We start from the raw sequence: 115,343 nt of genomic DNA on the forward strand, positions 1-115,343 counted from the left end.
GATGAGGAGGAAGATGCTCCGCCACCACAGCCGTTCAGCATCCCCGCCAACACAATCAATGCTGCATAACGAAACAATTTTGATCTAAAAAGCATATCAACCTCCTGTAGTTAGATTCAGATATATGTATGGTCTCATAATATTACTCTAAAAATTTTGATAAAATATAACTTACTCTCATCATAAGTCAATCTATTCCTGACGATAAATATTTTCATCTCACCCCGACTGGAACAGTGCGATACCTCATCCATGCGTCCCTGAGGCGTTCCAGATGCAGCCTGATGTAGCCGGCGTTCAGCCGGTCGCGATTGTAGTATGAACTAGACAATGCCGGTGTCGGCTGGGGATTTATCGCAAGCGCCTGTGTGAGGACATCATTGGTTTTCTGTTCGCCGATTGCCAATGTTGTCTCCTGGGCATACGACCATTCATTGTTGCCGCGCACCTGGATCGGCCCTACCTTCAGGTCCTTTCTCGGCGTCAGAGGAAAAGCGAACTGGATACCGGCCGCCTGCCAATGTTTGCCTTCGGCGGTTGTTGAGTTCTTATAATAGGCAGATACGGCAGTATCGGCGAAAAAACGCTTCAATTCTAGGCTGAATCCGCGGTCCTGCCCCCAGAACCTCCCTCCGACTGCCTCCAGCGACAGATCCAGGGGGGCATAGAGATAGCGGTACGAGCCCAGATACACATCCATTGTGCGACGGGTATCCGGATCGCGGGCCCAGGCCTGTACACCCCTCAGGCGATGTGCGCCTTCAACCGAACTCCAGGTAAGTTCGTTCAACGTCCCGTAGATATTATGGAGTACCAGACCGGCGCCAAGATTGGCCATGAGGCCCGGAGCAAGATTGACTCCCTGGAAGAGCATGGCCCGGTCCATGCGGGCATCAGTTCTGCGGTCACGAAAAAAATTTCCATCATCAAAATTCGCGCTCCAGATCAGGGGGATGTCCCAGCGCGCCTGGAACACGGCACCTTTCCAAAGGTTGGACAGGATTTCCGGCCTGAACGACAGCACGTAGTCAAACACCCCCAATTCGGTACCGACGAACGTCTGCAACCCCGGAGCCAGGATCAGTGATGTATTGGGAAACTGAAAGCCGCTCTCTTGGGGATAATAATAGGTATCCTCAACAATGCCCGTGTCATAGCTGAATGCGATGGAGTCCTTCAGTTTCCGGGAATTTTGCAGCGGCTGTTTCATGAATTCACGCACATCCGCCAGAGGGGCCGAGACAACAGCCACCCGGATGCCTTTGCGAACGATGACAATACGAAGTGCCTCGAACTGCTCTATGGCCTCCTCCGAGATGATACCTGCCACCACTCCCAGAGCATCCAGTTCATTGTGGTTATAGACAGTGTTTTCATATTCAACAACCAGTTCCCGGCTTATGCGCTGCCCCACACGGACGTTGACAAAACCGGCTGCAACAAGGCGCTTCTGCAGCAGGCCAAGATTTGCAGATCTATCAGGAGTGACGGCATTCGTTGAATCAGCAGAGGAAGGTTTGTCAAACAACGGGGAGGGAAGCGAAATAGCGGTAACCGGTGGAGTCGAGGCTGCACGAGAAGATGCGGGCGAAGGATCTGTTTGAGCAGGGAGTACAGCGGGGTCCTCTTGAAGCGAGCCCCGAGGCGCTTCAATCCTGGTATCCGGCAGGATTCCGGACCTTTTTCGAAAATCCAGCGGAAATGTAACGCCCATAGCAATATCGATATTTCCCGGATTATGATTAAGTGCGGATTTAAACGTGGCGGCCAATTGGACGGGTGTTTTCCAGATCTCCGGCGTCACCAGGCGGATACCGGCGTTCGTGTCTCGGGTGTCATGCTCACCCAGCAGTGTCACCCAGTCATGAACCTGGAACTCGACACCGCCAAAGCCCCCCTTCATCCGCTCGGAACTGAATCCGTAGCCGGCTGAAAACCTGAATCGCCAGAGGTCCTCGGAGATGACCACATAACGGGACTGCAGCAGATTGGCGCCACCCCCGACATCCTGGATGCCGGCCGCGATGACTGGCCAGTAGGCATGTCCCCTGGTCAGGGGCGCCGATGTCACCTTGAACGATGCCGACAGGTCCCGCATCCTGCCAGGCGCCTCAGTCAAGCGACCGCCCAGCTCGAAAAAACTGAACAGGCCGAGTGACATGAGGTAGTTTTCCTGACGGTTCTGTTGGTCGTTACGCCACATGTACTCGCGCTGATCAGTGATCATCAGGTGAATACTGCCTTCACTGTTGACATGAGCACTGGGCGTATTGAGGATGCCGGTATACCCCTGTAACGAAAGCATCGGCTCTTTGGCCGGTTCGCCGGCACTGCTTGCAACGGAGTAGAGCACAACCAGTACCACCAGCGACATACCGGAAAACAGCCTCATGAGCACCTCAAGCCAGTTAGTTGATCAGCAGCAACAGAAAACTACGGGAGGTATACCACATTGTGCACTGCATGTAATGAATAAAAATTCATTCAACGTGCACACAGTGAAGCTAATCCGTTCTACGCCCCGACCAGCTGCGATTTGGTAAAGATCGTTCTCAACCAGTAGCCTTCGGCTTCGATATTTTCACGGCCACCCTCTTCACGGTCCACCAGGGTGACGATACCGAGCACCTTGAGTCCTTCTTCTTCGGCTCGACGGACCGCCTTCATGGAAGAGCCGCCGGTGGTGACCACATCCTCGACAATAACCACCCGGGTTCCCGGCGGCAGGTTCTTGCGGCCTTCCAGCCACTGGCCGGTGCCGTGTCCTTTGGGCTCCTTGCGGATGATAAAGGCATGCAGGTTCTGACCGGCCAGGTGGGCGGCGATCGAGGTAGCGGTAGCGATGGGATCGGCTCCCAGGGTAATTCCGCCGACCGCCTCTACCCCTTCCACATCCTTGATGGCCTCATAAAACAGTTTACCGGTCAGAAAGCCGCCGACCGCATGCAGGGTGGTCTGTTTACCGTCGAAGTAGAAATCGCTTTCTCGGCCCGATGCCAGCTTCACCAGTCGTTTTTCGTAGGACAACTCCAGAATGATCTTCTTTAACTGTTCGCGGTCACTCATCTGCTCTGCTCCTCCTCAAAAAGTCCCATCTGCGGCAATTCCGCAGGTTTGGGGAATGCAACCGGGTAATCTCCGGCAAAACAGGCTTTACAGAAATTCGTATTATTGAGCCCGACCGATTTCAGCAGGCCGGCCTCAGACATGTACCCCAATGAATCAGCGGTGATATAGCGGCAGATCTCATCGATGGTGTGAGACGACGAGATCAGCTCCTTGCGGTTGGGGGTGTCGATGCCGTAATAGCAGGGATAGCTGGTAGGGGGGGACGAGATGCGCATATGCACCTCTTTGGCACCGGCATCCCGCACCATCTTGACGATTTTCCGGGAGGTGGTGCCGCGCACGATGGAATCGTCGATAACCACCACGCGCTTGCCCTTGAGAAGCTCCCGCACGGGATTGAGCTTGATCTTGACGCCGAAGTGACGGATTGACTGGGCCGGCTCGATAAAGGTACGGCCAACGTAGTGATTGCGGATCAGCCCCATCTCGAATGGTATGCCCGATTCCTCGGCATACCCCATGGCGGCCGGCACCCCGGAATCGGGCACCGCAATAACGACATCTGCGTCCACCTGGTATTCCCGTGCCAGCTGACGCCCCATCTCTTTGCGGGTCAGGTACACATTTTTGCCGAAAATGGTGGAATCCGGTCGGGCAAAGTAGACAAATTCAAAGATACAGGGGGTCGGAACAACCTTTTTAAAGGGAAACAGCGACTCGATGCCCCCGTCAGTATTGCAGACAATCATTTCACCCGGCTCGATTTCGCGGATGAACTCGGCCTCAATCAGGTCCAGTGCGCAGCTCTCCGAGGCAACCACCCAACCCGAACCCAGTTTCCCCAGGCAGAGCGGTCGAAAACCGTTCGGGTCGCGCACGGCGATCATGCGACTCTCCGTCAGAAACAGGAGACAATAAGCGCCCTTGATCCGGCTCAATGCCTCCACGATGCGATCAACCAGTGAGTTGGTACGGGCCACCGCCAGCAGATGGATGATGATCTCCGTATCCATGGTGGTCTGAAAGATGGATCCGTAGGCTTCCAGCTCGGCCTTGAGCAGCTGGGCATTGACCAGGTTGCCGTTATGGCAGACGGCGATGGAACCGCGGGAGTAATCCACCATGATCGGCTGCACGTTCTTTTCCACCGAAGCCCCGGCTGTAGAATAGCGCACGTGGCCGATGGCGGACCGGCCGGGCAGTTTTTTGAAGACATCCTGATTGCTGAACACGTCGGCCACCAGGCCCATCCGTTTGTGGGCATGCAGGGTCGACCCGTCGGATGAGACAATTCCGCAGCTTTCCTGTCCACGATGCTGCAGGGCATACAAACCGAGATAGGTCAGGTTGGACGCCTCGGGATGATTATAGACACCAAAAACGCCGCATTCTTCTTGGGGACGAGACAGATTCATTGGATAAAACTCCTTGGGCAAGAAAACATCACGTTACACCAGATTCTTTCGCACATACTCGGCCGCATTTTTATACAGTATCAGGCCATCACCCTCTTCCGGCAGCTGTTCGCGCGTCCAGCGGGGATGCTGGGTATAATGGACATAGGCCTCGGGATGCGGCATCAGCCCCATCAATCGCCCGCTAACATCGCAAATGCCTGCAATGGCGTTCTGCGAACCGTTGGGGTTGGCGGGGAATTCCATGGTTGGAGCGGCATAGTCCGGAGCAGAATATTTGAACACCGCCAGGTGCTCACTCTCGATTCGCTCCAAGGTTGCATCCGAGTCGCACAGGAATTTGCCCTCGCCGTGACGCATCGGCAGGTAAATGCCCTTTTCAATGCCCTTGGTAAAGACGCTGGGCGAGGCCGGATCTACCTTCAGGTAGGTCCAGCGGTCCTGAAAGCGTCCGCAGTCGTTGTGGGTCAGGGTAACGGACTGTGCCAGGTAATGGCCGTCAAAGCCGGGCAGCATGCCCATCTTGACCATCAACTGGAAGCCGTTGCATACCCCCAGGATCAGCTTGCCGTCCGTGATGAAGCGGCTGAACTGCTCCACCAGCTTCTCACCACTGCCGGCCACGGTGGCGTGTTTCAGCCGGTTGGCCTGGGCCTTGGCGCTCCCCAGATCATCCCCGTCCAGAAAACCGCCGGTCAGGTTGAGGAAGTGGAAGTCATCCAAACGGATCTCGCCGGAGAGAATCTCTGCAATGTGGGCGATGACCGCCTCGTCGAAGCCCCCCAGACGGCAGGCATGGGCCGCCTCCATCTCGCAGTTGGTGCCGTTGCCGGTGATGACGATTGAACGTGTTTTTTTCATATATGCAGCTTCTCCTTGAGAACCGGATTAGTAGTGTAACCAATTGCCGCGGGTCTGTCCTTTAGAATATTTTCAGCATTGACGCCCTCTGCCCCTCGCCCCTCGAACCAGCCGCAGATCGGTATAACTGATGGATTCCGGCAGCCCCTCTTTCAGCAGCGTCAGGCTGACAGCGCCCAAAGTTTCCAGCCGGGCATCGATCAACGGCAGTTTATCCGCATCAACGAACCGGCGCAGATCGATATCCTGCCCGGCAGCCAGCAGCTCTTCCAGGTGGGAAACAATTGTCAGATCCTTCAGACCGCGCTGGGAAGCGATCTCCGGCAACGACAGTCCCTGCCGGTACAGGGCCAACGTATCGCGCTGGGTATCGCTCAGTTCCAGACGGAGACCGGCACAGTCAGCCCCGGGTGACGTCTGGCGGAGATATTCACCAATTGCGGCCAGGAATTGCCCACCATACTTGCGCAGTTTGTGTTCACCAACACCGGTAATCGCCAGCAGTTCACGTTCATCGCGGGGCCTGCTCTTGGCCATCTCCACCAGCGTGGCATCGGAGAAGACCACAAAGGGTGGAACTCCCGCACTATCAGCGATATGCTTGCGCACGGAGCGCAATTCTTCAAACAGGGCGCGATGGGCACCCTCACCGGCCCCGCTCTTGCGCCGCGACTTTTCTTCCACCTTGGCCACATCACGCGGCAGACCGAGAACAACCTGGGTCTCACCCTTGAGCACCGGACGGGCTGCCGGGGAGAGTCCCAGGGCGCCGAAGCGGGTAAAGTCCTGCACCAGATACCCCAAATGGATCAGCTGGCGGAAAATATTATCCCACTCCACAGAGGAAAGATCCGCGCCGATGCCATAGGTGGACAGTTCGTTGTGGCGCAGATCCAGGATGCGCTGTCCCTTGGCACCACGCAGCACATCGATGACATGCCGGGCGCCAAAACGCTCGCCGACCCGGTAAACACAGGAAAGCGCCTTTTTAGCCAGTTCCGAGGCATCGAAACGTTGGGGAGGATCTGTGCAGATATCGCAGTTGTCGCAATCATAATCGCGCTGATCACCGAAATAGGCCAGCAGTGCCCGGCGGCGGCAGGTCAGTGCCTCGGCATAGGCGACCATGGCGTTCAGTTTCTGCAGTTCGATCCGCACCCGTTCAGGATTGTCGCTGTTCTCGATCAGTGCGCGGGCGGTCATGACATCGCCCATGCCGAACAGCATCAGCGCCTCGGATGGCAAACCGTCCCGCCCTGCCCGGCCGGTTTCCTGATAGTAGCTTTCCACGCTCTTGGGCATGTCATAATGCACGACAAAACGCACATTGGGCTTGTCGATCCCCATGCCAAAGGCCACGGTCGCCACCACGATGCGCAAGTCATCGCGCCGGAAGGCATCCTGCACCCGGCGTCGCTCCTCGTCCGGCAGGCCGGCATGATAGGCGGCAGCGGTGAACCCGGCAGCATTGAGTCGTTCAGCCACCTGTTCGACCCGTTTGCGGCTGAGGGCATAGACGATGCCGGCCTCAGCCCGCCGGCCGCTCAGGAACGAGCCCAGCTGGGCAAACGGTTTGTTCTTGGGCATGACCGTATAGGTGATGTTGGGGCGATCAAATCCGGCGACGTACACCGTCGCGCCCTCGATCCCCAGCTGGCGGATGATGTCCTTGCGGGTCTCCGGGTCAGCCGTGGCGGTCATGGCTACAATCGGCACGGCCGGGAACAACCCTCGCAGCCTGCCGATCTGGACGTAATCGGGGCGGAAATCATGTCCCCACTGGGAGATACAGTGGGCCTCGTCAATGGCAAACAGCGCCAGCGACAATGTGGACAACCGTTCCAGAAACTCCGGCTGCATCAACCGTTCGGGCGCCACATACAGCAGGTCCAACTCACCGTTATCCATCTGCCGCGAAACGCGCCGGGCTTCATCCGAGGTCAGGGATGAATTGAAGCAGGCCGCCCGCACCCCATTGGCCAGCAGGGCATCGACTTGATCCTTCATCAGCGAGATCAGCGGCGAAACGACAATCGCCAGACCCGGGCGATGCAGGGCCGGAATCTGGTAACAGAGCGACTTGCCGCCGCCGGTCGGCATGACCAGAAAGACATCCTCACCGGCTACAACCTGATCAATGACCTCCTGCTGCGGCGAGCGGAATTCGTGAAAGCCGAAAACGGTCCTGAGGGTATGCTGGATGGTGGCGGTCACAGTTGTTTGGCTACAGTTCCCGCAACGTGCACTGCCAGGCTTCTTTGAGTTCAACCAATCCATCCTTGACCACAGCAGCACCGGAGAGTCCGATAATAGTCAGTGTCGGATCTTCCACTACCTCTCCGATCGAGGCAAAGCAGTTGCCGCTCATGATCGCCTCGAACTCGGCACGCTTTTCAGGATGGACCGTAACCAGATGACGGGAGGCCGATTCGGAGAACAGCAGTGTCAGGTCGTTCCGGCCGCCCTGATCACCCTTCCAGAGCACGCGGGCAAGGTCGAGGGTCATGCCGAAACCGCCGGCAAAGGCCGACTCCGCCGCTGCTACGGCCAGGCCGCCGTCGGACAGGTCGTGGCAGGATGCGACTGTTCCGGCCATAACCGCACGGTGGTAGGCCTGGTAGCGACTATAGGCCTTGGTCGTATCCACCTGCGGCACGTTGTTGCCGATGGAACCGCGCAGGGCAAGGTATTCGGAGCCGCCCAGTTCATCGGCGGTCTTGCCCAGCAGGTAGACGATGTCGCCGGGACGCTTGACATCCATTGTGACGGCCTTGCGGGCATCCTCCATCTTGCCGATAACGGAAAACAGCAGGGTCGGCGGGATGGAGATTTTGGTGGTACCGTCATAGAAGTCGTTCTTCATGGAATCCTTGCCGGAAATCAGCGGCAGGTTGTAGACCATGCAGACATCGTACAGCGCCTGGTTGGAGCGCACCAACTGGGCCATCTTGTAGGCGCCGTCGGGGGTCTTCTCCGACTGGACCGGGTCGCACCAGCAGAAGTTGTCCAGTCCGGCCACCAGTTCCAGTGAACCACCCACGGCCACGTAGTTGCGCAGAGCTTCGTCGACGGCGTTGGCGGTCATATGGTAGGTATCGATATCCGAGTAGCGCGGGCAGATGCCGTGGGCCGTTACCACCCCTTCGAAGGATTCCAGGATCGGCCGCACCACGGCTGCATCCGAGGGACCGTCATTGGCCACACCGCTGAAGGGCTTGACCACCGAGCCCCCCTGCACTTCATGGTCGTAACGCCGCACCACCGACTCCTTGGAGCAGATATTCAGGGCGGACAGCAGCTGTTTCAGGTCATCCGTGTAGTTTTCTTTTTGCTCAAGGGTCGGTTCCTCATTCTGCGGAGGGTTCCACTTGGCCGGCAGCTGCATGGGGGGCAGCCCCTCATGCATGAATTCCATCGGCAGCCAGGCCACGGTCCGGTCACCGTAGAGCATGTGAAAGACACCGTTATCGGTGAATTCACCCAGCACCGTAGCCTCCACGCCGAAGCGCACGGCCATGGCCAGAAAGGCATCGATCTGCTCCGGCGGCACGGCCAGGGACATGCGTTCCTGGGCCTCTGAAATCAGGATCTCCCACGGGTTGAGGCCGGGGTATTTGAGCGGCGCCAGGGCCAGGTCCATGCGGCAGCCGCCGCACTCGCCGGCCATTTCGCCGATGGAGGAGGAGAGACCGCCGGCGCCGTTGTCAGTGATGAAGCGATACAGACCCTTGTCGCGAGCACGGATCAGGAAGTCGAACATGCGCTTCTGGGTGATCGGGTCGCCGATCTGAACGGCCGTCACCGGTGAATTCTCGTTGAGTTCCTCGGAGGAGAAGGTGGCGCCGTGGATGCCGTCCTTGCCGATGCGGCCGCCGGTCATGACGATCAGGTCGCCAGGCTTGATGTACTTGTCATGCCCCGGCTGGCCGTTGACGACCGCCGGCATCAGCCCGGCCGTGCCGCAGAAAACCAGCGGCTTGCCGGCAAAACGTTCGTCAAAGACCAGCGAGCCGTTGACCGTCGGGATGCCGCTCTTGTTGCCACCATGCTCGACACCTTCGACCACGCCTTCGTAGATGCGGCGCGGGTGCAGGAGACGCGATGGCAGGGGCTTGGCATAGAACGGATCGGCAAAACAGAACACATCCGTATTGAAGATCAGCTTGGAGCCCTGGCCGGTACCGAACGGATCGCGGTTGACCCCCACAATGCCGGTCAGCGCCCCGCCGTAAGGATCCAGGGCGGAAGGGGAGTTGTGGGTCTCGACCTTGAAGACCAGCGAGTGGCTGTCGTTGAATTTGATGACCCCGGCGTTGTCCTTAAAGACCGACAGGCAGAAGTCCTTGGCACCCAGCTTCTTCCGCACATCCTTGGTGGTGCGCTGGATGAAGGATTTGAACAGGGACTTGATCTCCTGTTTGTTGCCGTTCTCATCCTCGTACTGCACCGTGCCGGCAAAGATCTTGTGCTTGCAGTGTTCAGACCAGGTCTGGGCCAGACACTCCAGCTCAACATCGGTCGGACGGGCACCCAGACCATGCTTCTGACGCTCGGCCAGAACCTTCGCATCACGGTAGTGGGCCTGGATAATCTGCATTTCGTCCAGCGTCAGGGCCAGGACGCCATCCTTGCTGATGCGCATCAACTCCTGGTCGGAAACCTCCAGATCGATCTCCCGCACCTCGGCCTTGGTCGTACCGCTCACCTTGGGTGCCGTTGCCGGGAAACCGCGCTTGGCAACGAACTCCGGGGCCGGCAGGATCGCATAGCGCTGAATCAGGGTATTGCAGAGCAGACCGGTCGCGATTTTTTCCACATCTGCGAGCGAGAGCGCCCCCTTCAGCAGGTACTGCACAGCGTAATAGACACCTTCGCCATCGCCAAAGGAACGACCGGTCAGATAGGCCACCGCTTCACGGGCCGTACGCCCGACATTGTCGGTGACGCCGGGCCGAAAGCCGACCTCCACGGCAAAATCAAAGCCGGCAGCCAGGGGCAGATCGATGCTCCAGGACTGGATGACCGGGTCGCTGAAGGGGCCGCTGGCGGCCTGCTCCAGCTCGCCCTGCGACAGGGCTGCGTCAACGGTATACACGTCGACCGTACGGACCTCATCGACCGGCAGGTGCAGAAAATGTTCGATCTCTCGTTTGATCCGCTCGCCGCGGGCATCACGGACGCCGTCTTTCAGGGCAATCTCTATTCTGTTGGGCATATCACTCAGGTCCTTTATCCATAATCACCGTCCGGATGGGGAACGGTATCTCGATGCCGCTTTCATTGAAGCGGCGCAGTATGTTGGTATTGATCTTGTCGGTTACAACAAACAGCTGGCTGTACTCCTCAACCCAGAAAAACAGACTCATACTGAGGGCAGAATCTCCGAACGAGGCAAAATAGGCCTCCGGTGCCGGATCGCGCAGAACGGCTTCACAATCCAGGGCGGTCGCCACCAGCAGTGCCTTGACCCGCTCCACATCGCTGCCATAGGCCACGCCGATGTTGATGCGCCCCTTGGCGCGGGCATCGGGAAAGGCCTGGTTGATCAGCATGGTGTTGCACAGATCAGAGTTGGGGATAATCAGCAGCTGGTTGTCCAGGGTCTTGATCTTGGTGCTGCGCAGGCCGATGTCGGCCACATCCCCGATCTGTCCCCCCGCCAGCTGGATACGGTCACCGATCCGGAAGGGCTGATCAAGCATCAGGGTGAATCCGGAGATCATATGGGCCAGGGTGTCCTTGGCCGCCAGGCCGATGGCCAGTGAGCCAATCCCCAGGGCGGTGACTACCGATAAGATATCATAATTGAAATGCTTGAGGATGATGATCAGGGCCGTGCCCATCAGGAACAACATGGCCAGTTTTTCCACAAACGGGATCATGTTCCGCGAAATCAGATCCTTGCTGCCTTGCTGGCGGCCGTTCAGGTACCACTGCAGCAATTCGTCCAGGGCGTGAAAGAGCAGATTAAAGAAGATGACCACCAGGGCAACAAACAGGGCGCCGGAGAGTACCAGCACAAGTTTTTCATGCAGCGGCAGCGAGCGGATCGCCAGATAGAGCCCCAGCATGATCAGCAAACGGGAAACGTGCGGTATGATCCTCTGCAGGATACGGTCGTCCAGGTCGGTCGTGGTTGCACGTGCCAACCGCTTGCCCCACTTGTTGAGGATGGCGCTGACCAGTTGAGCCAGCATCCAGAACAGCGACAGGATCAGCAGCGCGGCCAGGATTTCCTTGGCCCAGAACAGCAGGATGCCATCGGTTTCCACTGGTCGAAAAAGGCCTTGCAGGACAGACAAGAGCTTAAGCACGGAACACCCGCTTGAAGATCGTATCCACATGTTTCAGATGGTAATTCAGGTCAAAGGCCTCGCGGATTCTGGCTTCGCCCAGCGCCCCGATCACCTCCTGGTCGGCCAGCAGTTCCGTCTGGAAGTCCGCCCCCTGCTCCCAGACCTTCATGGCGTTGCGCTGCACCAGTCGGTAGGAATCCTCGCGTGACACCCCGGCCTGGGTCAGATCGAGCAGGATCTTCTGGGAGAAGACCAGTCCCTTCATCTGGTTGAGGTTTCTGGTCATATTCTCCGGATAGACCACCAGGTTCTTGATCAGGCCGTTGAGCCGGCGCAGGGAGAAGTCAAGCGCCACCGTGGCATCCGGGGCGATGTAGCGTTCGACCGAGGAGTGGGAAATGTCGCGTTCATGCCACAGTGCCACGTTTTCCAGGGCCGGGATACAGAGTGAGCGGATGTAGCGGGCCTGACCGGTCAGGTTTTCGGACAGGATCGGGTTGCGCTTGTGGGGCATGGCCGACGACCCCTTCTGTCCCTTGCTGAAGAATTCCTCCGCCTCCAGCACCTCGGTGCGCTGCATGTGGCGCACCTCGATGGCGATGCGCTCCATGGACGAGGCGATGATCGCCAGGACACAGAAGTACTCGGCGTGGCGGTCGCGGGGGATGACCTGGGTCGAGACCGGCTCGGGCTTGAGACCCATTTTCGCGCAGACATACTCTTCGACGTAGGGATCAATGTTGGCAAAGGTGCCGACTGCGCCGGAGATGGCGCCGGTGGCGATATTCTCCCGGGCGGCCGCCAGGCGGGTCCGGTTGCGCTGCATCTCGGCATAGAAGGAGGCCAGCTTGAGGCCGAAGGTAACCGGCTCGGCATGGATACCGTGGGAACGGCCGATGCAGACCGTATCCTTATGTTCATAGGCACGTGTTTTGAGCGACTCCAGCACCATGTCCAGATCAGCCAGCAGCTCATCGGCCGCCTGGGTCAACTGTACCGAAAGGCAGGTATCCAGCACGTCGGAGGAGGTCATGCCCTGGTGGATAAAGCGCGCCTCGGGGCCGACGTATTCGGCTACGGAGGTCAGAAAGGCGATCACGTCGTGCTTGACCTCGGCCTCGATGGCATCGATGCGGGCGATATCGAATGCGCCCTTGGCGCGGATGACCGGCACGACCTCTTTGGGGATCACACCCAGCTCGGCCTGGGCCTCGCAGGCCAGGGTCTCGATCTCCAGCCAGATTTGAAAGCGGTTCTTGGCAGCCCATATCTGGGCCATTTCAGGGCGGGAATAGCGTTCGATCATGCAAAAACTCCTTGGTGTAGTATCAGGTTCAAATGAATATCTAGATGGTTATCACACAACTGGCCTTGAACTGGTCACCGATAACGATCGATGGCGCACAAACGTTCTGGTCCCGCAGAAAAGACTCGGTCGTGCGCAGCACATGGTCGGGGTGGTTGTTGACCTCGGACAGGTGGGCCATGACCAGCGCTTCCAAACCGTCATGGGCCAGTTCATGCAGCAGTTCCAGCGATTCCTCGTTGGAGAGATGGCCATGTCGTGACTTGATGCGCTGCTTCAGCTCCCAGGGATAGGGGCCGTTCATCAGCATATCCAGGTCGTGATTCGATTCCAGATTCAGGAAACGGCAGCCGCGCAGCTTTTCCGTGACCAGGCGGGTGACAATCCCCAGATCAGTAGCCGATCCGCAGCGCCCCTCGTGCGTTTCGATCACAAAGCCGACCGGGTCGCAGGCATCGTGGGTAATCGGAAACGGGTCTATCCGGGTACCTCTGAACGCAAAGGCACACCCGGATTCGAACTCGATCACCTGCGTCTTTGACAGGTATTTGTCCGCCTTGCGGCGGACCAGATGACTGACCAGCACGGGAACCTTGAATTTGCGTGAAAAGGAGCCGGCACTGCGGATATGATCGATGTGTTCATGGCTGACCAGGACGGCGTGAACACCGGCCGGATCAACACCAAGGCCCTCCATGCGCAGCAGGGTCTCGCGCAGCGACATGCCCACATCGATCAGGACACGGGTGTCTCCGGTCTCCAGATAAAGGCAATTACCCTTGCTGCCGCTGGCCAGCGAACAGATTTTCACTCGGACTCCAGTATTCTCAGGTTGAAAAGCTTATGCCCCGAAAGGCTTGGAAAAACGCAGGATTGCAGATGATTATGTTTACGCGCTCTGGCGTCAGTGCGGCAAAATCGGAAGCTTTCTTTATACAAGAATAGCGGCAGAGTTTCAAGGCGAAAGAACTGTGAGCGGCTGAAGGTATCTGTAAACAGGAGGTGAGCTTCGGATGGGCGGCTCTTGCACAAGCGGCATCTATTGTGTGCCAGATTTATTTTGTTTCTGCCACAATTTCATCAGACCGAACAGCAGAAGCAGCACGAGGATCGGTACAAAAAAGGCAACCAACGCGATTGCGGAAAATTCACTGATGAAACGGGCCGCCGGATCTCCGGGAATATTGGTTCCCGGCTCTGCTGCGAGAAAATAAATCATGGCAGAGTCACCCGGTTTCAATGAGGTGCAGGGCTGATTTCCGTACCCGTCCCCCCCGCTCCCGCTGTAGTTTTTCCCCTCAACAGCGAAGCTATACGAAAAGGTCATGCTGTTTGCGCAGGCAGTTGTCGTGACGATCGCATTGGCTGCTGTGCCGCCGGTCATCAACCGCACGTACGTCAGCCATTTCACGCTCCCGAAGAGCGTAAAAACCAGCAGCACCGAGATGACATAATAGGAAACGAAATAAACCCGCCGCGATATTGCAGTAATCATGGCTACCTTCCTTTGTATAAATACTATCTATATGCCTATCCACTGGAGCTGGAAAACTAATTATTCCGACAAACGACCCCGGTTAGCAAGGTCCCTCGAGTTCATCCCCGCGGATGGATCTGCTGATGCAGACGTTTCAGCCGTTCACGGGTGACATGGGTGTAAATCTGGGTGGTGGAGAGGTCGGCATGGCCGAGCATGACCTGTACACTACGCAGATCAGCACCGTTTTCCAACAAATGAGTGGCAAAGGAGTGCCGCAGGGTATGGGGCGAAATATTCTTGCTGATGCCGGCCTGATACGCCCGTTTTTTAATGATGTTCCAGAAGGCCTGCCGGCTCATGGCATCACCCAGCCGGGAAAGAAACAGGAACCGGTTCTGCCGGCCGGGATCGAGCCGGTAGCGCACCCCCTCCAGGTAGGCGCTGACTCGCTGGCAGGCCGATTCTCCGATCGGCACCAGCCGTTCCTTGCTGCCCTTGCCCAGAGTCATCAGGTAGCCCGCATCCAGGTTTACCTCGCGCAGCTTGAGCCCGACCAGTTCCGAAACGCGCAGACCGGTGGCATAGAGCAGCTCCAGCATGGCCAGATCACGGATATTTTCTCCGGACGACCCCGCACAGGCGGCCAGCAGGGCATCCACATCCTGCGAGGAAAGAAAATCGGGAAGCTTGTGCAGGGTGCGGGGCGCCTCGATGATCGAGGCGGGATTGACCTCGGCATAGTTCTCGATCATCAGAAACTTGTGGAACATGCGGATGGCGGAGAGGCCGCGCGCCCGACTGCGGGGACCGATCCCCTGATCCTTGAGCCGCCCGAGGAACGCGGCGATATCAGCGGATGTCACACTGGCGGGCGCACTCCGCCCCTGTTGTTCCAGGTAATCGAGATAGCGCGCCAGGTCGCGGCTGTAGGCCTCCCGGGTGTTAGCGGAAAGCCCTTTTTCCACGGCCAGGTAGCTGATGAAGAGGTCAAGGTAGTCGTTCATGGCAGCACATAGATACGTTCTGTCATAGCCTGTCCCGCAGATACAATGCCTCAACCTTATCCCTGGCCCAGGGGGTTCGCCTCAGAAACTTCAGGCTGGACGTGATGCTCGGGTCATGGGTAAAGCATCTGATGTCAATGCATCTCCCCAACTCCTCCCAACCGTAGCGTTCCACCAGATCGGTCACAATCATCTTCAAGGTGACGCCGTGCAGCGGGTCAATAACAGAATTATGAATTATGGATGTTGAATTATGAGTTTTATTCATCCTTCATCCTTGCCTCTTTCACACCCACTCGTCTATGGCCGTTTTCAGCTGTGTGGTTATCTCCGCCAGTTTGTCGTCAGCAACGATTTTATGTCCGAAGATATCCCGCACATAAAACACGTCCGCGACCTGGTCGACCTTGGTGGATATCTTTGAAACGCCGATATAGAGCCCCAGTCGGGTCAGGGTGCTGGTGATCAGATACAGCAGGCCAACCTTGTCGTGGGTGTAGATATCGATTACGGTATAGTCCTCGGAAACCTCGTTGTCGATCTCGACCCGCGTTGCAAAGCGTGGCGCCGGACGGGAAGTCAGCAGGGTCGGGCGCTGACGGCGCGCCACCAGGTCGGTGACCTTGACCTCGCCATGGATGGCCTGGCGCATCTCTGTTTCCACCTTCTGCCAGCGCTGCTCATCCACAATCAACATCCCTTGCGGCGAATTCACCTGCAATACATCCAGCACCTTGCCGTTGCGGCTGGTATTGATCTGGGCCCCCAGAATATTGACGCCGTTGGCCGCCATGACGCCGGTAATCCGGGAGAACAGCCCCGGCATATCCAGGGCACAGATGGTAAACTCGGAATAGCCGCTGGCCGGTTCATGGGTGAGCTGCATCAGGACATCCGTCTCATCCATGCCGATCAGCAGGCGGACATGATCCGCGATGGCCGGCAGGTTGTTGGAGAGCAGCAGGCGGACCGGCATGGCCTTGAGTTCTTCGCGCACACGTGCGGCACTGTATTCGTCCTCAAGCATGGCAGTGACCTTTTTGATGACCGCCTTGACCCGTTCACTGCTGGCCTCCAGATGAAATTCTCCCCGTTCCAGAACATTGAAGGCCTTTTCGTACAGCTCCTGAAACAGGAGCGCCTTCCAGGAGGTCCAGACCTCGGACCCCACTGCCCTGACATCGGAAATCGTCAGGAGCAGCAGCATCTTCAGGTTTTCACTGGTCTCCATCTGGCGGGCAAACTGGACAATCATATGTTCATCATGCAGGTCGCGGCGCTGGGAGATATGTGCAAAAATCAGATGCTGGCGCACCAGAAACTCAAGCCGCTCGCTGTCCTCCCGGGAAAGCCCCATACGCCGGGCAATGGTCGGGATCATGGCAGCCCCCTTCTCGGCGTGACCACCCCCTTCGCCTTTGCCGATGTCATGGAACAGCACCGCCAGAATCAGCAGTTCCGGCTTGCCGACCTGGGCTGCAACCTCGCACGGAAACGGCAGCAGCTCCCTGGATGTGCCGTTGAGCATCTTTTCGGCCTCTTCCACAGCGAAGAGGGTGTGGATGTCAACGGTATAGATGTGGTAGAGATCGTGCTGCACCTTGCAGTAGATATGCTCCAGCTCGGGGATGTAGCAGTTGAGAAATTCCAGGTGGTGCATCAGGCGCAGGGTCTCGGTAACATCCTTTTTAGCCCGCAGGATGTTCATGAACGACTGGTTCACTTCCTTGTTGCGCCGGAATTTGTCGTTCACGAGATGCAGGTTCTTTCTGATCACCCCTTTGACGCGCACATTCAATTGCACGCCATGCTTCTGGGCCAGCTCGAAGATTCTCATCAGTACAGGAGGATTGGATTCCACGACAGATTCATCGGGTATAATCAGCTCACCCTTGAGCACGAAGCAGCCATCGCCGACCGGCCGGCGCACGAAATAGCCGAGGATTCTCAACGCACCTTCATCCCGCCAGATACAGCGCGACATCAGGCTGGAGGCAAAGTGCTCCACCCGGTTGGCATGGCGGTAATAATCCCGCATGAAGTCCTCAACCGCCAGGATCCGCCCCCGATCCTTGTACCCGAAAAAACCGGCCAGATGGACCTGGGCATCAAAGGTAAGCTGGTCGTTCTTGCGGCCGTTGAAATAATGCAGTTCATTGCGGATACGCCACAGGTAATCGAGGGCTGAATTGTAGCTCTCCAGTTCTTCTTCGCTGAGGATGCCCTTGATGATCAGTTCCTTGGCGTCGCTGAACTTGAACTTGACCCGCGCCACCCACATGGCGGTCTGCAGGTCGCGCAGTCCCCCCTCCCCTTCCTTCAGGTTGGGCTCCAGCAGATACACGGTCGAGCCGTACTTCTCCCGACGCGTCTTCATGTCCGACATCTTTTCCTTGATGAACTTGTCGCTGGACTTTGGCAGGATCTGGGTAAAGATGGTCTTGTGCAGGGTGTTGTAGAGTGACCTGCTGCCGCTCAGATAGCGGGCGTCCATCAGGGCGGTCTTGACCGTCCCGTCGGCAGCCGCCATCTCGACACAGTCGGCAATAACCCGCACCGAATAACCGACGTCCAGGCGCATATCCCACAGGAAATAGAGCAGCTTCTGGGCGATGTCCTCAACCCGGGCGGCAGACAAAGTGCCGTCATGCAGGAACATGATATCGATATCGGAATAGGGATTGAGTTCGCCGCGACCATAGCCCCCCACCGCCACCAGGGCGATATGTTCCATCAATGCCCCGCTGCCGTCCAGATCGTAGATAATACAGTGGAGCAGCTTGTTGTTGAGTTCATCGATCATGTCGCAGAGCAGGTGGGTAATTTCGGTCCCCGAGGCCCCACTTGCATGCAGTTTCCTGATCTCATCCCGGTACAGGGCCAGAAAATTCTTGCAGCCCGAGAAATAGAGCGGCCGCTTTTCTTCAAAACCGGCCATGCCCGAATCGCCAATCGCGTTTATGTCATCAGGGAAATAGGGATCGATAAAGAATTGCATGAAGCCTCCGCAGCATATATCCACTCGTCTGTTTGTCGAACAATCTTTATGCTACGAATAAAGGATGCAAGGCAACCGATTTTTTGTGGAAGTCAACGGGGGAATTGGCCGTGGCATGGTACAAACATGTGACCGAAACGTCACACACAACTCTCCCCGCGGGGCGGATGCCCGTTTGAGATGCCGGCAGTCAAGAGAATCAGGATCAGGTTCCGCTGCCAGCCACTCTCAGCAGACACTCAACGCCGCCGGCAATCTCCTCTCCTGCAGCAAGGGTTTCGCGCCAGCCTCCAGGTAATGCCTGAATCCCTAACGAAGCCCCCAGCCAGGCGCCGATCATGGCACCCCGCGCCGCGTTGTCACCGCCGGCCGCTGCCGTGGCGCGCAACGCTGCTCCGAAATCGCCCGCATGGTGCAGGGCGCATTGCAGGGCCGCGGGAAAGCTGCTCATCAGCGGACAGGACTGGCCGAATTTCAGGGTGACTTCCCGCACCGCCAGATCACGACCGGCAACCGCATCAGCGATCTTCCCGGCCAGCACAACCCCTTCGGGTCCCAGCTGCAGGGCGAATTTTGCGGCGCGACTGACGGCATCGTTCAGCGAAGTGCCGTTGAAGAGTTCCCGCAGGATCATGGCGTGCGTCAGGTTATAGGCCACCGCCCGAGGATTGTTCTGGCACACCCGCGTGGCCCGCTCCACAATGCCCGCCAGGTCCGAATCCCGGAAATAGCGGGCCACCAGGGGGGCCAGCCGGGTGATGCTGGCCGGTTGGTCGTCATCGGCACCATCCTGATAGCTGTAGGCCTCATCCGGGTGTGCTGCACAATAGGCTCGGTAATTTGCCACCGTGTCCTTGGCGGCGTGATCGCGATAGCCCGTATATTCGGGCGACTCGATCAACGACACAAAGCGCGAGCCGAAGTCGGTGTCATCAAAACGGTTGCACTCCTGCAGGGAGCGTAGCAGCAGCAGGGCCCCGTCACCGTAGTGGGTCAGCTCTCCCGGCCTTTTGCCGGCATGGTAATGTCCGACGGCCGGCTCCTCGAATCCCCGGGGACCACCGGGAAAGCGCAGTTCCAGTTCCTCAAGGTCATAGATCCAATGGCTGCCTAGACAGAAGGCATCCCCTATGAATTGTCCCCACACGGCACCCTTGATACGGTCTGCTACCGTGGGTTGCAAGATAGTAGAATTGTTTCGATCATTCATGGTACACCTCGTTTCAATTGCGATGGTTTTCAGCATGGTCCATTTGTTATATTGTAATCTCATACGGCAGTAATCACCATCCCCTGTACAATCACGCAGGGGACACTGCACCACACGGAAGCGAACCATGATTTCAGCAGTTGCAGGAACATTTCACTCCGCTGCACTGTCTCATATATGACGACGGCACAGCACGCAGATACTGTCGATGACGCCGCCCTGGCCCAGGCCTGCCGCAATGGTGACCTGGCGGCCTTTGAATGCCTGGTGGAGCGTCACCAGCGGATGATGATCAACGTGGCCTTCCGCATGACCGGCGTCTATGAGGATGCCTGCGATATTGTCCAGGACTCGTTTATTGCCGCTTGGCGCAAGATCGGCGACTACCGCGGCGAAGCAAAATTTTCCACATGGTTGACAGCGATCGTCATCAACCTGTCACGCAATCGCTTGCAGCAGATGCAGCAACGGGAACGGCGCGAGGCCTATTCCCTGAATGCGCCGCTTCCGGGGGGCACTGGTGATAACGTGCCTGACCCGCCGTCCGGGGCGCGATCGGTTCTGGAACAACTTGAAGAGGCAGAGCTGCGACGTTCCCTGCAGCACTGCATTGATGCACTCACCCCCGAATTCCGCGAGGTGCTGGTGTTGCGGGATATGCAGGAGATGTCCTATGAAGAGGTAGGTGGGGCCTTGAAGCTGCGCGAGGGGACCGTGAAATCCCGACTGTTCCGTGCCCGCGATGCAGTAAAAGAGTGCCTGAAGAAAGCGGTGGGGGTCATATGAACAGCCACTCAGAGATACAGAGACGCCTGGCTGCGTACAGTAGCGGGGATTTAGATGCCGGTGAACAGGCTGAAATCGAGGCTCATCTTGCTTCCTGCCTACGCTGCCGGGCCGATCTGGCCGACCTGAAGACCACGCTGAATCTGATCAGAAGCGTCCCCGACGTAGAGGCGCCCAGCTGGATGAAATCGCGCATCATGGCCCATCTGCGGGAAGAACAGACCGCAAAGCGCAGCTGGCTGCAGCGCTTCCGGTTTCCGCTGAACACCGGTTTCCCCGTAAAAGCATTGGCCCTGCTGGTCGTTTGCGTCAGCGGCTATTACCTGTCACGCAGCGTTGATACGGAACTACAGCTGGCCAAACAGCAGCAGCTGCAGGAAATCCCTGTACAGCAGGCGCCTCCAGCTCCAGCACCAGCTCCAGCACCAGCTCCAGCACCAGCTCCAGCACCAGCTCCCACCCAAACGCAGACCGGAAGTAAAAATACGGAGCACCTCGCCCCGCAACAATCGCAAAAGACAACCGCCCCTGCCTCTGCTCCGCAGCCGGCCCCAGGGCCGGAAGTCTCTCCTGCTCCACTGGCGCCTCAAATCCGGTCCGCACCGGCTCCAAAAGGCTATGCCCCGTCACCGCCGGCCCTGAAAGATCAGTATGGCGGCAAGGCCGAGTCGCTGAAGACGGCCCCGGCGGCGGAATCCTCAAACCGTGCCCAGGAGGCGGCACCGGAGATCAAGCTGATGAAAAAGAGCCGCAGCCTGGAGCGCAGCAGTGATGTTGCAGCACCAGCAGCTATGGATCGCGCGTCCGGCGCCCCGGCCGGGCTGGCGCTGACTCCGGTCGTGGTTCGCCTGCAGGTGAACGACCCGGCGACCGCAGCGGCCTTGATCCGAAAAGCCGTGGCCCGCTCAGCAGGGAGTATCACGGAGGAACCGGCACCTGCCGGTCATCACCTCACAATCCGCATTCCTGCTAACCGGCAGGCGGAGCTGCTGGAGCGTCTGCTGGAATTGGGCAGGATCATGGAACGCCCCGCACAGCCACCCGCAGGGACGCAGTTGCTGGAGCTGACGATCCAATGGTAATGGCCCCGGCCGGCAATCCACTAAGGCTGGGCATCGTTGTGATCGGATTCCTGATCCGCAATAAAAGTATTTGTGTACATCTTTGGGGATTGCCGCAAACAGATTAGTGTACTATTATGAGAACCCGTTCTGGATCAATTTTGACCGATCGCAAAGGGATCTGATGCAAAAGCTTGTATTTTCGAACCTGCCGATTCGAGTTCAACTGATTGCACTTGCCATCCTGCTGACGCTGCCGGCCCTGGGAATAATAATCTATTCGGGCATCAAAACGCGTGGTGATGACTACCACAAGGCGGTGGTCGAATCCCAGAGACTGGCCGACAATCTGGCCGAGGAGCAGGAAAACCTTGTTCATGATGCCCAGCAATTGGGTAGCCTACTGGCCGAGTTACCGGATGTGGCCAATCGCAACACGGACAGGGTCCAGTCGATCATCAGCAGCATCCTCAAAAAAAATCCCCATTATAAAAACATACTGATTACTGACGCCGACGGTGCGGTCTGGGCCTCGGGCATGCCTTACACGAAGCCGCAGTCAATGGCTGAGCGGCGCTATTTCAAGAATGCCCGGGCAACCAGGCGCTTTTCGTCGGGCGAGTTCATCGTCGGTTCCATCACGCAACAACCGATCTTCTCCTTGGGATATCCACTTGAGGATCACGGCGTCTTCCGGGGAGTTGTATCAATCAGCCTGGATCTGAATGTGTTGAAATCCATCCTGATGCGCTCCCAGCTGCCAAACGGCTCAAACTACATTCTGGTCGATCACAACGGGATCATTCTCTGCCGCGGCAGTGAGACCGGCCGGAATGTAGGCGAGTCGATACAGCCCGCGGAGCTGACAAAGATGAAAACAGGGCCGGAACGGGCCACCGTTGAATTCGTGCGCTACGACGGCGACCGGCGCGTTACTACCTACCGCAAACTGCACCTGCCGGACGAGCAGTCGCCCTACCTGTACGTACGGGCAGGCATTTCGATCAAGGAAGCCGTTGCCAGGGCAAATCGACGACTCCTGTACAATATCGGCATCATGGTGCCGTTTGTCGTCTCTGCGCTGATCCTCGCCGTCTTCATCGGCAAACGTTCAATCGTGGATCGCGTCACATTGCTGCGGACGGCTTCGCAGCGCATTGCCGGAGGCGACTTGAAGATACGAATCGGCAATCAGGTTGCGGGGGGTGAGTTGGGAGAACTGGGACATGCCTTTGATGAGATGACACGCACCCTGGAAGAAAAGATCGCTGAACTGAACCGCTCGCAACAGCTGGAGCATGAAAAGGCGCTATTGCTGGAAGAAGAGATCTGTGAGCGGCAGGTTGTGCAGGAGGATCTGGCTGAAAAACAACATGCACTCGAATCCCTGAACCGGACCCTTGAAGAGCGTATCGAAGCGGCGGTGGACGATCTGCGGCAGAAGGAACAGACCTTGATCCAGCAGAACCGGATGGCGGCCATGGGTGAAATGATCAACAACATCGCCCACCAGTGGCGCCAGCCGCTTAATCTGCTCAGCCTGATCGTACAGGGGTTGCCTGAGCACAAGGATCTGTCGCAAGCAGAACTGGACCACGAGGTCGAGCGCATCATGGGCATCATCATGCACATGTCCCAGACCATCGACGATTTCCGCTACTTTTTCTGCCAGAACAAAGAAAAGTCCTGTTTTACCGCCAATCAGGCGGTGGCAAAGGCGGTGGAATTCATCAATCCCAGCCTGATCGAAAAGGGCATCAGCATATCGATCATTGAGCAGCCTGACGTTCATATTGTCGGATACAGCAACGAGTACGCACAGGTACTGCTCAACATACTCAGCAATGCCAAGGATGTGCTGACGGAGAGAGCCGTAGCAGAACCATTCATCGAAATCAGCATCTTCAGAGACACCACCTGTTCCGTAGTTACAATCACGGATAATGGCGGCGGAATCAGCCAGGACAACATGCCAAGGATTTTCGATCCATATTTTACGACCAAGGAAACAGTGCAGGGAACCGGTATCGGTTTGCACATGTCAAAAATCATCATCGAGCAGAATATGGGTGGAAGCCTGACCGCCCGGAATGTAGATGACGGCGCCGAGTTCCGCATACAGGTATAAATCTGAGGAAACACGCATTCAACACCCTGCACAACAGAAAATATCAAGATACACCCGCTTTTTTTCAAAACGTAAAGATTCTTTACACTCACTCTAATGTACTGATTTTTAAAATTTATTTAATCTTTTGCTGTCGAGTGGTAAATTTCTTTACATATTCGTTAACATGCTAGTATTACAATTCAATTCAGACTATTTCAATACAGTGTAAAGGATCTTTACACTATTTTTCTTCTCCTCCCCGACGTTTTTCCACCTCCGCCTCTCTTCGACACACCATAACAACCTTGATTATCACATGTTTTTAATGGTGGCACGACTATTGATATAGTCCTCGCTGCGGTATTGCACCGTATATTTTTTATGTAAGGAGGAAAGTATGAAACTGAAGTTGATTATTTTGTTTGCCTGTTTAGCAGCAATGATGTCGGCGACCGCAGCACTGGGGGCCACTTATTTTGTGCGCACCGACGGCCTGGACAGCAACAACGGTCTGGGCAACAACTCCACCGGCGCATTCCGCAGCATCCAGCATGCCGCTGATGTGGCCATTGCCGGTGACGTTGTGGAAATCCAGGAAGGGACTTACTACGAAGCGGTCCAGGTCAACAGCCCGGCCACACCAGCAGCTCGCATCAGCTTTAAAGGGGTTGGCAAGGTAACCCTCGATGGACAGAATGCACTCAACGTCGCCATTTTTACCAACTACACCGCCGGCAATGTTGACTTCAGCAACCTGGAAATCAAAAATTACACCGGTTTTGCCTTCTACTTTTACTCCTACGACAATCACATCGACAATTGTGACATCCACGACAACGAGCAGGCTATAGAAGGATATGGCGCCGGCCTTAACTTCGGCGGCCAGATCTTCACCAACAGCAAGTTCTACAACCACCGCGCCACCAACAGCGGCTATGTGATCAGACCTTACGCAGCAGCAAAGGGACTCACCTTTGACAACTGCGACTTCTTCAACAACAACGGCATCGTGCTCTGGTGGGCCCATACAGAAGGGATCAGCGCCGTCATCCATAGCCGCTTCTACAACAATCCCGGCACGGCCATCGGCGACGGTGACCTGGGTGGCACGGTACGCGTCTACAACTCGGTATTTTACAACAATGGCGCTGCACTCACGACCTGGGATGACCGCTACGGTTCCGTCAAGGACTGGAAAAACAACATTGTTGTCAACAACGGCGTCGGCATTGCAAAAAGCTATGCTGACGGCGGAGTTGTTCTCAACGACTACAACCTGGTATGGAACAACACCATCAACTACGACAACGTCTATGCCTTCCCCGGCGCCCATGATGTAAATGCTGATCCGCAGTTCATCAGCGCAGCTGCCTATGACTTCCACCTGCAGAGCAGTTCCCCGGCTATCGACAGCGGATTGAATCTGGGCGGAGAATTCTACGGGGCGGCGACCGACATAGGCGCCTATGAAGTACGCACCGCCAGCACCCTCTATGTCCGGACCGATGGATCCGACAGCAGCAACGGCCTCAGCAATTCCAGCGCCGGCGCTTTCCGCAGCATCCAGCACGCCGTGGACGTTGCCCTCCCGGGAGATGTAATCTCCATCCAGGGAGGCGTATACAATGAGGCGATAACAGTGCTGAACGGCGGCACCGCCGAGCAGCACATTACCGTCAAGGGAGCCGGCCAGGTGATCCTCGATGGACAGCAGCAGCTCGGCAGCGCCATCGTCACCGGCGACAATGGCCGCTACGTGGATTTCGAGAACCTGGAAATCCGCAATTACATCAGTGTGGCCACCTATTTCCATTCCTACGACAACCGCTTCACCAACTGCGACTTCAACAACAACGTTGCCATCTATGAAGGCTGGGCCGAATATGCCTACCCCTATACCGGCTACGGCCGACAGAGTTTCGTCAACTGCAGATTCCACGACAACAAGGGCCCCGACCACCTGATCCGGGCCTACTTTGCCCGCGGCGTCACCTTTGACGGCTGCGACTTCTACAACAACCAGAATTCCATCGTCATCTGGTGGGCACACAGCCAGGAGATCAACACCATCATCCGCAGCCGCTTCTACAACAACAGCGGTGCTGCCACCGGCACCGGCGACCTGATCGGCACGGTCAACGTCTTTAACTCCGTATTTTACAACAACGGCTCGGCTCTTACCACCTGGGATGACCGACCCGGCTCAATCAAAAACTGGAAAAACAACATCCTCATCAACAACGGCACCGCTATCGCCAAGAGCTCCGCCGACGGCGGCACCGTTATCAACGATTACAATCTGGTCTGGAACAACAGCATCAACTACGACAACGTCTACACCTTCCCGGGTGCCCATGACGTGGCAGTTGACCCGCAGTTCGTCAACGCCACAGCCAATGACTTCACACTCATGCCATTCTCGCCGACGATCGACAAAGGGATCTCGCTCGGCTCGGCTTTCTATGGCGCCGCTCCAGACCTGGGCGCCTTTGAAAAGATGCTCCCTTCCACCAGAAGCGTCCTCAGCGGTACACTGGGCAGCAATGGCTGGTTCACTTCCGATGTGACCGCCACCATCAGCTCCGATATCCCGGCAGCGACAGCACAGATCAAATCCAGCCTGAATGCAGCCCCTGAAAGCACGATTCCCGGCAATTCGGCAACAATCACCGCTTCCCAGGAAGGTTCCAATTCCCTGTCCTTTTACGCCGTTGACACCACCGGCAAGCTGGAAGCTGCCAACACCATCAGCATCAACATCGACAAGAGTGCTCCGGTAACCGTTGCAACCGCCAGCGGCACCATGGGTGATAATGGCAGGTACCGCTCCAATGTAGTGGCAACACTTACGGCAAGCGACAGTACCTCCGGGATCAGCAAAACTGAATACAGCTATAACGGGACGGCCTGGAGCACGTACTCAGCACCGATCACTGTCAGTACGGAAGGCACCACGACTCTCTATTTCCGTTCCACCGACAAGGCCGGCATTACCGAGGCCACCAGGAACCTGACCGTGAGCATTGACAAAACAGCGCCAACGGTCTCCAGCAGCGTACCGGCCAACAACGCCTCTGACGTGTCGACTTCTGCCAGCATCGTCATTACCTTCAGTGAGAACATTGTGGCAGGGAGTGCCTACAGCAGCATCAGCCTGAAAAAGGGGTCCACTTCCGTACCCATGACCAAGAGCATTGCAGGCAACAAGCTGACCATCAGACCGTCAAGTTCGCTGAGCGATGATACCCTTTACACCGTCACCCTTCCGGGGAGCAGCGTAAAGGATACAGCCGGCAACACCAGCGCAGCCTTCACACTCAGATTCACAACCGAAGATTAGGAATACAGCTGACGAACTTCCGGGCGGTGCCGACCGGCACCGCCCTTCCTTCATCCCACCACGTCCCCCCCAATCACAAAAAACGCACCCATCAAAGATTTCCGGGAACTTTTCCCTTGCTGCTCCTGTCAAAGGGTACAACAACACATTCCTCCCCGATAAACGGGATAAGTGCGTTAACGAAATATTTTTTGCAAAAGCAGAAATTATTTCTAACTTACTAAGGAGGTAAAACGTCATGAAAACCATCGCAGCAATCATTGTGGCAGTCGTTTTGAGTGCGGCATCGGTATGGGCAGGGAGCGTCGGGGACGCCGTGGAGGTGCGCATTGTGACCGATGACGGCCGGACCCTGCCGACCTACCCGGTCAAACTGCGCAGCGGCATCAAGAAGGTGTATGCCGAGGCGGTCAAGGGAGACCACTACCGCATCGAGGTGCGCAACAAGCTCAACCGCCGGGTGGGTGTGGTCATCGCCGTAGATGGACGCAACATTGTCAGCGGCAGTAAGTCCTGGCTGAAGAACAATGAACGGATGTACATCCTTGATCCCTACGGATCGGGCGAGTTTTCCGGCTGGCGCTCCTCGAACGACCGCATCAACCGCTTCTACTTCACCGATGTTCCCGACTCCTACGCCGCCGCCTTCGGTGACGAAAGTGCCATGGGGGTAATCTCCGTGGCAGCCTATCCGGAAGTACGCCGCTATGAACCGCCCCCCCGGATACAGTCGCAGTCGCCACCTGCCGGACGCAGGTTTGGCGGAAAAGAGTCCGGCCTCGCCGACCGTTCCGAATCAGTGGCTGGCGCCGCAGCCCCCTCTGCACCGGCACCGGCAGCTGAAATGTCAAAAAATCGTGCAGCCAAAGCGGAAAAAAAGGCTCTGGAAAGCGCCGGCACCGGCTATGGGCAGGAGGAGTATTCACCGGTACAGATCGTGGCCTTTGAACCGGAGGGCCGGGCTGTCGAAACCATCCACTTCAAATATGAATGGCGCAAGACCCTCTGCAAACTGGGGGTGGTACAGTGCGACCAGCCGCCCCGTCATAACCCCAACCGGCTGTGGGATAACGGCGGATATGCCCCGCCACCTCCGGGAAGATCATAGGATTTCAAGCACCCTCGAAACACGACGCCCCGCCTCGGAAATCCGAAGCGGGGCGTCGTGTTTATCTTAGTTAAATGATTGATTCACACTTCGTGATCAAAAATGCTCAGATGCCAGGCGCACCGCAGGACTGGGCGTGAGGCGTAGCAGCGCTACGTTGAACGTCCAGGCCGAAGAGCAACGCCGCAGATGGGCGTTTTTCATCGCGAATATTAAGCGATGACGATGACCAGATCTTCTTTTTCTACTTTCTCACCCTCTTTGAACTTCACATCCACGACCTTGCCATCTGCCTTGGCCTTGATGTTTGTCTCCATCTTCATGGCCTCGGTCACCATCAGTACATCACCAGCCTTGAATTCATCGCCGGCCTTGACATTGACCTTGAGCACCTTGCCCGGCATAGGGGCGCCGATATGGCTGGCGTTGCCTTTGTCGGCCTTGTCGCGCGCCTTTTCGTCGGTCGCTGCAGACTGGTCACGGATCACCACCGAGCGGTTGTTGCCGTTCAACTCGAAATATACGGCCCGTGTGCCGTCGTTCTGGACACGTCCGATGGCATTGAGTTTGATGATCAGGGTCTTGCCCGGCTCGATATCCAGCGAGGTTTCCTGACCCGGCTCCAGGCCGTAGAAAAAGATCGGCGTGGGAATGACCGAGATATCCGAGTACTCCTGGCGATGCTTGTCAAACTCGGGATACACATTGGGATACAGGATGGCCGAAATCAGCGCCTTGTCATCGATCCGGTGACCCAGCTTTTCCTCCAGCTTGAGCTTCTCTTCTTCAAAGTCCACCGGCTCCAGCAACTCTCCCGGGCGGCAGGTAATCGGTTGTTCACCCTTGAGGATGATTCGCTGCAGCTCCTCGGGCCACCCTTGGTAGGGCTGACCGAGCATGCCCTTGAACATGCCGACGACCGATTCCGGGAAGGCCAGATCTTCCTTGCTGGTAAAGACATCCTCCGGTTCCAGGTTGTTTTTGACCAGGAACATGGCCATGTCGCCGACGACCTTGGATGACGGCGTGACCTTGACGATGTCGCCAAACAGCATGTTGACCTTGTGGTACATCTCCTTGCACTCGTCCCAGCGCTCGATCAGGCCCAGTCCGGCTACCTGCGGCTTGTAATTGGAATACTGGCCGCCGGGGATCTCGTGGTGGTAGACCTCGGCCGTGCCGGACTTGAGACCGGATTCAAAGGGGGCGTAGTAATCGCGCACGGTTTCCCAGTAATTGGCCAGTTTCTGCAGGCCGGGGGCATTGAGCAGCGGATCGCGCTCGCTGCCTTCCAGAGAGGCGACTAGGGCGTTCAGGTTGGGCTGGGCGGTCAGGCCTGACAGGGATGAAAGGGCGGCATCGACGATATCCACCCCGGCCTCGGAGGCCTTGAGCAGCATGGCAGAGCCGTTGCTGGAGGTGTCGTGGGAGTGCAGATGCACCGGGATGCCGATATTCTCCTTGAGCGCCTTGACCAGCTTGTAGGCCGCCAGCGGCTTGAGCAGGCCGGCCATATCCTTGATGGCCAGGATGTGGGCACCCATCCGTTCCAGCTCTTTGGCCATATTGATGTAGTATTCCAGCGGGTACTTGTCCCGTTTGGGATCGGTGATGTCACCGGTATAGCAGATGGCCGCTTCGCAGATCTTGCCCGACTTGCGCACCGCTTCCATGGCCACCTTCATGCCGGTAGTCCAGTTGAGCGAGTCGAAGACGCGGAAGATATCGACGCCCGAATTGGCCGCCTCCTCTACAAACATCTCCACCACGTTGTCCGGGTAGTTGGTGTAGCCGACGGCATTGGAACCGCGCAAAAGCATCTGGAACAGGATGTTGGGCACGGCCTCGGACAGTTTGTGCAGGCGTTGCCAGGGATCTTCCCGCAGGAAACGCATGGAGACATCGAAGGTCGCTCCGCCCCAGCATTCCAGGGAGAAGAGATCAGCCCCCAGGTAGGAGGTCGGCTCGGCAATCTTGAGGATATCGTGACTGCGGACGCGGGTGGCCAGGTTGGACTGGTGGGCGTCGCGCATGGTGGTATCGGTGATCAGCAGTTTTTTCTGTTCCAGGATCCACTTGGAGAGCCCTTCGGCCCCCAGCTGCATGAACAGGTCCTTGCTGCCGGCAGGACGCGGCCTGGTGGTATCCACTTCCGGCACGCGGGCCTCGATCAGCTCGGCAGATTTGAGCGGTTTTACAATGCCGGGTGAACCGTTGACAATCACCTCGCCCAGGAAGGAGAGCACCTTGCTGGCGCGGTCCTTCTTTTCCCGGAAGGAGAGCAGTTCCTGATGTTTGTCGATAAAGGATGTATCACACTGCCCTTTGAGAAAGACCGGGTGGGTGACGACGTTTTCCAGAAAACCGATGTTGGTCTTGACACCACGTACACGAAACTCCTGCAGAGCACGGTGCATGATGTTGGATGCATCTGAAAAGTTAAGCCCCCAGGAACTGACCTTGACCAGCAGCGAGTCGTAGTGCGGGGTGATCTTGGCACCGGTGAAGGCGTTGCCGGCATCCAGACGGATGCCGCAACCGGCAGCCGAGCGGTAAGTGGTCAGGGTGCCGAAGTCGGGAGCGAAGTTGTTGGCCGGATCCTCGGTAGTGATGCGGCACTGGATGGCATAGCCGCGCATGTCGATGGCCGATTGGCTGGGGATGTTGATCTCCGGGTCGGACAGCTTGTGGCCGCAGGCAACCAGGATCTGGTTCTGGACCAGGTTGCGGCCGGTGATCATCTCGGTGACGGTGTGCTCCACCTGGATGCGCGGGTTCATTTCGATGAAATAGTGTTTGCCTTCCTGATCCACCAGGAACTCCACCGTGCCGGCGTTGCGGTACTTGACCTGACCGGCGATCTTGAGAGCCGCTGTACACAGCTCCTCACGCTGGGTCTGGGTAAGGGAGAGCGACGGGGCGAACTCGACCACCTTCTGGTGGCGGCGCTGCACGGAACAGTCCCGGTCGAAGAAATGCACCAGGTTGCCGTGGTTGTCGCCCAGCACCTGAACCTCGATATGCTTGGGGTTGGCCAGATAGCGCTCCAGAAAGACCTCGGCGTTGCCGAAGGAGGCCTTGGCCTCGCTGGCTGCAGCCACCAGACCTTCCAGCAGCTCCTTTTTGTTGTTGGCCACCCGCATGCCTCGTCCACCGCCGCCGGCCGAAGCCTTGATGATGATCGGATAGCCATGCTCCTTGGCAAAGATGAGGGCATCCTCTTCCTTCTCGATCGGATCCTCGGTACCGGGCACTACGGTGACGCCGGCGGCGATGGCAGCCTTGCGGCCGGCCACCTTGTCGCCCAGGGCCCGCATCATATCGGCTGACGGCCCTATAAAGGTGATACCGTTAACCCGGCACTCCTCGGCAAATTCCGCGTTCTCGGCCAGAAAACCGTAGCCGGGATGGATGGCATCCACATCCGCTTTCAGAGCCAGGGCAATGATTTCATCGATACCCAGATAGGCATCAATCGGGGCCTTGCCCTTGCCGATATGATAGGCCTCGTCCGCCTTGTAGCGGTGCAGGGAGAGCTTGTCCTCCTCCGAGTAGATTGCAACCGTACCGATACCCAGTTCGGTACAGGCCCGGAAGATGCGGATGGCGATTTCACCGCGATTGGCGGCCATAACCTTACGGAATCTGTGTTTCTGCATTAATAATCCTCCATATGTATATTGAGCGTGACTGTTAGCGTAACCGGCAGTGAAACTTATTTAGCAATACTAAAATAATTCAGCTATTTTAAATAGTTAGATACTCCAAGGAAGCGGCAATAAAACAGATTGATTCGGTTTTGTCAACAATGTTTTTCGTCTTGCCGTAACTGGGCAGTATATGGTAATAATTTGTGATGAATGCGACACTGACTGGAGGGTTGTTTCCCATGGATATCAAGGTAATTCCACTGCCGGTGGAAAAAATGAAGGCCAAGATCAAGGACGAATCGCAGCTCGGTTTCGGCAAGCTGTTCACCGACCGCATGCTGGTTGTCGAGTGGAAAGCCGGTCAGGGATGGTGTGACGCCCGGATCGAGCCATACGGCCCTTTCATGCTTGACCCGTCCTGCACGGTCTTCCATTATGCCCAGGAGATTTTCGAAGGGCTCAAGGCCTATAAATGGGCTGACGGCCGCGTCGCCCTGTTCCGACCAGAGATGAACGCGCTCCGCTTCAACCAGTCAGGCGACCGCATCTGCATGCCGGCAATACCCGAAGAACTGTTTCTCGACGGCATCAACAAACTGGTTGCGCTGGAGCAGGACTGGATTCCGACCGCCGACGGCACATCGCTCTATATCCGTCCGGCCATGATTGCCGTGGAGCCGGTTCTGGGGGTCCATCCCTCGAATCACTATTATTTCTTCGTCATTCTCTCTCCGGTCGGTGCCTATTATGCAGCCGGATTCAATCCCATCAACATCATGGTGGAAGATCATTACGTCCGAGCAGTGCCGGGGGGAACGGGCGAAGCCAAGACCGGCGGCAACTATGCCAGCTCGCTCAAGGCCGGACTTGAAGCCAAGCAAAAGGGATATGACCAGGTGCTCTGGCTGGACGGCCGCGAACGGCGCTATATCGAGGAAGTCGGAGCCATGAACATGTTCTTCGCCTATGGCAAGCACATCGTCACCGCGCCCCTGAGCGGATCGATCCTGTCGGGCGTTACCCGCGACTCGGTATTGAAGCTGGCCCCGACGCTAGGACTTACGGTCGAGGAGCGGCCGATCGACGTAAACGACCTGATGGCGGATATCCGCGCCGGCAAGGTTACCGAGGCATTTGGCAGCGGCACCGCAGCCGTCATCACACCGGTCGGCAAACTCTGTTACAAGGATGATGTACAGCAACTGACCGGCGGCAAGGTGGGTGAGATCACCCAGAAACTGTTCGACACACTGACCGGCATCCAGACCGGAAAGCTGGACGACCGCTTTGGCTGGGTCAAATTTATTGACTAACAAGCACAAGGGCCACCGGGGGGCACACCCCCGGTGGCTTATCCAGTATGGATGCCATGAAAACAACGAAAAAACAGACCTCCAACCAATCAGCACCCAACAAGCTCTGCACTTCATGTCGCCGAACGTGCAAACAGGCGTCCAATGCCGTCGTGGCCAAGTGCCCCCGCTATTATCCCTTCAATCGTACCATGAGCAAGCAACAGGCAGAGTTCACCTGGAAACAGCTGGAACTAATCCTCTGAAAGAGATTCTTAGCGACCTCCCCGCGGTCGATTCGGGACGCTGTACCGGCTGCGGTCGCTGCGTAGCCGCCTGCCCCCAGCGGCTGTTTACGCTCGACCAGACCGGCTTTCGCAAAACCGGCCGGCTTCGTTTCAGTGTACGCTGTACCCGCTGCGGCCTGTGCCTGGAAAACTGTCCGGTCGCCGCCATAACTGAACAGTCTGCCAAGGTCAGTCCCCCATGAATAACTCTCTCAAAAACAGACTGTCCTCACAAAGCGGCGCACCCCGCTGGCTGGTCCGCTTGATGCCGATCATCGACTGGCTGCCGGCATATCAATTCCCTTGGCTCTGGTCCGACCTGGTCGCCGGCCTGACACTGGCTGCCTATGCCGTACCGGTCGCCATGGCATATTCTTCCCTGGCCGGACTGACACCGCAGGCAGGACTGTATTGCTATATATTCAGCGGTATTGCCTATGCGCTGTTTGCGACCTCCCGCCATCTGGCCGTAGGCCCAACCGCCGCCATATCAGTCATGGTGGCCAGTGTCGTGGGCGGGATGGCCGGCGGAGACCTGGCAAACTATGCCGCCATGGCTGCAATAACCGCCGGACTGGTCGCAGCAATCTGTTTGCTGGCCTGGATCATGCGGCTCAGTACGTTCGTCAACTTCATTTCCGAAACCATCCTGCTCGGGTTCAAGGCCGGTGCGGCCCTGAGCATCGCCTCCATGCAGCTTCCCAAACTCTTCGGTGTGACCGGTGGAGGTGATACGTTCTTTGAACATATTATCGCCGTCGTCCAGCATCTGGGAGATGCAAACCCGGTGGTTGTCGCCCTCGGCATCGGATCACTCGTACTTCTTCTCGCTGGTGAGCGCCTCTTCCCGGGACGCCCGGTATCATTGTCCGTCGTTGTCATTTCGATTATTGCCGTATCCGTGTTCGACCTGGGTGGACAGGGTGTCAGAGTCGTTGGCCTGATCCCGGCAGGTCTGCCGTCATTCGGATTACCGACTATTGGCATGCAGCAGATGGAGGGGTTGCTGGAACTGGCTTTTGCCTGTTTTCTGCTCTCCTATGTGGAGAGTATCGCCGCGGCACGGACGTTTGCAGTGAAATACCGTTACAACATCGACCCACATCAGGAACTATTGGGATTGGGTGCTGCGAACATGATGTCAGCGCTTGGCCACGGTTACCCGGTAGGTGGCGGATTATCCCAATCTGCTGTCAATGAAAAGGCCGGCGCGCGTACACCGCTGTCCCTGGTTTTCGCATCAATGGCCCTTGTTCTGGTGCTGTTTTTCCTGACCGGCTTGCTGCGCAACCTGCCGGAAACCGTGCTGGCCGCCATTGTTCTGGTTGCTGTGGCAGGTTTTGTCAAATTTGAGGATTTCAGACAGTTGTGGCACGTCAGCAGACTTGAATTCAATGTTGCTCTGGTAGCATTTGTCGGGGTGCTGCTGCTCGGCATTCTTAAAGGGGTGGCGATTTCGGCCATCGCATCGATCCTCTTTCTGCTGCGCATGATGGCAAAGCCGCACGTAGCTGTGCTGGGGCGGATTCCCGCTTCCATACGATTCAGTGACGCGGACCGCCACACCAGCAATGAACGTTTCCCCGGTCTTTTCCTGTTCCGCGTCGAGGCCCCCCTGCTCTATTTCAATGTAGACAACATCATCACTGCCGTAATGGACGGCATTCTCCGGGAGACCACTCCCGTCAGACTCGCGGTCTGTGATCTTTCAACTTCACCCTATATCGATGCAGCCGGCGCCCGGATGCTGGCCCAGTTGGAGGAGCAACTGGAGCAGGCAGGCATCCAGCTCAGGGTGGCGGAGGCGCATGCTGAAGCCCGGGAGATTCTGCGTGCCACCGGTATAAGCGAGCGTCTGGGTGGTGTCAGCCGCTATACAGCACTTGCTGATATTGTTGAAGATTTCGAACGCGACACCAAACGGGCGGCAACGTTTTCATAGACACGAAGATTCACGACCTTTCAATCGCACACCCCGCCTCACGCCCATTTTTACCCTTGCCTTAACCCAGGCCTCTGTGCTATAAGATAACGCTTTTCATTTCACACGCCCCGATTTTAACCAGCGGTGTCCCACAAGGATTGCAGGGATTTACGGGGCGGAGGACAAACCAAAGGAGAAACACGCATGTCAAGTATCAGCATGAAGGAACTGCTGGAAGCCGGAGTTCATTTCGGTCACCAGACCAAACGTTGGAACCCCAAGATGAAACCCTACATTTTCGGGGCACGTAACGGCATCTACATCATCGACCTGCAGAAAACCGTCCGTTACTTCAAATCCGCCTACAGCTTTGTCAAAGAGACGGCACAGTCCGGCAACACCGTACTGTTCGTCGGCACCAAGAAGCAGGCTCAGGATTCGGTGGCCGAAGAAGCCGTACGCTGCGGCATGCACTACGTCAACCAGCGCTGGCTGGGCGGCATGCTGACCAACTTCGCCACTGTCAAGCAGAGCATCGACCGCCTCAAGCGCCTGGATGCCATGTTCGAAGACGGCACGGTCGACGCCTACACCAAAAAAGAATCCCTCCAGTTCGACAAGGAACGCGCCAAACTGCAGAAAATCCTGGGCGGCATCAAGGCCATGCACAAACTTCCCGGCCTGATGTTCGTCATCGACCCTAAAAACGAAGAGATCGCCGTACAGGAAGCCAACAAACTGGGTATCCCGGTTGTAGCGATCGTCGACACCAACTGCGATCCCGATCCGATCGATCACGTCATCCCCGGCAACGATGATGCCATCAGGGCCATCCGTCTGCTCACCTCGAAAATGGCAGATGCCGTTATCGAAGGTAATCAGGCTCGCAACGCTGTTCAGCAGAAAGAATCCGACCTTGCTGAAGAGTATGCCGGCGAAGCCGCAGAAGAAGTAGCAGCGTAACGTATAAAAGAGCCACAGCGAACATAATTCCAAATTTCAAGAATTCCCGCACTCGGGAACGGAGGATAGAATGGCCGTAACAGCCGCACAGATAAATGAATTGAGAAAATCCACCGGCGCCGGCATGCTCGACTGCAAGAAAGCACTTGAAGAAACCGGTGGCGAATTCGAGAAAGCCGTTGACTTTCTCCGCACCAAGGGACTGGCTGCAGCTGCAAAGAAGGCCGGCCGCGCAGCTACTGAAGGCATGGTTGCCGCATTTGTTTCTGAAGATCTCAAACGTGGCGTACTGCTTGAAATCAACAGCGAAACCGACTTCGTGGCCAAGAATGACACGTTCCAGGCCTTTGTCGCCAACATCGGTCAGCACATCCTGGCTGCTTCGCCGGCAGATGTTGCCGCCCTGCTTGAGCAGCCGTTTACCGGTGATGCATCCAAAACCGTACTGGCCTATCTGAACGCATCGATTTCCATCATCGGCGAGAACATCCAGATTCGCCGTTTCGCAACCTTTACTGTTGATGGCGACGGCTGCATCGGTTCCTATATCCATGCCGGCGGCAAAATCGGCGTACTGGTTCAGGTTGCAAGCCCGGCAGTTTCCGCTGCCAACAAGGAGCAGCTGCAAGGCTTCCTGAAAGACATCGCCATGCATTCAGCCGCCGCAGCCCCGGCTTTTGTCAGCCGAGACCAGGTTCCGACCGACGTGCTTGATCGCGAGAAAGAGGTCTACCGCACCAAGGCAAAGGAATCAGGCAAACCGGATGCCATCATCGAAAAAATCATCGATGGCCAGATCAACAAGTACTATGCCGACATCTGCCTGATCGAACAGGCCTTTGTCAAGGATACTGACAAAACTATCCAGCAGGTTGTCAAGGAATGCGGAAACGCCGTTGGCGGCGCTGTCAGCATAACCCGCTTCGAACGCTTCGTCCTCGGCGAGGGGCTGCAGAAGAAGGAATCGGACTTTGCCGCCGAGGTGGCGGCAGCGGCCGGCCTGTAAAATCGGTAAAGCCGGCCAACATGGCCGGCTTTTTTTTTAGTGCGTTAGAAATCATTTCTGAGGTTTTTCAGAAATGATTTCGTGAACGCACTTATCCTGCGAAGCAGGGTTGGTGATAGACATTATTTCCGTAGTTATATTGCAGAAATAATTTCGAGATCATACTTATCCTGCGCAGCAGGCTTAGTACGTTAGACGAGACGGGAGACACGCAATGAGCAGGCCATCATTCACCAGAGTACTGCTGAAACTGTCCGGCGAATCATTGGCAGGGGATCAGGGCTACGGCATCGACCCACAGACCATTAATGCCATCGCCAAAGAAATCCGCGAGGTCGTAGACAGCGGCGTTCAACTGGCACTGGTCATCGGCGGGGGCAATATCTTCCGCGGCCTGGCCGCCTCATCCAAGGGCATGGACCGGGCCAGCGCCGACTACATGGGCATGCTGGCCACCATGATCAACTCTCTGGCCATGCAGGACGCCCTCGAAAAGGCCGGTGTTGCCACACGCGTACAATCAGCCATTGCCATGGCAGAGGTCGCCGAACCCTATATCCGCCGGCGTGCCATGCGGCACCTGGAAAAAGGGCGGGTAGTCATCTTCGGCGCCGGCACCGGCAATCCTTATTTTACAACGGATACCGCCGCTAGCCTGCGCGCCATGGAGATCAACGCTCAAGTGATCCTCAAAGGGACCAAGGTGGATGGCGTATATTCCGCCGATCCCAAAAAAGATCCGGATGCGGTCAAACTCCCCATGCTCACCTATATTGATGTACTCAAGAAAGGGCTGCAGGTCATGGATGCAACCGCCATCTCGCTCTGCATGGACAATAAACTGCCCATTATAGTGTTTGACCTGACGACTGAAGGAAACATCAAAAAGGTTATCGGTGGTGAAGAAATCGGAACTATCGTACAAGGAGAATAACCATGCCAAAGACTGTACTCGATGACATGAAGACAAATATGGAAAAGACCCTGGGCGTCCTCAAGACGGAATTCCAGAAAATCAGAACCGGGCGCGCATCGACCTCGATCCTGGACAGCATCAAGGTCGATTACTACGGCAACGCCTCCGCAATCAGCCAGGTTGCAACTCTGGCGGTGCCCGAACCACGCACCATTACCATTTCGCCCTGGGAACCCAAAATTATCCCGGCCATTGAAAAGGCCATTCTCAATTCAAATATAGGTCTTACGCCTTCCAACGACGGCCGTATAATCCGCCTGAACCTGCCTCCGCTGACCGAGGAACGCCGCAAGGAGATCGTCAAGGATCTGAAGCGCAAGGCGGAAGACGACAAGGTTGCGTTGCGCAATATCCGCCGTGACGCTATCGACAAACTCAAGAAAATGGAGAAGGACAAATCCATCACCGAGGATGAATTGAAGAAATTTGAAAAAGATGTCCAGGATACGACCAAAAGCTTTGAGCTGAAGGTTGATGAGGCCGTGAGCCACAAGGAAAAAGAGGTTATGGAAGTCTGATGGAGCCGCTTGACCCAGCCAAAATACCGGTCCATCTGGCCATCATCATGGACGGCAACGGACGATGGGCACAGCAGCGCATGCTTAAGAGAATCGTTGGTCACCAGCGTGGCGCCGAGACCGTCAAGATGGTCGTTGAGCAGGCATCACTGATCGGGATCAAGTACCTGACCCTGTTCGCCTTCTCGTCGGAGAACTGGTTGCGGCCTGCCATCGAGGTGCGGGCGCTGATGATGCTGCTCAAGAAATACATCCGCCAGGAGACTGCCCGGATGATGCGCAAGAATATCCGCTACAACGTCATCGGCAACCGCAGTGAACTCCCCGATGACGTCAACCAGACCCTGGAGGAGGCCATCCGGGAAACTGCGGGCAACACCGGCATGACCCTGACCCTGGCCCTTTCCTATGGCGGTCGTCAGGAGTTGAGCCTGGCAGCAGCCCGTTTGACCCGTGATGTGTTGGCCGGCAAGCTTTCGGCAGACGACATTACGATGGATGTCTTCGGTACGTATCTGGATACAGGCGGCCTGCCTGATCCCGACTTCCTGATCCGGACCAGCGGCGAGATGCGCATCAGCAATTTCCTGCTCTGGCAGCTCGCCTATACTGAACTGTATTTCACCGAAACCAACTGGCCTGACTTTACCATCAACGAGTTCAGCAAGGCTCTGGCAGACTTCCAGTCCCGTGAGCGCCGCTTCGGCAAGACCAGCGACCAGCTCAACAGAGGGAATTAACCATTACACGATTGATTACCGCCCTCATCCTCCTGCCGGTCGTCATCCTGTCCATCCTCAAGGGTGGTCCGTTTGTTTTTGCCTGCCTGTTGTCCGTTTTTACCTTTCTCGGAATGCACGAGTTTTATCGTATGGCCCTGCCGGGACGTACCCTTGAGGCGTGGCTGGCAGCAGCCTGCGCCGCTGTCGTGATTTTTGTCCCTTTTCTTGGTGGAGATCGGTTGGCGCTGGCCGGTATCACCGGTCTGTTTCTATCCTTTGCGCTATTGTTCCTCTTCCGCATCCGCGATATTTCCGACGCCGCCCGGGACGTGGCCTATGCCTCTCTGGGTTTTCTGTATATCCCGCTGTTGCTGATGCACCTGGTCATGCTGCATCGAACCACCTACGGCTGGCAATGGCTGCTGGTGATCATGCTGATCGTTATGACCAATGACTCCGCCGCCTACTACACCGGCAGCGCCTTCGGAAAACACAAACTCTACCCCCAGGTCAGCCCCAAAAAGAGCGTTGAAGGGGCCTTGGGAGGCGTTTTGGGAAGTATCGGCGGCACCCTGCTGGCCAAGTTCACATTCTTCCCGCAATTATCGCTGACCGATGCACTGCTGACGGCAATTTTCATCGGCATCCTCGGCCAGACCGGCGACCTGTTCGAATCCCTGCTCAAGCGCAGTTTCGGCGTCAAGGATTCTGGCAACAGCATTCCCGGCCATGGTGGCGTCCTGGACCGACTTGACAGCATCATCTTTGCAGCTCCAGCCATGTACTATTACGTAATCTACGTTTTTTAGTACGATAGAAATTATTTCAGTGTTTTGTAGAAATAATATCGTTAACGTACGTATCCTGTATATAAAGGGTAGAGGGATAGCATTATGAAACGTCTTTCCATTCTCGGATCCACCGGCTCCATTGGTGTCAGCACCCTGGAGATAGTCGCGGCCTACCCCGATCGTTTTTGTGTCACTGCCATGACAGCCGGGAAAAATCTGGAATTGTTCGCACGCCAGATCTGCCAGTTCTCACCCCGCATTGCAGCTGTTGCCTCAGTGGAAGATGTCCCCAGGCTCAAGGAGATGTGCAGCGGCCTGAATGTCGAGATCTATGGTGGCGTGGATGGCCTGATTGCTGCCGCCACTGCCGAAGAAACCGAAATGGTTGTTGCGGCCATCGTTGGCGCTGCCGGTCTGGTTCCGACAGCCGCGGCCATTCGGGCTGGCAAGGACATTGCCCTGGCCAACAAAGAGACCCTGGTCACCGCCGGCCACCTTTTCATGGAGATGGTCGCTCACTACGGTGTCAAACTCTATCCGGTTGACAGCGAACACAGTGCCGTATTCCAGTCCATAGAGGGGCACCGCAGCGAGGACATCAGCAAGATCATCCTGACCGCTTCAGGAGGGCCGTTCCTGAACACCCCGGCCGAACAACTGGTGAATGTCACGGTCCGCGATGCTTTGAACCACCCCAACTGGAGCATGGGCAGAAAAATCACCATCGACTCAGCCACCATGATGAACAAGGGGCTGGAGGTGATCGAGGCGCGCTGGCTATTTGATGCAGCGGTGGAAAAGATCGATGTCAACATCCACCCCCAGAGCATCATCCACTCCATGGTTGAGTACGTTGACGGCTGCGTCATCGCCCAACTGGGTACCCCGGACATGAAGGCCCCCATCGCCTACGCCCTCTCCTACCCGGAACGGGTCGCCACCGGTATCAAGCCGCTGGATCTGACGACTTTTTCAGGTTTGACATTCCATAAGCCGGATCTGGTTAAATTCCGCTGCCTGAGCCTGGCATACCAGGCCATCAATGCCGGTGAAAGTATGCCGGCTGTTATGAACGCCGCCAACGAGATCGCTGTTGAAACCTTTCTGACCGGCGGCATCGGCTTCCTGCAGATCGCCGAAGTTATTGAACGTACCATGGCTGCCCACCAGGCCGGTGATTTGAAGTCCATTGAAGAAGTACTGCTGGCTGACAGCTGGGGCCGGCAGAAAGCACGTGAAATCTGCGGAGGTTTACACAACTGATATGATGGTCATCTATGCAATATTCGTCCTGGGAATCCTGATCTTTGTCCATGAATTCGGGCATTTTATTGTTGCCAAGCTGTTCAATGTCAAAGTGGAGAAGTTCTCCCTCGGTTTCGGCCCCAAGCTTTTCGGAAAACAGATCGGAGAAACGGAATACCTCCTTTCGGCATTTCCGTTGGGCGGCTACGTCAAGATGTTCGGCGAAGGCGGAGTCATCGAAGGCGCGGCGCCGCAGACATCGGATGATACCGAGAAGGCCTATGATCAGGAATCCGGAGAACCTCTTGATGACGTACGGGAGCTGACCGAAGAGGAAAAAGCCCGTTCCTTTGCCCATAAACCGCCCCTGGCCCGCATCGCCATCGTCATGGCCGGCCCGGTTTTCAATCTGGTCTTTGCCTGGTTGATCTTTATCGTCATCTGCATGATCGGCGTGCCAACGGTTACTGCCAGGATCGGAGAGGCGCTCAAAGACAAACCGGCAGCAAAGGCCGGTATCCTCAAGGGCGATCTGGTCACAGCCATCAACGACATAAAGGTTTCTCAGTGGGATGATATCGCCGGGATGATCGGTGCCAGCAAGGGCCAACCGATAAACCTCATGGTGAAACGTGACTCACAGAATCTAAAATTCACCATAACCCCGGAACCGCGAGTCTCGAAAAACCTTTTCGGTGAGAGCATCAATGGATATGCCATAGGTATTGCTGCTGCCGGAGAGGTCGTGACCGAATATTCCAACCCGTTTCAGGCCGTTGTCAAAGGAACGGCTCAGACCTGGAAGGTTATTGACCTGACGATCATGTCACTGGTCAAGATGGTCCAGCGCGTTGTACCGATGGACAGCGTCGGCGGACCGATCATGATCGCCAAGATGGCGGGTGAAACAGCCCAGATGGGTGGTGCAAGCTTTCTGGCATTCATGGCGCTGCTGTCAATCAACCTGGGCGTTCTCAACCTGCTGCCGGTACCGGTGCTGGATGGCGGGCACCTCTTCTTCTTCTTCTGCGAACTGATCTTCCGCCGCCCGGTCAACCAGAAGGTCAGGGAATATGCCCAGCAGATTGGCCTGTTCCTGCTGTTGAGCCTGATGGTGCTGGCGTTCTACAACGATATCGTCAGGTATTTTGTGGGTAAGGTTTAGCTGAAATCACATAGTACCACAACCACGGTTCTTCCCTGAATATGGAAAGGGCGGCTATCATGCCGCCCTTTTATCGTTTCAGTTTGTCTGACAGAGTTATGACGGGAACCTGCGGGCCAGATCGTTGTCGATCACGTAGACACAAACCTCCTTGGCGCTCTGCTTGGTGTAGTGATACTTGGCAGCGCAAAGATTGTTGATCAGAAACGATACATCATCACGGATGCGCTTGTCGTACGTCTTGAAGGCCTCGGTATCGTAATCCTTGATTGCGCGACGGAAGTTGGCGTTATCAAGAAACGGTTCCAGCACCTTGCCCTTCAGATTGTGGACATAGCGTTCATGGAGCGATTGGTAGAGACCCGTTTCAGCGGGGTCTTTCCCTTCCGCCAGGATCTCCTGGGTCAATGTCCGGGAGGCATACTCCTTCTGGGTTTCCCGGCGGAAGTTGTCGCGTTCGCCCGTAGCTATTGACGTTCCGAGCAGCCTCCCCTCAATGGCATACAGGAAATCCTCGCTGATCTCGAGCTTCTCATTGGTAAAGCGACAGACAACTACCGATCCCTTCTCAAAATTGACCGCAAACATGTAGTTGAGCAGGTCCCGGGCAATCTGCTCCTCGTTGTAGTTGTACAAGGACTCCTTAACCTCCTGCAGTACGGAATAGTTGTAGTTTCTCAGCAACGAATCCAGAAATCCTTCCGGCAACATCTCCTTGAGATCCGTTCGCCACTTGTTGAAGTAAGTGTTCAGGCTGGACATGGAGATCAGTTTGTCCTTGCGGGCATAGGCCGCGTAGAACTCGCTGAAAATCCTGATGGAATCACGGCCGGAAAAGCCGGTATCCCCTTCCTTCTCCGATTCATCGATGATCTGTCGCCGCCGTTTGGCGGTCAGACGCTTGCGATCCTCGTCCGTGAGCCAGGCCGGAATATAACCGGTATAAAGCTCCATCTTGAGAAGCTGCAGGTTTTCATCGCAATACTGTCCGTATTTTTCCGGTTCTCCGATCCAGTCCAGCAGCGCATCCGACCTGATTTTCATCCGGGTGGAGATGATCGTTCGGGCAAAATTGTGCAGCACACGGGGGATAAAGCTCTCGTCAATATGCTTGCCGAAGATGTTGCGGTAGATTTCCACCTCGGTGTTCAGGTCCATGACATAGGGGATATTGATGAACTCGATCCGGTCGGTAAAGGACTGAAAACCCTCGATAGTTTTCTCATCCTCCGGGTTCATCAGGGCGAAGAAGAGCGACCTGACGTTTTCCTCCAGATCCTCCACCTTGTGGATCCCCTCGCTGATGATATTGTGCAGTTCCAGCAACCGCCCGGCGTTGTGGGATTTTACGTCCATCAGGGCGTAGATGCCGTTGTTGGTCTTGGCAAAGCTTGAATACAGGTATTTTACCGCATTGCTGTCACCCAGCAGGATATCGATTTTGCGCTGCAACTGTTCGTTGGTCATGATGTTCTGTTTCATCGGCTTATCGCCCGGATTGAAGACGGTGATGCCTTCTCCCAATCGCCGGTTGAAACGGTAGGGGCGGGCATGGATCATGCGATAGATATCCAGGGAGGTGGGAAGCCGATGAATCAGGGCATCGAAAATGGAGCTGCAGACCGTGCAAGGGGACTCGCGGAAGACCCATTCATACTCCTTGTCGGTAAAAAGCTTCCACTTGAACTCGTCATTCTTGAAGAGGACGTCGAAAAAAGTGCGCCGGTCACGCTTGGGGATCAAGAGGAGCGGGTTGTCATGGGATGGACAGGTTATCTCCACGAAATCACCGCTTCGGTTCAGGCTGTTTTTCATCTCGGACAGTTCGGCCTGTCCCAGTTCATATTCATCAAGCAGGTTCGTGAGACGGTCGACAAATGACGACAGCTGGGATTCGTTGATCTGCGCCAAAATCCGGCGATCGAGCCTCCAGACCACCTCGTAGCGGGTGCCCGCATCGCTGTTGGCATACTCCTCGAACTTGAGCAGCAGGTTGTTGAGAAAGGTGCTCTTGCCCGAACCGGGGGGGCCCTCAAAGATATAGATCTTGTTCTGCCGGGCGCTCCCCTTCATGGCGTCCACATGGTTGATAAGACGATTGGCAAAGAGTCGATCGGCAAAAAATGGGCGGTCCGTATCATTGACAAAGAGATTGCGGGTATCGTAATTGACATAATTTATCGATTCCGGGTCATCGGGGTACTCTTCGACCCCCTCTCCCACGTAGCTGCGGATCATATCGTGAAAGGTCTGAAATACATTGCGCACAACCGACGCCGGACGCAGTGCCAGGACATTCAGGAAATCTTCAAACGAGATGATCTGGCTATGCTCCCGTTCGCTGATTTTGCGGTTGAGATGGTATATGGCACTATCGACATTCGACATATGTCACCTTACCCTGATGATCAGGATAGTTTATTGGCCAGATCTATATTCTGTCAGGACCCCGCAGAACCTAACCTGTAACTGACTACAGCGTCTTTTTGGAAAGCACCTTCTCGTTCATTGAATACAACACCCGCTTCCAGGTGATTTCCTCGTCGCCGGGCTCTTCCTGCCGCGCAGGTGCTGACGCGGCGGACACCACCTGTGCCTCGCTCGTTTCCAGATGTACCGGACCACCCCACAGGTACTCGATGCCCATCAGCGTATTGGCAACGTATTCCAGTACCAGCTGCTTCTCCTCGAACTTGTGCATCAGGTAAAGCGAGCCTTCAACCCCCCTGGTCTCATCAACGGTGATAACGGGTGGATGGTAGAGGGAATTCAGCATCATCTGCTGATAATCCGAGACCTTGCGGCTCTTGACATAGTACTGCCAGACCATGCGTTGCCGGTCAAGCCGTTTACCGGCGACAAAAAGCTTGTGCCGGTCAAGGAAATCCTGATCCAGATGGTTTTTCAGGAACAGGTAATCACTCATATTTTCCCGGACCTGGAAGATGAAGTCACGGCCCGTTGCAGCACCGGTATCGAACTGTTTGCGCCTGTCGGTATCCAGCAGCCGCTGGAACGCGAAGGAGTGCCGACCTTTGTCGGCCTGTTCCTCAATATGGCTGAAAAGCCGCATCCCCAGAGCATACGGGTTCATACCGACCCGTGGCATGGAGGTGACACCGGCGTGGACCCGGGCAAAATCCACCTCATGTCCCTTGATGCGGTCATCCTGCAAAAACAGGCGCTCGTGCCAGTAGCTGGCCCACCCCTCGTTCATGATTTTAGTCCGGATCTGCGGCTGAAAGAACAGGGAGGTCTCGCGGACGATCTCCAGGATAGAACGCATCCACACATTCTCATCCCTGGCCAGGAATTCGGAATTATCCAGGATATAGCGGAGCAGATCGCGCTTTTGGGTCGGGTGCGTCTCTCCCGAGCGGGCGAAATGCGCTTCCAGTTCCGGATAGCGCCGCTCAGCCTCATTGAAAAAGGACTTCTCACCCTGTTCACCAAACGCTTTCAAACAATCGTTGTAGCGCCCCACCTCCTTGATGTATTCGCTGACCGAAATCTTTTTCTCCGACTGCAGAAACGTATCGAAATAGTAATCGAGCCGGGAGGAGCACTCAGCTTCAGGGGGGGTGAAGAGATCCGCCAGATCACCATGGAAGTCGACCAGGTTATCGATACCCCGGGCAAATTCAATCACGTAATCCACCCAGCGTCCCTTCTCGGCGCGTAATTTTGCGATTACCCGCTTATCAGAAAGGGCCTGTCCGGTGAAATCATAGTCCCAGGTACGGCGGAAATAGAGGTTGTTCTGGAAAAAATCGATGTGGGCCAGGACGTGATAAAAAATCATCACATTCAGCCAATCCGGATTGTTATCGTTGTAAAAAGAGATCGGCGGCCGCGTGTTGATGACCGTTTCGTAGGGGTTGTGCGGATAGAGTTCGTACTTGCCTTTTTCCCGCAGCACCTCCACATCATGGACCCAGTAGTCATAGAGAGTCGGGATCATTACCTTGGGGGACAGTTCCAGCAGATCACGGTTGGTGACGACGTACTCCAGGCTCTCGTCGGTAAAGGAAAGTCCGGCTGCCCGGGCCCGCTCCTTGCAGCCTTCCATGATGCCTTTTGTATGTTGATTGATCAATTCCATCTGTTGCCTCTTCCCTCCCCTTGAAGGGGGTGGGACCCTGGTGTCACGAGATCAGTTTCTTGATCCCCTCGATCAGCCGCGCTTCATCCGCATCCTCTGCCATAATGTCCATCCTGATCAGATCCGCTTTATCCTTCAATAAACCGGATCCCCTCAGGTAGCGGGCGACCTCGGTCCCGCCGGACTCACCCTGTCCGTGTTCGGCAATCGTAACCCCTACCCGGCTGGCGTATTTCAGAATCTTTTCCAGCTCCGGTATGGATTTCTCGCCACCGGTATCCCAGTCATCGCCGTCGGTGCCGTGAAACACATAGATGCTGTAGTCCCGTGCCAGGTTTTCCTTCTCAACGATCTCGTTGACGAGACGATAGGCACTGGAAACCTGCGTCCCTCCCGCAACCCGTGAGTTGTAGTAGGTGTAGAAATCCGGCACCTCCTTGGCTTCAGTGTCATGCAGGATGAAGCGGGTCTCTGCCTGACCGCCATACTGGTAGAGCAGCCAGCTGTAGATGAGCACATGCTGGGAAACGATCAGGTCGGTAACCTTGCCGGCCATGGAACCGGAATAGTCTCGCAGGAAAAAAAGCATGGCCTGCGGCTCATAATCCTTTTCCCGTGAGAGCACACGGTAAACCTTGTCACGCGGAGCTATCAGGAAGCGGGACGGATCTATATCCGCCACATCGGGAAGGTTCCCCAGGGCGATGTTCGTTTCCACGATCTTGCGCAGGGTCGCCTTTTTGTCCAGCACCTGGCCGAAACCACGGTTCTTGTCGGTCAGATCGTAGGTGTAGCGGGTGAATGAGCGCTTCTTGCCCTTGTCTTTCAGGTTCGGCAGCTGAAATTTTTCTGCCAGGGTCTTGCCCAGGTCATAGGCAGAGGATTCCAGTTCATGATTCTCCCCGCCTCCTTCGCCCGGTCCGCTGCCCGGCTCGCCGCCCTCTTCACGGACCGGCTGTTCACCGATGACCTCTCCCTCTTCCTCATCACCCGTACCACCCGAGGTGCCGCCTTCACCCGGCGGGCGTACCGTCGGATCGTGAAACAGCTTTTCCTCCACCGTGGTCGGCACAACTACAACCTTACCCGCACGACCGCGCCCCGGCTTCACCAGTTTACCCACCTGGATCTTGCGCGGAAAGCCGTCCTCTTCCCGCCGCCGGTCGCGCTCCAGCAGCTCGTCCAGGGATTTTGCCAGACCGGCGGAGTTGAACTGCGGCATAACCGCCTGCCTGAGCACGAGCAGATCACCACCCGCATAGATGCTGCGGCCAAAACGGGCCAGCTCTCCTTTCAGCGGCAGATCATCCGGCGGCAACGCGTGATCATCCGACGCGGTTGCCAGTTCGGCCCGCAAGCGGGCCTCCCGCTCGGGGGGCAGGCCGCGCGCCGTCAGTTCTTCCAGGTATGTCAGCAGGTCGTTTCGCATAAAACCCTTAAAGGCTTTTGCCACAGAGGACACAGAGAAAAATCTATAACCATTATAAAAACCGTTTCTTGGGATACCTCTGTGTACTCTGTGGCTAACAGATTTTAATTTTCATCTTCCTGCGTGCAGAAATACTCAATCGTCTTCTGCGCACAGGTCCGGCAGTAGCCCAGCTTGTTCAGCATAGTCGTGATCATCCGGTCGTACAATTTCTGGTTTTCCTCGTTGGTGCGGTTGGCCAGGGCGCCGATCAGGCTGCCGGCACCGGCAATATCCGACTTGAGGCGCACATCGGTGATCGCCTTGACCAGCTCCAGATTGTCCATGAAGTCATAGTTGGGGTCCATGGAGATCTTCTGGCCGTAAATCTTGCGAATGGAGGTGCGGAACGAATCCCGCTGTTCCTCTGTTTTCAGACCGATCCGCTCCTCCACGCTCTTGACATAGCGCTCGTCAATCTTCAGTGCGCGCAGTTCCCCGTTCTGGGGATCCTTGTATTTCCACATCCGGTCCGGCCCCAGGTTTTCAGCATCGATGCCGATGATCATGTTGACGTAGTTCATCACATCCTTGCGGATGGCATAAGGTTCATCCATATAGGCATTGAACATCTCGGTCATGATCCGCTCGCGGTAGAGCCCCTTGGCGATCTTAAGATCCTCCAGGTACTTGGCCCGGTCATTAGTGTCAACCACGTAGTCGAGCACAACGCGCTCCAAGGTCTTGAAGACATCGAAGGCGAACATGCAGCGCCCTTCATTGGTCTCGGAATTCTCCACCTGCAGCTGGATGGAGCGACCGAGACTGCGATGGCCCAAGCCCTTCTGTCCGAAGCGTTTGGTAATATCCGGATCCTGTCCCAAGGTGTCGATCACCTCGGCCAGCGCCTTGATGCTCTTTTCGCCCGCAACCTCGCCGGCGGCCAGTTTCATGGTCTCGATGGAGGTAAGTTTCTCAGAACGGGGTAGCCTGGTCAGGACAACCCCCACGGATGCCGCATAGTTCAGGTTGGGGTCCTGATGCAGCGCTTCGTTGGTCAGGGTGGTTTTGGATTCACTGCCGATGGCATAGGCGGTAAGCCCCTCCTGGAGCCGGTAATTGGTGTTGTGGGAGACATAGCAGATCCGGCAGCGGTCAACAATCGGCGCCTCCTCCTTTTCGGACAGAAAGCGGTTGAATTCGGAGTTGTTGCTGGTGGCGATGATCAGGGAGTCGATCGGCCATTTGTAGCCGTCGATCTCGATGGCCCGGTTCTGAATAACACCCAGATAGACCTGCACCAGATCCTTCTTGTTCTTGAAGATCTCGTCGGAGAAATGTATACCCCCGCCGGCGACCCGGGCCAGGGCGCCGCGGCGCAGATCGAAACGGTAGGGGTTGTTGGTATCGGAGATATGCAGCAGGCGCTGGATTGATTCCTCGCCCAGCAGGTCGACCGAAGACGAGGTGATCTTGTCCTTGGCCGGATATTTGCCGGTCACGGTGCCCAGGCTTTCACTCATTGGTACCGGAACAACCTCAATGAAGTCGAGCATCCGCTCCAGATCCCCGTCACAGAACTCGCGAATATCGTTCCAGATATAGCCGCTGCAGGCACCCAGGGGACGGTAGTTCTCGTAGAGTTCAGCTATGGCGGCGTCCGCCAGCCCCCCCTGTTCCGCCAGGAAACGGCGGTTTTCCTCTGGGGTGTCGTTCAGGTTCATGGCCAGGATCAGCGGGTCTTCATAGGTTTGGGAATCAATGATATTGATCTTGCCGTAGTGTCCCAGTTGGGCGAGACCGTTAAAGCGGAAGGTATAGCGGCGGTTTTTGGGTTCCGTCAGAAAGGCCCGGTACTGGGTACAGAGTAACTCGACAAAAAAGGTCTTGCCGTTACCCGGCTCACCGACCAGTACAAAGGCCATCTCCTTGCTGGAGCCACCTTCGGCGGCATCCTTTACATAGGAGACGAAGCTGTTGATCTCGTCGTACATGCCGATGGCATGCTTCCGGCTACTGCGGAACACATTGAAATCATAGGTAGTACGCCCATTCACGACAACTTTTTCAAAACCCGATCCGAGAATCATCCTGGCTACAGACTGAAAGGCATTCTCGAAGACCCTTTCACCTTCTTTTACCGCAACAAGATGCTGAACCAACTTCTCATGGGCAGCCATAGCACTCCTCCGTCCGGACATGAATAAACATACTGTATACTTACTTATAATTATTACCTATCAACGGATTTTAGCAAGCCAGATCACGAATAAAAGGAAAATAATACCGGTAATAAGGGCTGTTTTACCTGTGGATGGTGTAAAAAAACCGTGAATGCCTACCAGTGGCATTTTCATGCTGTTGACGCACCGGCATTTTGATGTATAGTGCCTTCCCATGAACATCCTTGTCTTGGACACATCCACCTCGCTGGCCAGCGTGGCCATCACTTCAACAGAGACTGTCATTGCCGAATCGACCTTTACCTGCAACCGGTCTCTATCAGCCCGTCTGGTTCCTGAGATCGAACACCTGCTCGTGTTGGCCGGCCTTGCCATCAGCGATATCGATCTGTTTGCCGCCTCCACCGGTCCCGGGTCCTTTACCGGAGTGCGCTGCGGTGTCGCCACGCTCCAGGGCCTGGCCCTGGCGACAGGCAGACCCTGTGCCGGGTTTTCCTCCCTGGCCATGCTGGCCATGAATTGCGCCCTGGCGACCCACCCGGTCTGCGCCCTGCTGGACGCCCGCAAGAACGAGGTCTACGCGGGACTTTACGATTGTTCCCGTCCCACCCCCTCCTGTCTGATTCCGGACTGCGTTATGCCGATGGAGCAGTTCCTCAATCTGATGTCTGAAACCACCGACAGTCCGGTCATTTTCGCCGGCGAAGGGGCACAGCGCTACCACGAGACCATTCTGGCCCACAGGGGAGTACTGGCCCTGATGGCACCGTTCTCCCACCATACGGGACGTGCCGCACATGGCGCCATGCTGGCTCTGGAAACCTTTCGCAGCGGTAACACGACCGATCCCGCCCACCTTCTTCCAGACTATATCCGTGCATCCGAAGCCGAAATTGCACGCCTCGCCAGAACGGATTCAGTCAAACACAATCAATAATTTCCAAAAAACAGTTGTCCACGAAACACACTAAAAACACGAACTAAAATAGCCCACTAACTCAATTTAATTGCAGTTGTTATTGGTGAATCACTGCTTTTACGGTATTGCAGTAATTTCCGCGATGTTTCGTGTCGTTCGTGGACTCAAATGTTGTTGTTTAGTTAATTATTACTACATCGCCTTGTATCCCCGCCTTTATTTGCTATAATTTCCAAAATCGTGCCCTGCTACGCAGGATAAGTGCGTTAACGAAATTATTTCTGCAAGATGCCGCAGAAACAATTTCTAACTTACTAAACGGAGCGTACCATGAACATTCATGAGTATCAGGCCAAGGAGATTCTCAGCAGTTACGGTATCCCGATCCCCCGCGGACGTGTGGCGCTGACCTCTGACCAAGTCGAGCGCGCTGCCAAGATGATGGGAGGGCGCTGCGTGGTTAAAGCCCAGATCTATGCCGGGGGACGCGGCAAGGCGGGGGGCGTCAAGCTGGTGCATTACCCGGAACAGGCCCAGGAGTACGGCAAGGAGCTCTTCGGCCGTACCCTGGTCACCAACCAGACCGGCCCTGAAGGGCTGAGAGTCCGCCGCATCCTGGTGGAAGAGGCGGTCGAGATCTCCCGCGAGTTCTATCTGTCCATTACCCTGGACCGTGAAAGCTCCCGCTATATCCTGATCGCCTCGGCGGAAGGGGGTATGGATATCGAGGAGGTCGCGCAAAAGAGTCCCGAAAAGATCCACACCCTGCTCATCGACCCTTTGGGCGGCCTTCGCCCCTATCAGGCCCGCAAGATCGCTCTGGAACTCGGCCTTACCGGTACGGTCTGCGAGGACTGCGTCGAACTGATCATGAACCTGTACCGTGTCTGTCAGGAGAAGGACTGCGCCCTGGTGGAGATCAACCCGCTGGTGGTGACCAAGGCCGGATGGTTGATGGCCATGGACGCCAAGATCACCTTTGACGACAACGCGGTCTACCGCCACCGTGAATACCCTGACATGATGGACTATTCCCAGCTCGATCCGCTGGAGATAAACGCCGGTAAATATGATCTGGCTTACATCAAGCTGACCGGCTCCATCGGCTGCCTGGTCAATGGTGCCGGCCTGGCCATGGCCACCCTGGATGTGCTCAAGGAGTGCGGCGGCGAGCCGGCCAACTTCCTGGACGTGGGAGGAGGGGCCACCCGTGAGAAGGTGGCCGAGGCCTTCAGGATCATCCTGCAGGACCATGACGTCAAAGGGATCTTTGTCAACATCTTCGGCGGCATCATGCGCTGCGATGTGATTGCCCTCGGCATTATCGAGGCGGCCAGCGAGGTCCACTGCACCCTGCCGATTGTCGTCCGGATGGACGGAAGCAAGGTAGAAGAGGGTAAAAAGCTCCTGCGAGAATCGCGGCTCAATGTCCAGGTCGGCGACAACCTGGGTGATGCGGCGGCACGGATTGTAAAAATGCTGGGCTAGTCCCCGACAGATCAACCAACGGAGAGAACTCATGTCCATATTACTCAATAAAGATTCGAGGATTCTTGTTCAGGGCATCACCGGCCGCAGCGGCCTTTTTCATACCCAGCAGTGCCGCGAGTACGGCGCCAACATCGTAGCCGGCGTTACTCCGGGCAAGGGGGGCATTCATATCGAAGGCATCCCGGTCTTCAACACGGTCGCAGAGGCGGTCAAATACACCAATGCCAATGTCTCCATGATCTTTGTCCCCCCCCCTTATGCTGCAGACGCAATCCTGGAGGCCGCCGACGCCGGCATTGCGCTGGCGGTCTGCATCACCGAAGGGATCCCGGTCCGCGACATGGTACCGGTCAAGGCGATCCTGAAGAATAGCAAGACGAGGCTTGTCGGACCCAACTGCCCGGGTGTCATTACCCCTGGCGAATGCAAGGTCGGCATCATGCCGGGGCATATCCACAAAAAAGGGAGGATCGGTGTCGTCTCCCGCTCCGGCACCCTGACCTACGAAGCGGTCAAGCAGTTGACCGACATGGGGCTGGGGCAGTCCACCTGTGTCGGCATCGGTGGCGACCCGATCATCGGGATGAACTTCATTGACGTCCTGAATCTTTTCAACCAGGATCCGGACACCGAAGGTGTCTTCATGATCGGCGAGATCGGTGGCGGTGCCGAAGAAGCCGCAGCAGAGTGGATCAAGAAGAACATGCGTAAACCGGTTGCGGCCTTTATCGCCGGTGTCACCGCCCCTCCCGGCAAACGCATGGGACATGCCGGCGCCATCATCACCGGCGGCAAGGGCAAAGCCGAGGACAAGATCCGCACCCTGCAGGAATGCGGCGTGGTTGTCTCCACCAGCCCTACAAGAATGGGTGAAGCCATGCTGGAGGCCTTGAAGGCGGCCGGGAAAGCTGTTCCAAAGGGTGCGGTTAAACCAGCAGCCAAAAAGACCAGTAAATAGTTTCGCCACCAACATCCGGCACAAAGCCTCATCTCCTTCTGTGGGGAGACGGGGCTTTGTTGCCTCTGGCACTCATTTTTGTACTGATTTCAGTCAAATACAAAACTGTTTGATTATGTTTTGTATACAGTTTATTGCTGATAGATACAGAGTTCTGCGCAACGAATTTACCAGGGGTATCCATGTCGGGAAAACACCTCCACATCCGTTGGAACATCATCTTTACTGCGCTGTGCCTGGGATTGGTATTCTGTCTTGCAGATGCATACCTTGATGGTGTGATTTACGCCGAACGGGGATTTTTTCCGCAACTCCTTGATCCTGAGCAGCAGGAACTGGTCTACAGGATCCAAACGTTCCTGTTTATCTGCCTCTTTGCCGGCTATGCCTGGCACCAGACCAACATCCAGGAACGTCTCAAGGTCTCACTGGAAGAGGCCATGGCCGGTTTCAAGGCCGAACGGGCACGTGCCGAAGCGATTCTTGCTGCCATGGGGGATGCGGTCAGCGTTCTGGACACGGATCTGAAGGTCCTCTATCAGAACCAGGCGCACAAGGAACTGATCGGTGATCACGTCGGAGAGTACTGCTACGCGACCTACCATCAGCGTGATACGGCCTGCCCGGATTGTGATCTCACAAAAACGTTTGCCGACGGACTTGTCCGCCATCGCGAAAAAAGTTTCGTAACCGATCACGGGATCTCCTACCGTGAAATATACTCTGCCCCTCTCCGGGACGCCAACGGCACGATCATAGCCGGAATTGAATCCGTGCGGGACATGACCGAACGAAAAGAAGCCGAGCTCCATCTCCACCGACTGCTGGCCGCCGTCGAGACCTCCTTGGACGGCATCGCCATCCTGAACGCAAATGAGGAATACATCTATCTCAATGAGGCCCACGCCGCAGTCTACGGTTACGGGTCACCTGACGAGCTCATCGGGAAGAGCTGGCATGTGCTGTATGATGAACAGGAGCGCACGCGTCTCGAACCCCTCATCCACGAAGGATTTGCCGCGAAAGGCGGATGGCGCGGCGAGGCGACCGGACTGAAAAAGGATGGAAGCGTGTTCCCCCAGGAGATTTCCCTCAGCCTTAACGAAGATGGCGGTCTGATCTGCGTGGTTCGTGACATCTCGAAACGTAAAATGCGCGAAGATGCGATCCGTATCCTCAATGACAATCTCCAACAGCAGACCCTCGACCTCCAGGCCACCAACCGGGAATTGTCGGCCTTCAGCTACTCCCTGTCCCATGATCTCCGCTCTCCGCTGACCCGCATCTACATGGCGGCGCAGACCATTGACGAGATGTATGCGGACGGTTTCGACGATACCGGGAAGAGGCTTATGCATATCATCTGCGCGGGTTGCGAGAGCATGGAAGAGTTCATCAAGGCCATGCTGGTCCTCTTTGGGGTGACACAGAGAGAGATCAGCTGCAGCGACGTTGATCTCTCCGCACTGGCCGATGACATCCTGACCGAGTTTTGTCTACGTCAGTCTGAACGGCAGGTTGAATGCGTGGTCACCCCCGGCCTGGTCGCCTGGTGTGACCCGCACCTGATGCAGATACTCCTGGAGAATCTCCTCGGCAATGCATGGAAATTCACCTCCCGTACAGGGCGCGCCCGCATCGAGTTCGGTGTTGATGAATCCATTGGGGAGCCGGCCTTTTACGTCCGCGACAATGGGGCCGGTTTCAGTATGACGGAGGCGGAGCGTCTGTTCAAACCGTTCCAGCGACTGCATTGCACAAGTGAAATCCCCGGCACCGGCATCGGCCTCGCCACGGTACAACGGATCATCGAACGTCACGGCGGGCGGGTCTGGGGTGAAGGGGTTGTCGATGGAGGTGCCGCGTTCTACTTCACCCTCGGTCGTTCAGAACACTCCGCGCCGAATCAGGCGTAGATTCGAGCGGACTGCACAGCTGATCAAAGAGGCAATCTGGTCAGGCAAGGACCGTTCACCCGCCAACTTCCCGCCATTACACACAAAATATTGCGACCAATTCCGCCCCTTGACACCATATCTTGAGATAAGGCATACTTCTCACCTCACAGTCTCACAGGGAGAAATGCTATCATGGAACCTGCCGTAATCACTGAAGTCCCCCCTTCTGCCCCCTTTGTCCACCTGCATCTCCATACCCAATACTCCCTGCTGGATGGCGCCATCCGCTTCGACGACCTGATCGCCAAGGCCAGGGATCTGAATATGCCGGCAATTGCCATGACCGACCATGGCAATATGTTCGGAGCAGCCGAATTCTATCTCAAGTGCAAAAAGGCCGGCGTCAAGCCGATCATCGGCTGCGAACTGTATCTGGCGCCCGATTCCCGCTTTTCCAAGGACGCCAAGGGCATCTCCGATGCCGCCTATCACCTGATCCTGCTCTGTGAGAACCTGCAGGGGTACAAAAACCTTTCATACCTGACCTCGGCCGGCTACAAGGAGGGCTTCTACTACCGCCCCCGCATCGACCGCGAGCTGCTCTCCGGCCGTTCCGAGGGGCTGATCGCCATGTCGGCCTGCCTCAAGGGGGAGGTGGCCATGCAGTGCGGCCGGGGCCGAATGGAGGATGCTGTTGCCACCGCCCGCTGGTACAGCGAGCTGTTTCCCGGTCGCTACTACATCGAACTGCAGGAAAACACCATCCCGGAGCAGGACATCGTCAACACACGCCTGCAGGAGGTAGCCGCCGAACTGGACCTGCCCCTGGTGGCCACCAACGACTGCCACTACCTGAATCGGGAGGATGCCCGCGCCCACGAGGTGCTGCTCTGCATCCAGACCGGCAAAACCATGAGCGACCCGACCCATATGAGATTCTCGGTCGATGAGTTCTACGTCAAGTCGCCGGAGGAGATGGCAGCCGCTTTCTCCTACGCCCCCGAAGCCATCAGCAATACCCTGGAGATTGCCGAACGCTGCAATCTGGAGCTGGCGGTGGATGGCAAGACCTATTATTTCCCCCACTTCGATCCGCCCGCGGGAAAGAACCACGACGACATGCTGCGTGACCTGGCGACCGAAGGGCTGAAAGAGCGGATGATCACGATCCTGGCCAAGTACCCCGACATGACTCTGGAACAGCAGCAGGGGTACTTTGACCGTCTGGCCATCGAGTTGGACTGCATCCGCGACATGAAATTCCCGGCCTATTTCCTGATCGTGTCGGACTTTATCCGCTGGGCCAAGGACAAGGGTATCCCGGTCGGTCCGGGCAGGGGCTCGGCGGCCGGTTCTCTGGTGGCCTACGCCACCAAGATCACCGATCTGGATCCCCTGCCCTACAACCTGCTGTTCGAGCGTTTCCTCAATCCGGAACGTATCTCCATGCCTGATATTGACGTGGACTTCTGCCAGGACCGCCGTTCCGAAGTGATCCAGTACATGATCGACAAGTACGGCCGCGACCGGGTCTGCCAGATCATAACCTTTGGAACCATGGGCGCCAAGGCGGCCATCCGCGATGTGGGGCGCGCTCTGAACATGGGTTATGGCGATGTGGACCGGATCGCCAAACTGATCCCGGATGACCTCAAGATGACCCTCAACAAGGCCCTGCAGCAGGAACCGCAGCTGAAGGAGTTGTGCAACAGCGACCCGCAGGTCAAGGACCTGCTGGATACCGCCCTCTGTCTGGAGGGATTGACCCGCCACGCCTCGACCCACGCCGCCGCAGTTGTGGTAGCCCCGGATCAGCTGGAGGAGTTTCTGCCGCTCTACAAGGACCAGAAAACCGGTTCGATCAATACCCAGTATTCCATGAAATATGTGGAACTGGTCGGCCTGGTCAAGTTCGACTTCCTGGGGCTCAAGAACCTGACCGTGATCGAGAACGCCGTCCGCCTGGTGCGAGTGGGCAAAGATCCGCTCTTCGACATCACCACCCTGCGTGACGATGACCAGGCCAGCTACGACCTGATCACCGCCGGCAACACGACCGGGGTCTTCCAGCTGGAATCCAGCGGCATGAAGGAGATGCTGGTCAAGCTCAAACCGTCCTGCTTCGAAGACGTGATCGCGGCCTGCGCCCTGTACCGCCCCGGCCCGCTGGGCTGCGGCATGGTGGATGACTTCATCGAGCGCAAGCACGGCCGCCAGAAGGTGGTCTATGACCTGCCACAGCTGGAGGTGATCCTGAAGGACACTTACGGGGTCATCGTCTACCAGGAGCAGGTCATGCAGATCTCCCGCTCCCTGGCCGGCTACTCCCTGGGCCAGGCCGACCTGCTGCGGCGCGCCATGGGTAAAAAAGACGCCAAGGAGATGGATCGCCAGAAAGACACTTTCCTGAAAGGCGCCAAAGAGCTGGGGATCGACACGAAAAAGGCCGAAGCGATCTTCGACCAGATGGCCAAGTTCGCCGAATACGGCTTCAACAAGTCCCACTCGGCCGCCTACGCCCTGATCGCCTATCAGACCGCCTATCTGAAGGCACACTATCCGGTCGAGTTCATGGCCGCCCTGCTGACCTGCGACATGGACAGCACCGACAAGGTTATCAAGAACATCAGCGACTGCCGTGAACAGGGCATCGAGGTACTGCCTCCCGATATCAACGCATCGGGGCTTTCCTTTACAGTGGTGGATAAATCCATGCGTTTCGGCCTGGGAGCCGTCAAGAATGTCGGAACCGGAGCCATCGAAGCCATCCTGGAGGCCCGTTCCGAGGGAGCCTTCAAGGACATCTTCGACTTCTGTGAACGGGTCGACCTGCGGCGGGTCAACAAGCGGGTGGTCGAGTCGCTGATCAAGTGCGGTGCCTTCGATTCAACCAATGCCGTTCGAGCGGCATTGATGGAGGGCCTGGAAGCCGCTACCAGCTATGGACAGAAGATCCAGGAGGAGCGGGCCAGTGCCCAGACCTCCCTGTTCGGAACCGAAGAGACGGTCAGTACCAACGGCTCCAGAGGCATGCGGCTTCCCAATGTTGCCGAGTGGCATGACAAGGAGAAGCTGGCCTATGAAAAGGAGGTCCTCGGCTTCCTGATTACCGGCCATCCCCTTGACCGTTACCTGGACGATATCAAGCGCCTGGCCAGCAGCGAGATCGCCAATCTTGCAGATCAGACCGACGGCAGCGAGGTCCGGATCTGCGGCATTGTCTGCGGCCTCAAGGAGATCACTACCAAAAAAGGGGACCGCATGGGCTTTGTTACGATCGAAGACCTGACCGGCTCCGTCGAAGTCACCGTATTTTCCGATATCTATGCCTCTGCCGTGAACCTGCTGAAATCCGATGACCCGCTCCTGATCATCGGCAAGCTTGAAAAAGGTGAAAAAGGTGCCAAGATCCTGGTCCAGGCCCAGAAGGAGGGGGGCAACGGATGGCAGCAGAAAAATCGCGGTCCGGCGGGAGATATCAAGCTGCTTCAGGATGCGCGTGTCCAGACAACCAAAAAGGTGTTTTTCACCCTGCGGATGGACGACATGCCGACCGAGCGCCTTGGCGGCCTGAAAGGGATTATCGAACGTCATCGCGGCAATGTAGCATCTTTCATCTCGTTCGAGATGCCGTCACGTGGCAAGGCGGTCATGCAGTTGCCCGCAGAAATGTATGTTATGCCGGACGATGATTTAAGGCTGGAAGTCGAGCGGCTGTTCGGTTATAATGCCGCAACTTTTGAGTGAGAGTAAAAATACAAAATCCACCACAGAGACATAGAGACACGGAGAACACCTGTTTAATAGGAATAATTGCGTCAATATCTCCTTGATGTTACAGAAGCTGATTTCGTTAAATTATTCATTACTATTAAATTAATTGTATTTTCTCCGTGTCTCCGTGTCTCCGTGGTGAAGAAAATGAGGTGTCATTATGGCGACTCCGTTTCATCTGGAATTTGAAAAACCGATCGTAGAGCTTGAAAAGAAAATTGAAGAATTAAACGCGCTGGCTCGTCAGGGACTGGATATCGGTGCCGATGTTGCCAAGCTGGAAAATCATGTGGAACAGATGCGGGCCGACATCTTTTCCAACCTCTCACGCTGGCAGACCGCCCAGGTGGCGCGTCACATCAACCGCCCCTTTACCCTGGACTACATCAATCTCATGTTCACGGAGTTCATCGAACTGCATGGAGACCGCAACTACGGTGACGACCACGCCATCGTCGGCGGCCTAGCCCGTTTCAACGACCAGCCGGTCATGGTTATCGGCCACCAGAAGGGGCGCGACACCAAGGAAAAGGTCTTCCGCAACTTCGGCATGCCCAATCCCGAGGGCTACCGCAAGGCTCTGCGCCTGATGCAGATGGCAGAACAGTTCAAACTGCCGGTCATCACCTTTGTCGATACCCCCGGAGCATATCCCGGGATCGGCGCCGAGGAACGCGGTCAGGCCGAAGCCATTGCACGCAACCTGCGGGAGATGGCCAGTCTTGAGACCCCGATCATCGTCTGCATTACCGGCGAGGGGGGCTCGGGCGGAGCGCTGGCGATCGCCGTCGGCGACCGGATCCTGATGCTGGAGCATTCGGTCTACGCCGTGATATCACCCGAAGGGTGCGCAGCCATCCTCTGGTCCGACGGCACCAAGGGCGAGCAGGCCGCCGAAGCGCTCAAACCGACCGCCAGGGACATCATCAAGCTGGGAGTGATCGACGAGATCATCAAGGAACCGATCGGCGGTGCCCATCGCGATCACGCGACCACAGCGCAGAACATGAAAGCAGCCATTGCACGCAATCTGGCGGAGCTGAACAAACTTTCCGGCTCAGAGCTGGTCGAAGGACGTTACAAAAAGTTCAGAGCCATGACGCGCTGCATAGAGTAGTGTCGCTGCGTTACCTAGTTGAGAATGGGGGCCGCATCGGCCCCCATTTTTGTTGAGTACGTTAGAACCTATCCAGTTCATCGGGATACGTCGACAAAGGGAAATAACATGCAAGAACGTCTACAGAAAATAATTTCCGCCGCCGGGATCACCTCACGGCGCGCATCGGAAGAACTGATACTGGCCGGACGGGTTGCCGTCAACGGTACGGTCGTGACCGAACTGGGCAGCAAGGCGGACCCCGCTAAAGACACCGTCACCGTGGATGGCAAGCCGTTGACCATCGCCTCCAGGAAGCTCTACATCCTGCTGTACAAACCGGTCGGGTACATGACCACAATGGATGACCCGGAAGGACGGCCGCTGGTCACCGATCTGCTGAAAGAGATCGGCGAACGGGTCTATCCGGTCGGCCGGCTTGATTACAACACCGAGGGACTGCTGCTGCTGACCAATGACGGCGAGTGGGCCAATCATCTGATGCATCCGCGGCACGAGGTCGAGAAGGAATACCACGTAAGGGTCCGTGGCAAGGTCCACAAAAGCCAGCTTGATCAACTGGCGGGCGGGGTATCTATCGACGAGAGGAAAACCGCCGCGGCCACTGCGCGCATGATCAAGGAGGGGGAGCAGAACGACTGGTTCTCCCTCATCATCCATGAGGGGCGTAACCGCCAGGTGCGGCGCATGTGTGAAGCGGTCAGCCTGTCGGTTGTGCGTTTGAGGAGGGTGCGCTACGGCATGCTGACCTTGGGCACACTCAAGCCGGGAGAATTCCGTTACCTGACCGAGGCAGAGGTCAGCGGACTCCGCGATCCCCACCAGAAACAGGGTACCATCACACCCATAACTCCGGCTGCAGCCGACGCATCAAGCTCTTCGCGTTCGCCACTGCGGCCTGCAGCATCAAAAACGCCTGCGCGGCATAAAACCACAGGCAAGAGAACTTTGTCCCCCAATAAACCCGGGGCACCGAGGAAAGCCTAGCTCCTCGCTACCCCGTATTCACGCTGAGACCATGCAGCTGTTATTTCTTTATCTGGGATTTTTTCAACGATTCCTGAAACATCTCCGGGGTGAAGCCCCTCACCACCACCTCATCCCTGCCTGATCCGATGACAATCACCGGTACGCCGGTGCTGTTGTATTTCCCTGTCAGCTCTTCCATCGCCTGTGCGTCCATTTCCACATCACGATTGATAAACGGAATATTGTTCCTGGTAAAATAGTCCTTGGTTTCCTTGCAGTGGGAACACCAGGCCACCGAATACAGTACTATCATCGGGTATTGTTTTGCTGCCTCGGCCCTGGCCGGGCTGAGTGTACTCTGATGGCCCTGGTCGGCAGCCAGTCCGGATACGGCACACATGCATAGCCCAGCCATCACTGTCAGAATTCTGCATAGCATTGGTGTTTCTCCTTTCACATGAAAAACAGCTCTGTCGCATATAAGACAGGATATAGCGGAGAAACAGCATTTACAAGCATGATTACTGCAGGTTGGATGAAATTAGAAGACGCACAACAAGAGCCTTGAACTCTCTCGCGTCACAACGTATCATCTTTAAATACAATCACAACGGGAGTGGATTATCATGAAAACTCGTATCAATGAACTGCTGGCCTCAGGATCTGCTGGCAAAACGGCCACTCTTAGCGGCTGGGTGCGGTCGTTGCGGAGCTCGAAAGAGATAGCCTTCATAGTCCTGAACGACGGCAGCAATCCATCCGGGATACAGGTAGTGGTTGAACACACCCTGGACAACTTTGATGCCGTCTGCCGCGTCGCTACCGGAGCGGCCCTGCAGATAAAAGGAACGCTGGTCGAATCTCCGGCGGCCGGCCAAAAATGGGAACTTGCGGCTAATACGATTACTGTTATCGGCGATAGCGATGAATCATACCCGTTGCAAAAAAAACGTCATGGTTTCGAATACCTGCGCACAATTGCCCACCTGAGACCTCGCACCAATACCTTCGGCAGCGTCTTCCGCCTGCGCTCGAAACTGGCCCAGGCCATCCACCGTTTTTTTTCAGAAAAACAGTTCCTCTACGTCAACACCCCGATCATCACCTCCAGCGATTGCGAAGGGGCAGGAGAGCTGTTCCGCGTCACCACGCTGGATCCTGCCTCCCCGCCGCTGCTGAATGGTCAGCCTGACTTCAACCAGGACTTTTTCGGCCTGCGCACAGGACTGACCGTCAGCGGACAACTGGAGGGTGAAATGTTCGCCCAGGCCTTTGGGAACATTTATACCTTTGGCCCAACCTTCCGCGCAGAGAATTCCAATACCGCCCGCCATGCCTCAGAGTTCTGGATGATCGAGCCGGAAATGGCCTTTGCCGATCTGGCCGACGACACAGATCTGGCCGAAGAATTCATCAAGTATCTATGCAGCTTTGCACTGGAAGAGTGCACAGAAGACATGACCTTCTTTGACGCTCAGATTGAACATGGCCTGCTTGAGCGCATTCAGCGGGTTGCCACGGCTGATTTCGCCCGCATCGATTATACCGAAGCGATTCATCGTCTTCAGCGATCAAAAACAGCATTCTCCTATCCGGTTGAATGGGGACTGGACCTGCAGACCGAACACGAACGCTACCTGAGCGAGCAGGTCGTGGGCGGGCCGGTATTCATCCTCAATTACCCCAGGGATATCAAGGCATTTTACATGCGCCAGAACCAGGACGGAAAAACCGTGGCTGCCATGGACCTGCTGGTGCCCAAAGTGGGCGAGATTATCGGCGGCAGCCAGCGCGAAGAACGGCTTGATCTTCTGGAAACTCGCATGGTCGAACTGGGGATCGCCACAGAACCGCTCTGGTGGTATCTGGACAGCCGCCGCTGGGGGAGCTGTCCCCATGCGGGCTTCGGCCTGGGCTTCGAACGCCTGGTGATGTACCTGTCCGGCATGGACAACATCCGCGATGTAATCCCGTTCCCACGCACGCCGCGCCACTGCGAGTTCTGATACATGAGTGAGCCAACCAGTCCCCGCTCGCCACTCTTACAGCGGTTCAAGGATTACCAGCCCGGTGATATTTTCACTGTTGCCGCCAAGGTCCACCTGATGTCGGCTTTTGAAGCGTGCAAGGGGAATACGTTGCACAGAGCTGCCTGGAACAAGGACAAGTCAGCCCTGGTTGTAACTTTTGCCGGAGGACACCAGGCAACCCTTATGGCCGAAAGGGTGCAACTCCTGACCAAGTGTACCTGTCAACAGTGGCAGCCGGCACGAAACTGTCCCCATGTGGTAATCGCCTGGGCAATGCTTAAACGAGTGGTGTCTCCGGGCAGCCTGTCTCACATCCGCTTCAACCAGCAGATGCTGCTGGATATGAAGTCCTTCGTTGATCAAGGACACAACACCCCGCATGAGTCCGATACTGATGCCGGTCACAATGAATCGGCAGAGGTCCTGAAGGAGGTGCGCCGGGCCCACAGCGCATATATGGCACAGGAAACAGCCAGGAGCAAGACACCGAAATACCGGTTATTGATAGAACAGAGCGAATACGGCCATGGGATCCGCGGCGCCGTCAAGCGGGGTGAAGAGTCGGTATATGGCTGGACCTCGCACGGCCTGCCGACCGGACTGGCACGCTTTCTGGCGTCTCATTATTCCTACGATTCTACCCCTCGCTATTTCGAGTCATTCCAGCAGATGACAGACGGTTCGTATCCGATTGTATTCCGCAATGCGGAAGGGCTTGAAACAACGCTGAGCTACAAGGGTGACCAGCCCTGTACTGCCGGAATCACCTTCGACATCCGCGGCGACGACATCCACGTATCCCGCTCCTTTGGGGACGGCGCGCCGCTCCCCTCCACCGCAATTGTACATGGCAAGGTGCTGTTTGATGTTACAGCCGGCATCATCGTGCCGGTTGCAAACAGCGATGCCTGGAAAAGTTGGGAGGCGGTTTTTGAAAAACTGGACGGAACGCAGGATGCGTTTGACGATTTCAATGACAATTGGGATGAAGAAGAAATTCCGGAATCAACGACCATCAACCCGGAACTCAGGCGCCTGCACCATTCAGTAGTCGTACCACTGAAGCTCTTTAACAGTGCCGCAATCCGGCTTGTGCCGAAAGCCATTGAAGATTCGAATGCCCATTTCCACTTCCATGTGAATGGCGTTTCCCCTGCAGAACAGGTTACAACGACGCAGACATACCTGGTGGATATCCCGAGCGGCATGGCCGGCACGACCACGTCCCTGGTACTGGTCAGCCGGTATGAACATCAGACCTTTCCCTTTTCACAAAACTCATTCTGGTTGTTCGACCCGTATCGCCGCTCAAACCTCTCAGCTCCCATGAAGACCAAAAAGCGGGTGCGGGCGGTTATCGAGACAGCCTTTGCTCTGCTTGATGAAACAAAAACAACTTCACGCAACGCCATTTTCCGATCAATGACTGCCTCCCCCGATTTCGTGAAACGCATTGTAAAACGGGAGGCCAAGCAGCTTGTTACCTATCTGGGAGAATCATGGGATCAAACGTTGATTATCGCCATGGCTGACGCGGACAGGTGGTATTTTCTGCATGATGACCATCGCAGCAAGGCGCGTCTCATGCGGATACTGTACGACCTGTTCGGGTTGGATGCCTTTGTCAGCGGTAATGCCTCCGTAAAACTGGAGCTGCCGACAGACCGGCTTCTGAAAGAGCTACCGCTCCTGGCGTCCCGCCTTCAATCAGAGGGCTTTGATCTTCGGATCGGCAGCGAACCGCTGACTGCGGCATCATGGGAATTTTCGTTGGACGCCACCTGCAGCAGTCAGAACTGGTTCGAATTGAAACCGGAGATCCGCTGTAACGGCGAGCTGCTGACCGAGGAGGAACTGCGCGGTCTGCAGGACGGCAGCGGCATGCTGCGCCGTGACGGCAGGCTGATGCTGCTGGATGACATCAGCGCCCAGGTATTGGCAATGTTTGCCGGCGTCATGCCTGCGGGCAGGAAAAAGAAAAAAGGGGCGCTGGAACCGGTGCGGGTGCCGCGCCTGCAGATCCTTGACTGGCTGCAGCTCCGCAGTCATGGCGTCCAGATCAGGCTGTGTCCGGACGATGGCAGGATCCTGGAAAGCCTGCTCAATTTTTCGTCCATTCCGGAGCGCCCCCTTCCCCAGGGGCTTCATGCCACGCTGCGCCATTATCAGGTTGATGCCTGGCACTGGCTGGCATTTCTCTACGAACACCGCTTCGGTGCCTGCCTGGCTGATGACATGGGTTTGGGCAAGACCCTGCAGGGAATTACACTGCTGGCCGGGATCATGTCGGGCGAGCTTGCTACGACCGCTGCGCCGGGGACACCGCACTTGGTTGTTGCGCCACCGTCGCTGTTATTCAATTGGGAAGCGGAAATTGCCCGCTTTCTGCCGTCCGCGCGGGTCATGCTTTATGCCGGAAGCGGACGCAGCATGGCCGAATTTGCTGAATACGACGTGATCATCACCAGCTATGGTATTGTCCAGCGCGACTGCGACCTGCTGGCCAAACAATCCTTCAATGTCCTGATCTTCGACGAAACCCAGGTGGTTAAAAATCTGCAGGCAGCCACCACCAACGCTGTCCGCAAGCTGAGAGGCGCGTTTACCCTGGCGCTGACCGGCACTCCGGTGGAAAACCATCTGGGAGAATACTACGCCATCATGGATCTCTGTCTGCCGGGACTGCTGGGGACGCGCGAAGAGTTCAGCCGCAAACTCAACCAGGATGACGCTGCCGGTACGACCCGCCTGATCGGGCGCACCCGTCCCTTTGTACTGCGCCGCACAAAACAGCTGATCGCCAGCGAATTACCGCCCAAGATCGAGATGGACATCCCGCTGGAACTGACGACAAAGCAGAGGGTCTTTTACCAGAGAACAGTTGAAGAGGTACGAGGGCAGGTCAAAGAAGCGTACGAAAGCCATGCACCTGCCCAGGCCCGCATTATTGCCCTCACTGCAATCCTGCGTCTGCGCCAGATCTGTCTTGCTCCGTCCCTGGCTTCACCGGGAGCCAGCAACGCCTCACCAAAACTGGAGTTTTTGGCTGAACAGCTGTCCGAACTGCGGGACGAGGGGCACAGCTCGCTGGTGTTCTCTCAGTTCACCGGCTACCTGAATCTGATCGAGAATGGGCTGCAAGAACAGGGATTCACTTGCCTGCGTCTGGATGGCTCGACACCGGTCCCCCAGCGCAAAAAACTGGTGCAGTCCTTCCAGAATTCCGTCAAACCAACCGTCTTCCTGATCAGCCTCAAGGCCGGCGGCAGGGGACTCAACCTGACCCGCGCAACCTATGTCTACCACATGGACCCCTGGTGGAACCCGGCGGTGGAGAACCAGGCTTCGGACCGCGCCCACCGCATCGGCCAGACTGAACAGGTCACCATCACCCGCCTGATCATGCGCCACACCATCGAGGAAAAGATGATGGCCCTGAAGGAACAGAAAACACAGCTCTACAAGGCGATTCTGGAAGATGGGGCCGGCGGTGGCGGTGCAGGACTGTCGCGGGAAGACTTCGATTTCCTGTTGGGGTGAGTACAAAAACCTCAGGGGTTTTCAAAACCTCGGGGGTTTGAATTGCTGAATTGACGACACCCTGCAATGAGTTTATAGTGGTGGTACATAATGTTACACATGCATGAGGTACCCACATGATCAGAACCAACGTAATGCTTACCCCGCAGCAACATTTAAATCTGAAGCAGATGGCCGCGTCCATGCACCGCACTTTGGGTGAACTGGTACGTGATGCCATCGACACCACCTTCCCGCAGGACAGCATTAATCGACGACGTCACGTTGCTCTGGCGGCCTACCGCGAGGGATTCATCAGCCTGGGAAAACTGGCAGAATCTCTGGGTGTCGATCCATACACCGCCCGTAGCTACCTGCAAGAGCATGGCATACCGCTCATGATCCAGGATGCAATGGATATCACCTCTGACGCCGGCAATGCCTGACATCATCTTTGATACCAATGTTCTCAGCAACTTTTCCCTTGCCGCCCGATTCGATTTGCTGAAACTCCTCTATAACGATTCCGCTTGCTGTGCCGGGGCCGTAGCCACCGAGATACAGCGCGGCATCCAGTGCGGACATGCCGAACTTTCAGCCGTTTCCAGATCCCTTGCCCATGGCTGGCCACGTATCGAGGATCCCGCCTCGACCACCGAACACCAACTGTTTGCAGCCCTTTCCATCTCTCTGGGCGCTGGGGAATCGGCCTGTATTGTCCTGGCCGTCCAGCGCGGTTACGTCTTCGCCTGTGACGACCGGTTGGCCCGCAACGAGGCCGCGCGACTCGGGGTGAAGCTTACCGGCACAGTGGGCATACTCATCAAGGCGATCAGGGTCGAAGCCATCGATTTGAAGGAAGCTAACACAATATTGCGCAGGATGGTCAAGGCGGGTTTTTATGCGCCGGTGAAAAGTATTACGACCACGATGGTTAGAGGATAGCAGCAATTTCATTACACTTTGAATTTACAGTGTGAAAACCGGAGGCAACTCATGCTTACCAGATTAAAAATAACCGGCTTCAAAAACCTCGTCGATGTAGATGTCCGCTTCGGGCCATTTACCTGTATCGCCGGGGTGAACGGGGTTGGCAAATCAAACCTGTTCGACGCGATCATGTTTATGAGCGCCCTGGCGGACAAACCACTTCTGGATGCCGCAAAGTCAGTGCGAGACGAAGATGGTCGGACAGCTGATATACGAAGTCTGTTTCACCGGGTCGGAAATGAGTATGCCAAGGAGATGACCTTTGAAGCGGAGATGATTGTCCCCCTAAAGGGCATTGACGACCTTGGACAAGAGGCGCAAGCCAGCATCACATCACTCCGCTATGTGATAGCCATCGGCTACCGCACCGACAATGGCCACAAACAAGGTGGCCTTGAGCTTCTTCGGGAAGAGTTGACTCACATTAACCGGGGCGATGCATCGAAGCACTTTCTCTTTCCGAGCAAACCGGTATGGCGCGAGAGTGCTGTAACAGGACGGAGAAGCGGTGGGGACTTTATTTCTACGGAAGGTGAAGGAAAAGACAGGGTCATCAAACTTCATCAGGATGGAGGCGGACACGGCCGACCTCGTTCGATACTCGCCGCAAACCTTCCGAGAACAGTCCTTTCAACCGCCAATGCCGCCGAGAATCCGACCGCTCTGATGGCTAAACGAGAGATGCAGTCCTGGCGTTTGCTGCAACTTGAACCAGCTGCCCTGCGCAAGCCAGATGAAATATCCGCCCCTACAAAACTGGGTGAGAATGGATCACATCTCGCATCAACTCTCTACCATTTACCAAAATCGCACTATCATGCCGAACAAGGAGAGGCGGGAACCGATGATAGTACCTCTGCCGTCTATGCTCAAGTAGCCAATCGGTTATCTGATCTAATCGACGATGTGAAGGAGATCTCGGTTGATTATGATGAAAAACGAGAACTTCTGACGGCTATCGTGACAGGGCGCGACGGAACCCCACACTCGGCCCGGTCACTCTCGGATGGCACGCTGCGCTTTCTTGCACTTGCGGTGCTGGAATTGGACACGGAAGCATCCGGACTTATCTGCCTGGAAGAGCCCGAAAACGGTATCCATCCTGAACGCATACCCGCCATGCTGGATCTGCTTCAAGACATCGCCATGGATATGGATGAACGTGTCGGACTGGACAATCCGCTACGACAGGTCATCATCAACACCCATTCGCCATCTGTTGTTGCCCAAATACCTGACGACAGCCTGCTGGTGGCTGAATCCATTGAAATTAACGAATCGGGCAGGCGATTTAAAGCGGTACGCTACTGTCCGCTCCCGGAAACATGGCGACATAAGAAGGCAACCGGTGAGATTGCGGTTGTTTCCAAAGGCAAATTGTTATCGTATTTGAATCCGGTTGCGCCAGAAGTACCGGATTATGGTTATGGCATATCCGAACGAAAGAACAATATTGTCCCCCTGAAACGCCGCGTCATTGACCGCCCGGACCTGCAGCCGTACCTGCCGAATACGTTAGTAGCGGAACCGAAATGAAAACAATCCGCTATACTCTTTTATCAGACGGCAGTTCCGATAGGATGTTGATGCCGATACTTGACTGGCTATTGAGCCAGCACTGCCCGGAACACGCAGTGGAATCCGATTGGGCCGATCTTGGCAGACTCCAGAAACCACCGAAGACATTACCGGACAAAATAGCAGTAACTCTGGATCTCTATCCCTGCGACCTGTTATTCATCCATCGTGACGCGGAAAAAGAAACCTTTGAAACACGTCATGCCGAGATAACCAGGGCGCTTGATGGGCTGGAGACTCCTCCCGCAATCTGCGTGATACCGGTCAGAATGCAGGAAGCATGGCTCCTGTTTGACGAACCTGCAATACGAAGAGCGGCTGGCAACCCAAACGGCAGGAACAACCTGATTCTCCCGGATACAAGATCGGTGGAAAACATTCCCAATCCGAAAGAACTTCTCTTCAGCATTATCCGTGAGTCGAGTGGTCTTCACGGCACCAGACTGAAAAAGCTGAATTCTCATAAGCGCGCTTTTCTCGTATCCCAATCGATTGATGATTTCTCTCCCCTCCGGTCGATAACTGCATTTCAGGCCTTGGAAAATCAGCTAAAAATCGCTCTTGTCGCCAATGGATGGGATTCCGGTTCATAGCCTATGCACATCTACTGCCTCGAAATCCACCTATCCCTGCCGACCCACTCCCTCAAAGAGAAGCGCGGCATCGTCAAAAGCATTCTCGGCCGTTCCAGAAACCGCTTCAACACCGCCTGCGCCGAGGTGGACCGGCAGGATAACCCAACTGTAGCGGTACTGGGATTTGTCACGGTCAGTCCGGATAAAACCATTGCACGAACCGTGCTGGAGCGCATAGAAGACTGGATCTATGAAAACTGGCCTGAGGTGGAGATAACTGCCAGCGACATTTCGGAGGTGTAAGGTGTGAGTGCCGCAACCGCGACCAATCAACACTGTTATTGACACCCCCCCGGTTTCGGGCTATCTTTAAAACTTATTTCAATCACTTACGCGTCATACTGCGCGTACAAAAACTCTCTTTCGTTACTGACAGGATATGCCAGAACCACTCGGTACCAACCAGGATCAAAACACTCAGACGTATTTGAGCAAGCTGGGCGCAAACCTCCTCGATTCTATCGTACGGAGATTTTCAAATCCGCTGACTGCCCGCCGCAACAGGTTTATCCTACTCATCACAACCTCCCTGATCCTGACGTTTCTGGTTCTGCCCAGCCAGCATTTTTCCGCCATTGCCTTCAAAGCCGGGGATATCGCCACCTCTGATATCCGCGCCACCCAGGATTACCTCGTAGAAGACCACGCCCTGACGGAGCAACGCCGCAAAGAAATCGGCAACAACGCTCCGGTAATCTATAATCTGAGTGACCGGGTCCCCACCTACCTTGAAGGGAAACTGGAACAGGCGCTGAATGTTATCCACGCCGACAACAGTGCAAAGAATCAACAGCAACCGGATGCGTGGCGTAAAATCCTGACCCCGCTGCTCGACACAGAACTGAACGACTCCGAGATTCGTGCACTCATCCGTCTAAAATCGGACAAACTGTTTTTGGCGGATGTAAAAAAGGCGCTGGACGAACTTTACCAGCACAAGATCGTTCTGGATGGCAAGGTCTTTCAAACCGACTCCCGGCGCGGCATCGAGATCCTGAACGACGATGGCCGCTACATCGGTTCGGGTGATGCCACTGTCAGCTATACGGAAATCGCCGAGGCCCGCAGGATTGTGGCCAGATGGACCTTTTCCGGCCTGGGTGAGACCAGTGATGCAAAACAGGTATCGTCCCTGATTGCCCGCATACTGCTGCCGAACTTTTTTTTCAATAAAGAAAGCACCGAAGCCCGCAGCAAATCCTCCATGGAAGCGGTTCGACCGGTACTGTTCAAGGTGCAGAAAGGGGAGATGATTGTCAGGATCGGTGAGCGCATCAGCTCCGAACAAGCCCAGAAACTGCGGGCCATCTTCAAGGAAAATAAAAGCGATAACCGTTTTTTCACCGCATTGGGAACCTTCTCGCTGATACTGATACTGTTTTATTTCCCTTATCGATTTGCCTGCAAGAACATCCGCAAGTTCAACCCCAGCAACAAGGACATCCTGATCATATCCCTACTGATAACCGGCAGCTTCTTAGTCTTCAAAACAGCACTCCTGATCAGCCACAACATCGGACCGGTTTTCCCCAATGTTGACGTAAACAATTACTTTTACCTTTTCCCGTTTGCCGCCGGCGCCATGATCGTGCGCGTCTTCATCAACTCCGAGGTATCGCTGGTGTATTGCGCTACCCTGGCTCCGCTGTTGGGCATGATGTTCAACAACAGCATGTTCGTGGTTATCTATGCCCTGTTGGGAAGCATCATCGGTGCCCATGGCATGCGGCAGTGCTCTGACCGCAGCACGATCTACTCAGCCGGACTGAAGATATCGGTGGTCAACCTGGCCCTGGCCCTGGCCTTCCAGACTTTCAGCAATACACTCTTCACCATCCAGACCGTGTATGTCGCTTTTTTTGCCCTGGCAGGAGGCATCATCAGTGCCGGTTTCGTCTCCGGCTTCATTCCGGTAATCGAATCCCTGTTCCAATACACAACCGATATCAAGATGCTGGAACTGGCCAACCTCAACTCCCCGCTGCTGCGGGAACTGATGATCAAGGCTCCCGGCACCTATCACCACAGTGTGGTGGTAGGCAACCTGGTGGAGGCAGCGGCAGAATCCATCAACGCCAACCCGCTCCTGGCCAGGGTTGCGGCCTACTACCATGACATCGGCAAGGCATCCAAACCGCTCTATTTCATAGAAAACCAGGGAGGCGAGGAAAACCGCCACGACAAGCTCACACCGAGCATGAGCGCCCTGATCCTGATATCCCACATCAAGGAGGGTGCCGAACTGGCCCGTGAAAAGCACCTGGGGCAACCGATTATCGATATCATCCGGCAGCATCACGGCACCGGGCTGATCAAGTTTTTCTATGAGCGGGCCAAAAACCAGGCCGAGGCCAACGGACAAACCGTGGAAGAAAAGGATTTCCGCTATCCGGGCCCCAAACCTCAAACCCGCGAGGCCGGGATCGTCATGCTGGCAGACTGTGTGGAAGCTGCTTCGAGAACCCTGATCAACCCCACTCCCGACCGCATCCAGGGCACGGTGCAGAACATCATCAACCGCATCTTCACTGATGGACAACTGGACGAATGCGAACTGACGCTGAAAAATCTCCACGAAATTGCGAGAAGTTTCAATCGCATACTTAACGGCATCTTTCATCATCGCATTGACTATCCCGAACAGGTTCACAAGGGCAGCAACGGATCCAGGAAAACTGAACCCAAACCGGCCGGGGTCGATCAGGCCCCGGCAGGAAACGGAGACGAGCAGTATGCAAATTCTTCTGAACAACCGCCAGAGAAAGCACTCGATCAGGTCCCGTCAACTAAAAAAAGTGGCGGCGAGGATCTTAAGCGCCTTGGAATGTCCTGACGATTCAGAACTGTCCATATCCATAGTTGGTGATCGTTCCATTCGCACTGTCAATCGAGAGTATCTGGCCAAGGACCGCCCCACGAACGTGATCTCGTTTTCCCTTCAGGAAGGAGAATTCGGCGGTCTGACACCAAACCTGCTGGGTGACGTGATCATCTCGGCCGACACATCCGCCCGCGAAGCTGAACTGGGTGGCATGCAGCCCTTTGAAAGGCTCAGCTTTCTGTTGATGCACGGGATACTTCACCTGTGCGGCTACGATCACGAACGCAGCGGGGCAGATGAGGCAGCCCGCATGGTGAAAAAGGAGAAAGAGCTATTCAGGATCCTGAAAAAGGAAGGGTTGCTAAACCCAACCGGTTCATAGATTCGGCCAACTGCGCTATTGAAGGGATCCTTCTCGCCGCGCGTACCGAAAAGCATATGCGCTACCATTTTATCGCGGCAGTGCTGGTCCTGCTGGTGGCGCTGTTTTTACGGGTATCACTGGTCGAATTTGCCCTGCTGGCGCTTTCGATACTGCTCGTATTGTGCGCCGAAATGATCAACACAGCGGTGGAGGCGGTGGTAGACCTGGTGTCGCCGGAATTCCACCCTTTGGCGAAAATAGCCAAGGACACCGCTGCCGGGGCGGTTCTGCTGGCGGCATGCGGCGCAGGCATCACCGGGTATCTGATTCTGGCGAAGTATGTACTGCCGAAATATGGAGAGGTGCTGCACATGCTGGGAACACAATCCGACCTCGGCACCATGGTCTCTATCCTGATCGTCATCATTGTCGTCATCATGATCAAGAGTCTGAGCGGCAAAGGCACACCATTGCACGGTGGATTTCTCAGCGGGCATGCCGCCGTGGCCTTTTCCATCGCCACGGCGGTCTCACTTAACACGGGCGATCCGCTCATTTCGCTGCTGTGTATTGCGATGGCGATTATGGTCAGCCACTCGCGACTGTTGATGAGGATCCATACGACACGAGAGCTGGTACTGGGGTCACTGGTCGGATCCGGCATCACCATCCTTGTTCTGCTGGCGTTCAAAAACATGGGATAACAATAACAGGCTGAAGGCTTTCGTCACAACGCCTTCGGGCTCAACACCCAAGTAGTTGCCTGGAATTATTAGCAAGTTAGAAGTTATCCTGTTTATCAGGGTTACGGAGGATATGAACAGTGGAAGAAGGCGGCAGTAGAAAATCCGGATTTATAGAACTGGTCAGCCGGCTTGTGAACGGTCGTAAAAAAATCACCGCAGATGAAATCCACGATTTTATTGAAGCCACTGAAGAAGAAGGACTGGTCAACGAAGAAGAGAGCGAAATGATCCGCTCGATTTTTTCGCTCGGTACAACGGTCGTGCGCGAGATCATGATTCCCCGCACCGTTATGGCCTGCGTTTCCGTGGAAGCAAACATACGCGAAGTCCTGGATACGATCATCTCCTGCGGCCACTCCCGCATCCCGGTGTATGAACATACCATCGACAACATAATCGGACTGCTCTACGCCAAAGACCTGCTTAAATGCTGGGGGGAACAGGAGGATCACGTTTCAGTGCGTGCCACCATGCGGCCGCCCTACTTCATCCCCGAGACCAAGAATCTGGAGAAACTGCTTCAGGAGTTCAAGCGCAAGCGTGTCCACCTGGCGATCGTCATTGATGAATACGGGGGCACCTCCGGACTGGTCACCATCGAAGACCTGCTGGAACAGATCGTGGGCGACATCCAGGATGAATACGACCGCGAAGAAGCCCTTTTTTCCGTTAACAGTGACGGCTCCATCACTGCCGATGCACACATGCCGGTCGAGGATCTGGAAGAGTACTTCTCAATCCAGATCGAACGGGACAAATTCGACTCTGTCGGCGGCCTGATATTCCATCTGACCGGTAAGATCCCCACGACTGGTGATATCATCGAAGGCGCGGGGCTGCAGTTGACCATTATCGATGCCGATGAACGCCGGATAAAACGGATACACATCGCCCGTAGCGGCGGTTCCGGGGACACACAGCAGGACAACGAATGACCGCACGCTTGACCGCTCTGTTCGATCGAAACGGGCTCCTGGCCATGGCCTCCGGTGCGCTGATCGCCCTTTCCTTCCCGAACAGCGGCCTCTCCTTCCTGGCTTGGATCGCTCTGATTCCGCTTTTGATCGCACTTGAGGGCAGCACCCCACGAACCGCGTTCCGCCTCGGCTTCACCTGCGGTCTGTGTGCCTACGCCGGCATTCTGTACTGGATCAATATCCTCATGACCGTCTACGGGCATCTGCCCTGGGCAGCAAGCATACTGCTCTACCTGATCCTGGTGGCCTGGCTGGCCCTGTTCTACGGATTGACGACTCTGGTGGCACGCTCCGGCGAGCGCGTCGGCATCAAGACAGCCTTCAGCCTGCCGGTCATCTGGGTGGCCGCAGACCTTGTGCGCTCTTTCCTGATGACCGGATCCCCCTGGGCCATGCTGGGACACTCCCAGTACCGAACCCTGCCGTTGATCCAGATAGCCGACATCTGCGGGGTCTTCGGCATAACCCTGCTGATCGTTCTGGCCAATGTGGTCCTGTACCGTGCCATGCGGGCTATTTCAGGCGCCGGAGTCCCCTACCCGGTCAAAAGCGCCCTGCTGCTCCTGATCCTTTTTATTGCAACGCTCTTCTATGGCTTCAGTCGTTTAAACGCCGGAACCGCCAAGAGTGCCGCTCCGCTGAGAGTTGCCGTCGTGCAGGGCAACATCCCCCAGGATGTTAAATGGAGCCCGGCCTTTCAGGACAAGACCATCGCCATCTACGAACGCCTGACCCGCGAAGCGGCAAAAAACGGCCTTGACCTGATTATCTGGCCGGAGAGCGCTGTTCCGTTCTTTTTTCAGGACGAACCTCAGCAGGCCGATCGGATCAGGAACCTGGCCCGGGAACTGTCAACCAGCATGATCATCGGCAGCCCGGCCCACGAACTACGCTACGGCAAGCGTGTATTTCTGAACAGTGCCTTCATGATTTCGCCCAGCGGTGAAACCACCGGCAGAAGCGACAAAATCCACCTGGTTCCCTTCGGGGAATATGTACCTCTTGGTCGCTTTTTCCCGTTCATCAACAAACTCGTTGTCGGGATCGGCGACTTCACACCCGGTGAGCAGGCGGTACCGTTGACGGCAGGCCAGACCCGGATCGGAACACTGATCTGCGCCGAGGCCATCTTCCCGGAACTGGGTCGGCTGTATGTCAACAACGGGGCCCGCATCCTGGCAAACATCACCAATGACGCCTGGTTCGGTCGATCTTCTGCACCCTATCAGCACCTGTCCATCGCCGCTTTCCGGGCCGTGGAAACCCGCACTCCCATGGTGCGGGCCGCCAACACGGGTGTCAGCGCCATCATCGATCAAAACGGGCATATCAGCAGTATGACGAGTCTTTTTACAGAAGGTTATCGCACCGGAGAGGTCATACCCGGTAGCGGCGACTCGATCTACCTGAAAATCGGCGATGCCGGTGCCTGGCTCTGCGTACTGCTGACGGCCGGGATTGCCTTGCTGGGCTGGCTCAAACGAAAGTCTTTTTCCGAATAGCCCCATTAATTTAACCGTCTGACATTACTGAAGGAGTATGACAATGTACCGTGAAGAAAAAGCCCGCCTGAATGACTATGAAGAACGTATCGCCAAACTCCGGGGGTCTCTTTGACGTAGAGACCAAGCGTGAGTCAATCCAGGAAATCGAATCGATCATGGCTGTTCCCGGCTTCTGGGATGACTCCGGAAAGTCCCAGCATATAATCAAAGAGCGCACGGGCCTGGAAAAAATCGTCCAGATGTGGGACGGCCTCAGCAAGCAGCTTGAAGATGTGCGCATCATGATCGAGTTGGGCGAAGAGGCGGGGGACGAGGAAACGCTGGCAGAAGTTGCCCAGATGAATGACCGCCTGCAGCAGGGGGTCGAGGCGGCCGAGTTTCAACGCATGCTCTCCGGCCCGCATGACCGCAATTCCTGTTTTATCACCATAAATCCCGGAGCAGGCGGCACCGAGTCCCAAGACTGGGCCGAGATGATCCTGCGCATGTACCTGCGCTACTGCGAGAAAAAGGGGTGGAAAACCACGATCACCGAATTTCAGGCCGGGGAAGAGGCCGGGCTCAAATCAGCAACCTTCAACGTCAGCGGTGAATACGCCTACGGCTACCTCAAGGCGGAAGCCGGCATTCACCGCCTGGTGCGCATTTCACCCTTTGACAGCAATGCCCGCCGCCACACCTCCTTCGCCTCCATGTACGCCTTCCCGGAGATTGAAGAAGAGGATATCGATATCAAGATCAGTGACACCGATCTTAAGGTGGATACATTCCGCTCCGGCGGCGCCGGCGGCCAGCACGTCAACACCACCGACTCGGCCGTCCGCATTACCCATCTTCCATCCGGCATCATTGTCGCCTGCCAGTCCGAGCGCAGCCAGATATCGAACCGGGCCACCGCCATGAAGGTTCTGCGCTCCAAGCTGTATGAGCGCGAGGTGCAGGATCGCAAGGACAAGGCCAACGAAATTGCTGAAGAGAAGAAGGAGATCGGCTGGGGGAGCCAGATCCGTTCCTATGTACTGCACCCCTACAAGATGGTCAAGGACCTGCGCACCGGAGTCGAAACCGGCAACCCCGATGCCGTCCTGGATGGCAATCTGGAGGATTTTGTGGTGGCCTATCTGATGGGCGTCAGGCGCAACGTCAGTGACGTGGAATAATCTCAAAATGTGCTTTACTCAATTCATACCTTGTGGATATTATCAGCCTATATGAAACGTTACCTACTCACAATTACCCTGTTGCTGCTGGCATATGCGCTGCCGGCCTTTGCCACTAAAACGAACGCCATCACCCGCCTGGGCTTCGCCATCCAGATGGGTGCCTTTGCCGATGTCAAAAACGCGGAGCGCTTTACCGCCAGACTGCAGTCCAAGGGGCTGGATGCCTTCTACTTCCGCAAGGACAACGGTGTCTACGCCGTACGCTTCGGCGACTTTCCCAGCAAGGACAAGGCCCGGGCTGTCGCCAACCGGCTTGTGGCAGACCGCCTGATTGATTCCTACTACATCGCCCCGCCCAATGAGGTTGTATTCTCCAAGCCGCAGGGACCGGGCTGGCAGAAGGCACCGCCGGAAGAGATCAAGTCCCCACCGGAAACAAAACGCCCTGTCAAAAGTAAACCGGCTGAACCCGATGTAAAGCCTCAACACAAGGCGACCGCCAAGGACACCAGGGACATGGGCGCCATTGCAGCCCGAACAGCCGAACGCTTCGTGGGCATCCCCTACCGCTGGGGCGGGGAGAACGTGGTTGACGGCATGGACTGCAGCGGCTTTGTACGGGCGGTCTACAACCTGTGCGGACTCAGCATCCCCCGCACCTCGCGTGATCAGTACAAGGCCGGTGAACCGGTCGTTAAAGAAGACCTGCGGGATGGAGACCTGGTCTTCTTCGGCTCCTCGGAGGAGAACATCAACCACGTCGGAATATATGTTGGCGGCAGCAGGTTTGTTCACGCACCCAAGCGCGGCGAGGAGATTCGCGCAACTTCGGTTGATGAAAGCTATTTCGAGAAACGCTTTGTCGGCGGGCGACGCTATTTTCAGTAAACATTTTGTGTTCCCGCTTGGGGATACGTTTCAGAGGAGATTCAGACCATGGCAATTATCAGACCGTTTCATGCCCTCCGGCCTCCCATCCATCTGGCTCCGCGTGTGGCCTCACTCCCCTATGATGTCATGGATGTGGAAGAGGCCCGTCAGATGGCCTCAGGGAACGCAGACAGCTTCCTGCACGTATCCAGGCCTGAGATAGACCTGCCACCTGCAGTTGATCCGCATGCAGATGAGGTCCACCAGCGCGGCAGGCAGAATCTGGACGCATTCCAGACAAACCGTGTGCTGAACCGGGAGGTTGTCCCCTGTTATTACATCTATCGCCAGCGCATGGGCTCCATCGTACAGACCGGCCTGGTTGCCTGCGCCTCCGTGGACGATTACCAGAGCGGCGTCATCAAAAAACATGAACACACCCGGGCGGACAAGGAAGAGGACCGTGTCAAACATATCGACTGCCTTGACGCCAACGATGAGCCGGTTTTCTACATCTTCCGCAATCAACCGCAGGTTGAGGAGATCCTGGCCAGTGTCATCAATGAGCGCCCCGAGTACGACTTCAGGACCCCGGACGGTGTTTCCCATTCCTTATGGGTACTGGCCGATACTGAATTAATCCAGCATCTGACCGCATTATTCGCCGATATCCCGCGACTGTATGTTGCTGATGGACACCACCGCAGCGCAGCGGCTGCCAGGGTGCGGGATATCCGCAAAGCAACCAACCCGCAGCACACGGGGAATGAGGAATACAATTTTTTCCTGACCGTCATCTTCCCCGAAAGCCAGCTCAACATCATGCCGTATAATCGTGCGGTCCGGGACTTACACGATAACTCCATAGCTGAATTTATCGTCAAAGTCAGGGCGATCTTCGAGGTCACGCCCGCATCCACCCCTGTCATCCCAACAGAGCGGCATCACTTCGGCATGTACCTGGATGGCAGCTGGTATCACCTGCATGCGCGCCAGGACCTCATCAATGAAAAAGACACCGTTGACCGCCTGGATGTCTCGATTCTGCAGAACAACCTGCTGAATCCGCTGCTCGGGATCCACAACCCCCGCACCGACACGCGCATCCACTTTGTGGGCGGCATCCGCGGCAACGACGAGCTGGTCAAGCTGGTCGACTCCGGCGAGTACGCCGTAGCCTTTGCCCTGTTTCCGACCTCCATCCGTGAACTGATCGAACTGGCAGACCAGGACCAGATCATGCCACCCAAATCGACCTGGTTTGAACCCAAGCTGCGCAGCGGCCTGTTCGTACACCTGCTGAGCTAGGCTTCAAAAAGACATCGAATGCACCAACGCCCCGCATTCCTTATTGGAAGCGGGGCGTTTTTTTACGGAACAACACGAATACATGGTCAGTACTTCTCGAAGCCCCGGTAGGGACCATATTTACTGCGCAACTCGGAATAACGTTTTAACGCCTGAACAGAGCTGTCGGGGTCGCGCTTGATAGTATACAACTTGGTCAGCATCAACCAGGCCACACGATTTTCCGGATCGACCGCAACAGCCCTGTTCCAGAGAGCTGCATCATTTCGCCAGTACAGGGTTTGCTTAAAAGCAAGGACCGGCAAGGCCAGCATGATGATGACAACAACACAGCGATATGGGCGCAGACACCGGAGGGGGATCACCTTCTGCAGGTGCATTGCACCGATGACACCGAGTACGGCAAATCCCAGAAGCGGGGTGTAAAGGTAGCGGTCATGTTTCAGGGTAACAAGCGGCACGAACTGCAGCACCGGAACCAGGGCAATGAAAAAGAGCGCGTACCAGAAAGCAAAGGGTCGTGCAGTGCGAAAAAGGCGGACTCCGAGGGCCGCCAGCAACAACAGTGCAGCCAGCGCCGCAGCAAAAGCTGCGTCAGGATGGTGCCTGATGGGTGCCATGTAGTACGGGATGAGTTCGAAGGGCCAGAAGCAGTCTCGAATATAGCCCAGCAGTATCGGCACCATGGTGTAGAACGTTGCCAGGGGGGAGCCGCCGGGGTAGTCGCGTCGGCCACCGCCCGCTTCCTGACTCTGGCTGAGCATGGCCATGACTGCAACGGCAGCGGCAACAGCAATAAACGGAATTTTATCGAGCAGCCGGCGCGAGGTTGAGCGCGGTCCACACCGGTCATAGGTCAGATCGTAGAGCACGATTACCGCGGGGAAAATGACCGCGATGGATTTGCTGAGCAGTGCCGCGGTAATGCTGACCAGCGAGAGCAGATAGCAGCGGGTACGATTGGCCTGTTGCTTCGCATAGGCCTGATAGCCAAGCAAGGCAGTGAGAAAGAAAAACAAGGCCAGCAAACTTTTACGCTGAGATACCCAAGCCACGGATTCAACCTGGACCGGGTGCAGGAGAAAAATCCAGGCCGCTGCGCAAGCCTGCCACTCGCCCAGAGAAAGACGTCGCAGCAGCGTGTAGAACAGGAGGCCGTTTGCCAGGTGGATCAGGACATTTTCCAGGTGATAACCGGCAGGGTGCAGCCCCCACAGAACGTGGTCGATCATATAGGACAGGATATGCAGCGGAGCATAATTGCCAAGATAGTAGTCGCTGAATGCCTGTTTGAGATGGAAGAGAGTGAACCCGTTTATGGTCTCGTTGGTGGTCACGTAGCGCCAGTCATCCCAAGTAGCCAGCAGCTCAAAGGTGCCGCTGACGGCATAGACCGCAATGGTGGCAATGACCAGAAGCAGGGGGGCGAAAAGGCTCTTTACACTAGCGGATGGGCTGGAACCCAGATTTTTGTTTCCTCGTTCAGTCATATTCTCTTTATCTGCATAACGTTGGAGATCTGTGGCCGAACGGTCCATATCGAATCTACGGCTCCTCAAGCGAACTGCGCCATTACCCTTTATACACGAGCACTCCGTAACGTCACGACAAATATTCAGCTACAATCGCTTCGCCCCGCTTCACTTGTCCCATCACCTTCCGACTGATTTTGCGATTATCTTTTCTGATCAGTTCGACCAGACGCATGATACGTTTGGCCTCGGATTGATTGTCGTACCTGGCACTCCATACTACCATTTCAAAAAGCAGAGGAATAAGGTCCAACCCCTTTTCAGTAAGGGAATAGATGTCTTTCCTGCCATCGGTTTTATCTCCTTCACGTTGGAGAATACCTGCCTCAATCAGGTGGCCCAGGCGCGCAGCCAGGATGTTGGTAGAAAAACCCTCTTCCGATCTGAGGAACTCCCCGTAAGTCCGCTTCCCTCTAAAAATAATGTCTCGAAGGATCAGCAGTGCCCAACGGTCACCAACGGCCTCAAGAGCATAGTTAACAGGGCAGTGTGATCGAAGCGTATTTTTTCCCTTTTTCATACCCCCATACTAAATAACTCGCTTGCATTTTGCAAGCAACAATACAATAATGTATCTAACAGGAGGTGGTTATAATGGTAGACATAATTCATCGTATCGGAATCAAGTCCCCTGCAACTCAAGTCTATAACGCCTTAACAACCCTGGAAGGTCTGGGGCACTGGTGGACCGAGGATGTTCAGGGTGATGCCCAGGTCGGAGGAAAGATCGCATTCAGCTTTCGGTCACCGACAGGCGAGCTCCTGGGCGGGATGGTTATGGAAGTGCAAGAGCTGGGCGATAATAAAAACGTTCGCTGGCGCTGCATAGAGGGGCCGGCTGAATGGGTTGGAACGGACATTACCTTCCAACTGTCAGAGCAGGACAACCAGACGATTGTCCTCTTCGGACACAGGAACTGGCGTGAGGCTGTTGAGGCAACATATCACTGCAGCATGAAGTGGGCCACATTCCTTTTGAGCCTGCGTGAATATGTAGAAACAGGCAAAGGGAAGCCTGCACCCCATGATCTGAAGATTGATAACTGGAATTAGCATCCCCCTTCCGGTTATCGGTCAAGCTGTATGCGGACATATTTTCCGGGTGCGCAACATCAAAGCGGCTCTATTTATAATGATCTTAACAAAAAAAAGGCTGCCATCCAATCGATGGCAACCTTTTTTATGGTACAGAAGAGTCCGCTGATTACCCATGTTCAGAGATGGTGCGTGATTTTTGCCGGTCGCGTTGAAATGGGAGCTGTTATACCATTGCAGGCTCTGCAGGACGTGCTTCGTCAGACATCGGTTCCACAACATCCTGTACAGGCTCTTCAAGACTGACCCGCCCCAGTTTCCCCGCCCGCAATTCCCGCAGGAAGGCCTCGGCAGCCCGGTGCATATCGATTGCCCCGCCAGCAACCAGGCATCCCAGGCAGCGACCGATGGCCTCGATCAATGCGGTCGGATTGTCGGGGAACGCTTCCAGTTTGTAGCGTTTCTTGAGCAGTTCGGGATAGCGCCGCATCATGAACTCACCGGCAAAAAAACCGACCGTGGTGCAATCCATGGCATTGGCCCCGATGGCACCGCTGGTGGCCAGGCGATAGGCACCATCCTGGTCGCTCATATCGGGCCACAACACGCCGGGGGTATCGTTCAGTACGACCCCGTTTTTCAGATCGATCACCTGGGTCGTGGTAGTTATGGCCGGCTTATCACCCACCTTGGCCATGCTCCGGCCTGCCAGGGTATTGATCAGGGTTGATTTGCCCACGTTGGGGATACCGACTACCATGACGCGCACCGGAAAACCGGGTTTACCGCGCTTCGGCGCCAGAAGCTGACAGAGCTTGATCAGCTGTTTGGTCTCGGCATGCTGCTTGGCTGACATGGGCAGGGCACGGATACCGGCCTGCTGCTCGAACAGGCGCACCCAGGCCTTGGTGACAACCGGGTCTGCCAGGTCATGCTTGTTGAGCACCTTGATCCAGGGTTTGGTTCGTCGCAGATTCTCAAGCTGGTGGTTGGAGCTGGACTGGGGCAGGCGGGCATCAATTACCTCGATCACCACATCGACCCGCTTGATCAAATCACCAATCTGCTCCAGGGCCTTGCCCATATGTCCGGGATACCATCTGATTGTCATATGTGTATTCTTTCCTTCTGTTGAAATATATGCGGTCATACAGTACCATAAAACTGCCACCTGCGAGACTACTATCTGAACCCGGGTAACAGATTGAGCTGTAAATCTGCTTGAACATCAATGCAGTAGCGGATATTCTTTGAAATGTTCATGTATGTCACCACCACACGACCGACAACCGCAGGGAGGTTTCAGATGCTGGAGCGCGCCGCAGGGATCATCAGGGAGGCAGAGGTCTTCGTCATTACTGCCGGAGCCGGTATGGGCGTTGATTCCGGGCTGCCGGATTTTCGCGGCGACCAGGGCTTCTGGCAGGCCTATCCGTCGTACGCCCGCCTGGGTCTGTCTTTTGTCGATTGCGCCAACCCGCAACATTTCCGGCGTGATCCCGCCTTCGGCTGGGGCTTCTACGGGCACCGCACCAACCTGTACCGCAGCACGGTCCCCCATGAGGGTTTCCATATTATCCGGCGCTGGATCGAACGCAACCAGGCTGACTACTTCGTGGTAACCTCCAACGTGGACGGCCAATTCCAGAAGGCCGGCTACGCCGATGACCGGATCGTGGAGGTGCACGGTTCCATTCACCACCTGCAGTGCCAGACCCCCTGCAGCCACTCCATCTGGCCCAATGATGAGATCATCCCGGTGGATGAAACCAGAATGCGTGCCAGTCACACCCCCCGCTGCCCTGCCTGCGGAGAGGTCTGCCGCCCCAATATCCTCATGTTCGGTGACTGGTCCTGGCTGCCGGACCGCACCCGCATCCAGGAGCACCGTTTCGACAGTTTCCTGGCTGAAAACGCCAGCCGACGTATGGCAGTCATCGAAATGGGCGCCGGCAGCGCCATCCCCACCATTCGGGCCACTTCGGAGCGCATCGGCTGGAACCTGGAGCATGCCACGGTCATCCGCATCAATCCCCGTGAGCCGGACATAAAAGCGCCCCACATTTCGATGCCATGCGGGGCGCTGGAGGGGCTGCAGAAGATTGATGCACTATTGTAGCTGACGACACAACAGCGCTGTTTTCTGTACATTTTGTCAGAAACTGAAGCGATTCACCATCCTGGTCAGCTTTTCGACCTGCCCTTCAAGATTTTTCGCAGCTACCAGGGACTCGGCCGCTCCTTCGGCATTATTGTCCGTAACCATACTGATCTGCACGGCTGTCTTGCTGATCTGCTCCAGGCCGGTCGTCTGCTCATGGATATTGGCGGAGATATCATCGGCAAACACGCTGAGGGCATGGGCTCCCTGTACGGCGCCCTCCAGTTGCCGATCGATTTCCTGCGAGAGCAGTACCCCGTTTTTGGAAAGGGATGCGGATGATTTGGTGAGGGCACTGGTCTTGTTAGCGGCGTCGGCCGACCGGACCGCCAGATTGTGGATCTCGTCGGTCATGCCCTTGAATTCATTGCCGGCCCCCTCGACATGGGCTGCTTCGATGGCGGCATTGACCCCCAGCAGGTTGGAAAAGCGGGCAATGCTCATCAGATTGGCAATCAGATCACCGAACTCCTCCTGTTGATCAGGATTCATCTTTTTCTCGAATTCCTTCATGGCATGCGCCGTATCGGAACATTGCCGTGAAAGCTTACGGATCTCCTGGGCCACAACCCCAAATCCCCCGGCCGAGATGCGCATCCTGACGGCCTTTTCCACGGCACCGGCGGCCAGTGATCCGGTTTCCTTGGCTATGCCGTCTATCTCGTTGGCAATCGATGTTGTTTTATCGGCCGCACCGCTGATATCACCCATGGAGGCCACCATGCGGTTCATGGATTCCTTGGCCTGCAGGATGGCATCACTGGCCAGTTTGGCATTGCCATGGGCCACTGTTGTGCTTTTGGCACTATGGCTGGCACTTTCCGACAGCGCGGCCAGGCTCATGGAGGCTTCGTTCAGCTGTACGCTCTGATCCTCGGCGCCCTTGGTGACCACCGAGCTGATGCGGGTGATCTGTTTGCCGACCTCCGAGACCAGCCCGACCGTCTCCGACACCTGTGAGATGGATTCATGCAGCGAACCGGCCGTGGCATTCATCGCCTTGCGGATGGCGGCATGCTCTCCCCGGTATCTGCCGTTCATCCTGGCTTTCAGGTCATAGTGGGCCAGCCGTTCAAGCACTGCACCGGCCTCATTGATAGGGGCGATGACTGCGTCCAGCGCCGTATTCATACCGCCGATCAACTCTTTCCAGATCCCTTCGTAATCCCAATCATTGCCGCGGGTCTTGAGCTTGCCCTGGCTGATGCTGCTGATCAGGTGCTCGGTCTCGCCATGCATGCCGTACAGGATCGCCAGCAGCGTATTGATATTCTGCTTTATCTTATGGTATTCGCCCTGGTAATCGTCAATCACGAAGGGCGGAAGCTTGCCATGGGCGATTTCATCCAGGGCATTCCCGGCCAGCCGCATCGGGGAAACCAGGGCATCTATCATGTTATTGATCAGAAGGACGGTTTCGGCATCTTTCCCTTTCAACCCACCGGCATCACCCCGGGAGTCAAGCTGTCCGGCAACCATCGCATCGGATAACTGCTTAACCACGTCATACACAGCTGAGCTCATGAGTGCCCCCCATTATTTCTTGTACCGTCGTCACTGCCACAGCAATAGCGGCCTGAACCTCTCGGGTCATATGTTCCCTGGTGCGATTGAAACAGCGCCCCTCGATTCCGACCAGGGTAATATGTTTCGGCATTTCCTGCGGATACAGCAGGGTGCCGATTTCTATGGTCTCGCGCAATCCCAGGCCGTGGGCCGAGATCTCGGTGCTGCTGCGTGGCAGCGCATCCCAGGGAAGCATATGGACCGTGCCCGGATCAGCTCCGAACTGGACGGCATCGACAACGATCATATCCGTTTCGCCCTGCAGCAGCGGCAGCAGATCTATCCCTCCGACACCGCAGAACTCCAGCCGGGCATCGCAGCCGGCCAGCCGGTTGTATACCTCGAAGCCGACCGCATCATCGGCGATCAACTCGTTGCCGATGCAGATGATTATTGTACGGCGGTCTGCAGACGGCACTCGGCACCTGTGGAGACAAACGTCGACTTGACCGGCCTGCAGAACAGACCATTGACGATGCCGTCGAAATAGGAATGGAACAGATGACAGAGCGCCCCGCCCGGCTTTATCTTCCGTGCAGTGCACATATCCCTGATGATGCAGGACTTGAACAACAGACCTTCGTCATCCAGGGTAAAGTCAAATCCGGCATGCATCTGTTCCTTCAAGGCCGCCACAATATCCTGCAGTGTCGGGTCTGTCAGGTGGATCGGGAGTTTACTGGCGGTATCACGCCCGGCGATCCTGCCGACCGGCGCCGTGTTGCCACCCATGATATTGTCTATGGTGCTGGCAAAGGCATCCAGCAGGAAGGCAACTTCCACTGTCGCCTTCTGGTAATCTTCCGGCGAGAGGTCGAGCACATACGGGGAGTCTGTCGTGTTCATAGGAACTTACCCATCCTTTGGCAGAATTCGGCATCGCGGTAAAAGTTTTTAACGGCATGGTAATCCGTGTGAGTGATGGCGTTGGAAGGACAGATATAGGCGCAGGAAAGACAGGCGATACAGTCTTCGGCATGCGTGACCAGGCAGAGCCGCTTTTCCGCATCCAGCTCGAAAACCTTGGTCGGGCAGATATCGATACACAGTTCGCAGCCCCGACAGGATTGCTCGTGAACAGTTATCTCCAGTGACATGGCGCTTACCTCCGGTTAGCGGCAGTTATTGCTTGCTTAATACTGCCGCTTAGTTTTTTCTCGTAATCGACTTGACGGTGCCACCGCCACGGGTAATGTTTATTTCCAGCGGCATGCGGCCGACGGCATGGGTGGCGCAGGAAAGACAGGGGTCATAGCAGCGGATGCTGAACTCGACCGCGTTCAACAGGGCCGTGTCATCCGGACGTCCGATGACATGCGATTGTGCCGCCTGCTCGATGGAACGGTTGATGATGGCATAGTTCTGTTGGGTAGCCACAATCAGGTTGGCGGCACGGATGATCCCCTTTTCGTCAATCTCGTAGTCATGGATCAGCGTCCCCCGGGGCGCCTCCACATGCCCGACCCCCCGGCCTCCCTTGAATGTGACCGGCACGCGGGTCTCGCCCCAGACCGCCGGATCGTTGAGGATTTCGTCGGCACGCTCGATGGCCCAGATGGCCTCGACCAGCTTGGCATAGGTCTGGAACACGGTCAAATGGCAGGGACTGCCGCCCAGCTTCGCGAATTCCGCATACTCGGCATCCGCCAGCTCCGTGCCGTAGCGCCCTACGGCGTTCATGCGGGCCATGGGACCGACCCGATATTCATGCAGGCCATCCAGCTTGAAGTGGACCTTTTTCATGTATGACCATTCCACCACTGACTCCACCAGGTACTTGTCGTACTCTTCCACCCCGAATTCAACCATGGTGACACCGGTCTCGTCAATCGCCCGCAGCCTGCCCTCGATCAGGGAAACCCGGTCACCACGGACAGTACCCAGGCCCCAGGACGGCACGACCCACTCATTGAGCATGGCGGGATGCTGGTCAAGCGCCTTCAACAGCAGCCCCTTGACCGCAGGCAGAACCGTAGGCAGCAGTGTGCGGGCCTCATCGATCCATTCCTGGATGATCCTCTTTTTTTCCTGATCAAGCACAAAGGTGATACCGCCGGCCACGGAGGTCACCGGATGGGTACCCCGGCCGCCGACCATCTCATTGATCTTCTGTCCGATAGTCCGAAGCCGCAGGGCGATTTTGGCCAGTTCCGGATTGGCCTGGACGATACCAACCACATTCCTGACGGCCGGGTCCGCATCCAGCCCCAGCACCAGGTCCGGTCCCTGCAGTACAAAGATTGAGAGACTATGGGAGTGGATCAGGTGCCCCATGTACATCAGCTCCCGCAGCAGCATAGCCGCTGGCGGGGCCTTGACCCCGGCGGCGTGGTCCAGGGCATTGGAGGCGGCGATATGGTGGGCGGTCGGGCAGACCCCGCAGATACGGGCAGTGATATGGGGCATGCGGTCGGCTTCCATGCCGATCAGGATCTTTTCGAAACCACGCAGCTCGTTGACTATCAGCCCGGCGTTATCAAGGGTGCCGTCGTCATTCAGGTTGATGAACACCTTGGCGTGCCCTTCGATCCTGGTCACCGGGTCTATTTTGATGGTTTTATTCATGCCACCCCTCCTGCTTCATAATCCGCGTTTTCATCCTCAATCCACTTCCGGATATGGAAGGTCGGCTTGCTGCCGATCATCGCGGTGGCCATGGTGTAGGAGTAGTGGGACTTGGAACCCCGCTCCAGCGCAGTGACAATGGTATCACGATCGATCTTGGTCAAGCGGGACATGCGATCGGCGATTTCAGTCCGGATGTCCCGGTTCGGTTCAGTCAGGATCTGCATGGTCGCTCCGGCACAGCCGGTACAGGGCACCCCGTTTGCCGGACAGGGGGCCAGACAACGGTCGATAGTAACCGAGCCCATGCAGGTGTAGCCCTGGCTAAGAAAACATTGGTCCGCATTCGGAAAACCGTCGGAGTTGGATTTTATCCGGCTGACATCGGTTTTTTCCATCTGTCGCTTGCATTTTGCACAGACCGTACGGCGGTTAACCTCCGGCTGACGGCCTTCAACCAGCGCGGACAGGGCTTCAAAGACAAAGCCCGGGTGCGGCGGGCAACCCGGCAGATACAGGTCAACGTCAATCACGGTATCAAGGGGGGATACAACCGACTCCAGTGGTGAGACCTCCCGACTGGGCGGGTTGGCCGAGGTGGTGGTCTTGTTTTCAAGATACACCGCCCGCCCGATCTCCGCCGGGGTATGGATATTCCCGGCCCCGGCCGGTCCGCCAAAAACGGCGCATGAACCCCAGGCGATGACGATGTCGCAGGACTTGCGCATCTCCAGAGCGGCATGACGGTCATGCTCGTTGCGAATGGCACCCGACACCAGCCCGACCGTGGCATGCGGATAGTCCTTGATATCGGTCAGAACCGGGCAGCGTTGGATCTTGACCGCCTGCAGGACATTGAGGATCTTTTCGTGCAGATCGACAATTGCGATATGGCAGCCGGAGCAGTCGCTCAGCCACTCGGTGTTGATAGTGACCTCACTCATGACGCCCTCCTGACAATCAGTTTTTTGTAACAGGCATTTTCACCGGCATGGACAATCTCCAGTGTCGATTCCCTCCCCATGATGTTCTGCAGGGCGCCGGCAAAAAAACCGTACATCATGTTGCAGAGTGAGCCCTTCTGGGTGTGGCCGAAGCGGAACAGAGACTGGCGGATCATGCAGTCCCGGAAGACCAGCATGACCTGCGTGCCGTCCTCCAGTTCCTGGAATGCAGATTCCTGATCATGGGGTTGGAAAGTCTCGAACAGCCAGAGATAGTCGTTCTTCTCCAGGACCTCCCTGGTCGAGTTCAACGCCTGCTGGATATCGGAGGTATGCGGGATTCCTTCGGAAAGCTTTTTGCCGAGATTGACTCCGGCCAGATAGGAAATACTGTTGGCTGACTCACCGATGGCCTGTTCGGTGCCGGATGCGATCGCGCCCAGAAACACCATGGCGTCCTGCAGTGCAAGTCTCTGATTGCTTGTCTCCATTGACAACTCCTTACCCTGATAACGTACTACATGAGATGTTCAAGATTTAGAAGCACTACCAAGCGCTGATTAATATCGATAATGCCCTCGATCCACGGCTGTGCGACCGCCTCCAGCGGAGGCTGGATATCGGTGCGTTTAATGCGCACGACATCGGAAATCTCGTCGATGATGAATCCGGTCAGGTCTCCCTTGTAATCCATCACTGCGATGCAGCTCATACTTTCATCGGAAATTTCAGGCACATCGAAGCGATGGCGCAGGGATATGATGGGAACAATGGAACCGCGCAGATTGATGACCCCTTTGACATAGGGTGGAGAATTGGCTGTCCTGGTAATATCAGCCATACTGATGATCTCTCTGACCCGCATGACATCAACGCCGTACTCTTCGCCATTCAAAATAAAGGTTACCAACTGTATGTCCGCGTTTGCAGATAATGCGACCACGTGCCCCTCCATCTGTATGGCTAAAAAAGAAGTATTATAAAATACAGATTAATTTTTTGGTTGTATACGATTTTTTGTACGTTTGAATTAAAATCAAGAAATCATGTGTTCCGTTCGACAGATTACTACAGAAAGTCAATATTGCAATAAACAGCAACGTTGGAGCCCGCATACTAACTTTTGCACTATTCCCAAGCGCTGCATATTTTGTTCTGGAGCAGATCTAAGATGTCTTTGTGGTGGCGCCGGACACAAAAGCGCCCCACATGTCGATGCCATGTGAGGCGCTGGAGGTGCCAATGAAGATTGATTTATTATCTGTAGACAGCTGACAAGCTGCCATGCTGAACAATCGCAGCAGGACTCAAGATCCGGTGGGGCGTTACGGCCATCCTGCCGCCAGGCCCCACCGTCGCATTACTGCTGATACCCGGCTCTGTTAAGCTGCATTACCGGCTGCAGCACCTGACTTCCAGCACGTGCGACCTTCTGTTTTACTGCTATTTTCTTTTGTGTTGTCAATGGGCGATACTTTTTGCCCAACAGATTCCAATACACGGTAAATGCAGCTCCTATGGCAAACAACATGGCTCCTCCCAATTCAACAACCAGCTGTAACATGCTTGCATCTCTCATATGTATCTCCTTGTTTATCGTTTTTGGATATATTCATGCTTGATATCTGACAGATTAGTTGTTCGTACTGCCCAACTCCTTCCTGTCCCGGCATGGATAATAAAAAAGCCGGGACCGAATATCTGGGATATTTCGGCAACCCGGCTGTCTGCGTGAGACCCTGTAGGCTTTCCGCCCCACCCTCGCGGATGGTTAAGTATTATCGTTACCACCAGGGGATGCCCTTGACCGGTCATGCGTCAATCCACACCCCATGTTGTGTTCTCAATTCAGTAAAATCAACACCTGCATTTGTTGCAACTGCCCTGCCAACCTCCTTTCCCGGCGCATGCCATCCACAACCAGATGCTCTCATCATTGGCACCGCCGAATATTTGGCTACAAAAAAAGCCGGGTTGCCGAATATCTGAGATATTTCGGCAACCCGGCTGTCTGCGTGAGACCCTGTAGGCTTTCCGCCCCACCCTCGCAGGTGGTTAAGTAGTATCGCTTATCTTTTCCGCAACTGATGATGTACCAGCGTTAGTACTGTATACGGCATCCTGATCGCCGTGTCAAAATAAATTATCTCAATGAATACAATCACATGTAGTATTTCTATGGCGCCTCTGCTGAAAACAGCATCAAAAACCGTCAGCGCGCCATGGCATCATCCATGACCTTATAGGCACAAAATTCACCACACATGGTGCAGGCGCCGTGATCGGAGAGCGGCGAACTGTCGCGCACCGAGCGGGCCTTTTCCGGGTCCAGCGACAGAGCGTACTGCCCTTCCCAGTCAAGTTTCTTGCGGCATTTCGCCATGGCAATATCCTTGTCCATGGCGCCCTTGACACCCTTGGCGATATCACCGGCATGGGCGGCGATGCGTGAGGCGATCACGCCGTCGCGCACATCCTGTACATCGGGCAGACGCAGGTGTTCGCTGGGGGTGACGTAACAGAGGAAATCGGCCCCGGCGGCGGCGGCGATGGCTCCGCCAATGGCACAGGTGATATGATCATAGCCGGGAGCGATGTCGGTCACCAGCGGGCCCAGGACATAGAACGGGGCACCGTGGCAGAGCCGCTTCTGCAGCTGGATGTTGGTCTGGATCTGGTGAAGCGGCACATGTCCCGGTCCTTCGATCATGACCTGCACCCCGGCATCCTGTGCCCGCTGGGTCAATTCACCCAGTATGATCAGTTCATGGATCTGGGCGCGGTCCGTGGCATCGGCCAGGCAGCCGGGGCGGAAACCGTCCCCCAGCGACAGGGTCATGTCATATTCTTTGGTAATCTCCAGCAATTTGTCAAAGTGCTCGAAGAGCGGGTTTTCCTGATTGTTGTAGCGCATCCACTCGATGGTAAAGGCCCCGCCGCGGGAGACAACGTCCATCAGGCGACCCTCGTTCTTCATCCGCTCCACCGTGGAACGGGTCACACCGCAATGGACCGTGATGAAATCCACTCCGTCCTCGGCATGCTTGACAATCCCGGCAAAGATATCGTCCACGGTCATATCAACGATGGCCTTCTTCTTGACCCGCACCGCATCCAGGGCTGCCTGGTAGAGCGGTACGCTGCCGATGCAGGCGCTGGTTTCGGCGATGATGGCCCTCCTGATCTCATCCACCGGACCGCCGGTGGAAAGGTCCATGATGGCATCCGCCCCGTATTTTACTGCAACGCGGGCCTTTTCCAGTTCCTTCTGCATGTCCGTGTCGTCGGAGGAGGAACCGATATTGGCATTGATCTTGGTGCGCAACCCGGTCCCGACCGGGAGCGGTATGCCGTTTAAGTGCTTGATGTTGTGACAGATAACGATGTTACCCGCAGCCAGCCCATCGCGGATAAACTCCGGGGAGACCCCCTCGGCGAGAGCTGCAAGTTGCATCTGCTCGGTTATGAGACCTCTGCGGGCATATTCCAACTGTGTCATGTGTGTGATCCTCGTAGTCAGGTAGATTACATGTATCCGAAGTCCAACGGTTTATAATTTTTCCCGGGCAGCCAGGTAGTGATTCACCGGACTATGCCCTTTTCCAAGCGGACGGGCCAGCCTGATGGCGGTCGTGATGTACTCCTTGGATTTTTCCACGGCAGCCCGGAGCGGCTCACCCTGGGCCAGAAATGCGGCAATGGCCGAGGCGTAGGTGCAGCCGGTACCGTGGGTGTTACTGGTAAACAGCCGTTCGGCCGAGAAATAGTGGCATTCGCTGCCGTCAAACAGGACATCGATGGAATTCTGGCCGGTCAAATGCCCCCCCTTGATGAGCACATTGGCGGCACCCATCCCCTGCAGCTCGCGGGCGGCCGCCTCCATTTCGGCTTCCGTACGGATCGAACTCCCCAGCAGTCGTTCTGCTTCGGGAACATTGGGGGTCAACAGATAGGCCTGGGGCAGAAGCTGCCGGGTGAAGATATGGATTGCATCGCGGTCCATCAGCGTTGCCCCACCCTTGGCTATCATAACCGGATCGATCACCAGCGGTATCAGGACCTTCCGTTCGGACAGATTTTCCGCCAGCGCCGAAATAATGGCCGGGGTATGCAGCATACCGGTCTTGATCACATCCACCGGAATATCGGACAGGACTGTATCCAGCTGATCAATGACAAACGATGGAGGCAAACCATGGATCGAAGAGACACCACGGGTGTTCTGGGCTGTCAGGGCAGTAATGACACTGGCGGCATAGCTGCCCAGCAGGGTAATTGTCTTGATATCGGCCTGGATTCCGGCTCCGCCGCCCGAATCACTGCCGGCAATCGTCAACACCGAACCACGCGGGAAAGGACGGTTGCGGTTAAACAGCAGCTTCAGTTCCAACGCGGCTATATCCGGATGAGGACTGGACAGGACTGAAGAGATAACCGCCAGGGCGTCGGCGCCGGCGTCGATGACCCTGCAGGCGTTACTGGTCGTAATGCCGCCAATGGCAACCACCGGAATCTTGATGCGATCACGAATTTCGGCCAGACCGGCTGTACCGGCAATATGGGAGACATTCTTGCTGTCGGTCGGGTACATGGCACCGAATCCGATATAGTCCGCTCCATCCTGTTCGGCCTGTAACGCCTCTTCCAGGTTATGGGTCGACTTGCCAATAATCCGGCCCGCTCCGAGCAGTTCCCGGGCGCCCTTGACACTGCCGTCGTCCTGCCCCAGATGCACGCCATCCGCATCCAGTTCGACAGCCAGCCGCACATCATCGTTGACGATGAAGGCAACACCGAAACTACGGCAGAGCAGTTTCAGCTCTTCGCCCTCTTCCCGGCGGACATCATGCCCCTTGCCTTTGGCCCGATACTGCAGAGTCGTAACACCTCCGCGCAGCGCCGTCCGGACCCTGTCCACCAGGTTATCACCCTGGTCGGTAATCAGGTACACCCCGGCGATCGGCGACGGCTGGGGTGTTGACTTGTTAACGACAAGTCTGAATGGTCTGCTGGTACTTTCGTTCATTTCCAGATGTACTCCAGAATCCGTTTCGTAATAAAAACAGCCGCACTGACAAAAACATCAGGCGGCTGGATACCTATCAATACAATCCCGCGAGCCGCTTTCCTACGCCGGTGCAAACCGGATCAGGTTCAAAGGGTCTGATTCCGCTGAATCATCTCAGTTCTGACGAACTCCCCCAGGGCCTTACATGGTCTGTAGCGTACTGGAATTTGCCCCTACTGTCAATGTCAATGAAACCTGACGCGGTTCAAACGGCGCCCTTTCGCTTTACAGTGGTCCAGAGACATGCTAAAAAATGTATTTCCACAGCGTATCCATCCACCTCTGCACACACTTTGATACAGGAGCATACCCGCTTTGTACGACAGCCGCCCCACATTTGCCGAGATTGACCTGAAGGCTCTTCACCACAATTTCAAAGTGATCCGCTCGTCTATCCCCCGCGGAACGGAGATCCTGGCAGTGGTCAAGGCCGATGCCTATGGACATGGCTTTATGGATATCAGTCGGGAACTGGAGCTTATGGGAGTAAACGCCTTTGGTGTCGCATTTCTGGCCGAGGGCATCCAGCTGCGCAAAAGCGGCATCGACAAACCTGTTCTGCTGCTGGGAGGTGTCTATCCCGGCCAGGAGCGCAAATGTATCGGCTACAACCTGTCCACGGTCATCTTCACCCTGGAGCAGGCTCAGGCCCTGAATCTGGCGGCCGGGAAACTATTCCGCAAGGCCCAGGTGCACCTCAAAATCGACACCGGCATGGGGCGTCTGGGCATCCAGTATACCGATGTTCCGGCCTTCATGCAGGAGCTCAGAAAGCTGCCCAACATTGCACTGGAAGGGATCATCTCCCATTTTGCCAGCGCCGATGAGCTCGATGAGCAGGGACGGCACTTCACCCGGCTGCAGGCCGAGCGCTTTGAATGGGTCATCGCTGAAACCCGCAAGGCCGGATTTGCTCCCCGCTACATCCACATCGCCAACAGCGCCGGCGCCCTGTTGCGGAACATCCCCGGCTGCAACCTGGTCCGCCCCGGCATCGCCCTGTATGGCGCTATCCCTTCGGCCGACTTTCAGGGCAAGCTCGACCTGCACCCGGTCATGCGCCTGAAAAGCCGCATCGCCATGCTCAAATGGGTTGAACCCGGCACCACTATCAGCTACGCCCGCCGCTTCACCGCCATCAACCGGACCCTGATCGCCAGTGTCCCGGTCGGCTATGCCGATGGATATTGCCGGGCGCTGACCAACAAGGGGGTCGTGCTCGTCAGGGGGCAGCGGGCACAGGTAACCGGCACGGTCTGCATGGACTGGATCATGCTGGACGTTACCGCTGTAACAGCTGTCGCTGTCGGGGATGAAGTCACCCTGATCGGCAGCGACACGTCAGGTGACTGCATCCATGCCGAAGAACTGGCAGCAGCTGCCGGCACCATCCCTTACGAAATCTTTTGCGGCATCAGCAAGCGGGTGCCGCGCGTGTACCTGAAGTAAGTCACCCCCCTCCACATCACCACGAGAGAGCCATGATCAAATTGACACAGCTGGTAAAAGCGGCCGGTTGAGCCGCGAAACTGGGCCCGGCGGGCCTGGCGAAAGCCCTGGACGGGCTTTGGGAAGATCGCGATGCAAACCTGCTTGTAGGACCGGAAACAGCTGATGATGCCGGGGTCTACAGGATTTCGCCGGAGTGCGCCCTGGTGGAGACAGCCGACGTCATCACCCCCCTGGTCGATGATCCCTATACCTTCGGACGGATTGCCGCCGCCAATGCCATCTCCGATGTGTATGCAATGGGTGCCCGTCCGGTAACCGCCATGAACCTGGTCTTTTTCCCGGCCTGCGCACTGCCGGGTGAGGTCCTGCGGGAAATCCTGGCCGGTGGACAGAGCGTCCTGAAGGAAGCGGGGGTCTGCCTGGTGGGTGGCCATACGGTGGAGGATGATGAATTAAAATACGGCCTGGCATTAACCGGATTAATCCATCCCGATCGCATCATCCGCAATTCAACCGCCCGACCGGGAGACCATCTGATACTGACCAAACCGCTGGGCACCGGCATTCTCTCAACCGCCATCAAGGGAGAGATGGCCTCTGCCGAGATTACCTCCGAAGCGGTGCGCTGGATGACAACCCTCAATCGCACTGCCGCGGAGCTGATGGCCGAGTGCCAAGCCAGTGCCGCCACCGATGTAACCGGCTTCGGCCTGATCGGCCACAGCTGTGAGATGGCCCGCGGCGCCGGAGTTACGATCAGACTGCAGGTCAATGACATACAGCTCATGGGTGGCGTTTCGGATCTGGCCAACGATGGCATGCTGCCGGCCGGCTGCTACCGCAACCGGGATCACTACCTGCCGTTCATAACCGGCAGCCGCCTGGCAGATAACGCCCTGCTGCCACTGTTCGACCCCCAGACCTCCGGCGGCCTGCTGATCGCCCTGGCGCCTGAGAATGCAGATTGTTTCATGGCCTCTGCGGCCGAACGAGGCATCTACGCCTGCAGGATCGGCTCTGTCGTGCCATTTTCAACTCACCACATCCACGTAACGTGATGACCATGTACGCACTCGCCATCGACCTCGGCACCACCACCCTGGCTGCCTCCCTGATTGATCTCAGCAGTGGACAGCGCCTGGCCATGACCGGCAGCATGAACCCCCAGCGCAGCTTCGGCACCGACGTTGTCTCGCGCCTGGATGCAGCGGTCCACTCCGAAGAGGCATTGCACGAAATGTCTCACCTGATTCGCGCCGAACTGTGGCACTTGGCTGGCGAGTTGTGTGAATCAACCGCAATCCCCTGGCAGAAGGTCCGCCAGATCGCCATTGCCGGCAACCCGGCCATGCAGCATATTCTGCTGGAGCTCCCGGTCCGCTCACTGGCGTACCCTCCCTACCGCCCCTGCCACACCGAAGGCACACACCTGACTGCCGCAGAACTGGGATGGGAAGTCTCTGCTCCAGTCTATCTGTTTCCCATGCCGGGCGGTTTTGTGGGAGGCGATACCGTTGCCTTTCTCTTCGGCCAACTGGATCCCGGCCTCCGGCCCGCTGAACCTGTCCTTTACCTGGATATGGGCACCAACGGCGAGATGGCGCTCCTATCGGGCAATACACTCTGGTCCACCTCCGCCGCAGCCGGCCCGGCCTTCGAGGGGGGCAACCTGTCCTGCGGGATGGCGGCTCTACCGGGGGCAATCAGTTCTGTGGAGATTCAGGATGAGCGGCTAAGGCTGCAGGTGATCGGCACAGTTACTCCGGCCGGCATCTGCGGCTCGGCAGCCATTGAAACCGTGACGACACTGCTGGAACACGAAATCATCGAAGCCGGAGGACGCCTGAAGGACAGCAGGGAAATCACCTCGAACCTGGCTAACCGGGTCATTGTCCTTAACAGTGAAAATGCATTCGTACTGCACCGCGATTCCCGCACGCTGATCTACCTCAGTCAGACTGACATTCGACAGATCCAGCTGGCCAAAAGCGCCATCCGGGCCGGCATGGAGGTGCTAGCAGACAAAGCGCGTATACAGCTCCAGGCCTTGAAACATGTGGTTCTGACCGGTTCTTTCGGTGCGGTTTTGCGGCCAGAATGGCTTAAATCAATTGGAATTTTTGATAAAAGCATGGTACACATTACGCATTTCACGCCAGAAGGTGCTCTGTACGGGGCGGAAAAGGCCCTGGCCGTCGGCGATAATTTTGCCGCAGTAGAGGCGACTGCCGGCCGTTTCAGAGTCGTACCTCTTTCCGGCACGCCGCTCTTCGAAGAACTCTTCATGCGGCATATAGACTTCCCCCACTGACAACATCCATAAACCTTCTACCTACATACGCGACAAGGAGCAAGAACAATGGCAAAAATCACCAGGGCGCTGATCAGCGTTTCTGACAAGAGCGGAGTTGTTGAATTTTCTAAAGAACTGGCCGGCTACGGCGTAGAGATCCTCTCCACCGGCGGCACCGCAAAACTGCTGCGGGATGCCGGTCTGATTGTCAAGGATGTCTCAGAATTCACCGGCTTCCCCGAGATGCTCGACGGCCGGGTAAAGACACTGCACCCCAAGGTGCATGGCGGCCTGCTGGGCATGCGGTCCAATCCGGAACATGTCGCCAAGATGAAGGAACACGGTATTGAAAACATCGATATGGTCATCGTCAACCTGTACCCCTTTGAGTCCACCGTTGCCAAGGAGGGCTGTCACCTCGAGGACGCCATCGAAAATATCGATATCGGCGGACCGACCATGCTGCGCTCGGCTGCCAAGAACTATCCCGATGTCACCGTACTGGTGGATTCGGCAGACTACGCCACGGTGCTTGATGAGATGAAAGCCACCGGCGGTTCGGTTTCCGCCCAGACCAATTTCGGTCTGGCGGTCAAGGTATTCCAGCATACCGCCGCTTATGACGGTGCCATCTCCAATTACCTGGGGGCCCGTCTGGGCGACGGCGTTGCCGACTACCCCGCCACCTTCACGATTCAGGTAAAAAAGGCTCAGGACCTGCGCTACGGCGAAAATCCCCAGCAATCGGCAGCCTTCTACGTAGAAAAGAACGTTGCCGAGCCCTGTGTTTCGACCGCGGTCCAACTGCAGGGCAAGGAGCTCTCCTTTAACAACATCATCGATCTGGATGCAGCCATAGAGACCGTCAAGGAATTCGAGCAGTCGGCAGCGGTCATCATCAAGCACACCAATCCCTGCGGCGTGGCCCTGGCCGATTCCCCCCTGAGCGCCTACCTCAAGGCGCGCGAATGCGACCCGGTCTCGGCCTTTGGGGGCATTGTCGGTTTCAATCGCACAGTGGATGCCGACACCGCCAAAGAGCTGACCTCCACCTTCCTGGAAGCGGTTATCGCTCCCGGCTACAGTGAAGAGGCCCTGGACATTTTCACCGCCAAAAAGAACGTGCGCGTCATGCAGGTGCCGCTCCTGGCCAACTACACCGCCAGCGGCTACGACCTGAAAAAAGTCACCGGCGGATTACTGGTTCAGGGTCGCGATCTGGGCATGGTCCGGGCGATTGATTGCAAGGTTGTCACCGAACGCACCCCCACCGCCTCTGAATATGAAGCCCTGGACTTTGCCTGGCGGGTCTGCAAGCACGTCAAATCGAATGCCATCGTATTCACCAGCCGCGACCAGACCGTCGGGATCGGTGCCGGCCAGATGTCACGGGTTGACTCTTCACGAATCGCAGTTCAGAAGTCGCTCCTGCCCATCAAGGGCACCGTCCTGGCATCGGATGCATTCTTCCCCTTCCGGGACGGTGTAGATGCCGCCGCCGAAGCCGGTGTAACAGCCATCATCCAGCCGGGCGGCAGTGTCCGCGATGAAGAGGTTATCAAGGCCGCCAACGAGCTTGGCATTGCCATGGTCTTCACCGGCATGCGCCATTTCAGACACTAGGAGCGTCCATTTTCCGCGATCTCGGCGTCAGATTTCACGATTATCTTGTGCGGCGTACCAAAGGGTACGCCTCCGCGAAATCGCTCATCTTCCTTGACATCGCGAAAACTGAACACTCCTTAACAGACTCTAATTTTTCAACCATGAGGTGCGGATATGAAAGTTCTGGTAATCGGCGGCGGCGGCCGCGAACATGCCCTGGCATGGAAAATCGCCCAGTCACCACTCGTAACGAAGCTGTACTGTGCTCCGGGCAATCCGGGCACGGCGACTCTTGCTGAAAACCTGCCGATTGCTGTTGATCAGTTGGACAAATTGCTAGCGTTTGCCTATGAAAACAAGATCGACCTGACTGTCGTCGGTCCGGAACAGCCACTTTCGCTGGGGATTGTCGACCTGTTCGAGAGCCACGGACTCAAGGTTTTCGGCCCGTCACAAAAAGCCGCATTTATTGAGGGAAGCAAGGCGTTCTCAAAGGATCTGATGCAGAAGTACAATGTTCCAACTGCTGCCTATGGCGTGTTTACAGATCTGCTCGAAGCAGAAGCCTTTATCAACCGCACCGGAGCACCGATCGTGGTCAAGGCTGACGGTCTGGCGGCCGGCAAGGGGGTCATCATCGCGCAGACATGTGACGAGGCGGTTAGCGCCGTTCGAGACATGCTCAGCGGCAACGCCTTCGGCAGCGCCGGTTCGAGGGTTGTGATCGAAGAGTTTTTGACCGGGGAAGAGGCCTCGTTTCTGGTCATCACCGATGGAAAAAGGATCATCCCGCTGGCAAGCGCCCAGGACCATAAGGCGGTCTTCGATAATGATCTGGGGCCCAACACGGGCGGCATGGGGGCCTATTCTCCCGCACCTGTCGTAACGCCGGATATCCATGAAAAAGCCATGCAGCAGGTCATCCGCCCGACCGTGGACGGCATGGCAGCAGAGGGCCGACCCTACATGGGTGTGCTCTATGCCGGGCTGATGATCAAGGATGGTCAGGTCAAGACACTGGAGTTCAATGCCCGCTTCGGGGACCCGGAGTGCCAGCCGTTGCTGATGAGGATGAAATCGGATATTGTGCCGGTGCTCACAGCGGTTGCAAACGGTGACTTGACCGGAATCGACATCGAGTGGCATGACAGAGCCGCCGTCTGTGTCGTCATGGCAGCGGAAGGGTATCCCGGCGACTACCGTAAAGGTGACGTTATCGCCGGCCTGGACGCTGCAGCGCAGATCGAAGACGTCTACGTGTTTCACGCCGGCACAGCACAAAAGGATGGCAGCTGTGTTACAAATGGCGGCCGGGTGCTGGGTGTGACGGCTTTGGGCGATTCGGTTCAGGACTCCATAACTACCGCCTACCGGGCCGTTGATTGCATCAACTGGAACGGCGTGCAGTTTCGCAGGGATATCGGGAAAAAAGCGCTAGGACGTATATAATTCATTTGTTTCTACGGAGTTGTTCCATGAGCACGTTGCCACTGGTTCTGATTATTATGGGAAGTGATACCGACCTGCCGGTCATGCAGGAAGCCGCTGATGTTCTGACAAAATTCGGTGTTCCCTGGGAGATGCGCATTTCGTCCGCCCACCGCTCGCCGGCCCGGACCATGGCTCTGGCTTCCGAAGCGGCCGGCCGGGGAATTAAAATCATTATCGCGGGTGCCGGAATGGCTGCCCACCTGGCCGGGGTTGTGGCTGCCAAGACGATCCTGCCGGTCATTGGAGTCCCGATGCCGGGGGGCGCGCTGAACGGAATCGATGCACTCTATTCCACCGTGCAAATGCCCGGCGGCATACCGGTGGCGACCATGGCTATCGGCAAGGCAGGTGCAAAAAATGCCGGTATCTTTGCCGTTCAGATGCTTGCCCTGGGTGATACCGTCCTGACTGACGCGCTGGCGGAGTACCGTTGTGAGATGGATACGGAATGCGCCCTCAAGGATGCCGCAATTCAGCCCGCAAGATAGTGTATACACTTTCTGCTTGACACTTGATGTTTTTTCATAGTATCTGAATAAAAAAATTTACCCAGGAGGGTGTAGAAATGAAAAACGCTTTTGTTGCATTGTTGGCCGTTGTTGCTTTTGCCGGGACCGCTTTTGCCGGTGACATCATTGAAATGAAGAAAGACGTAAAGTTCAATCACAAGGCTCACCAGACAGCCGTGGGTGACTGCAAGAAATGTCACGAAAAAGGCCCCGGCAAGATCGAAGGCTTCGGCAAGGACTTGGCTCACAAGGCTGGCTGTAAAGACTGCCATGTGGCTGGTAAAAAAGGGCCGACATCCTGCAAGGACTGCCACAAGAAATAAGCTATTTTACAATTTAATTGCGTGAATTCGGGGCAGCAATGGAAACATTGCTGCCCTTTTTCGTTGTGCAGATTAAAAAAATGGTACCTCTTTTATCTGAATTGAACTATAGTTACAGGATGTATTACGTGGTTGAGCGCAATTCCATCACACTCACTTGGAGATACCATTGGCAACCAACGAACGCAGCTTTGTTCAATTAGTCTGGGATTTTTTCTGTTCTCTCAAACTCACAATGTTCCTGCTTATCTCCCTGGCACTTACCTCGATTATCGGTACGATCCTGCCTCAAGGACAACTTCCCCCTGAGTACGTTGCCCAGATCAGTGCTATGAAGCTTGAGATTTACTCAAAACTCGGCTTCTTTGATATGTACCACTCCTGGTGGTTCATTACATTGCTGTACGTATTCAGCCTCAACCTGATATCCTGTTCCATCAAACGACTGCCTCATGTGTTCAAATTCATCAGCGAACCAATGCTGGTGATGGCCGAATCCATGAAAAATTCTTTCTCGCAGAAAAAGGAAATCACCTTTTCGGCCACAACCGATAAGGCAAAGGAACTTCTCACCGAGTTTCTCAGCAATGAATTCAGCCCTCCGGTCGTCACCGAGCACAACGGCGAATTACACCTATTTTCACAGAAAAGCGTCTGGAGCCGTTTGGGGGTCTATGTCGTCCACCTGAGCATTCTGGTGATCTTTATCGGCGCCATTCTCGGCTCACTTTTAGGCTTCAAGGGTTTTGTTAATATCCAGGAAGGTGAAAGCATCTCCAAAGTAACCATCAGTTCAGGAAAAGAAATTGACCTGGGTTATGCGCTCCGGCTTGAGCAATTCACCGTGGAACGCTACAATACCGGTGCCCCTAAAGAGTTTAAGAGCATCCTGACCGTCCTGGAAAACGGAAAACCGGTTCCTGACTACACAAACGTCAAGGTTATCGTTAACGACCCCCTGACATTCAAGAAGATTACATTCTACCAGTCCAGTTATGGCCAGGCCAATGAAGGCAGTGAACACTTTTTTTCCATGAAGCCGCGTACGGGCGGTGCAGCTGAAAAGTTTGCAGTCGCCGTGGGCAAACAGATTACGTTAAAGGATGGCACCAGCTTTAAACTGCTGGAAGTTGCAGAGGAAGTCCGTCAGTTCATGCCCGAGTTCTCCGGACCGGCGGCTCGCGTGGAGGTCAGCTTCAAAGGCAAGGCACCCCAAACCTTTATCGTGCTCAAAAATTACCCTGAAATGAATGCCCAGCGCGGTGATGACATCATCTTCGGCTATGAGGGCACCAATGCCCGCATGTATACCGGCCTTCAGTTCGCCAAGGACCCGGGGGTCGAGATTGTCTGGCTGGGGTGTACCCTGATGGTTATCGGTCTGTTCATAGCCTTCTTCATGTCGCACAAGCGGGTCTGGATCGTTGTGACAAAAGGACATGCCCGCATGTACGGTAATGCCAGCAAAAATCATGCAGCTTTCGGGATGCAATTTGATGATCTGGCCGAAAAGTTATCCAACCTGAAGTTCTAGCGGAGGTTTCGACGATATGACCAGCTCCCTGTTATTTAACGTAACAACCATTGCCTATATGGCGTCCATGGTCGCCTTTTTTGCATTCCTTGCCAGCAGGAACAAGGCTGTCGGCATGGCCGGAAGCCTGATCGCCTATGCCGGACTTGCCATACAAACCATTGCCATTGGCCTGCGCTGGAAAGAATCCTACGATATGGGCGTAGGTCACGCACCGCTGTCAAACCTCTACGAATCGGTTGTTTTTTTCTCGTGGACCATCATCCTGATCTACATGTTCATCGACCTTAAATACAAATACCGCATCATCGGCGCATTTGTTGTGCCCTTTGCCCTGCTGGGCATGGCCTGGGCCCAGCTCGGCATGAAGAACGGCATCGAGCCTCTGGTGCCGGCACTGCAAAGCAACTGGCTGCTGTATCACGTCATCACCTGCTTCCTGGGTTATGCCGCCTTTGCCGTAGCCTGCGGCATTTCGATCATGTATCTGCTCAAGGCCAGGCATGAAGAAGATACTTCATCCGAACCTGCCGGCGGTTTGATGTCCATGTTTCCCCCCACCAGGGTATTGGACGATCTCAACTACCGCTCCATCATGATCGGTTTTCCGCTCCTGACCCTAGGGATCATCACCGGTGCCGCCTGGGCAAACTACGCCTGGGGCACGTACTGGAGCTGGGACCCCAAAGAGACCTGGTCGCTGATCGTCTGGTTTGTGTATGCAGCATTCCTGCACGCCCGTTTCACCAGAGGCTGGGTAGGAAAACGTGCCGCCTGGCTCTCCGTGATCGGATTTGCAGCCACAATTTTCTGCTACCTGGGCGTAAACCTGTTTCTCTCCGGCCTCCACAGTTACGGTGGCGGCGGTAAGTAACAGGATCACACCACGCCCTGCGGCTTAGCCCGTAAAAAGCCTCCTTTATCGTGACGCCTGGACGCACGCGCTAAGGGAGGTTTTTCTTATACAACGCCGGTTACTTTCCCGCACAATGGTTTTCTCGGTAGCCAATATGCCAACCTTTTCATTTATCATTCCGGTCAAACCCGGCGGCTACGTAGCGGCATTGGAGCCGTTGCGGCAACTTGCGGAAACCGGCTCACGCTTCGAAGTACTGATTGCCGAAGGCAGTTCACCGAGTCGGCAGCGCAATGCTTCGGCACAGCAGGCCCAGGGGGAGATACTTTTTTTTCTCGACGACGACTCCCTGGTGGCGCCTGATTGCCTTGATGCCTGCGCAGCCGTTATGTCGGACGCGTCCGTGGCTGTTGTCGGCGGACCATCGCTCACTCCTCCGGACGATTCTCCGCTGCAGCAACTCTTCGGCCTGGCCCTATCATCCCTCTTCGGAGCGGGCGGCATGCGCAACCGCTATCGCATGGTCGGCGGAATCCGCGAGACAACCGACAAAGAGCTGATCCTCTGCAATCTGGCACTGCGGCGCACCGTTTTTATTGAGTCGGGAGGCCTGGATGAGCGGCTGTATCCCAACGAAGAAAACGAGCTACTGGACCGGATACAATCCTCCGGTCATAAACTGCTGCATGCACCTAACTTGGCCATCCATCGCAGCCAGCGCAGATCACTACGGCTGTTTATCCGCCAGATGTTCTCCTATGGGCGCGGCCGGGCTCAGCAGACGCTGATCACGGGCTCAGGCCCTTTGATCGGATTTGTCCCCCTGTTTTTTTTGCTATACCTCGCTATGCTGCCCTTTGTGCTTTCCAGCCCGCTGCTTGTTATCCCATTGTGCCTCTATGCGATGCTGGATTTCTTCTTCACGATCGCCGCAATCACTTCAACAGGTTCTATCACAGCCGGCGTGCTGCTGTTCCTGTTCCCCCTGATGCACCTTTCCAATGGTTACGGGCTCCTTTACGGCTTGATCCGCGGCAAACAGGGAATCTCCGCAACCAGCACAGAGCCGGTGATTCGCGTCCGCAGAATAAAGGAATTCGGGCAGCGTGAGTGGTAATTAGTATGTCCAGATCAACAGAAATCTGCTAAGGTGCGCAGGCATAATTCTATTATTAGTGTTTTAATCCGGAGAGTTTCGTGGACTTTAGTATCGTTGTACCTATCTATAACGAGGAAGACAACATTGCAGCGCTGTACCAGGCAATTACATCGGCGCTGGACGGAAACGACAGTGACTATGAGATCATCCTGGTGGATGACGGCTCCATCGATGGGTCGTTCACGGCACTCAAGAACATTGCCGCCCAGGATACACGCGTCAAGGTCATCCGCTTCCGTCGAAATTTCGGGCAGACCGCTGCCATGTCCGCCGGTTTCGACGCCGCTGCCGGCGGCATCATCATCCCCATGGATGGCGACCTCCAGAATGATCCGGCCGACATTCCGCGCCTGATCGAAAAACTCAACGAGGGCTTTGATGTGGTTTCCGGCTGGCGCAACGACCGCAAAGACACCTTCGTCACCAGGAAAATCCCCTCAATCCTTGCCAACGCCCTGATCTCGGCAATGACCGGTGTCCATCTCCACGATTACGGCTGCACCCTCAAGGCCTATCGCCGCGAGGTCCTGGACGGCATCAACCTGTACGGTGAGATGCACCGCTTTGTTCCGGCCCTGGCATCCCAGGTAGGCGCCAAAGTCGCGGAGCTGCCCGTCAACCACCGTCCCCGACTGCATGGCACCAGTAAATACGGCATTTCCCGCACGCTCCGGGTTATCCTTGACCTGATGACCGTCAAGTTCCTGCTGACCTATTCCACCAAACCGATTCAACTATTCGGCAAGTGGGGGGTCTACACGCTCCTGGCAGGCTGCGGGACCGGCACCATGACCATTTACATGAAGATCTTCGAGCACTTCAGCATGAACCGCAACCCGCTGCTGATCCTGACCGCCTTCCTGCTGTTCATGGGAATCCAGTTTATCGTTCTGGGCCTGCTGGGCGAGCTGAATGCCCGCACCTATTACGAGGCCCAGGGCAAACCGATCTACGTTGTCAGGGACAGGATCAATCTTGGCTGAGACAAAACTGAAGATCCTCGTGCTGGCCCCTACCCCCTACTTTGCAGACCGGGGTTGTCACGTCAGGATATACGAGGAAGCACGGGCGCTTCGCAAACAGGGGCACGACGTCCGCATCGTCACCTATCACCTCGGACGGGACATGCCTGACATCCCGACCATCCGCATCCCCCGCATACCTTGGTATTCACGACTGGAGGCCGGCCCCTCCCTGCACAAGCTCTACCTTGACGCACTGCTGTTCTACAAAGCGGCTCTGCTCATTCCGGATTTCAAACCGGACCTGATACATGCCCACCTGCACGAAGGTGCCTTCATCGGCTATTTCCTCAAAAAGCTGTCCGGAGTTCCGCTTCTACTCGATTACCAGGGAAGCCTGACCGGCGAATGCATCGACCACGGGTTTTTTCGTGCTACATCTTTTACAGCGCGTATTTTCGGGCGTATCGAGCGTGCAATCAATAACTGTGCTGATACGATCATCACCAGTTCCAGCGCCGGAAGAAACGAGCTTATCACGACCTGGGAAATTCCGGACCAGCGCGTCACGGCACTGATAGATGGTGTCGATACCGATATTTTTCATCCTCGCCCACAGCACGAAGGGCGTACGATGCTTGGAATCCCTCCCGACAGCACTGTCGTTGCCTATCTGGGAATTCTGAGCAAATATCAGGGCACAGACCTGCTGCTTGATTGCATAGAAATCCTGCAAACCAAAGGCATCAAGGTATTTTTCCTGATTATGGGTTTTCCCGACGAACGGTATAGAAAGGCAGCAGAGACACGTGGCCTTTCCGGCATGCTTCAATTCACCGGAAAGGTTGATTACAAGGTAGCGCCCGTGCTGCTCTCTGCGGCCGATATTGCCGTAACCCCCAAACTATCGCCCACTGAAGCAAACGGCAAGATATACAACTACATGGCCTGCGGACTGCCGGTAGTTGCCTTTGAGACACCGGTCAACCGCGAAGTGCTCGGAGACACGGGCATCTACGCCAGTTACGGTGATGCCCGTGACCTGGCAGACAAAATTGCCGGTCTAGTCTCCGACAGCGAATCCAGGAAACATTTCTCTGAAAAGGTTCGGGACAAGGCCGTCCATGAACACTCATGGCACTCCCGTGGAGAATTGTTGTTAATAGTCTATCAATCCATGCTCTTGCATCAGACAGGTCCCGCACAAGATACTCAAGCAGTGTCGAATGCTTTGGGGAAAAGACAATAATTTATGGCCTGATCACATAAAAGCATTGACATCAGCGCACGGCTCTGGTATTTAAGAAAACTCACTGAGCGGGAATAACTCAGTGGTAGAGTGCGACCTTGCCAAGGTCGAAGTCGCGGGTTCGAATCCCGTTTCCCGCTCCACTAAATATCCAACCATTTACTATGGTTAGCGCTTAATTTGCCCCGGCTTTCGCATGTTCTTTCGCATGCGGTCGGGGCATTGCTGTTCATGCCGCCGGATTGAAAATCATCCCCGAAGTACCCTTGAATGGTCTTCCAGTCTTTTTCCAGCCCTAACGTTCTGTAAATTGCCGTTTCTTTCCTTCATGATCAACGGCCACATACGTAAAAGATGCCTCGGTGACCATGAAGGCTGCATCTTCTTTGGGAATGTTTTGTTTTCGCAGCAGCGGTGTCGCCCACACCTCCAGCCTGATGGTGATGGATGTGTTCCCGGTCCTGACGACCTTGCCGTAACAACAGACAACATCACCTACCTTAACCGGCTTAATAAATTTCATAGCATCCACAGCAACAGTTACAGCTCGTCCGCCAGTCGTTTCTATCGCAATCATGCCGCCGGCGATATCCATCTGCGACATGATCCAACCACCGAAAATATCGCCGTTCATGTTGGTGTCACTTGGCCTTGGAGAGGTACGGAGAAGTAATTCGCCGTCCGGGTGGTTATTTTGATTGGTCACGAACGCCTCCTGCTTTGCATTTTAAATATCAGAGCCTCCTTGTATTGGTGGGCCCATTTTCTATTAGTGAGATTCTGATCCTTTTTTTGGAGCAATTCACGTGGTTCCGTAAGCAGCATATCCTGATTGGAGATTGGTGCCGGTGCCGAAAGTGCCTCAACGTCCTTTCCTTTCAGTGAGTTCATGCCCTGTATGTACGACTTTATTGAAATTGCGGAGCAGCTTATATGTTATCCCCCAAAGTGGCTGTCCTTTGTCGTCAACAACCCTCACTGCGGGAAATTTTCTTAGTCGGTTCCGGAACATGATCTCTACACGTGAAATCCTAGCCGGGTTTATGAGCTCTAGAGCGGTAACCCAGAAGGCATCAGCAACTTCTCTCTTATCCGGACGCAGAAACGGGTGATTTTCAACTGCGTAGACAAAACAGGAAATAACGATCTTCAATCCTGCGGGTGCAAGGTCATCGAGCCTCCCTAAAAATTGCGTTGTGGACAGATCCAATCCAATCTCTTCGTTTGTCTCGCGCTCGGCAGTATGTTGCGGGCTCTCGTCACGTGTTTCAGATCTGCCTCCCGGCAACCCGATCTGACCAGACCAGTAATCGTTTATATTGATTGATCGCTCAATCAACAGAATACTCAGTCCGGACGGCTGATCTTTCAGAATCAAGGCGACAGAAGCGTGTGCCCGGCCACCCGGTTCAATTATTCGAACCGGGTGGTTGTTGAGAGCATTTTTTATCTGTTTAATGGGTTCCATGTCAGACGGTCCATCATGTGCCTGTGCAATCCGCTAGAACAAGTTTTGCGAAAATCCGGTATTGTTACTTCTTGATCATTTCAATTTCCAGGGTGATTGTTATTTCTTCGCCGACAGCAACCCCACCTGTTTCCAGGGCCTTGTTCCAGACCAGGCCGAAATCCTTGCGATTAATCTTTGTGGTGGCCGTTGCACCTTTCCGGATAGCGCCCCACGGGTCTTTGCTTTCTTTCGAAGGCCCTTCAACATCGAGAACGACTTGTTTGGTTATACCGTGAAGTGTCAAGTCGCCCGTGACTTTCAGCTTGTCTTTGCCGGCCTTGGCAACTTTCTTCGATACGAAGGTCATTGTTGGGTATTTTGCCACATCGAAAAAGTCGGCACTGCGCAGATGCTCGTCTCGCTTCTGGACATTGGTGTTGATCGAGTTGGTATCGATGCTGACTTCTACCTTGGACTTGGTGATGTCCTTGTCGTTGATCTCCACGATTCCGGTGTGCTTCTCGAAGTTGCCCTTCACGTTCGACACCATCAGGTGCCTGACCTTGAAGCCCACATTGGAGTGGTCGGGGTCGATAGTCCAGGTTGTGGCGAATGCAAAGGCCGGAATGGCCAGGGCGATAATGGTGGTGATGGATGCGATAATTCTTTTCATGGTAATTCTCCTTTGCTTAGTATTGGTTTGATGTTGAACTATGTGCCCAAAAAAATGCTGCTGCTTTACGACACTCCTTTCATGCCCAGTTTTTTACACAATTGACCAAGTAACTCCTGCTCGTTCTCGTCCAGCGATGCCATTTCCGTAACGATTTCAGCTTCGACATCGGCAAATACCTTGGCAATCAGCGCTGTCCCGGCTGCAGTAAGGTGAATGGTCAAATAACGTCGGTCCTCATTGTCGCGTTCTCTTTTTACCAGATTCTGTTTTTCCAGATTGTCGATCACCAGGGTGATGTTGCCGGTACTCTTGAGAATCTTTGAGGCGATGTCGCGTTGGCACAATGGCCCTTTATGGTAGAGCGCTTCCAGTACGCCAAACTGGCTGATGGTGAGTTTTGGCGTTGCCAATACACGATGTACCCTGCTGGTGACCGATTCAGCCGCCCGCATCAGTTTGGTGTAGGTATTCAGGGCGCGATATGTTGATTTTTGTGTGAGCTTCATTGCTAACCTTTTTGGACGCCAGAATAATCGATCGATATCAAATAGCTTAATATCAAATTATATTTTAAAGCCGACACTGTCAACAGTTTTTTGTTCGAGTTGCGGCCTTCCTCACAAAAGTCACCGTATCGGTCAAACAGGTGAAACGTGGACGATATCATGGTCCAGCTGGAAGCGATTCATAACGAGAGAAAGCCCGAGCGCTATTTGTCAGCTGTAATGACGACGAGTTTTTGCTGCCACAGCCTTGCCGTTGTAATTTGCCCCAGTTTCTTGCATTCCGGATCAATTATCGACCGGCAACCAACTGAGTTCCTGCAACGGCCTCCCTTCCTTGTAGTACAGGGAGGGGGTCAGGAGTACGAAGAATATGTGGACATCGCGACAACCAAAATGGTTGAGCAGGTCATGCATTGTTGCCGCAATAGTGTCATGTTTTTCCTGACCCCGGGGGAACATGTATATCTCCAGCGAACGGGGCGTTGCTTATTTCATCCCTCAGGCGGTCTCACAAACCCCGGCCACCTCACCCCTCCGCCTTATGCCATCATCGCAGATTCTGTTGTGCCGGCGATTATAGATTCGCCGGCTGTCCCGTTGATGAAATAACACTGCTCCATAACCGACCACTTGGATCAATCTTCTTCCTGGTGCTGGATGCGAGCGAAATCGGTACATGCACAAATTGATGATTCCAAAACCCGACAACCATATTAGTTCGTCCCGCCATCCCGGCATGAGCAGCATTGTGCCCAAGTGATAAACAGAATGTTGCATCATGCGGATTCGCCGGCTGGCTTCGAATTGTATAGCTCGGGTCGATGTATTTCAGGGTCATCTCGAGACCGTTCTCTGCAAAATGCGCATTGATTTTCTCTTTGAGGAACAGGCCGATATCGGTAAGCTTCGTATTCCCTGAAGCATCAACTTGACCTGATGCCGTCATCAGTTCTTGTCCGGCGCCTTCCGCAACCACAATTACCGCATGGCCGCGTTGCCGGATTCTTTTCTCAAGATCAGCGAGCAATCCGGATAGTGTGAACGGCGATTCCGGAATCAGGCAATAATTTACCTGGCAATCGGCCATTGCTGTATAAGCGGCAATGAAACCGGAATCCCGGCCCATCAACTTTACAAGGCCGATACCGTTGCGGGCTCCGAGCGCTTCGGTATGGGCAGCATACGTCGATCTTCGGGCTTCGGAAACTGCCGTTTCAAAGCCGAATGTTGTTTGCAGGTAGGAAATGTCATTGTCGATAGTTTTCGGAATTCCGATGACGCTGATTGATATTCCTTGCCGAGCTATTTCCTCTGATATTTTAGCCGCACCTTTCAGTGTTCCGTCTCCCCCAATGGTAAACAGAATACCAATCCCAAGCTCTGTGAGCGTTGAAACCATCGCTGCCGGATCTTGATGCCCTCGGGATGAACCGAGAATCGTGCCACCTGACTCTCCAATGCGGCTGACAAGCTCCGTGGTCAGCTTGAGAGGTTTATGGCCGTAACTGGATACGAGACCTTCATAGCCATAGCGGAAACCATAAATATTCTGAACGCCGTAATGGTGATAAAGGCTCATCACTATGGCGCGGATAACGTCATTCGTTCCCGGACAGAGACCACCGCAGGTGACAATACCGCAAGCGATCGAGGAGGGATCAAAGAAGATATTCCGGCGCGGACCCGCAACCTCAAATGATAACGGCGCTAGATTACTGGCGATGCGCTGTTGGATTTCATCAAAACTTGAATGATAGAGAAGACGCTCATAGCCATCACAGAAGCACTGACTCGGCATCGGTGACGGATGCAGGTTTTCCCCAAGGCACTGGACTTCAAAGTCTTTCGAGGTTAAGTTTTTGTTCGACATACATGTCCTTGTTGAGTGGTGTCGTTATTGTCTGGATCTAATTGCTGAAACCATAGATGGACGTCCTCAGCGAATAAGAGCATGTCCCATTTTCATCCCTGCTACAAAAAGCTATTTGGCAGGATGACCTCTGGCTTCATGTTAAAGGTAAAACTTGCAAGAATCCATTTATCGCCATTTCGATAGGACAAAAAGCTAGCGAATAAAGGTCCTTTTTCATAATCAAAGCTCAAATATGCCATCTGGGACGTCTTTGATATTTCTCTTATCTTTATCACCTGATAACCAAGATAAGCTCCATACATTGTCTCGACTTGCTTGAAAGTATTCGCTTGGCTCAGTGCTTCAAGACTAGTTTCAAATGCACTTCCCTTAATCCAGGCCTTAACTGCCGCTTCAGGCCCTTTTGCCTTGTATTCATTAAGCCCAGTCAGAACAATACTTGGCAAAGTATTATCAGCCATTGCCAAAATAGGGGCCGATACAACTGTAATCATGAATAGAACAAATGTGTACCTTAAGGTTTTATGTATCCTTTGATTGCGATGCTTCATTTGTTCCTCCTTTTTGGTATTCTGGGGACACCTTACTTATCTCGCTTGAACTTAATACCTGATAAAACTCTATGTGACATGCTAACCGATTTTCCGGCCAACATCCCACCGTCTTTCCTGAAACATTTGCATTCAAACTATGCGGGCATCTGAAAGAGGAGTCGGTTTAAGGATTTTCATCAAGGCGGACTATAGTACTGTTTACATGGCGTGTCAAAAGAGATCAGGCGGGGGGAACGCTGGGCCAGCGACGTGGGGTGTGGGGGGATCGGTCAAACAAGGCAGTATTGTCCGACTCTTCGGCGACAGCAGAGAATACCGGTCATGAAACAGAGCCGGCGACTACGACAGGGGCAGCGCTTTCCCGCCTATGCGCCAGCAGCCTGAGCGCTGCAATCTGCAGCAGGATAGATACCCCCAGACCAAGCAGGATCAGATCAAAGGGATTTCCTCCGGGTACGGCTACACCCATATGCGACAACAGCGCCGCCAGGGCGAACCCCGACATGCCCGAACCCAGGGACTGGGTCGCCGACACCAGGGCATAGGCGATGGTGCGCTGGGATCCGCGGCAGATCCGGAAGGATTGGGCCGTGGTTGTCAGGCCGAGGATTGCCGTGATCAATCCCAGAACCAGCGATGCGATAAAACCTGCCGCCAGCGGCGATATCGGGAACAGAATACGGGCCGGAAAGACAAACAGCGCCACGCTAAAACCAATGTGACACAGCAGAAACACCCGCTGCGGCCCAAAACGGTCTATCAGACGCCCCATGAATTTGAACCCGGCCAGCGAGCCCAGCATGCTGCCCACCGTCAGATCAATTCCAATTTACCGTTCCGTAAGGCAAGGGTTTGTTATGATCGCTGATCCAGGTTGCGATGTCGATCAGGGGCTTTTCCCGGTGAAGATCGCGCAGCAGCATATGATACCCCTGCCCGTAGAACGCTTTCCTGGTTGTCACAGGCATCTTTTCGAGCATCTGCAGCATAGGTTCTTTGGGAATCACCTGATCGTTTTTGCCGTATTGGACCAGGGTTGGTATCCGCAGTTTCCCGGCCTGTTCCAATGCCGCGTCCATCAGATTGGTAAGACCGTACATGGCGTCAACACGGGTGCCTTTGATAACCTGTGGATCAACGTGCAACGCTCTGCGCATCTCCAGATTGTCGGAAGGAATCAAGTCCAGCCCGCTTCCGGTCAGCTCCAGCCAGGGGAGCGTGTGCGAGGTAACCGCAAGCAGCCATCGTTGATACCATGGCATGGTTGCCCGTCCCCACACCGCAGGGGCAACCAGTATGACACCATCTATCGGGGGTGGATTGTTCCCGGCCAGAGTTACGATTGCGACAGCGCCCCCCATACTCTCGCCCAGTATGTAGAGCGGGATGTCCGGATGGCGTTTGCGAATCTCTTTAACGAAGCTGGAGAGGTCGTTTTTGTATGCATCGACACCAGACCACAACCCCCTCCCGGGAGCAGCGCCGAATCCTCGCTGGTCATAGGCGTACCAGGCAATGCCGTAGCGGATCAGGTAGCTTCCGGGAAAGGCAAAGGAATAGCTGTAGTCATTGAATCCGTGCACACCGACAATAACAGCCGTAACCGGCTTATCCGTCGGCAGCCAGGATCGTACCGGCAGCAGGGCCCCATCCCCGGTGACAAAAAATCCGTTCTCAATTTTGGGTGCAACGACCAGTTGCCCTGGATAATTTACCAGTGGAGTGCATGCAGATACGAGCAGCAGGGTAACCACCACAATCGCTGTCTTCAATATCAAACGAATGTTATTCATGCCTGGGTCCACGATCTTCACGGTTTCACCTGATTCGGTGTCGCAACTATTCAACTCGCCAGCTTCGGCTATTTCAACAACCTGCTGCGAGTTCCTAATGATATTGGTACGCCCATAATGTCTCTTATGCTACAATTTAGCCAGGAGGACAACGTCATGTCAACAGAAGCTGAATTTGCCATGCTGCTGTTGCGACTCCTGATAGACAGGCCGAAGGAACTGCAAAAGGTTATGGATTACCTGCAAAAGGAAGTGCTTGCACGGAAGACAGCTCTGGAG

97 protein-coding genes, 1 tRNA gene and 3 riboswitches (2 of these 101 cut by a window edge) are annotated in these 115,343 nt (G+C 55.7%); of the genes, 54 read left to right on the forward strand and 44 right to left on the reverse strand.

Annotation, left to right across the window (positions count from 1 at the left end; all coding sequences use genetic code 11):
• From ACOCF6_RS03840 to ACOCF6_RS03910, 15 genes are all read right to left on the reverse strand, one after another.
• Positions 1-95: the 5' end (the start) of a hypothetical protein gene (locus ACOCF6_RS03840; protein WP_482459066.1), read on the reverse strand. 973 nt of this gene lie to the left of the window's left edge; 95 of the gene's 1,068 nt are visible here — the first part of the coding sequence; it begins with the start codon at positions 93-95; its stop codon lies off the left edge, out of view.
• A gap of 119 nt (positions 96-214) precedes the next feature.
• Positions 215-2,392 (reverse strand): YjbH domain-containing protein, encoded by a 2,178-nt coding sequence (locus ACOCF6_RS03845; RefSeq protein WP_482459067.1) that lies wholly within the window; start codon positions 2,390-2,392, stop codon positions 215-217.
• Positions 2,393-2,514: 122 nt separating this feature from the next.
• The gene (gene pyrE, locus ACOCF6_RS03850; protein WP_482459068.1) at positions 2,515-3,066 is read right to left on the reverse strand and encodes an orotate phosphoribosyltransferase; all 552 of its coding nucleotides are present in this window, start codon (positions 3,064-3,066) and stop codon (positions 2,515-2,517) included.
• The gene (gene purF, locus ACOCF6_RS03855; RefSeq protein WP_482459069.1) at positions 3,063-4,484 is read right to left on the reverse strand and encodes an amidophosphoribosyltransferase; all 1,422 of its coding nucleotides are present in this window, start codon (positions 4,482-4,484) and stop codon (positions 3,063-3,065) included. Before purF ends, pyrE begins: the two co-directional genes overlap by 4 nt.
• A 33-nt stretch (positions 4,485-4,517) precedes the next feature.
• Positions 4,518-5,345, reverse strand: coding sequence for a phosphoribosylformylglycinamidine synthase subunit PurQ (locus ACOCF6_RS03860; protein WP_482459070.1), 828 nt, complete (start codon positions 5,343-5,345; stop codon positions 4,518-4,520).
• 72 nt (positions 5,346-5,417) lie between these two features.
• Complete coding sequence (gene recQ, locus ACOCF6_RS03865) at positions 5,418-7,559, reverse strand: DNA helicase RecQ (RefSeq protein WP_482459071.1); 2,142 nt, start codon at positions 7,557-7,559, stop codon at positions 5,418-5,420.
• Positions 7,560-7,569: 10 nt separating this feature from the next.
• Positions 7,570-10,560 (reverse strand): phosphoribosylformylglycinamidine synthase subunit PurS, encoded by a 2,991-nt coding sequence (locus ACOCF6_RS03870; RefSeq protein WP_482459072.1) that lies wholly within the window; start codon positions 10,558-10,560, stop codon positions 7,570-7,572.
• Position 10,561: 1 nt separating this feature from the next.
• The gene (locus ACOCF6_RS03875) at positions 10,562-11,659 is read right to left on the reverse strand and encodes a mechanosensitive ion channel family protein (RefSeq protein ID WP_482459073.1); all 1,098 of its coding nucleotides are present in this window, start codon (positions 11,657-11,659) and stop codon (positions 10,562-10,564) included.
• On the reverse strand, positions 11,652-12,947 hold the full coding sequence (gene purB, locus ACOCF6_RS03880) for an adenylosuccinate lyase (RefSeq protein ID WP_482459074.1): 1,296 nt from the start codon (positions 12,945-12,947) through the stop codon (positions 11,652-11,654). The genes ACOCF6_RS03875 and purB overlap by 8 nt, the downstream gene beginning before the upstream one ends.
• 40 nt (positions 12,948-12,987) lie before the next feature.
• Positions 12,988-13,758, reverse strand: coding sequence for an MBL fold metallo-hydrolase (locus tag ACOCF6_RS03885; RefSeq protein WP_482459075.1), 771 nt, complete (start codon positions 13,756-13,758; stop codon positions 12,988-12,990).
• A 228-nt stretch (positions 13,759-13,986) separates the two neighbouring features.
• The gene (locus tag ACOCF6_RS03890) at positions 13,987-14,442 is read right to left on the reverse strand and encodes a hypothetical protein (RefSeq protein ID WP_482459076.1); all 456 of its coding nucleotides are present in this window, start codon (positions 14,440-14,442) and stop codon (positions 13,987-13,989) included.
• Between the two features lie 101 nt (positions 14,443-14,543).
• Positions 14,544-15,431 carry a site-specific tyrosine recombinase XerD gene (gene xerD / locus ACOCF6_RS03895; RefSeq protein WP_482459077.1) on the reverse strand — a complete coding sequence of 296 codons (888 nt, stop codon included), beginning with the start codon at positions 15,429-15,431 and terminating at the stop codon, positions 14,544-14,546.
• Between the two features lie 22 nt (positions 15,432-15,453).
• Complete coding sequence (locus ACOCF6_RS03900) at positions 15,454-15,699, reverse strand: VF530 family protein (protein WP_482459078.1); 246 nt, start codon at positions 15,697-15,699, stop codon at positions 15,454-15,456.
• 18 nt (positions 15,700-15,717) lie between these two features.
• Positions 15,718-18,429, reverse strand: a complete 2,712-nt coding sequence (gene glnD, locus ACOCF6_RS03905; RefSeq protein WP_482459079.1) for a [protein-PII] uridylyltransferase — start codon at positions 18,427-18,429, stop codon at positions 15,718-15,720.
• Positions 18,430-18,634: 205 nt separating this feature from the next.
• Positions 18,635-19,639: an ADP-ribosylglycohydrolase family protein gene (locus ACOCF6_RS03910; protein WP_482459080.1), complete on the reverse strand. Its 1,005-nt coding sequence runs from the start codon at positions 19,637-19,639 to the stop codon at positions 18,635-18,637.
• Positions 19,640-19,816: 177 nt separating this feature from the next.
• Between ACOCF6_RS03910 and ACOCF6_RS03915 the strand changes: the two genes are divergently transcribed.
• From ACOCF6_RS03915 to ACOCF6_RS03935, 5 genes are all read left to right on the forward strand, one after another.
• On the forward strand, positions 19,817-20,425 hold the full coding sequence (locus tag ACOCF6_RS03915; RefSeq protein WP_482459081.1) for an RNA polymerase sigma factor: 609 nt from the start codon (positions 19,817-19,819) through the stop codon (positions 20,423-20,425).
• Positions 20,422-21,507, forward strand: coding sequence for an anti-sigma factor family protein (locus tag ACOCF6_RS03920; protein WP_482459082.1), 1,086 nt, complete (start codon positions 20,422-20,424; stop codon positions 21,505-21,507). Before ACOCF6_RS03915 ends, ACOCF6_RS03920 begins: the two co-directional genes overlap by 4 nt.
• 163 nt (positions 21,508-21,670) lie before the next feature.
• A complete protein-coding gene (locus ACOCF6_RS03925; RefSeq protein WP_482459083.1) occupies positions 21,671-23,614 on the forward strand; it encodes a cache domain-containing protein in 1,944 nt (647 codons plus the stop codon).
• Positions 23,615-23,993: 379 nt separating this feature from the next.
• Positions 23,994-26,936, forward strand: a complete 2,943-nt coding sequence (locus ACOCF6_RS03930; protein ID WP_482459084.1) for an Ig-like domain-containing protein — start codon at positions 23,994-23,996, stop codon at positions 26,934-26,936.
• Between the two features lie 238 nt (positions 26,937-27,174).
• Entirely contained in the window at positions 27,175-28,044 is an 870-nt protein-coding gene (locus ACOCF6_RS03935; RefSeq protein WP_482459085.1) for a hypothetical protein, read from the forward strand.
• Between the two features lie 212 nt (positions 28,045-28,256).
• Here ACOCF6_RS03935 and ACOCF6_RS03940 read toward each other — a convergent pair whose 3' ends face one another.
• A complete protein-coding gene (locus tag ACOCF6_RS03940) occupies positions 28,257-31,703 on the reverse strand; it encodes a pyruvate carboxylase (RefSeq protein WP_482459086.1) in 3,447 nt (1,148 codons plus the stop codon).
• A gap of 230 nt (positions 31,704-31,933) precedes the next feature.
• Between ACOCF6_RS03940 and ACOCF6_RS03945 the strand changes: the two genes are divergently transcribed.
• From ACOCF6_RS03945 to rseP, 11 genes are all read left to right on the forward strand, one after another.
• A complete protein-coding gene (locus tag ACOCF6_RS03945; protein ID WP_482459087.1) occupies positions 31,934-33,007 on the forward strand; it encodes a branched-chain amino acid aminotransferase in 1,074 nt (357 codons plus the stop codon).
• Positions 33,008-33,167: 160 nt separating this feature from the next.
• Positions 33,168-33,476 carry a 4Fe-4S dicluster domain-containing protein gene (locus ACOCF6_RS03950; protein WP_482459088.1) on the forward strand — a complete coding sequence of 103 codons (309 nt, stop codon included), beginning with the start codon at positions 33,168-33,170 and terminating at the stop codon, positions 33,474-33,476.
• Positions 33,473-35,215, forward strand: a complete 1,743-nt coding sequence (locus ACOCF6_RS03955) for a SulP family inorganic anion transporter (protein ID WP_482459089.1) — start codon at positions 33,473-33,475, stop codon at positions 35,213-35,215. The genes ACOCF6_RS03950 and ACOCF6_RS03955 overlap by 4 nt, the downstream gene beginning before the upstream one ends.
• A 186-nt stretch (positions 35,216-35,401) precedes the next feature.
• Positions 35,402-36,160 carry a 30S ribosomal protein S2 gene (gene rpsB / locus ACOCF6_RS03960; protein WP_482459090.1) on the forward strand — a complete coding sequence of 253 codons (759 nt, stop codon included), beginning with the start codon at positions 35,402-35,404 and terminating at the stop codon, positions 36,158-36,160.
• Positions 36,161-36,230: 70 nt separating this feature from the next.
• Positions 36,231-37,166, forward strand: a complete 936-nt coding sequence (tsf, locus tag ACOCF6_RS03965) for a translation elongation factor Ts (protein WP_482459091.1) — start codon at positions 36,231-36,233, stop codon at positions 37,164-37,166.
• Positions 37,167-37,380: 214 nt separating this feature from the next.
• Positions 37,381-38,100 carry a UMP kinase gene (gene pyrH / locus ACOCF6_RS03970; protein WP_482459092.1) on the forward strand — a complete coding sequence of 240 codons (720 nt, stop codon included), beginning with the start codon at positions 37,381-37,383 and terminating at the stop codon, positions 38,098-38,100.
• Between the two features lie 2 nt (positions 38,101-38,102).
• The gene (gene frr, locus ACOCF6_RS03975; RefSeq protein WP_482459093.1) at positions 38,103-38,660 is read left to right on the forward strand and encodes a ribosome recycling factor; all 558 of its coding nucleotides are present in this window, start codon (positions 38,103-38,105) and stop codon (positions 38,658-38,660) included.
• Positions 38,660-39,400 (forward strand): isoprenyl transferase, encoded by a 741-nt coding sequence (locus ACOCF6_RS03980; protein WP_482459094.1) that lies wholly within the window; start codon positions 38,660-38,662, stop codon positions 39,398-39,400. Before frr ends, ACOCF6_RS03980 begins: the two co-directional genes overlap by 1 nt.
• 11 nt (positions 39,401-39,411) lie before the next feature.
• A complete protein-coding gene (locus ACOCF6_RS03985) occupies positions 39,412-40,191 on the forward strand; it encodes a phosphatidate cytidylyltransferase (protein WP_482459095.1) in 780 nt (259 codons plus the stop codon).
• Positions 40,192-40,275: 84 nt separating this feature from the next.
• Positions 40,276-41,436: a 1-deoxy-D-xylulose-5-phosphate reductoisomerase gene (dxr, locus tag ACOCF6_RS03990; protein ID WP_482459096.1), complete on the forward strand. Its 1,161-nt coding sequence runs from the start codon at positions 40,276-40,278 to the stop codon at positions 41,434-41,436.
• Between the two features lies 1 nt (position 41,437).
• On the forward strand, positions 41,438-42,583 hold the full coding sequence (rseP, locus tag ACOCF6_RS03995; RefSeq protein WP_482459097.1) for an RIP metalloprotease RseP: 1,146 nt from the start codon (positions 41,438-41,440) through the stop codon (positions 42,581-42,583).
• Positions 42,584-42,679: 96 nt separating this feature from the next.
• On the opposite strand, the gene ACOCF6_RS04000 is transcribed toward rseP, so the two are convergent.
• The 4 genes from ACOCF6_RS04000 to ACOCF6_RS04015 form a co-directional block, all read right to left on the reverse strand.
• A complete protein-coding gene (locus ACOCF6_RS04000) occupies positions 42,680-44,971 on the reverse strand; it encodes a serine protein kinase PrkA (protein WP_482459098.1) in 2,292 nt (763 codons plus the stop codon).
• Positions 44,972-45,056: 85 nt separating this feature from the next.
• Positions 45,057-46,685, reverse strand: a complete 1,629-nt coding sequence (locus ACOCF6_RS04005) for a SpoVR family protein (protein WP_482459099.1) — start codon at positions 46,683-46,685, stop codon at positions 45,057-45,059.
• A gap of 43 nt (positions 46,686-46,728) precedes the next feature.
• Positions 46,729-48,114, reverse strand: coding sequence for a DUF444 family protein (locus ACOCF6_RS04010; RefSeq protein WP_482459100.1), 1,386 nt, complete (start codon positions 48,112-48,114; stop codon positions 46,729-46,731).
• Positions 48,115-48,218: 104 nt separating this feature from the next.
• Positions 48,219-50,273: a serine protein kinase PrkA gene (locus ACOCF6_RS04015; RefSeq protein ID WP_482459101.1), complete on the reverse strand. Its 2,055-nt coding sequence runs from the start codon at positions 50,271-50,273 to the stop codon at positions 48,219-48,221.
• A gap of 217 nt (positions 50,274-50,490) precedes the next feature.
• Between ACOCF6_RS04015 and tsaB the strand changes: the two genes are divergently transcribed.
• The 7 genes from tsaB to ACOCF6_RS04050 all read left to right on the forward strand — a co-directional run bounded on the left by tsaB (position 50,491) and on the right by ACOCF6_RS04050 (position 61,420).
• Positions 50,491-51,213 carry a tRNA (adenosine(37)-N6)-threonylcarbamoyltransferase complex dimerization subunit type 1 TsaB gene (gene tsaB / locus ACOCF6_RS04020; protein WP_482459102.1) on the forward strand — a complete coding sequence of 241 codons (723 nt, stop codon included), beginning with the start codon at positions 50,491-50,493 and terminating at the stop codon, positions 51,211-51,213.
• A 312-nt stretch (positions 51,214-51,525) separates the two neighbouring features.
• Positions 51,526-52,683, forward strand: a complete 1,158-nt coding sequence (gene sucC / locus ACOCF6_RS04025; protein WP_482459103.1) for an ADP-forming succinate--CoA ligase subunit beta — start codon at positions 51,526-51,528, stop codon at positions 52,681-52,683.
• Between the two features lie 31 nt (positions 52,684-52,714).
• On the forward strand, positions 52,715-53,644 hold the full coding sequence (gene sucD, locus ACOCF6_RS04030) for a succinate--CoA ligase subunit alpha (RefSeq protein ID WP_482459104.1): 930 nt from the start codon (positions 52,715-52,717) through the stop codon (positions 53,642-53,644).
• 182 nt (positions 53,645-53,826) lie between these two features.
• Complete coding sequence (locus tag ACOCF6_RS04035; protein WP_482459105.1) at positions 53,827-55,560, forward strand: sensor histidine kinase; 1,734 nt, start codon at positions 53,827-53,829, stop codon at positions 55,558-55,560.
• Between the two features lie 174 nt (positions 55,561-55,734).
• Positions 55,735-59,289, forward strand: coding sequence for a DNA polymerase III subunit alpha (dnaE, locus tag ACOCF6_RS04040; RefSeq protein ID WP_482459106.1), 3,555 nt, complete (start codon positions 55,735-55,737; stop codon positions 59,287-59,289).
• A gap of 187 nt (positions 59,290-59,476) precedes the next feature.
• Complete coding sequence (locus tag ACOCF6_RS04045) at positions 59,477-60,433, forward strand: acetyl-CoA carboxylase carboxyltransferase subunit alpha (protein ID WP_482459107.1); 957 nt, start codon at positions 59,477-59,479, stop codon at positions 60,431-60,433.
• Positions 60,434-60,541: 108 nt separating this feature from the next.
• A complete protein-coding gene (locus tag ACOCF6_RS04050; protein ID WP_482459108.1) occupies positions 60,542-61,420 on the forward strand; it encodes a pseudouridine synthase in 879 nt (292 codons plus the stop codon).
• A gap of 40 nt (positions 61,421-61,460) precedes the next feature.
• On the opposite strand, the gene ACOCF6_RS04055 is transcribed toward ACOCF6_RS04050, so the two are convergent.
• Positions 61,461-61,841: a glutaredoxin domain-containing protein gene (locus tag ACOCF6_RS04055; RefSeq protein WP_482459109.1), complete on the reverse strand. Its 381-nt coding sequence runs from the start codon at positions 61,839-61,841 to the stop codon at positions 61,461-61,463.
• 181 nt (positions 61,842-62,022) lie between these two features.
• On the opposite strand from ACOCF6_RS04055, the gene asnS reads away from it, so the two are divergent.
• The 15 genes from asnS to ACOCF6_RS04130 all read left to right on the forward strand — a co-directional run bounded on the left by asnS (position 62,023) and on the right by ACOCF6_RS04130 (position 79,908).
• Positions 62,023-63,408 carry an asparagine--tRNA ligase gene (asnS, locus tag ACOCF6_RS04060; protein WP_482463262.1) on the forward strand — a complete coding sequence of 462 codons (1,386 nt, stop codon included), beginning with the start codon at positions 62,023-62,025 and terminating at the stop codon, positions 63,406-63,408.
• 3 nt (positions 63,409-63,411) lie between these two features.
• Entirely contained in the window at positions 63,412-66,972 is a 3,561-nt protein-coding gene (locus ACOCF6_RS04065) for a DEAD/DEAH box helicase (RefSeq protein WP_482459110.1), read from the forward strand.
• Between the two features lie 116 nt (positions 66,973-67,088).
• Positions 67,089-67,397: a UPF0175 family protein gene (locus tag ACOCF6_RS04070; protein WP_482459111.1), complete on the forward strand. Its 309-nt coding sequence runs from the start codon at positions 67,089-67,091 to the stop codon at positions 67,395-67,397.
• Positions 67,390-67,896 carry a PIN domain-containing protein gene (locus ACOCF6_RS04075; RefSeq protein ID WP_482459112.1) on the forward strand — a complete coding sequence of 169 codons (507 nt, stop codon included), beginning with the start codon at positions 67,390-67,392 and terminating at the stop codon, positions 67,894-67,896. Before ACOCF6_RS04070 ends, ACOCF6_RS04075 begins: the two co-directional genes overlap by 8 nt.
• A gap of 51 nt (positions 67,897-67,947) precedes the next feature.
• A complete protein-coding gene (locus ACOCF6_RS04080; RefSeq protein ID WP_482459113.1) occupies positions 67,948-69,477 on the forward strand; it encodes an AAA family ATPase in 1,530 nt (509 codons plus the stop codon).
• 50 nt (positions 69,478-69,527) lie between these two features.
• Positions 69,528-70,112 (forward strand): hypothetical protein, encoded by a 585-nt coding sequence (locus tag ACOCF6_RS04085; protein ID WP_482459114.1) that lies wholly within the window; start codon positions 69,528-69,530, stop codon positions 70,110-70,112.
• Between the two features lie 3 nt (positions 70,113-70,115).
• Entirely contained in the window at positions 70,116-70,397 is a 282-nt protein-coding gene (locus tag ACOCF6_RS04090; RefSeq protein ID WP_482459115.1) for a DUF503 domain-containing protein, read from the forward strand.
• 136 nt (positions 70,398-70,533) lie between these two features.
• On the forward strand, positions 70,534-72,987 hold the full coding sequence (locus tag ACOCF6_RS04095) for an HD family phosphohydrolase (protein ID WP_482459116.1): 2,454 nt from the start codon (positions 70,534-70,536) through the stop codon (positions 72,985-72,987).
• Entirely contained in the window at positions 72,887-73,357 is a 471-nt protein-coding gene (ybeY, locus tag ACOCF6_RS04100; RefSeq protein WP_482459117.1) for an rRNA maturation RNase YbeY, read from the forward strand. The genes ACOCF6_RS04095 and ybeY overlap by 101 nt, the downstream gene beginning before the upstream one ends.
• A gap of 17 nt (positions 73,358-73,374) precedes the next feature.
• Positions 73,375-74,043, forward strand: a complete 669-nt coding sequence (locus ACOCF6_RS04105) for a diacylglycerol kinase (protein ID WP_482463264.1) — start codon at positions 73,375-73,377, stop codon at positions 74,041-74,043.
• Positions 74,044-74,162: 119 nt separating this feature from the next.
• Entirely contained in the window at positions 74,163-75,020 is an 858-nt protein-coding gene (locus ACOCF6_RS04110; RefSeq protein WP_482459118.1) for a hemolysin family protein, read from the forward strand.
• Positions 75,017-76,564: an apolipoprotein N-acyltransferase gene (lnt, locus tag ACOCF6_RS04115; protein WP_482459119.1), complete on the forward strand. Its 1,548-nt coding sequence runs from the start codon at positions 75,017-75,019 to the stop codon at positions 76,562-76,564. The genes ACOCF6_RS04110 and lnt overlap by 4 nt, the downstream gene beginning before the upstream one ends.
• 43 nt (positions 76,565-76,607) lie before the next feature.
• Positions 76,608-77,727, forward strand: a protein-coding gene (prfB, locus tag ACOCF6_RS04120) for a peptide chain release factor 2 (RefSeq protein ID WP_482459120.1) whose coding sequence is annotated in 2 segments (ribosomal slippage) — positions 76,608-76,676 and positions 76,678-77,727 — 1,119 coding nt in all. Because the reading frame shifts where the segments join, the coding sequence is not laid out codon by codon here.
• A gap of 51 nt (positions 77,728-77,778) precedes the next feature.
• Positions 77,779-78,618, forward strand: a complete 840-nt coding sequence (locus tag ACOCF6_RS04125) for an NlpC/P60 family protein (protein WP_482459121.1) — start codon at positions 77,779-77,781, stop codon at positions 78,616-78,618.
• A gap of 48 nt (positions 78,619-78,666) precedes the next feature.
• A complete protein-coding gene (locus tag ACOCF6_RS04130) occupies positions 78,667-79,908 on the forward strand; it encodes a DUF1015 domain-containing protein (protein ID WP_482459122.1) in 1,242 nt (413 codons plus the stop codon).
• Between the two features lie 86 nt (positions 79,909-79,994).
• On the opposite strand, the gene ACOCF6_RS04135 is transcribed toward ACOCF6_RS04130, so the two are convergent.
• The gene (locus ACOCF6_RS04135; protein WP_482459123.1) at positions 79,995-81,398 is read right to left on the reverse strand and encodes a hypothetical protein; all 1,404 of its coding nucleotides are present in this window, start codon (positions 81,396-81,398) and stop codon (positions 79,995-79,997) included.
• A 112-nt stretch (positions 81,399-81,510) separates the two neighbouring features.
• A complete protein-coding gene (locus tag ACOCF6_RS04140) occupies positions 81,511-81,960 on the reverse strand; it encodes a winged helix-turn-helix transcriptional regulator (protein ID WP_482459124.1) in 450 nt (149 codons plus the stop codon).
• A 74-nt stretch (positions 81,961-82,034) separates the two neighbouring features.
• Between ACOCF6_RS04140 and ACOCF6_RS04145 the strand changes: the two genes are divergently transcribed.
• A complete protein-coding gene (locus ACOCF6_RS04145) occupies positions 82,035-82,493 on the forward strand; it encodes an SRPBCC family protein (RefSeq protein WP_482459125.1) in 459 nt (152 codons plus the stop codon).
• 208 nt (positions 82,494-82,701) lie between these two features.
• On the opposite strand, the gene ylqF is transcribed toward ACOCF6_RS04145, so the two are convergent.
• Positions 82,702-83,586: a ribosome biogenesis GTPase YlqF gene (gene ylqF / locus ACOCF6_RS04150; protein ID WP_482459126.1), complete on the reverse strand. Its 885-nt coding sequence runs from the start codon at positions 83,584-83,586 to the stop codon at positions 82,702-82,704.
• A gap of 195 nt (positions 83,587-83,781) precedes the next feature.
• Between ylqF and ACOCF6_RS04155 the strand changes: the two genes are divergently transcribed.
• The gene (locus ACOCF6_RS04155; RefSeq protein ID WP_482459127.1) at positions 83,782-84,594 is read left to right on the forward strand and encodes an SIR2 family NAD-dependent protein deacylase; all 813 of its coding nucleotides are present in this window, start codon (positions 83,782-83,784) and stop codon (positions 84,592-84,594) included.
• 36 nt (positions 84,595-84,630) lie between these two features.
• On the opposite strand, the gene ACOCF6_RS04160 is transcribed toward ACOCF6_RS04155, so the two are convergent.
• The 11 genes from ACOCF6_RS04160 to thiD all read right to left on the reverse strand — a co-directional run bounded on the left by ACOCF6_RS04160 (position 84,631) and on the right by thiD (position 94,737).
• Entirely contained in the window at positions 84,631-86,160 is a 1,530-nt protein-coding gene (locus ACOCF6_RS04160) for a methyl-accepting chemotaxis protein (protein WP_482459128.1), read from the reverse strand.
• A complete protein-coding gene (locus tag ACOCF6_RS04165; protein ID WP_482459129.1) occupies positions 86,141-86,620 on the reverse strand; it encodes a hydrogenase maturation protease in 480 nt (159 codons plus the stop codon). Before ACOCF6_RS04165 ends, ACOCF6_RS04160 begins: the two co-directional genes overlap by 20 nt.
• A complete protein-coding gene (locus ACOCF6_RS04170) occupies positions 86,593-87,048 on the reverse strand; it encodes a hypothetical protein (protein WP_482459130.1) in 456 nt (151 codons plus the stop codon). The genes ACOCF6_RS04165 and ACOCF6_RS04170 overlap by 28 nt, the downstream gene beginning before the upstream one ends.
• The gene (locus ACOCF6_RS04175; RefSeq protein WP_482459131.1) at positions 87,045-87,299 is read right to left on the reverse strand and encodes a 4Fe-4S dicluster domain-containing protein; all 255 of its coding nucleotides are present in this window, start codon (positions 87,297-87,299) and stop codon (positions 87,045-87,047) included. Before ACOCF6_RS04175 ends, ACOCF6_RS04170 begins: the two co-directional genes overlap by 4 nt.
• 49 nt (positions 87,300-87,348) lie before the next feature.
• Entirely contained in the window at positions 87,349-88,767 is a 1,419-nt protein-coding gene (locus ACOCF6_RS04180; RefSeq protein ID WP_482459132.1) for a Ni/Fe hydrogenase subunit alpha, read from the reverse strand.
• The gene (locus tag ACOCF6_RS04185) at positions 88,764-89,711 is read right to left on the reverse strand and encodes an NADH-quinone oxidoreductase subunit B family protein (RefSeq protein WP_482459133.1); all 948 of its coding nucleotides are present in this window, start codon (positions 89,709-89,711) and stop codon (positions 88,764-88,766) included. Before ACOCF6_RS04185 ends, ACOCF6_RS04180 begins: the two co-directional genes overlap by 4 nt.
• On the reverse strand, positions 89,708-90,202 hold the full coding sequence (locus ACOCF6_RS04190) for a hypothetical protein (RefSeq protein ID WP_482459134.1): 495 nt from the start codon (positions 90,200-90,202) through the stop codon (positions 89,708-89,710). Before ACOCF6_RS04190 ends, ACOCF6_RS04185 begins: the two co-directional genes overlap by 4 nt.
• A 26-nt stretch (positions 90,203-90,228) precedes the next feature.
• Complete coding sequence (locus ACOCF6_RS04195) at positions 90,229-90,654, reverse strand: chemotaxis protein CheW (RefSeq protein WP_482459135.1); 426 nt, start codon at positions 90,652-90,654, stop codon at positions 90,229-90,231.
• Between the two features lie 417 nt (positions 90,655-91,071).
• Positions 91,072-91,290: a hypothetical protein gene (locus ACOCF6_RS04200; RefSeq protein ID WP_482459136.1), complete on the reverse strand. Its 219-nt coding sequence runs from the start codon at positions 91,288-91,290 to the stop codon at positions 91,072-91,074.
• A 131-nt stretch (positions 91,291-91,421) separates the two neighbouring features.
• Positions 91,422-91,498: riboswitch (cyclic di-GMP riboswitch) on the reverse strand.
• 207 nt (positions 91,499-91,705) lie between these two features.
• A riboswitch (cyclic di-GMP riboswitch) is annotated at positions 91,706-91,782 on the reverse strand.
• Between the two features lie 141 nt (positions 91,783-91,923).
• Positions 91,924-93,210 carry a phosphomethylpyrimidine synthase ThiC gene (gene thiC, locus ACOCF6_RS04205; protein WP_482459137.1) on the reverse strand — a complete coding sequence of 429 codons (1,287 nt, stop codon included), beginning with the start codon at positions 93,208-93,210 and terminating at the stop codon, positions 91,924-91,926.
• 51 nt (positions 93,211-93,261) lie between these two features.
• On the reverse strand, positions 93,262-94,737 hold the full coding sequence (gene thiD, locus ACOCF6_RS04210) for a bifunctional hydroxymethylpyrimidine kinase/phosphomethylpyrimidine kinase (RefSeq protein ID WP_482459138.1): 1,476 nt from the start codon (positions 94,735-94,737) through the stop codon (positions 93,262-93,264).
• An 82-nt stretch (positions 94,738-94,819) separates the two neighbouring features.
• Positions 94,820-94,924: riboswitch (TPP riboswitch) on the reverse strand.
• A 170-nt stretch (positions 94,925-95,094) separates the two neighbouring features.
• Here thiD and alr point away from each other — a divergent pair.
• The 13 genes from alr to ACOCF6_RS04275 all read left to right on the forward strand — a co-directional run bounded on the left by alr (position 95,095) and on the right by ACOCF6_RS04275 (position 108,355).
• Positions 95,095-96,228 (forward strand): alanine racemase, encoded by a 1,134-nt coding sequence (gene alr / locus ACOCF6_RS04215; protein ID WP_482459139.1) that lies wholly within the window; start codon positions 95,095-95,097, stop codon positions 96,226-96,228.
• Between the two features lie 32 nt (positions 96,229-96,260).
• Positions 96,261-97,289, forward strand: coding sequence for a selenide, water dikinase SelD (gene selD, locus ACOCF6_RS04220; protein WP_482459140.1), 1,029 nt, complete (start codon positions 96,261-96,263; stop codon positions 97,287-97,289).
• A gap of 5 nt (positions 97,290-97,294) precedes the next feature.
• On the forward strand, positions 97,295-98,542 hold the full coding sequence (locus ACOCF6_RS04225) for an ASKHA domain-containing protein (protein ID WP_482459141.1): 1,248 nt from the start codon (positions 97,295-97,297) through the stop codon (positions 98,540-98,542).
• Between the two features lie 48 nt (positions 98,543-98,590).
• Positions 98,591-100,147, forward strand: a complete 1,557-nt coding sequence (gene purH / locus ACOCF6_RS04230) for a bifunctional phosphoribosylaminoimidazolecarboxamide formyltransferase/IMP cyclohydrolase (protein ID WP_482459142.1) — start codon at positions 98,591-98,593, stop codon at positions 100,145-100,147.
• Between the two features lie 156 nt (positions 100,148-100,303).
• Positions 100,304-101,578 (forward strand): phosphoribosylamine--glycine ligase, encoded by a 1,275-nt coding sequence (purD, locus tag ACOCF6_RS04235; RefSeq protein WP_482459143.1) that lies wholly within the window; start codon positions 100,304-100,306, stop codon positions 101,576-101,578.
• A 26-nt stretch (positions 101,579-101,604) separates the two neighbouring features.
• The gene (gene purE, locus ACOCF6_RS04240) at positions 101,605-102,108 is read left to right on the forward strand and encodes a 5-(carboxyamino)imidazole ribonucleotide mutase (RefSeq protein ID WP_482459144.1); all 504 of its coding nucleotides are present in this window, start codon (positions 101,605-101,607) and stop codon (positions 102,106-102,108) included.
• A 77-nt stretch (positions 102,109-102,185) separates the two neighbouring features.
• Positions 102,186-102,452 carry a cytochrome c3 family protein gene (locus ACOCF6_RS04245; protein WP_482459145.1) on the forward strand — a complete coding sequence of 89 codons (267 nt, stop codon included), beginning with the start codon at positions 102,186-102,188 and terminating at the stop codon, positions 102,450-102,452.
• Positions 102,453-102,621: 169 nt separating this feature from the next.
• A complete protein-coding gene (gene resB, locus ACOCF6_RS04250; RefSeq protein WP_482459146.1) occupies positions 102,622-103,986 on the forward strand; it encodes a cytochrome c biogenesis protein ResB in 1,365 nt (454 codons plus the stop codon).
• A gap of 16 nt (positions 103,987-104,002) precedes the next feature.
• Positions 104,003-104,860, forward strand: a complete 858-nt coding sequence (gene ccsB / locus ACOCF6_RS04255) for a c-type cytochrome biogenesis protein CcsB (RefSeq protein ID WP_482459147.1) — start codon at positions 104,003-104,005, stop codon at positions 104,858-104,860.
• Positions 104,861-104,996: 136 nt separating this feature from the next.
• Positions 104,997-105,959, forward strand: a complete 963-nt coding sequence (locus ACOCF6_RS04260; RefSeq protein ID WP_482459148.1) for a glycosyltransferase family 2 protein — start codon at positions 104,997-104,999, stop codon at positions 105,957-105,959.
• Positions 105,960-106,039: 80 nt separating this feature from the next.
• Entirely contained in the window at positions 106,040-106,984 is a 945-nt protein-coding gene (locus tag ACOCF6_RS04265; protein WP_482459149.1) for a glycosyltransferase family 2 protein, read from the forward strand.
• Positions 106,977-108,212 (forward strand): glycosyltransferase family 4 protein, encoded by a 1,236-nt coding sequence (locus ACOCF6_RS04270; RefSeq protein WP_482459150.1) that lies wholly within the window; start codon positions 106,977-106,979, stop codon positions 108,210-108,212. The genes ACOCF6_RS04265 and ACOCF6_RS04270 overlap by 8 nt, the downstream gene beginning before the upstream one ends.
• Positions 108,213-108,280: 68 nt before the next feature.
• Positions 108,281-108,355 (forward strand) — tRNA-Gly (locus ACOCF6_RS04275).
• Positions 108,356-108,507: 152 nt separating this feature from the next.
• On the opposite strand, the gene ACOCF6_RS04280 is transcribed toward ACOCF6_RS04275, so the two are convergent.
• The 9 genes from ACOCF6_RS04280 to ACOCF6_RS04320 all read right to left on the reverse strand — a co-directional run bounded on the left by ACOCF6_RS04280 (position 108,508) and on the right by ACOCF6_RS04320 (position 115,064).
• Complete coding sequence (locus ACOCF6_RS04280; RefSeq protein ID WP_482459151.1) at positions 108,508-108,918, reverse strand: acyl-CoA thioesterase; 411 nt, start codon at positions 108,916-108,918, stop codon at positions 108,508-108,510.
• 156 nt (positions 108,919-109,074) lie between these two features.
• Entirely contained in the window at positions 109,075-109,680 is a 606-nt protein-coding gene (locus ACOCF6_RS04285; RefSeq protein ID WP_482459152.1) for an NUDIX hydrolase, read from the reverse strand.
• A gap of 64 nt (positions 109,681-109,744) precedes the next feature.
• Entirely contained in the window at positions 109,745-110,335 is a 591-nt protein-coding gene (locus ACOCF6_RS04290; RefSeq protein WP_482459153.1) for a YceI family protein, read from the reverse strand.
• A 65-nt stretch (positions 110,336-110,400) separates the two neighbouring features.
• Positions 110,401-110,844: a MarR family winged helix-turn-helix transcriptional regulator gene (locus ACOCF6_RS04295; protein WP_482459154.1), complete on the reverse strand. Its 444-nt coding sequence runs from the start codon at positions 110,842-110,844 to the stop codon at positions 110,401-110,403.
• A 285-nt stretch (positions 110,845-111,129) separates the two neighbouring features.
• Positions 111,130-111,303 carry a DUF1904 family protein gene (locus ACOCF6_RS04300; protein WP_482459155.1) on the reverse strand — a complete coding sequence of 58 codons (174 nt, stop codon included), beginning with the start codon at positions 111,301-111,303 and terminating at the stop codon, positions 111,130-111,132.
• A 115-nt stretch (positions 111,304-111,418) separates the two neighbouring features.
• Positions 111,419-112,714 (reverse strand): ATP-dependent 6-phosphofructokinase, encoded by a 1,296-nt coding sequence (locus ACOCF6_RS04305; RefSeq protein WP_482459156.1) that lies wholly within the window; start codon positions 112,712-112,714, stop codon positions 111,419-111,421.
• A gap of 101 nt (positions 112,715-112,815) precedes the next feature.
• On the reverse strand, positions 112,816-113,268 hold the full coding sequence (locus tag ACOCF6_RS04310) for a hypothetical protein (RefSeq protein WP_482459157.1): 453 nt from the start codon (positions 113,266-113,268) through the stop codon (positions 112,816-112,818).
• Positions 113,269-113,590: 322 nt separating this feature from the next.
• Complete coding sequence (locus ACOCF6_RS04315) at positions 113,591-114,082, reverse strand: MFS transporter (protein WP_482459158.1); 492 nt, start codon at positions 114,080-114,082, stop codon at positions 113,591-113,593.
• A gap of 7 nt (positions 114,083-114,089) precedes the next feature.
• Entirely contained in the window at positions 114,090-115,064 is a 975-nt protein-coding gene (locus tag ACOCF6_RS04320; protein WP_482459159.1) for a lysophospholipase, read from the reverse strand.
• Between the two features lie 156 nt (positions 115,065-115,220).
• On the opposite strand from ACOCF6_RS04320, the gene ACOCF6_RS04325 reads away from it, so the two are divergent.
• On the forward strand, positions 115,221-115,343 hold the beginning of the coding sequence (locus ACOCF6_RS04325) for a hypothetical protein (RefSeq protein WP_482459160.1). Its footprint extends 180 nt past the window's final position; only the first 123 of its 303 coding nucleotides appear in the window; the start codon lies at positions 115,221-115,223; its stop codon lies beyond the right edge, outside the window.

It is taken from the genome of Geobacter psychrophilus, from assembly GCF_056821595.1.

Coding starts and splice junctions, on each gene's coding strand:
- ACOCF6_RS04090 (WP_482459115.1), top strand. CDS start 70,116: ATGCACATCTACTGCCTCGAAATCCACCTATCCCTGCCGACCCACTCC.
- sucD (WP_482459104.1), top strand. CDS start 52,715: ATGTCCATATTACTCAATAAAGATTCGAGGATTCTTGTTCAGGGCATC.
- rseP (WP_482459097.1), top strand. CDS start 41,438: ATGATGGTCATCTATGCAATATTCGTCCTGGGAATCCTGATCTTTGTC.
- ACOCF6_RS03925 (WP_482459083.1), top strand. CDS start 21,671: ATGCAAAAGCTTGTATTTTCGAACCTGCCGATTCGAGTTCAACTGATT.
- ACOCF6_RS04145 (WP_482459125.1), top strand. CDS start 82,035: ATGGTAGACATAATTCATCGTATCGGAATCAAGTCCCCTGCAACTCAA.
- ACOCF6_RS04130 (WP_482459122.1), top strand. CDS start 78,667: ATGGCAATTATCAGACCGTTTCATGCCCTCCGGCCTCCCATCCATCTG.
- ACOCF6_RS04140 (WP_482459124.1), bottom strand. CDS start 81,960: ATGAAAAAGGGAAAAAATACGCTTCGATCACACTGCCCTGTTAACTAT.
- ACOCF6_RS03935 (WP_482459085.1), top strand. CDS start 27,175: ATGAAAACCATCGCAGCAATCATTGTGGCAGTCGTTTTGAGTGCGGCA.
- ACOCF6_RS04320 (WP_482459159.1), bottom strand. CDS start 115,064: ATGAATAACATTCGTTTGATATTGAAGACAGCGATTGTGGTGGTTACC.
- ACOCF6_RS04310 (WP_482459157.1), bottom strand. CDS start 113,268: ATGAAGCATCGCAATCAAAGGATACATAAAACCTTAAGGTACACATTT.
- tsaB (WP_482459102.1), top strand. CDS start 50,491: ATGAACATCCTTGTCTTGGACACATCCACCTCGCTGGCCAGCGTGGCC.
- sucC (WP_482459103.1), top strand. CDS start 51,526: ATGAACATTCATGAGTATCAGGCCAAGGAGATTCTCAGCAGTTACGGT.
- ACOCF6_RS04135 (WP_482459123.1), bottom strand. CDS start 81,398: ATGACTGAACGAGGAAACAAAAATCTGGGTTCCAGCCCATCCGCTAGT.
- ACOCF6_RS03845 (WP_482459067.1), bottom strand. CDS start 2,392: ATGAGGCTGTTTTCCGGTATGTCGCTGGTGGTACTGGTTGTGCTCTAC.
- ylqF (WP_482459126.1), bottom strand. CDS start 83,586: ATGACAATCAGATGGTATCCCGGACATATGGGCAAGGCCCTGGAGCAG.
- ACOCF6_RS04050 (WP_482459108.1), top strand. CDS start 60,542: ATGCAAGAACGTCTACAGAAAATAATTTCCGCCGCCGGGATCACCTCA.
- ACOCF6_RS04200 (WP_482459136.1), bottom strand. CDS start 91,290: ATGAGAGATGCAAGCATGTTACAGCTGGTTGTTGAATTGGGAGGAGCC.
- ACOCF6_RS03940 (WP_482459086.1), bottom strand. CDS start 31,703: ATGCAGAAACACAGATTCCGTAAGGTTATGGCCGCCAATCGCGGTGAA.
- ACOCF6_RS03955 (WP_482459089.1), top strand. CDS start 33,473: ATGAATAACTCTCTCAAAAACAGACTGTCCTCACAAAGCGGCGCACCC.
- purH (WP_482459142.1), top strand. CDS start 98,591: ATGGCAAAAATCACCAGGGCGCTGATCAGCGTTTCTGACAAGAGCGGA.
- ACOCF6_RS04095 (WP_482459116.1), top strand. CDS start 70,534: ATGCCAGAACCACTCGGTACCAACCAGGATCAAAACACTCAGACGTAT.
- xerD (WP_482459077.1), bottom strand. CDS start 15,431: ATGAACGACTACCTTGACCTCTTCATCAGCTACCTGGCCGTGGAAAAA.
- ACOCF6_RS04045 (WP_482459107.1), top strand. CDS start 59,477: ATGGCGACTCCGTTTCATCTGGAATTTGAAAAACCGATCGTAGAGCTT.
- tsf (WP_482459091.1), top strand. CDS start 36,231: ATGGCCGTAACAGCCGCACAGATAAATGAATTGAGAAAATCCACCGGC.
- ACOCF6_RS03900 (WP_482459078.1), bottom strand. CDS start 15,699: ATGAATAAAACTCATAATTCAACATCCATAATTCATAATTCTGTTATT.
- dnaE (WP_482459106.1), top strand. CDS start 55,735: ATGGAACCTGCCGTAATCACTGAAGTCCCCCCTTCTGCCCCCTTTGTC.
- ACOCF6_RS04260 (WP_482459148.1), top strand. CDS start 104,997: ATGCCAACCTTTTCATTTATCATTCCGGTCAAACCCGGCGGCTACGTA.
- ACOCF6_RS04035 (WP_482459105.1), top strand. CDS start 53,827: ATGTCGGGAAAACACCTCCACATCCGTTGGAACATCATCTTTACTGCG.
- thiC (WP_482459137.1), bottom strand. CDS start 93,210: ATGACACAGTTGGAATATGCCCGCAGAGGTCTCATAACCGAGCAGATG.
- ACOCF6_RS04055 (WP_482459109.1), bottom strand. CDS start 61,841: ATGCTATGCAGAATTCTGACAGTGATGGCTGGGCTATGCATGTGTGCC.
- ACOCF6_RS04160 (WP_482459128.1), bottom strand. CDS start 86,160: ATGAGCTCAGCTGTGTATGACGTGGTTAAGCAGTTATCCGATGCGATG.
- ACOCF6_RS04285 (WP_482459152.1), bottom strand. CDS start 109,680: ATGGAACCCATTAAACAGATAAAAAATGCTCTCAACAACCACCCGGTT.
- ACOCF6_RS03860 (WP_482459070.1), bottom strand. CDS start 5,345: ATGAAAAAAACACGTTCAATCGTCATCACCGGCAACGGCACCAACTGC.
- ACOCF6_RS04065 (WP_482459110.1), top strand. CDS start 63,412: ATGAGTGAGCCAACCAGTCCCCGCTCGCCACTCTTACAGCGGTTCAAG.
- ACOCF6_RS04080 (WP_482459113.1), top strand. CDS start 67,948: ATGCTTACCAGATTAAAAATAACCGGCTTCAAAAACCTCGTCGATGTA.
- purF (WP_482459069.1), bottom strand. CDS start 4,484: ATGAATCTGTCTCGTCCCCAAGAAGAATGCGGCGTTTTTGGTGTCTAT.
- ACOCF6_RS03930 (WP_482459084.1), top strand. CDS start 23,994: ATGAAACTGAAGTTGATTATTTTGTTTGCCTGTTTAGCAGCAATGATG.
- ACOCF6_RS04295 (WP_482459154.1), bottom strand. CDS start 110,844: ATGAAGCTCACACAAAAATCAACATATCGCGCCCTGAATACCTACACC.
- ACOCF6_RS04225 (WP_482459141.1), top strand. CDS start 97,295: ATGTACGCACTCGCCATCGACCTCGGCACCACCACCCTGGCTGCCTCC.
- frr (WP_482459093.1), top strand. CDS start 38,103: ATGCCAAAGACTGTACTCGATGACATGAAGACAAATATGGAAAAGACC.
- ACOCF6_RS04125 (WP_482459121.1), top strand. CDS start 77,779: ATGAAACGTTACCTACTCACAATTACCCTGTTGCTGCTGGCATATGCG.
- dxr (WP_482459096.1), top strand. CDS start 40,276: ATGAAACGTCTTTCCATTCTCGGATCCACCGGCTCCATTGGTGTCAGC.
- ACOCF6_RS04245 (WP_482459145.1), top strand. CDS start 102,186: ATGAAAAACGCTTTTGTTGCATTGTTGGCCGTTGTTGCTTTTGCCGGG.
- thiD (WP_482459138.1), bottom strand. CDS start 94,737: ATGAACGAAAGTACCAGCAGACCATTCAGACTTGTCGTTAACAAGTCA.
- ACOCF6_RS03915 (WP_482459081.1), top strand. CDS start 19,817: ATGACGACGGCACAGCACGCAGATACTGTCGATGACGCCGCCCTGGCC.
- pyrH (WP_482459092.1), top strand. CDS start 37,381: ATGAGCAGGCCATCATTCACCAGAGTACTGCTGAAACTGTCCGGCGAA.
- ACOCF6_RS04005 (WP_482459099.1), bottom strand. CDS start 46,685: ATGGAATTGATCAATCAACATACAAAAGGCATCATGGAAGGCTGCAAG.
- purE (WP_482459144.1), top strand. CDS start 101,605: ATGAGCACGTTGCCACTGGTTCTGATTATTATGGGAAGTGATACCGAC.
- ACOCF6_RS04180 (WP_482459132.1), bottom strand. CDS start 88,767: ATGAATAAAACCATCAAAATAGACCCGGTGACCAGGATCGAAGGGCAC.
- ACOCF6_RS03980 (WP_482459094.1), top strand. CDS start 38,660: ATGGAGCCGCTTGACCCAGCCAAAATACCGGTCCATCTGGCCATCATC.
- ACOCF6_RS03910 (WP_482459080.1), bottom strand. CDS start 19,639: ATGAATGATCGAAACAATTCTACTATCTTGCAACCCACGGTAGCAGAC.
- ACOCF6_RS04085 (WP_482459114.1), top strand. CDS start 69,528: ATGCCGATACTTGACTGGCTATTGAGCCAGCACTGCCCGGAACACGCA.
- ccsB (WP_482459147.1), top strand. CDS start 104,003: ATGACCAGCTCCCTGTTATTTAACGTAACAACCATTGCCTATATGGCG.
- ACOCF6_RS04075 (WP_482459112.1), top strand. CDS start 67,390: ATGCCTGACATCATCTTTGATACCAATGTTCTCAGCAACTTTTCCCTT.
- ACOCF6_RS03870 (WP_482459072.1), bottom strand. CDS start 10,560: ATGCCCAACAGAATAGAGATTGCCCTGAAAGACGGCGTCCGTGATGCC.
- glnD (WP_482459079.1), bottom strand. CDS start 18,429: ATGCAATTCTTTATCGATCCCTATTTCCCTGATGACATAAACGCGATT.
- ACOCF6_RS03920 (WP_482459082.1), top strand. CDS start 20,422: ATGAACAGCCACTCAGAGATACAGAGACGCCTGGCTGCGTACAGTAGC.
- purD (WP_482459143.1), top strand. CDS start 100,304: ATGAAAGTTCTGGTAATCGGCGGCGGCGGCCGCGAACATGCCCTGGCA.
- lnt (WP_482459119.1), top strand. CDS start 75,017: ATGACCGCACGCTTGACCGCTCTGTTCGATCGAAACGGGCTCCTGGCC.
- ACOCF6_RS04070 (WP_482459111.1), top strand. CDS start 67,089: ATGATCAGAACCAACGTAATGCTTACCCCGCAGCAACATTTAAATCTG.
- ACOCF6_RS04305 (WP_482459156.1), bottom strand. CDS start 112,714: ATGTCGAACAAAAACTTAACCTCGAAAGACTTTGAAGTCCAGTGCCTT.
- ACOCF6_RS04175 (WP_482459131.1), bottom strand. CDS start 87,299: ATGTCACTGGAGATAACTGTTCACGAGCAATCCTGTCGGGGCTGCGAA.
- ACOCF6_RS04190 (WP_482459134.1), bottom strand. CDS start 90,202: ATGGAGACAAGCAATCAGAGACTTGCACTGCAGGACGCCATGGTGTTT.
- ACOCF6_RS04000 (WP_482459098.1), bottom strand. CDS start 44,971: ATGTCGAATGTCGATAGTGCCATATACCATCTCAACCGCAAAATCAGC.
- pyrE (WP_482459068.1), bottom strand. CDS start 3,066: ATGAGTGACCGCGAACAGTTAAAGAAGATCATTCTGGAGTTGTCCTAC.
- ACOCF6_RS04170 (WP_482459130.1), bottom strand. CDS start 87,048: ATGAACACGACAGACTCCCCGTATGTGCTCGACCTCTCGCCGGAAGAT.
- ACOCF6_RS04010 (WP_482459100.1), bottom strand. CDS start 48,114: ATGCGAAACGACCTGCTGACATACCTGGAAGAACTGACGGCGCGCGGC.
- ACOCF6_RS03890 (WP_482459076.1), bottom strand. CDS start 14,442: ATGATTACTGCAATATCGCGGCGGGTTTATTTCGTTTCCTATTATGTC.
- ybeY (WP_482459117.1), top strand. CDS start 72,887: ATGCAAATTCTTCTGAACAACCGCCAGAGAAAGCACTCGATCAGGTCC.
- ACOCF6_RS04300 (WP_482459155.1), bottom strand. CDS start 111,303: ATGTTCCCCCGGGGTCAGGAAAAACATGACACTATTGCGGCAACAATG.
- ACOCF6_RS03945 (WP_482459087.1), top strand. CDS start 31,934: ATGGATATCAAGGTAATTCCACTGCCGGTGGAAAAAATGAAGGCCAAG.
- ACOCF6_RS04015 (WP_482459101.1), bottom strand. CDS start 50,273: ATGGCTGCCCATGAGAAGTTGGTTCAGCATCTTGTTGCGGTAAAAGAA.
- ACOCF6_RS04290 (WP_482459153.1), bottom strand. CDS start 110,335: ATGAAAAGAATTATCGCATCCATCACCACCATTATCGCCCTGGCCATT.
- ACOCF6_RS04155 (WP_482459127.1), top strand. CDS start 83,782: ATGCTGGAGCGCGCCGCAGGGATCATCAGGGAGGCAGAGGTCTTCGTC.
- ACOCF6_RS04185 (WP_482459133.1), bottom strand. CDS start 89,711: ATGAGTGAGGTCACTATCAACACCGAGTGGCTGAGCGACTGCTCCGGC.
- purB (WP_482459074.1), bottom strand. CDS start 12,947: ATGATCGAACGCTATTCCCGCCCTGAAATGGCCCAGATATGGGCTGCC.
- rpsB (WP_482459090.1), top strand. CDS start 35,402: ATGTCAAGTATCAGCATGAAGGAACTGCTGGAAGCCGGAGTTCATTTC.